This is a genomic window from Xaviernesmea oryzae, from assembly GCF_900109605.1.
In the GTDB taxonomy this organism is placed as follows: Bacteria; Pseudomonadota; Alphaproteobacteria; order Rhizobiales; family Rhizobiaceae; genus Xaviernesmea; species Xaviernesmea oryzae.
In genome coordinates this window covers 57,672-170,668 of sequence record NZ_FOAM01000012.1, presented here as the reverse complement: position 1 = coordinate 170,668, position 112,997 = coordinate 57,672, and the positions used below count along the sequence as shown (strand labels likewise).

Sequence of the window (112,997 nt, the reverse complement as noted above, 5' to 3'; positions counted from 1 at the left end):
TGTCAACCCGGCGATCCAGGCGATCTATCGCTCGATCTTCGACCAATATATCGGCCAGGCGCCGGACCTCTCCTTCCAGCCCGGCATTCTCACCGCCTGGGGCTGGAACGACGACAAGACCAAGGTCTGGATGGATGTGCGCCCCGGCGTGAGCTGGCATGACGGCTCGGCGCTGACGCCGGAGGATGTCGTCTGGTCGCTGGAGCGCGCCGCCAAGCCCGAAACCGGCAACCCCGTGCAGGGCGTCTGGGCCGGTATCGGCAATTTCAAGATCGACGGCCAGCGCATCACCGGCGATGTGAAGAGCTTCGACCCCACCATCTTCAAATGGATGGCCTTCCTGACCGGCTATGTGCTGCCCAAGGCCTATTATGAAAAGGTCGGCGCGGCAGGCTTCGAGAAGAAGCCGATCGGCAGCGGGCCTTATATGGTCGATGCTTACGAGGGCAATGCCTATCTCCGGCTGAAGGCGAACCCGCATTATTTCGGCGGCAAGCCAGCGTTCGAAACCGTGATCTTCAAATTCGTCACCGATCCGACGAGCCGGGTGGCCGAGATCGAATCCGGCGCGGCCGATGTGACGCTGGAAGTGCCCTATGAGGAGTTCGACCGCCTCAAGGCCAAGAGCGGGCTCGCCGGCATCTCCACGCCGATTTCCGACATCGGCATGATCTTCGTCACCAATGAAGGCCCGATGCTGGACAAGAATGTCCGCCTGGCCGCCCATCATGCGATCGACAAGGACGGGATCGTCAAGCGGCTGCTGCGCGGCTATGGCGTGCCGATCGACACGCTGGAGGCGCCGCAATATGCCGCCTTCGACCCCTCGATCAAAGTCGGCTACGATCCGAAGAAGGCCGTCGACCTGCTGGCGGCCTCCGGCTTTTCCAAGGACAAGCCGGTCAAGTTCAAGATCCAGACGACGCGCGGGCTGAAGCCCAAGGATTACGAGATGATCCAGGCGATCGTCGGCATGTGGCGCAAGGTCGGCATCGAGGCGGAGATCGAGGTCTACGAGATCGCCAAGCATTACGAGCTGCGCGCCGCCCACAAGCTGGCGCCCGCCGCCTTCTACAATTGGGGCAATGCCATCGGCGATCCCACCACCTCCACCGGCTTTGCCATGTTTTCCAAGACGCCGCACTCGGCCTGGAAGACCGAGGACCTCGACGCCAAGATCGGCCCGCTCTGGGGCGAGAAGGACGAGGAAAAGCGCATTGCCGGCTGGAAGGCGGTCGACAAATACATTGCCGAGGAGGGCTATGTGATCCCGCTCCTGCAATATGTGCAGCCGATCCTCTACAAGTCCACGCTGAAGGTGACGCCCAACGTCTCCAGCGCGCTGCAGCCGACGCTGATCACCGGCGCCTGAAGCGCGGCGGGGCTTTCGGCAAAGCGTCCCTGCCGGCGGCAAGGCATGGCACGCCCTCTCCTCCCGTCATCCTCGGGCTCGTCCCGAGGATCTGCCGCCGGCGGATCGGGGCATGTGCCCCGAGCGATCCTCGGCGGATGATCGACACAAGCCCGCGCATGACCGTCGCCGGCGCTACGGCCAAGGAGAGCCGCGCAGACACCGCACAAAACCCGCAAGCCCGCCAAGGCGGACCTGCAACCTCTTTTCCTTGAGGCGGCCCTTGCCGGCCGCGCGCCCAGAGAAAGGCCCTGGCATGGCTGTCTCTCCCCTGATCACGCGCCTTGGCCTTGCGCTCGTCACGCTGTTCGGCGTCGCCGTCATCGTCTTCTGTCTCTTGCGCGTGGTACCCGGCGATCCCGTTGCCATGATGATTTCGCCCAGCGCCACGCCGGCCGATATCGCGGCGCTGAAGGCGCGCTATGGGCTGGATCTCGGCCTCGGCGCGCAATTCATGCTCTGGCTCGGCGCGGTCGCGAGAGGCGACTTCGGCACCTCGATCTCGCTCAGGCGCGATGTGCTGGAGCTGATCGGCGAGCGCCTGCCGGCGACGCTGGAGCTGGCCTTTGCCGCGCTCGTCTTCGGCATTCTGGCCGGCGGCATGCTCGCCATTTTCGGCACGCTCTGCCGGCGCACCCCGCTCGAACCCGTGCTCGACTTCCTCAACGGCCTGTTCCTGGCCGTGCCGGATTTCGTCTGGGCGCTGGCACTGGTGCTGCTCTTCGGCGTGTTCCTCCCCGTCCTGCCGATCTCGGGCCGGCTCGACCCGTCCGTGCCGGTCGCTTTCGCCACGCCCTTCTATCTCCTGGAAAGCCTGGCGCGGCTGAATTTGGCAGCCGTAGGCGATCTCCTCGCCCATATGGCCATGCCAGTGCTGGCGCTCGGCCTGCCGCTGGCCGCCATCATCGTGCGCACGCTGAAGGAGGCGCTGATCGAGGCGATGCTGCAGGATTATGTGCTGCTCGCCCGCCTCAAGGGCATGTCGCCGCTGCGGCTCGTCGTACAGGAAGCGCTGCGCAATGCCGTGGGCCCGACGCTGACGCTGACCGGCGTGCAGTTCACCTTCATGATCGGCGGCACCGTGATCGTCGAGCGAATCTTCGCCTATCCCGGCCTCGGCAATATGGCGATCGACGCGGTGATCAACCGCGACCTACCGCTGATCCAGGGCATCGTTTTGACCTTCGGTGCGCTGTTCATCGCCATCAACATCGCAACCGACCTGATTGCCGCTCTTCTCAACCCGAGGCAGGCCCATGGCTGATCTCTCCCTTCCCCTCGCCGTGCCACGCCACCGGGGCAAGACGCTGCGCGTGCTTCTGACTGAGCCACGCGTGGTGCTCGCCGGCGGCTTTCTCGCCCTTCTCCTCCTGGTCGCGCTCTTTGCCCCCGCGCTTGCGCCCAAGGACCCGCTGGAGCAGGACCTGATGCTGGGCACGCTGCCGCCGGCCTGGCTTGAGGGCGCGGAACCCGGCTTTCTGCTCGGCACCGACGATCTCGGCCGCGACGTGCTCTCGCGCGCGCTCTACGGCACGCGCATCGCGCTCACCGTCGCCGTGACCGCCGCCGGGCTTTCGGCGCTCATCGGCACCGCGCTTGGCCTTGCCGCCGGCTGGTATGGCGGCTGGGCGGACCGGATCATCTCCCGCATGGTCGATATCTGGATGGCCTTTCCGCCTGTGCTTCTTTCGGTGCTACTGGTGGCCGTGCTCGGCTCCGGCCTGCATTCGGTGATCGCCGCCATCGTCATCATCGACTGGACGCGCTTTTGCCGGGTGATCCGGGCCGAGACGATCAACCAGGCCGGGCTGGACTATGTCACCGCCGCCCGCGCCATCGGCTTTTCGCGCCGGCAGATCCTGTTCAAGGAAATCCTGCCCAATGTCGCGCCTGTCCTGGCGGCGCTGATCAGCCTGGAAATGGGCATTGCCGTGATCGTCGAGGCGATCCTGTCCTTCGTCGGCCTGTCTCTCTCCTCCGACACCCCAACCTGGGGCGGCATGATTGCGCAGGGGCGGCAGATGATCCACCAGGGCTGGTGGGTACTGGTCGTACCGCTTCTCGCGCTCTTCGCCACCGTGCTTGCCTTCAACCAGCTGGGCAATGGCCTGCGCGTGGCGCTCGATCCGGTGATGCGCCGATGAGCCAGCCGCTCCTGTCCATCGAGGCGCTCAGCGCCATTTCCACCCGCGACGGCGGCCAGCCGGTGCTGCGCGATGTCGATCTGACGTTGAAGCGCGGCGAGGTGCGCGGGCTGGTCGGCGAATCCGGCGCCGGCAAATCCACCGTCGCCAAGGCCGTGCTCGGCATCCTGCCATCGACCGTCAAGCTCACCGGCGGCTGGGTTCGCTTCGAGGGGCAGGACCTGATGCAGATGAAGCGCGCGGCCTTTTCCGCCCTGCTCGGCCGCGACATCACGCTCATCCCGCAGGATCCGCAGACGGCGCTGAACCCAGCGCGCAGCATCGAGGCGCAGCTGACCGACGGGCTGCGCCTGAAGCTCGGCCTGTCACGCACGGCTGCCCGCGCCCGGGCGCTGGAACTGATGGACGAGGTGCAGATCCGCGATCCCGCCCGCGTGCTCGCCGCCTATCCGCACCAGCTGTCCGGCGGCATGCGCCAGCGCATCCTGATTGCTGCCGCCTTCGCGCCGGAGCCGAAGCTTGTCGTGGCCGACGAGCCGACCACGGCGCTCGATGTCACCGTGCAAAAGGAAATCCTGCGCCTGATCCGCCGTATGCAGGAAGCCCATGGCACGGCGGTGATCTTCGTCACGCACGATCTCGGCGTGGTCGCCAAGATCTGCGACAGTGTCACGCTGCTTTACGCCGGCAAGGTGATCGAGGACGGGCCGACGGCGCGTCTGCTCAACGCGCTCCGCCATGCCTATACCCGCGCGCTGCTCTCGGCCGGCCCGCGCTATGACCGGCCGGATGCCGGGCTGGAGCCGGTGCCCGAAGCGGTGTTTGCCCAGTTGCGCGCCGAAATCGGCCTATCCCAGAGCAACAGCGAAGGACCCCGCTCATGAACGCCGGCAGCCTGATCGAGGTCGAAGGCCTCGAGGTCATCTATGGCGGGGGCAAGGGCCTGTTCGGCCGACAGAAGCCCGGCAACCGCGTGCTCAAGGGCGTGGATCTGACGATCGGCCGGGGCGAGATGGTCGGCATCGTCGGCGAAAGCGGCTCGGGCAAGACGACGCTCGGGCGCGCGCTTCTCGGCCTCGTCCCGGCGACCGCCGGGCAGATCCGCTTCGACGGACGCGCGATGTCGGGCTTGAGCAAAGGCGAGATGCGGCCCCTGCGCCGGCGCATGCAGATGATCTTCCAGGACCCGATGGCCTCGCTCAACCCGCGCCATTCGATCCGCCGGATCTTGAGCGCACCGCTCTTTCTCCATGGACTGGCACGCAGTGAGGCGGAGGCAGAGACGCAGCTGGCCGCCATGCTCGCCCGCGTCTCGCTGCCGCCCGTTGTGCTGGATCGCAGCCCGCACGAGCTGTCGGGCGGCCAGCGCCAGCGCGTCGGCATCGCCCGCGCCGCGCTGCTGCGCCCCGATTTCGTTCTGGCCGACGAGATCGTCTCGGGGCTCGACGTCTCCACCCAGGCGCAGGTGCTGAACCTGTTGAAGGGTCTCAGCCGCGACATGGGCCTCGCCATGGCCTTCATCAGCCACGATCTCTCGGTGATCCGCGCGGTCTGCGACCGGGTCTATGTGCTGCGCTATGGCGAGATCGTCGAGGCCGGACCCTGCGCCCGCGTCTTCGACAATCCGCAATCCGACTATACTCGCCTGCTGATCGACGCGATTCCGCTGCCGGAGATCGACCCCGACTGGCTGGGCCGCACCCCTCCCACGGCTGCCGACGGCACGCATCGGGCAGCACCAGGGGCCGGCGGCGGCGGGTCCGTGCTTCCATCCGGCTTTGGTCGAGCGGCCGCGATCACACCCCTGCAGGAGAAACGCGCATGAGCGATGCCTTGAACCCGGCTGCCGAAACCGCGCACGCGACCTCGCCCGCCGGCAGCCTGCCGGGCCGTATCGGCCTCGATCATGTCGGCCTCACCGTGCCGGATCTCGATGAAGCCGCCGCCTTCTTCGCCGGCGTGCTCGGCTGCGCCGAGGTCCTGCGCTTCGGCCCGATCGGCGATCCCGAGGGCGATTTCATGGTCCAGGCGCTCGGCGTCCATCCGCGCACGCGCATCGAGCGCGTGGCGATGATCCGCACCGGCCATGGCTCCAATCTCGAACTCTTCGAATATTCCGCCCCGGACCAGGCGCATTATAGACCTGTGAACAGCGACATCGGCGCCTTTCACCTGGCCTTCTATGTCCGCGACATCCAGGCGGCCAAGGCCTTTCTCGATGCGCAGGGGGTCGCAACGCGGCTCGGCCCCATTCCGATCGAGGACGGGCCGATTGCCGGCCAGTCGATCCTCTATTTCCAGGCGCCTTGGGGCCTGCAGCTGGAGCTGATCAGCTATCCCCAGGGCATGGCCTATGAGGCCGGCGCGCAGGTGCTGCTCTGGGACCCGCGCGCAGCGTGAGCTCCCTTCCAGCCAAGGCGACCGATCAGAATTCCTGCCACGCGTCCTTGCTGGTTTCGAGCGCGGCATTGCCGGAAAAGGCGGAGGCGATCTTACGGCCGAGCGCGTGCACGGGCGAGGCAGCGGGCTTGCGCGGCGCCTCGGCCGGGCGGTAGGCGGCGGGCGCCGGCCTCGCGACGGATGCGACGCTGCCAATGTGGGCGCTGGAGCCTCCGGACAGTTTGAAGGCGGCGATCAACTGGTTCAGCGAGGCGGCCTCCTCGGCCATCTTATGGCTGGCGGCGGTGGTTTCCTCCACCATGGCGGCGTTTTTCTGCGTGTCCTGGTCCAGCTGGTTGACCGCCATGTTGATCTGCTGCAGCCCGGAGGATTGTTCCTGCGCGGACTCGACGATGGCGGCCACGTGCCGGTTGATCTCCTGCACCTCGTCGACGATCACATGCAGCGCCTGCCCGGTATCGCCGACAAGCTTCACACCCTGGGCCACCTGGGTGTTGGAGGTGTTGATCAGCGCCTTGATCTCCTTGGCAGCCTTGGCCGAGCGCTGGGCGAGCTCGCGCACCTCCTGGGCGACAACCGCAAAGCCCTTGCCGGCCTCGCCGGCGCGCGCGGCCTCAACCCCGGCATTCAGCGCCAGAAGATTGGTCTGGAAGGCGATTTCGTCGATCACGCCGATGATCGAGGAGATCTCGTTGGCGGACTGGGCGATCTGCTCCATCGCGCGGGTCGCCTCGCGCACCACCTCGCCCGACTGCTCAGCGCCGGCCTTGGCCCGGCTGACGAGTTCGCCTGCCTCGCGGGCCCGGCGCGATGCGTCGCGCACCGTCGTGGTGATCTGTTCGAGGGCCGCGGCGGTTTCCTCGACGGCGGCGGCCTGCTGCTCGGTGCGCCGAGCCAGATCGTCGGCGGCGCCGCGGATTTCGTTGGCGCCACTGTCGATGCCGCGTGCATTCTCCGCCACGGTCCGCAGTGCGGCCTGCAGCGTTTCGGCCGAGCGGTTGAAATCATGGCGAACGCCGTCGAGCGTGCCGATAAAGGCCGCATCGATGCGATAGGCGACATCGCCCTGGGCGAGTTTCGCGAGGGCAGCGGCCAGATTGTCCACCGCGAACTGGATGTCGGCGGCCTCGCGCATCTTCTGCGCCTCGCGCTCGGCGCGCTCCTCGTCCGACAGTGTGCGCTGGCGGGCGCTCTCGCGCTCCAGGCGGGTCTGGTCGATGGCGTTCTGGCGGAAGACCTCCACCGCCTGCGCCATGGCGCCGATCTCGTCGCCGCGCGTCAGCCCGTCGACCGCAGCCTCCGAATTGCCCGATGCCAGCGCCGCCATGCGCAGGCGCAGCCGGTCGAGCGGGCCGGTGATGCCTTTGCTGGCCACGAAGAGAGACAGGCTGACGCCGAGCACGATGGCCAGCAGGCCGCCGAGCATCATGGTCAAGCTGGCGCTGTGCGTGCCATCGGCAATGTCATGGGTCTGCGCCTCGACCCGGGTGCCGGCAAGATCGACGAGGTCGGTCAGCTTCTTGTTCAGCTCGACGATGGCCGCGTCGACCTCGATATTGTAAGCCTGCGCCTTGTCGTTTTCATCGGCCAGGCCCAGCTTGATCGACGTGTCGATCTTGCTTTTGACCGACGTCATGCCGCGCTTGATCTCCTCGATGGTCTGCGTGTTCTCCGGCGTCAGCTGGCTGGCGATGTCGAGTTTCGCCAAAGCCTCGGCAAAGGAGCTTTCGACGATCGCCGCAGCATCCCGCGCCTCTTGCGACGCGCCTGCGTAAGCCGTCGTGCGGTAGAGCGCATAGCCCATGCGGTTGAGATTTCGGTTCGCCCGGGCAAGCGCCACCCGCGCTTCCGAATCCGTCTGCAGAAGCTCCTGATAGCTGGCATCGGACACACCGAGGACATGGGCGGCATAGATGGCGGTCGCGATCGCCACCAGGCCCATCATGACGACGAGCGCGACAATCTTGACGCTGATCTTGATCGAGGAAAGCATGGCCGGTCCTTCATCAAAGGGTTATGCTCTGAAGACGCCGCTGCATCGCCGATTAATGTGCATATAGTCTTACGCAATCGACCTCACGGCTCCAGCGGAGCCGCTCAAGGCACGAAGGCGTGCAGACGAGCACGAAAAGACGGCGCCCGAGATTCTGGCAGCGTTAACTCCAGGTTGTTTATGACAAAAACACGCTTATATTAAGAATAAGATAAATTTCACGTATCCAAATTTTGACCGCAAGACCAAACCTACGCCCACGGACGCATGCGTTTTCTCGAACGCCGAAGCCGATGCCTGGGAGGTCGGGCCTGCCACTGTCAGGCGGGGACCACTTCCGCGGCCTGCCGCCCGGCGCGCAGATGGCTGGGCGGCATGCCGATGATCTTGCGGAAGGCGCGGCTGAAGGAGGCCTCGGACTCGTAGCCGAGCCGATTGGCGACCGAGGCGACGCGCTGGCCGTCGCGCAGCCATTGATGCGCCTGGTGCATGCGCATGCGGGCAATGTAGCGCGCCGGCGTTTCGCCGACGACGTCGACGAAGCGCTGGGCGAAGCCGGAGCGTGAGGCGCCCATCAGCCGTGCCAGTTCCGGCACGCTCCAGTCGCGCTCCGGCTCCAGATGAATGGCCGCCAGCACGCGGCCGATCTCGGGATTGCGCACCGCCGCCAGCCAGCCGGTGGCTGCGCCGCAGCCATGCTCCACCCAGGCGCGGATGATCGTGGCGGTCAGCACATCGGCGAGCCGGGCGAGAATGCCGCCGGAGCCGACGCGCTGCATCTCCACCTCGCGCATCATCGCCGCCAGAAGAGCCGGGATCGCCGGCTCGCTGCCGGCAAGATCGCTCGTGAGCATCAGCGGCGGCATCAGTTGCAAGAGCGGGTGGCGCGGGTCGACATTGAAGCGCATGACGGCGAAGAACAGAAGGTTGCGCGCGTCGGCGCAGGCGCATTGCAGATCGACGATGCCATCGCAGACCTGCCGCTTGCGCAGATCGCCGACCGCCACGGGGGTGACATCAGGGGCGCTGGCCAGCACATGGGCATCCCCCCGGGGCAGGAGCACAGCATCGCCGGCGGCAAGCTCCAACCACTCGCCCTGCGGCGTCTTCAGCCAGGCGGCACCGCCGGCCAGAAAGTGAAACTGCGCCTGCGCCTGCGGCGGATAGGCCGTGGCCCAGGGCGCGGAAGGCTGGCAGCGGCCATATTCCACCCCATCCAGCCGCAGCCCGCGCAGGATCTCGCTCAAGGCATCATCCATGACATCCCTCCCAACCGGCCGCGCCGGCCTGTCCCCATCACCGGCTTCATCGACGGATCGGCGCATGCGGCTCCGGCTCGGTGCGTGCCGGATGCTCGCATCCCGCAGCGCAGAGGCGCCATGCGTTGCGCGTGAGGCGCAGTGCGATTTGGCGTTTCTGCATTGCTTTATGGATATCCTAGCATAGAAACGCCGGAAGAACAGGCATAGCGTCCGCTCAGATTATTTCAGGAGTCGGAAATGAACAATCCTGTCTCACTCTACCCGGAACACCATCCGGACGCAGAGCGGCCCGCTTACTGGGGCGCCGTGTTCTCGCTGGCGCTCGGCGTCTTCGGTCTTGTCACGGCGGAATTCCTGCCGGCGAGCCTGCTGACCCCCATGTCCGCCGATCTCGGTGTCAGCCTTGCGGCCGCCGGCCAGTCGGTGACGATGACGGCGGTGATCGGCGGCATTGCCGGACCGGCCGTGGTCGTCGGCACGGGCCGGCTCGACCGGCGCATCGTGCTGCTCTGGCTCACCGGGCTGCTTGTCGCCTCCAGCCTGATCGCGGGCTTTGCCCAAAGCCTTCCCGTGCTGCTTCTTGCCCGGGTGCTGCTCGGCATCGGGCTCGGCGGCTTCTGGGCCATGTCGCTGTCGCTGGCCATGCGGCTGGCGCCCGAGCGGCTGATGCCACGCGCCATGGCGATCATCATGTCCGGCGTGTCGCTCGCCACGGTCTGCGCCGCGCCGCTTGGCGCCTGGATCGGCGCAACGCTTGGCTGGCGCTGGGCCTTTCTCCTGGCGGCGGCCATCGGCGGCGTCGCCTTCCTCGCCCAAGCCGTCACCGTTCCCGCTCTGCCATCGACGGGCGCCACCAGCCTTGCCACCATTGCCCGCGTGATCCGGCGTCCGGCCATCCGGCTGGGGCTCGCCACCATCCTGCTGGCCGTCACCGCCCATTTTTCTGGCTTCACCTATATCCGCCCCTATCTGGAGCAGGTGCCGCATTACGATGTCGAGGCGATCGCCGGTGCACTCCTGGTGTTCGGCATTGCGGGCTTTCTCGGCAATCTCGTCGGCGGCTTTCTGGCCGAGCGCAGTGCGCGGCTGGCCATGAGCCTGGCGGCGCTGGTGATCTCGGCCTCGGTGCTGGCGCTGGGTCTGGTCGGCGCATGGCCCGGCGTGACGATGGCGGCGCTGGCCACCTGGGGCCTGGCCTTCGGGGCCTTTCCGGTCAGTGTTCAGGCCTATATCAGCCGCAATGCCGGCGACGAGGCCGAAGGCGCGGGCGCGGCAGTGCTGGTGGCGTTCCAGATCGCCATTTCCTCCGGCGCGGTACTGGGCGGCATGATCATCAATGGGCAGGGACCGGCCGGCGTCTATCTCTTCGCCGCGCTCGCAGCGCTTCTCGCCGCCTCGCTGACCTTGATCGCCCGCACGGCCAGAAGCCGCACGGCCTGACGGCATGCGTGAGGGCGAAACGGCGCACGCGCCTCGAAGGCACAGGCGCATATCGCGCCTGTGCCGAACACGCCGTGAAGGCCCGATGAGGCATCTCCCCATGCCGTCTGCGGGCCTCTATCCGTTTGCAGCATGGCGGACGACCGCGCTCACCCCATGCGCAAGACACGCTCGGACAGCTCGCGCTCGACCTCGTTCAGCCGCTGCAGATGGCAGAGGACATTGCGAAATGTCTCCATGAAGCTGGCGGTGTTGGTGAATTCCTGCCGTGTATAGGCGTCGATGATCTCCAGGAGATCGTCGCGGTCCCGCTCCAGCTTGTCGATGTTCAGCATGCAATTGCCCCCGTCGTAATGCCCTTAAACGCCGGGGTCGAACATATGTTCCATGTCTAATGATTTTTATTTTCATATGACGATGAGCTTGGTGGCCGCACCTGACGCGGGCCGGCCGGCCCTGCCAGGGGCTGCGCTCGAAGGCGCGGCCGCTGCAGGTAAGCGATTTCTTTATTTCCAACAGCGCCATTTCGGCGGAGGAGAATTTTCTCTGCGGCAGCGCAAATGAGCATCGCTTTGTTCGAAAAAGCACAAAGTCTGTAGATGATATAGATTATGCCTTGGCCGCATGCGGCTATCCATGTTTCAACAGGGAGACGACGATGACCGAGACCACGCAGGACGCGCTGAAATTCGCCTATTGGGTGCCGAACGTATCCGGCGGCCTCGTCATCTCCAACATCGAGCAGCGCACCGACTGGACGATCGACTATAACCGCAAACTGGCGCAGATTGCAGAGGCAAACGGCTTCGACTATGCGCTGAGCCAGATCCGGTTCACCGCCGGCTATGGCGCGGAGTTCCAGCACGAGTCCGTCTCCTTCAGCCATGCGCTCCTGGAATCGACCAGCAAGCTCAAGGTGATCGCCGCCCTGCTGCCGGGGCCCTGGAACCCGGCGCTCGCCGCCAAGCAGATCGCCACCATCAATCATCTGACGAACGGGCGCATCGCCGTCAACATCGTATCGGGTTGGTTCCGGGGCGAGTTCCAGGCCATCGGCGAGCCCTGGCTCGATCACGACGAGCGCTACCGCCGCTCGGAAGAGTTCATCCGGGCGCTGCGCGGCATCTGGACCGAGGACAGCTTCACCTTCCGGGGCGATTTCTACCGCTTCTCCAACTATTCCCTGAAGCCGAAGCCGATCGATCCGCAGCCGGAAATCTTCCAGGGCGGCTCGTCGCGGGCGGCGCGCGACATGGCGGCGCGTGTCTCCGACTGGTATTTCACCAATGGCAATACGCCCGAAGAGATCGCCAAACAGGTCAACGATATCCGCGCCAAGGCGCGCGAAAACGGCCATTCGGTCAAGATCGGCGTCAATGCCTTCGCCATCGTCCGCGAGACGGAGGAAGAAGCCCGCGCGGTTCTGGCCGAGATCATCGACAAGGCCAATCCGGAGGCCGTCAATGCCTTCGGCCATGAGGTGAAGAATGCCGGCAAGGCCTCGCCCGAGGGCGAAGGCAATTGGGCGAAATCGAGCTTCGAGGATCTCGTTCAGTATAATGACGGCTTCCGCTCCAACCTGATCGGCACGCCGCGCCAGGTGGCCGAGCGGGTGGTGGCGCTGAAGCGCGCCGGCGCCGACCTGATCCTGCTCGGCTTCCTGCATTTCCAGGAGGAGGTCGCCTATTTCGGCGAGCATGTCATTCCGCTGGTGCGTGCGCTGGAACAGGCCGAGGCCGAAACCCCGATCGCCGCCGAATAGGCCGTCTGTCGCCTCCGGTCTTCACAGGGCCGCTGAAGGCCTCCCGGCATCCAAATGGGGAGACGGCGCTCGCCTCCTCCCTGCGCAGCCGGGAAGAATGTCTCAGCCGCCCGACCCGATTGAAGACGACCGCTTGTGGCACTGGCCTCCTCTCCCCTCGGGGAGAGGGCAGGGTGAGGGGACCTTGGCCCCCGGAAAATGACATCCTTCGAAACCCGACCGTGCCGGCGTTTCTCATCCAACGCGATCCCGCAAGCGGGATCGCGACGGGCTCCTTATGGCTTGAATGCAGGGCGGAGCCCTCTTTGCCGCCTTCCCTTGATCAAGGTGATCCGCCGCCATGTTTCCAACCGTCCATGCCTTTGCCGGCTTCCCCCATCACAGCCTGGCCGCCGAGCTTCTGGAGCTGGAAGCCGAGAGCCTGCGCGCGCCTGGCAGTCTCAGGGACCGTCTTCTGCGAGCAGAGGATGGGCGGACAAAGTCGGTGGAGCCGGCGGCACACGCCCCCGCGCTCGAACTGGTGAATATCGGTCTCTCCTTCGGCGGCGTCGTCGCGCTTGACGGCGTCGATCTTAAGGTTGCGCCGGGCGAGATCCGGGCGATCATCGGCCCGAACGGCGCCGGCAAAAGCTCGCTGATCAACGTGCTCTGCGGCGTCTATCGCCCCCAGCGCGGCCATGTTGCGATTGGCGGGCAGGTGCATCGGCCGGTGCCGACGCAGAAGCTGGCGGCGCTCGGCATTGCCCGCACCTTCCAGAACCTGGCCTTGTTCAAGGGCTTGAGCGCGCTGGACAATATCACCGCCGGCCGCAGCTACTCGACCCGTTCCTCCTTCCTCGCCCAGATCGCCGGCCTGCCGCAGGCCCGGCGCGAGCGCGCGGCGGCGCTGGAGCGCGCGCAAGAGCTGATCGCCTTCTTCCATCTCGATGCCTATGCCGACCGCCCGGCCGGCACGCTGCCCTATGGTGTGCAGAAGCGCGTGGAGCTGGCGCGCGCGCTGGCCGCCGGGCCGCGCATTCTGCTCTTGGACGAGCCGATGGCCGGCATGACCGCCACCGAGAAGAATGAGCTCGCCTCCTTCGTGCGCGCCGCGCACCGGCGCTTCGGCCTCACCGTCGTTCTGATCGAGCACGATATCGGCGTGGTCATGGAGCTGTCGGACCGCATCGCCGTGCTCGATTACGGCCGCAAGATCGCCGATGGCACCCCAAGCGAGATCGCCGCCGACCAGAAGGTGATCGACGCCTATCTCGGCGTGGCGCCCGAAAACCAGGATGGCGAGGGGATCTGACCATGGCGGATTTCGACTGGTCGTTCTTCACCGAGGTGCTCGTCGGCGGGCTCTTGTCCGGCGTCATGTATTCGCTCGTCGCCATCGGCTTCGTGCTGATCTACAAGACCTCGGGCGTCTTGAACTTCGCCCAAGGGGCGCTCTTGCTCTTCGCAGCCCTCACCTTCGTCAGCCTGGTGGAGCGGGGCCTGCCCTTTGCGCTGGCCTTTCTCGTCACCTTCGCGGCGATGGTGCTGATCGGCGTGGCCATCGAGCGCACGGTGCTGAGGCCGCTCACCAACAAGCCGCCGATCACCCTGTTCATGGCGACCCTCGGCCTCTCCTATATCATCGAGGGCGCGGCCCAGCTTCTCTGGGGCACGCAGGTGCATGGGCTCGATCTCGGCATCGAGGATCTGCCCTTTGATGTCGCCGGCGTCTTCGTCAGCCAGTTCGATCTCTTCGCCGCCGCCACCGCCGCGCTGATGGTGGCGCTGCTGTCCGCCTTCTTCCGCTATAGCCGCATCGGGCTCGGCTTCCGCGCTGTCGCCGACGATCCCTTCGCAGCGCTGGCCATCGGCCTGCGCCTGCCCTTTATCTGGGCCAGCGTCTGGGCGGCGGCAGGCCTGGTGGCGCTGGTCGCCGGCCTGCTCTGGGGCGCGCGGCTCGGCGTGCAGTTCTCGCTGTCGCTGGTGGTGCTGAAAGCACTGCCGGTGCTGGTGCTCGGCGGCTTCGATTCGATCCTCGGCGCCATTGTCGGCGGCCTCCTGATCGGCGCATCGGAGAAGCTCGCCGAAGTCTATCTCGGCGATCTCGTCGGCGGCGGCATCGAGGGATGGTTCGCCTATGTCGTGGCGCTTGCCTTCCTGCTCATTCGTCCCGCCGGCCTCTTCGGCCAGAAGCTCGTGGAAAGGGTGTGACCGTGGCCGCCTCCGAAACAACTGCTTCCCTCTTGCCCGCAAGCCCGCTTGCGCCTGCTGTGATCAAGGCCGCGCCGCTCGCCCTTCTGCTGGTGGTCGCCTATGGTGTCATTCCCTTTATCGGCGACAGCTACCTGTTCGAGGCCATCCTGCTGCCCTTCCTGGCGCTCAGCCTTGCCGGCGTCGGGCTCAATCTCCTGACCGGCTATGCCGGCCAGGTCTCGCTCGGCTCGGCCGCCTTCATGGCCGTCGGCGCCTTCGCCGCTTATAATTTCCATCTGCGGGTCGAAGGCCTGCCGCTTGCCGTCGCCATTCTGCTCGGCGGGGTCTCGGCGGCCGCCATCGGCCTGATCTTCGGCCTGCCGAGCCTCAGGCTGCGCGGCTTCTATCTCGCCGTCTCCACGCTCGCCGCGCAATTCTTCGTGCAATGGGTGCTGACCAAATTCAGCTGGTTTTCCAACCAATCGGCCTCCGGCGTCATCGACGCGCCGCCGCTGACCCTGTTCGGCCTCACTTTCGAAGGCGGCGCCGGGCGCTATCTCTTCGCGCTTGTCGTCGTCACGGTGCTGACCTTCCTCGCCGCCCGGCTCGTGCAATCGGAAACCGGGCGCAATTTCATCGCCGTGCGCGACAATGAAACGGCGGCGCGTATCATCGGCATTCCCGTGCTGCGCACCAAGCTTTTGGCCTTCGCGCTCTCCTCCTTCATCATCGGGGTGGCCGGCGCGCTCTGGGCCTTTGCCTATCTGCGCACTGTGGAGCCGGCCGGCTTCAATCTCGACCGCTCCTTCCAGATCCTGTTCATCGTCATCATCGGCGGGCTCGCCTCGCTGCGCGGTGCCTTTTTCGGCGCGGCGCTGATCGTGGTCTTCCCGCTCATCCTCTCGCGGCTGGGATCACTGTTGCTCGGCGATGTCTTCGATTCCGGCGTGCTCGACATGACCCAGCGCATCGTGCTGGGCGCGCTGATCATCCTCTTCCTGATCCTGGAGCCGGATGGGCTCGTCGCCCTCTGGGACAGGCTCAGGCGACGCCTGCAGCCGGGTTCGCGTCCCGCATGAGGCTTTAGGCGCTCGCGCACCCCCGAAACAGGACGCGGCAGCCCGCGAAGGCCGCTTCGTCACCCCACCCTGAAATCACCCGGCTGGCCGCCCGCCCGCCGAACCATGGAGCATGACCTGACATGACCTTGCATACCCGCCTGAAAACGGCCGCGCTCGCCGCCGGCATTGCGCTTGCCGCCCTCTCGCTGCCCGCCTTCACCCGTCAGGCGCTGGCCGACGAGCAGCATTTTCCACTCCAGAGCTACCGCGTCGGCCCCTATGCCGCCGGCGGCACCGGCTTTTTCGGCGGCTTCATCGATTATCTCAACCTGATCAACACTCGCGACGGCGGGGTGAACGGCGTCAAGCTCACCTGGTCGGAGGCCGAAACGCAGTACGAGGTCGAGCGTGGCGTCGAGGCCTATGAGCGGCTGAAGAGCCACCAGGGCATCGCCGCCTGGAACCCGCTGTCCGTCGGCATCGCCTATGCGATGATCGACCGGATCACCGCCGACAAGGTGCCGCTGATCACCATCAATCACGGCCGCACCGATTCCACCGATGGCCGCGTCTTCCCTTACGTTTTCCCGCTGCTGCTCAACCCCTACAGCGAGACCTCCGGCATCGTGAACTACATCGCCTCCAAGGAAGGTGGGCTGGAGAAGCTGAAGGGCAAGAAGATCGTCGTGCTCTATCACGGCTCGCCCTATGGCAAGGAAACCATCCCGATCTATGAGCTGCTGGCGCAGAAATACGGGTTTACGCTGCAGCAAATCGAGGTGCCGCATCCCGGCAACGAGCAGCAGAGCCAATGGCTGACCATCCGCCGCGCCAAGCCCGACTATGTGGTGCTGCGCGGCTGGGGCGTGATGAACCCGGTGGCGCTGAAGACGGCGGCCAAGACCGGCTTCCCGGTCGATCACATCATCGGCAATGTCTGGTCGAATTCGGAGGAGGACGTGATCCCCGCCGGCGAGGCCGCCAAGGGCTATACCGCGATCACCACCCAGGCCTCCGGCGCCGACTATCCCGTGGTCAAGGAGATCGTCAAGACGCTCTACGACCAGGGCAAGGGCAATCTGGAAGACAAGAAGCGCATCGGCTCGGTCTACCACAATCTCGGCATCGTCAATGGCATCCTCAATGTCGAGGCGATCCGCATCGCCCAGGCAAAGTTCGGTAAGCGCACGCTGACCGGCGACGAGGTGCGCTGGGGCTTCGAGCACCTGCAGCTCGACCCAGCCCGCGTCGAGGCGCTGGGCGCCAAGGACCTGTTCCACTCGATCAACGTCACTTGGGACAATCACGAGGGCAATGGCTACGTCACCTTCCAGCAATGGGACGGCACGAAGTGGAAGGTCGTTTCCGACTGGATCGCCCCGGACTGGGCGCTGCTGCGCCCGATCATCGAGAAATCGTCCGAGGCCTATGCCGCCGAAAAGGGCATCAAGCTGCGCACCGCGGCGGATGCGGAAGGCGTGACCAACTGAGGTTGTGCGTGCGGGGCGGGGGCGGGATGGCCGTTCGGCATAAGAGCGGCCGCTGCGGCAATCCCCCTCCCCCTACCCTCTCCCCGAGGGGAGAGGAGGCTTGTGCCCCAAACATCGGCCTAAGCCGGCGTCGAACGACCGCCGCGTCGTCTCTTCTCCCCAACGGGGAGAAGATGCCGGCAGGCAGATGAGGGGAGTCTCAGGCACGTGAAATTGCCCGTTCCAACAGCACGCTCCGACAGGGCAGCCTCCCATGGCGCGGGAGGCTGCAGACAATCCAGCAACCGAGCCAAGCAACCGCGAAACGAGAACATCATGGGTGACATCATCCTGTCCGTCGAGGGGCTGAAGGCCCGCTATGCCAATGCCATCACCGCGCTGGAGGACGTTTCCTTCACGCTCTCGCGCGGCGAGATCCTGGCCGTGCTGGGGGCCAATGGCGCTGGCAAGAGCACGGTGCTGAAGGCGATTTCCAACCTGCTGCCGGCTGTGCGCGGGCAGGTCACGGCGGGCTCCGTGCTCTATCAGGGTGAGAGCACGCTGACGCGCAGCCCTGCCGCCCTGCTGCGCGCGGGCCTGGTGCAGGTGCTGGAGGGCCGCCACTGTTTCAAGACGCTGAGCGTGGAGGACAATCTGCTGACTGGCGGGCTGGGGCGCGGCGCCAGCCGGGCCGAGATCGCCGCCGATCTCGATCGGGTCTATGCCTGGTTTCCCAAGCTCGCGGCCCGCCGACGCGCGATCTCCGGCCTCACCTCCGGCGGCGAACAGCAAATGACGGCGATCGGCCGGGCGCTGATGGCGCGGCCGAAGCTTCTGGTGCTGGACGAGCCCTCCATGGGCCTGGCGCCCCTGGTGGTGCAGGATATTTTCCGCGCGCTGAAACGGCTCAACAGCGAGGATGGCCTGTCCATCCTGGTGGCCGAGCAGAATTCGGCGATCGCGCTCACTTATGCCGACCGGGCGGTGATCCTGGAGCATGGTGCAAGCGTGCTCTCGGGCGATGCCGGCGCGCTCAAGGCCCGGGACGATATCCGCGCTTTCTATCTCGGCCAGAAGCCGGCCGCCGCGCCGGCCGTCTCAGCACCCCTTCCCGCCTGATCCCGACCATTCATCGAACGGGCCAACCATCGACGCCAACCATCGACAAGGAGTGATCCCATGACGCTTTCCCAGCTGAAGACGCGCGATACCGACCGCGGCGTGCCCGCCGTGCCCCGCCCGTCGGAGCCGGCCCATATCATCAAGGATGATGCCGAGGCGATCGCGGTCGCCAAGAAGCTGGCGGCGGACTTCGCTCCCGGCGCCGCCATCCGTGACCGCGAGCGCATCTGGCCGGTGCGCGAGCTCGACCAGTTTTCCCAGAGCGGTCTCTGGTCGATCAATGTCCCCAAACGCTTCGGCGGACCGGAGGTCTCCTATGCAACGCTGGCCAAGGTGATCGAGATCATTTCGGCCGCCGACAGCTCCATCGGCCAGATCGCCCAGAACCACCTGGGCGTGGTTGCCGCCATCCGCACCGTCTCGGACGAGGCGCAGCAGCGGCTGCTGTTCGGCGAGGTGCGCCGGGGCACCCGCTTCGGCAATGCTTTCTCCGAATTCGGCTCGAAGCGGGCGGTGGATTTCGAAACGCGCTTCACCGATCATGGCGACCACGTCGTCGTCAACGGCCAGAAATTCTACTCGTCCGGCGCGCTTCTCGCCCATCTCGTGCCGATTGTTGCGCTGGATGATCAGGGCCGTGCCTGGTATGCGATCGCCGAGCGCGACGCCGAGGGCCTCACCGTCATCGACGACTGGTCCTCCTTCGGCCAGCGCACGACGCTGTCGGGAACGGTCATCCTCAAGGATGTGAAGGTGCCGAAAACCCATCTCGTACCCGGCTACAAGGGCTATGAGGTGCCGACGGCCGATGGCGCCATCTTCCAGATCATCCAGGTGGCCATCGATACCGGCATTGCCCAGGCCGCCATCGACGAGACCATTGCCTTCGTGCGCACGAAGAGCCGCGCCTGGGTGGACAGCGGGCTGGAACATGCCTGGCAGGACCCTTACACGATCCAGGCCGTAGGCGACCTCACCCTGCGGCTGCATGCCGCCCAGGCGCTTCTGGAAAAGGCCGGCTATGCCATCGACCGCGCCATCGCCACGCCCAATGCCGACACCGTGGCCGAGGCGCAGATCGTCACGGCCGAGGCCAAGGTCCTCTCCACCGAGATCGCCATTGCCGCCACCAACAAGCTGTTCGAGCTGGCCGGCACCCGCTCGACGCTGGCCGAACATCAGCTCGACCGCCACTGGCGCAATGCCCGCACCCACACCCTCCACGACCCCGTGCGCTGGAAATATGCCATCCTCGGCAATTATTTCCTCAACGGCGAAAAGCCGCCGCTGCATGCCTGGAGCTGAAGGTGCGCGCCCTGCGCGTCACGCGCGGGGCGTCTCGAGCCGGTTCATATGACTGCACATGACGCGGAGTTTTTGCGGACTGGCCACCTCCTGTGCATGCGGGCAACCGACCGGGTACGAGCCGCGACATCGTTGCGTCTCGTCCTTATGATCCCGACCGCCGGTACGATGCCCGAGACAGCCTCGCTGTGTCTCAGTCCGGCGGATGGCTGAGCGCGTTACGTCGCAGGCCGCCCTACATGCCCTCAAGCCCACGCCTTGCTCCTCACCCAGGCCTCAAGGGCGCGCAATGATCGCAAGGGCTCACATGAGAGCAAAATAATCTACGGATTTTCCTCGTCTTAAGCGCTTCTTCCTTACCGGCGCGCCGGGCGGCAGGCATCATGGCCGGGCATCTGGCGCTGAAGGAGGCTCTGGAAATGTCGTCAACTCTGCCTTGTCAAAACACCCTGATCCTTCCCGGCCTGTTCGGCTCGCCGGAGGCGCATTGGCAGCGCCATTGGGCGCGCGACAGGGCCGATAGCCGCGTGGTCGAGCAGGCGGATTGGGACCATCCGCATCTTGCCGCCTGGCTGGCGCGGCTGGAAGAGGCCATTGCCGCGCAGCCATGCGATGTCTGGCTGGTGGCGCACAGTCTCGGCTGCGTGCTGGCCGCGAAGCTCGCCGAACGGCCCTTGAGGGCGCGCGTGCGCGGCGCTCTGCTCGTCGCCCCCTGCGATCTCGAAACCGCCGAGGCCCTGCACCCGGATACCATCCTCTTCGGCGCCATGCCGCGCCAGCCCCTGCCCTTCCCCACCCTCGTCGTCGGCAGCCTCGACGATCCCTATATGCCGCTCGACCGCCTGCGCCGTACCGCGCAGGCATGGGATGCCGGGCTCCAGACCCTCGGGCGGGCCGGCCATATCAACATTGCCAGCGGCTATGGCCGCTGGACGGCGGGCTATGGCCTGCTGGATCGGCTGAAAGCGGCCATCGAACCCGGCGATCCCGCCCGTGCTGCCGCAGCGCCCGTGCGCGCCGCTCTGGCAGACCTGCCCAATCCGGCCTGAACAGGCTCCGCCCGGCCACGCGTCGCCGGCCCCTCGCTCTCCCGCATTTCGCTTCTCAAACGCAGTTTCGCCCCTCCCCTGCCTGCCGCGCCAAAGGTGCATGATGCGCTTGTCGGGGCATGCATGCGCGCCGGCACGGCCGTTCGGCGGACGAAATTGCCCCGGACGCAGGATTCTATCCTGGGTGCAAAAACCCGACGGCCACTCTCGCTCCGGTGTGAAAATCTTAAATCACTGCAGGCTGAAATGATCCCGTGCGGAGGGATGACCGCGAGCCTTTGAGGAAGGAAGTCGGGCCTGCCAGCTTCCCGCGGCGCTCGGCACCATGGATTTTTCGTGCAGGCAAGGGAAACGATGATGAAACCGATCTTATTAGTGGATGATTCCGCGACCATGCTGGCAAGTCTGACGAGCATCCTGGGAAAGGCCGGCCTGGCTTTCGTAACGGCGCCGGACGGCCAGAGCGCCATTGACAAGGTGATGGGCGGGCTCGCACCCGCGCTCGTCATCACCGACTATCACATGCCGGGCATGCATGGCGTCGATCTCATCGCCAAGCTGCGCCGCCTGCCGGCCACGCGCTTCACGCCGATGCTGGTTCTGACCACGGACTCTCAGCAGGACAAACGTAGCGCCGCCAAGGCCGCAGGCGCCACCGGATGGCTGGTCAAGCCGGTCGAGCCGCCCGCGCTGCTCCAGGTCGTTCGCCAGCTCGTTTCACAGGCTGCCTGAGGCTGGTCCACACAATGCGTCTTTCTTTCTCCCAACGGGGGCCGATCATAGCGGCCGCCGCCGGCGCAGCCGTGGCCTGTCTCGGCTGGCTCGGCCTGCCAAACCCTTTCGGCACGCCGATCGCCGGCCTCGGCTGCGCGCTTCTCGGCTGGGCCGTGGCAAGGGCGCAGCGGCCGCGCGACCTGGCAAGCAACGGGCATCCGGCAAGGGACCGGGGCGCTCGCGCACCGGCTCTTTCAGTGGTCCAGCCCGCGCCTGCCGGCCCTCCCGCAAACGTCACGCCGTTTCCGACCTCGGCGATCTCGTCCGTGACCGCGGCGTCAGTGGCTGTTGCCGATGCGCCGCAGCGGGCCATCGCCAGGGCCGAGCTCGAAAGCTTCCCCGTCTATGTCGATCTGTTGAACCGGCAGCTGGGCTCGGTCATCCAGGTCAGCGAGGGTGCCGCGCAGACGCTGCTGACACAGCTGATGGATGTCGACGGGCGCATCACCAACCTGCTGCAGTTCATCCAGACGGCCGGTAATGACGGCGGCGCGGAAGCGAGCATTCGCGAGATCGAGCAGAGGCTGAGCCAGTCGCGCCAGATGCTGACCAATCTGGTGGAGCAGCAGCGCGCGGCGGCGGAAGATGCCCTGTCCCATCGCCAGCGCTTCGCCGAGGAGACCGGCTCCGTGCTGGAGGTGCTCGATCGGGTGCACCGCGTGGCCAAGCAGACCACCATGCTTTCGCTCAATGTCTCGATCGAGGCGGCAAGGGTCGGCGATCTCGGCAAGGGCTTTGCCGTCATCGGCCATGAGATCCGCAATCTCGCCGCCGAGGTGCAGCAGCTTGCCCATGACGTGCATGCCAAGGTCTCGTCACTGATGGACTCGGTCGCAAGCGAGATCCTGCATCAGGCCGAGCGGCGCGAGCAATCCGAACACGAGGCGATGGACGACATCTCCGAGGCGATCGGCGCGCTATCCGGCAATCTCGGCACGCTTTTGTCGCATCAGCGCCAGGTCTTAAGCCGTGTGGAGGCGGAAAACGAGAAGATCGGCGCGCCGATCATGGCGATGATGGGCAGCATCCAGTTCCAGGACATTGTCCGCCAGCAGATCGAGCAGCTGATCAGCATGTCGAGCGAGGTGGACACGCATATGCGCCTTGTCGGCGATTCGCTGGAAGACGGCGCCTGTGCGGCGGAGTTCGAGACGCTCGCCCAGAGGCTGGAAGCGATGTCAGGCGCCTATGTGATGGAAAACCAGCGCCAGGATCATCGAACCGCGATGGGCCAGGCCGATGCCGGCGGCGCGGCGGCGGTTCCGAAGATCGAGCTGTTCTGATCCGCAGCCATCCCGCGGCCGCTGCCTGCGGCCGACGGGGAAAGGTGCCAGCTCTCGGCCAGATGGCGCACCAGCGCTTCGTAATCGCGCGCGCCATGGCCGGCGGGCGCATGGTCGAAGATCGGCCGGCGATGGAAGAAGGCGTCGGCCAAGCGGATATCGGTGCGGATCAGCCCGGCAATGCGCTCGGCTCCGAACTCGCCGGTCAGCGCCTCGATCATCCGCCGATGCAGGAGAAAATGCGGATTGGCCATGACCGGCAGCAGCGCCACATGCTTCAGCCCCGGATTCTGGCCGAGCCGGATGGAGAAGAAGACGCGGGCGAATTGGCGCACGCCTTCCACCGCCAGCGGATGCGGCACGAAGGGAATGACCACAGCCTGTGCGGCCGATAGCGCGGTGACCATCAGCGGATCGAGCGCGGGCGCCGTGTCGATCACCACCACGCGGTAGCGCGCCGCCACCTCGGGCACGGCCAGCGCCTCGGCAAGCAGGCCCGGCGCGGCATCGCCAGGGGGATGCGGGCTGAACGTATCGGCCGGCACCACATCCGGCCAGCCGCGCTCGGGCGGCGTCCGGCGAATGGCGGCGGCGAGCGCCTGCGGTCCCTCGGTGAAAATCCGGTGCACGGTCGGCTCGCCTTTGGCGGCGCTGACATCGAAGGCAAGGCCCGCATGGCCCTGGCTGTCCATGTCCACCAGAAGCGTCGAAAGGCCGGCCCGCGCAAAGCCGGCGGCAAGATTGGCTGACGTCGTGGTCTTGCCCGTGCCCCCCTTGCGGTTGGCCACGGCCACCACGAAGGGGCCTGTCCCGGTCTTTGTCATTGCGCTGCGTCCCCGCCGTTCACGGCCCATGCCGTCCGATTCGTGTTTTCGCCCATGTGCAGATGCTTGACAACTGGCCGGCATCGATGAGCGGTGAGGCCCCATCCTCCCTCGCCTTCCCGCGCGATCCCGGCCTGCACCCTGCGGCGTTCGATCGTGACAAGCCGCCTGACGAAAATTGATTCCACAGGATAGAAAGCTCACGATTTATGGGTTTGGCAGCCCCTCATCCGCCTGCCGGCACCTTCTCACCGCTGGGGAGAAGAGGCGAAGACGATCGCTTAGCGCCCCTATCCAGCACTGAAAAATATAGCCGGTTTTGCGGCGCTAGAGATGGCGTAGACGGCGGCCCGACATCTTCTCCCCAGCGGAAGAAGATGTTGGCAGCCGGATGAGGGGGCTGCCACGCTTCAAATCTTTTGTGTCGTGCACTGGGAAAATCGTCCGCAGGACGCGGCACCATTCATGTGCCGGCGCGCGCGGCGACGCTGCCTATCTCCCGGTCACGCCTTGACAAGCTGTCCGAGCGCGGAGGCCGAGATGGGGTCGTCGGGCATTTTGGTGATGCGGTTGGCCGAGGCGGCGATGGCTTGCAGCGCGGCGGTGTGGAGGTGGGTGACCTCGCCGAGCTGCAGTTCGCCCTTCGGATTGGTCGTCAGCCATTCGAACAGCCGCTCAGCCTCTTCGACCGTGCACACGCCCGAGAGGATCGCCTTGGTCTTGGTGAAGCGCATGGCCATCAGATCAGTTCCTTCAGATTGAGCACGAGAAGCACGCTGCCATCGCCCAAGAGCGCGCTGCCGCTGAAGCCGACGAGATGGGCAAGCGGCCCGTCGAGCGGCTTCAGGATCACATCGATGGTCTGGGCGAAGCCATCGACGATGATCCCCACCGTCTGGCCGGCGATGCGCGCCACCAGCACGGCATATTCGCCATCTTCATTGGGCACCGGCTCATGGGCGAGGCCGAGAAGCGTGTTGGCGCCATAGAGCGGCACGATCCGCCCGCGCAGAACGGCGGTGCGCTGGCCCTTGAAGACGTGGATATCCTCGCCGGCCACGCGCACGGTCTCGACCACGGCTTCCATCGGCACGCCATATTGCTGGCCGGCGATCATCACCATCATCACATTCGAGACGCTCATCGACAGCGGCAGCGAAAGCATGATGCGCGTGCCACGGCCCACCTCGCTGGTCAGCGTCACCTGGCCCCCGACCTTTTCCAGGCTGGACTTGACGACGTCCATGCCGACGCCGCGGCCCGACAGGTTGGAGATCTGCTCGGCGGTGGAGAAGCCGGCGGCGAAGACCAGCTGCACGGCCTCGGCATCCGTCAGGCTTTCCAGCCGCTGCTCGTCGATCACGCCCTTCTCGAAGGCTTTGCGGCGGATCACGGCGGGGTCGATGCCCTTGCCGTCATCCTCCACCTCGATCAGCACGCGGTCGCCCTCCTGGCTGGCGCGCACGAACAGGCGGCCTTCCTCCGGCTTGCCGGCAGCGCGCCGGGCCTCGGGCGTTTCCAGCCCATGGTCCAGGCTGTTGCGGAGAATATGGATCATCGGATCGGCCAGCGATTCGACGATGTTCTTGTCGGCCTCGGTATCCTCACCCTCGACCACCAGCTTGACCACCTTGCCGAGCTGGCGGGCGACATCGCGCACCAGGCGCGGGAAGCGCTGGAACACCGCGCCGACGGGCAGCATGCGCACCTGCATGATGCCGTCCTGCATTTCCTCGGCAATGCGGTTGATAATCGAATATTGCGCCTTGATCTCGCGGCCGAGCTCGCGCGAGCCGAAATGATCCTCGGCGCGGGCGGCGAGATAGGGCAGCGCATTCTTGGCCACCACCATTTCGCCGATCAGGTCCATCAGCCGGTCGACCTTCTCCTGCGGAACTTTCAGAACGCGCACGCCCTTCTCGCCGTCATTGCGCCGGCCGGGCTCGCCTTCCAGGCCGCCGGGGCCTTCCGGCTGCGGGCCGGGCGCGGCACGCGCACTGCTCGCGACTGAGCCCTGGGACCGTGCGGCAGGTTCGATCGCGCCCGGGCGCGCATCAGGCTTAGCCGGCGAAGCATTGCCACGCGCCGTGGCCGGCTCCGCCTGCGTCGACAGCGCAAGGGCCGGGCTCGCGGCAAGCGCGGGCGCGGCCGATGCAGGAACGGGTGCGGGCGCGGAGACGGCAGCGGCCAGCGCTTCGGCCCGCACCGGTGGCGCGGGCGCGGCGGTTTCGAGCGCGGCAAGCGAGGGCGCGAGCGGCGGCGGCGTCAGGCTTTCATGCGCGTCCCGCTCGGCCAGGAGCCGTTCGGTCACGAAGGCGGCCAGAACTTCCGGCTGCTGGGCAAGCACGGCGGCATCGAGCGCCGCCTGCAGCGGCTGGTCGAGATCCGGGCGGCCGCCGGCGCTGATCAGGCCTGCCAGCGCCTGATAGGCAGCATGGATGCGGCCCTTGACCTGCTGGGGTCGGGCGCGCGTGGTCAGGAGCCGGTGCTGGGCAAGGGCGATTTCACGCCACATCACCGCATCGTCGCCCCTGAGCACGGTGAGCGGCAAGGGGGTAGCACCCGGCGTGGGCGGAAAGGGCGCAGCAGCAACAGCAACAGCCGCATCCGGAGCGGCGGCCATGCCCGGCGCCGGCGCATCAGACAGGACGGCCGCGCCGTCCTCAGCGGGCCAGGCCGGCACCACGCCGGTGGACACGGCAGCGACAAGCGCCTGAAGATCGGCAGACGTCACGCGCGGATCCGGCGCCAGACGGGCGATCCAGCGCAGGGCTGCGGCCGGCTGGCTCTTGGCGGCGGTCATGTCCAGCGCGGCCTCGGCAGCGGCGGCAAGGCCCGCACGGTCGCCGGACGACAGGCAGGCAGCGGCGGCCTCCGCGAAGGCAGGGGCGACCATCGGCCCGCCGGCAGACGACGGCTCGCCATCGATCACCGCCAGCGCCGCCAGGGCCGGCCGGTAGATCGCTACCTGCTCGCGCACATAGCGCAGATGCTGCTCCACCTCCCCCGGCTCGGCCGTGCTCAGCGCGTCGAAGACGAGGTTACAGCGGTAGATGTCGAGCATGGAGGGCTCGGGCCAGGGCTCGGCCAGCTCCACCTTGAAGCCGACAAGCCCCGGCAGGTTGCGCATCAAGAGCAGCGGATCGTCACCCTTGAAGAAGCAGTCCGTTTCCGGCCGGTAATGCACGGCGCAGAGCGAGGCCGCCTTGGCGGCTTGCGCGCGCACATCCTCGCCAAGGGCGGCGAGCCAGGCGCCGGACGCCGGCGGATCGGTGGTCGCCTCCGGCTCCTCGCCAAAGCCGAGCGCGCTGTCGTCGCGCGCCGGCAGGCGGCGGCGCAGATCGGCGGCGATCTCGGCGGACTGGCCGGCATAGGCGGCGGGAATGCTGCCCGTGGCCTCCACCTCCTCCAGCATCCGGCCAACGAAATCCATCGCCGCCAGCAGGGCGTCGGTCAGTTCCGGATCCATGTCGAGCGTGCGATCGCGCACCCGGTCGAGCAGGTCTTCGGCGGCATGGACGACGCTGGTGAGGCTCGGCATGTCGAACAGACCGGAATTGCCCTTGAGCGTGTGAACCAGGCGGAAGATCTCGCCGACCACCGCGCCGTCGTCCGGCCCCTCCTCCAGCAAGAGCAGCTGCTGGCCGATCTCCTCCAGGAAATCGCGGGCCTCCACGAGAAATTGCTGCAGCAGAGAATTCACGGCGTGCCTCCCGTCAGAAGCGCGGCGGCACGCGCCAGCGCGCCGGGCTTGGTGGGTTTTGTCAGGTAAAAATTAGCGCCGGCGGCAAAGGCCGCCTCATGGTCGCGCTCCTCGGCCTCGGTGGAGACCATGATGGCCGGCGCCTGGTGCACTTCGCCGCGGGCGCGCAGCTCGCGCAGGAAGGTCAGGCCATCCATCTTCGGCATGTTGACGTCGACGATGAACAGGTCGTAGCGGACCGACAGCGCCTTTTCGAGCGCTTCCACGCCGTTGATGCATTCGTCGACGGCAAAGCCGGCCTCGTTGAGGATCTGGCGATGGTACATGCGCACCGTCGTCGCATCGTCGATGATCAGGACCTGTTTCATGCCGTTTCCCCGAAAAGCGGTTTTTGATAGACGATCGTGCTGCCGAACTTGCGCACCTTGAACAGGCCGGAGATGCGGCTCATCGATTCCGAGTGGCCCAGGCAGATGAAGGCGCCCGGGCTCATGGCCTGGAAGAAGGCCTGCGCGGCCGCGCGGCGCGACATGTCGTCGAAATAGATCAAGAGGTTGCGGCAGAAGACCACGTCGATCCGGCTGAAGCGCCAGAGATCCTCGGGCTTGTTGAGATTGGCGCGCACGAAATCGACCGAATGGCGCAGATCCTCGCTGATCTGCCAGTTGCCATTGCGCAGCCGCTGGAAATAGCGCGACAGGCGCGCCGGGGTCACGCCCTGCACAGAGCGCGGCGAATAGATGCCGTTGCGCGCGCTGTCCAGAACCGCCGTGTCGATATCGGAGGCCAGCAGCTCGACATCGTAGCGGTCGATCTTCGGCCAGCATTCCATCAGGTGAATGGCGATGGAATAGGCCTCCTCTCCGGTGGAGCAGGGCATGCACCAGATGCGGATCGGATCGCCCGGCTGCTTATAGGCCAGCACCTCGTCCAGCACATGCTGGGTCAGGCAATCGAACTGATAGGCCTCGCGGAAGAAATAGGTCTCGTTGACCGTCATCATATTGGTCAGAATCTGCGTTTCCGTGCCCGAGGGGTGGAGGCGCAGCATGCGGAAATAGCTGGCGAAATCGCCAGACTGCGTGGCGTTGATCCGGTCGATCAGCCGCTTGTCGACGAAATAGCGCTTGTTCGCCTCGAACAGGATGCCGGTGCGCCGGTAGAAATATTCGGCGAAGCGGGCAAAGTCCTGCTCGGTGATCACGGGTGTAGTCAGGGTGGTGCTGGCTGTCATCGGCCGCTCCCGATCCGCTTGCGCGCAATATCCGCCGAAAAGGCGACGAAGGGCTCGTCGGGAAAGCGCCGCACGACATTTTCCAGCGCCGGCAGTGCTGCCGGCGTGCCCACCTCGTTCAACAGGTCCAGCGCGGTGATCACCACATTGGCGTTCTGGTCCATGGTGATCACGGCGATCAGCCAGTCTTCCACGCGCGGATGGCGCAGGGCTTCCAACACGTTGACGACGAAGATGCGCACGTCGGGGTCCTCGTCGTCGAGCAGCGCCTCCATGCGCGGCGCGACGTCGAGCGGCAGCTCCTTCAAGATGTCGATGGCGATGTTGCGCACGGCCGCCTCATCGGATCGCAGCAGCGGCAGCAGGCCTTCCACCACGTCGGCGCCGCCGCGCCGGGCAAGCGCCACCGCCATGGCATCGCGCACCACGCTCTCCCGCTCCGCGGCAAGCGCCGTGCACAGCGCCGCCACGGCCTGGCCATCGCCGGCTTCGGCCACATGGCGCGTCGCCTCCAGGCGGAGTGCGGCCTCGGTGCTGGCGAGCGCCGCGACATGGTCTTCGAGGCTGCGCTCGGCGTCCGGCACCTGCGGCGCGGAAGCGGTCTCGGATCTGCGGATCAGCATGCGGTCGTTCCCTGTTGTCAGTCGGTTTCTTGCCAGAGGGCCTGATTGGAGCCGGCCCCGGCCATGTCGGCGGATGGCGCGCCCGAGGGGGTCACTGCGATTAGGGCGCCATCAAGCGGGCCTGCGCAGCCATTGGCGGATATGGCCGGCGATCTTGCCCGAGGGCAGAACGATCGAGGCGCCATCGCGGCGGATCAGCTCGGCCGGCATGCCGAAGACGACGGCGGTCTCCTCGCTTTCGGCAATCGTGCGCCCGCCGCCGAGCTTGAGCGCGGCCATGGCATCGGCCCCATCATGACCCATTCCGGTCAGCTGCACGGCCACGAGATCCCGCGGGGGCACAACCTCGAGCGCGGAGGAGACCAGAAGCTCCACCGAGGGATGCCAGGTGAAGCGCGGCGATTCCGGCTGGATGATCGAGACGAGCCGGCCGCCACGCCGGCCGATGGTCAGATCCGCACCGCCGCGCGCGATGGTGACCGTGCCCGGCCTCAGCTCCTCCATGCTCGTCGCTTCCTTGACCTTCAGCGGGCAGAGATTGTCGAGCCGCTGGGCAAAGGACGCGGTGAAGGCGGCCGGCATGTGCTGGGCTACCACCACCGGCCAGGGCAGATCGGCCGGCAGTCCAGGCAGGATCTCTTCCAGGGCGCGCGGCCCGCCGGTGGAAACGCCGATCAGCACCAGGCCGAAGGGGCCGCTTGCCGTGGCATAGCTGCGAGGGGCGACACGGATCGGCGCCGCCGTGACCGGACCGGCGGGGCGACGGACTGGCGGAGCGGATGGACGGGCGACGGCGGGCGCGGCGGCCGGCTTCGCGCTTGGACGGGCGGCGGGCGTTCGACTGGGCGGATTGGTAGCCGGCGCCGCGTTCTGGCGCGGCGCCTGGCCCTTGATGCGGGCGCGGGCGGCGATCTTCACCTTGTCGACGATCGTATCGGCGATCGAATTGATCGACAGCGAGATCGTTCCGCCGGGCTTGGGGATGTAATCGACGGCCCCCATGGCCAGCGCTTCCAGCGTGGCCAAGGCCCCCTTCTCGGTCAGGGATGACACCATGACGGTTGGCGTCGGCTGTTCCGTCATGATGTGCGACAGGGCGGTCAGCCCGTCCATCTCCGGCATATTGATGTCGAGCGTGACCACGTCAGGGCGAAAGAGCGGCAGCTCGATCAGCGCTTCCCGCCCGGTGCGGGCGATCTGCACCTCGAATCCCTCGTCCTTGAAGAGGGAAACAAGGTGCTTGCGCATCAGTGCGGAGTCATCGACGACAAGAATTTTCAGGGGCATGGTGTTCGGCCTTACGCGTCGAGATCTGCCAGTTCGGTGTCGGAGAGCAGCGCGTCCGGGTCCATCAGCATGATCACCCGCTTCTGGTTTTCCAGATTGGCCACCCGACCGAGGATGCGATGCTGGTCGGAGGACAATTTGGGGGAGCGCTCGATGGCGTTGCGCGGGATCTTCAAGACCTCGGTCACGGAATCGACGATGAAGCCCGTGCGCTTGCCGTTCAGCGCATAGACCATGATGCGCTGGCGGTCGTTGCGCTCGATCGGCTCCAGGTTCAGCCGGCGGCGCTGATCGATGACGGGCAGAACGGCCCCGCGCAAGTTGATGACGCCCTCGACGAAATCGGGCGCCTTGGGCACATGCGTCAGCGATTCCGGCACCCGCACGATTTCGTGCACCGTGGCGATCGGCACGCCGAACTCTTCGCTGCCCAGCAGGAAGACCACCACCTGCTCCTCGTCTTCGATGACCTCGTGATCCTCGAACTCGCCATTGTCGGACATGCTCTCTTCCTCATAGCTGACGGATGCGAGCGCCTGTTTCAGATCGACGCTGGCAAACATGCGCGCGGTATCGAGAACCGAAACCAGGCGCTTGCCGCCCTCGAGCCGGCAAACGGCCGAGATCTCGTCCAGCCCGCCCTGGCTTGCCAGAATGGCCGGCAGCACCTCCACCTGTTCGCGGGGAACCCGCAGCACCTCGTCGACGGAATCGGCGACGACGCCGACCGCCTTGCCCTCGCCAAGGGCGAGAACCACGATGCGCTGGCTGTCCTGACGGCCCGTTTCCGGGAGAGCCAGCATGGCGCGCAGCGAGACGAGCGGCAGCAGCCGCTCGCGCAGCGTCATCAGCCCGAGCACGTGATGCGGCGCATTGGGAAGGGCCGCGACCTTGTCGGGCATCTGAACGATTTCCTGCACGGCCGCGATGTCGGCGGCATATTCCTGCCCCTCGACCCGGAAGGAGACGAGCTGGATTTCGTCGGCATTGTCCTCGTCGTCCTCGCTGTACATGACGGCGGCGGTTTCGCCCTCCACCGGCAGGTTGCCTGTCTTGGCGACGGCGGTATTGGCGAATTCGCGGGCGATGATTTCCGCGAAATCGAGGATCATGATGATCTCGTTCTGCGCGGTCTTGACGACGCCGGTCAGAAGCTTGGCATCGACGCTGGCGCCGATCGACGTCGCCGGCTCGATATGCGCCTCGTCGACGGCGATGACGCTGGCGACACGGTCCACCACGAAGCCGAGCGGCGTGCCCAGATTGATCACGAGGGCGCGGGTCGCCTCCGTGTCGTCGACGTCGGGCAGGCGGAAGATCCGCCTGAGATTGACGATCGGCAGAATGCGGCCGCGCAGGTTTGCGAGGCCGAGCAGCGAGGGCGGTGCGAGCGGCACCTGCGCCAGGCCGGGAACGCGGATGATCTCCTGCACCGGCGCCATGGGCGCGGCGAAGATCTCGCCGGCCACGGAGAAGGTAACGAACTGATTGTCGTTCGTCTCGAGATCGGGCGCGTCCTCGGTGTCGGCGACGGCTTCGTCGAAGGACATGGGCTTTCCTTTCCTCAGGCAGCCGACTGCAGTTCGTCGGCGAGCGAGGCGATTTCCTCGACGGCGGTGACGAGCTCATCGGCGCCCTGGGATTGCTGGCGTGCGGCGGTCGCGGCTTCGTCGGCCGCACGTTCCGCCTGCTGGGCAGCGGTGGAAATCTGGTCGATGCCCGCCTTGGCCTGGGCGATGCCGGCAGCGATCTCGTTGGCGGTCGCCAGAATGTCGGCCGCACCGGTTTCCACCGCGCCGATATCGGTCTCGATGGCGACCAGATTGTTGGTGGTCACCTTGGCCTTCTCGACCTCGCCGATTGCGGCTTCGACGATTTCGTCGAGATCGCGGCTGACGGTCTGGATCTGGTCCTGAACGGCCTTCACCAGATCCTTGATGCGGTCGGCATTTTCGGCCGAGTCGCGGGCGAGATTGCGGATGTCGGTGGCAACGACCGCAAAACCCTTGCCGAATTCGCCGGCACGCGCCGCTTCGATCGAGCCGTTGACGGCCAGCATGTTGGTCTGGATCGAGACATTGGCGATGGCTTCGACGATCTTGTCGATGCGCCGGGAAACGACCGCCAGATCCTTCACCTGGTTGATCGATACGCGCGTGGCGCTGGCCGACGTCAGGATGCCTTCGATCAGCTGATCGACCGAGGTCTTGTTGACGCCGAGCAGCGTCTTCATCGTACCGAGCTTTTCGACACTCTGGGAGGCGCGGCCCTGGGCGATTTCCAGGCCGCGCTCGATCTGGGTCATGGCGGCGGCGGACTGTTCCGTGGCGGCGGCCGAGGCCTGTGCACCGCGGCGGATTTCTTCCAGCGCCGTCAGGATCTGGCTGGCCGAACGGTTGATTTCCTGAATGGCCGAGGACAGTTCTTCCGAAGAGGCGGCGACCTCTTCCGAGCTCTTAGCGATATCGGTGGAGTTCTTCAGCTCTTCCGACAGCTCGGTCAGGCTCTGTGCGGTCTGTTCGCACTCCGCAAGTGCCGTTGCCTGTTCCTGCACCGATTTCGCCGATTCCTCGGCGGCGGCGGACTGTTCTTCAGCGGCGGCTGCGATTTCTTCCGAGCCCTTGAGCGCCTGCAGTGCGGCCGAATTGGACTGAACGGCGCCCGTGGCGATTTCGGCGACGCCCGAGACGATGTCGATCGCGTCAAGGCGCACGCGCTCGAGCTGGGCGGTGATTTCCTTGCCCTTCTCGACTTCGCCATTGATGGTTTCCGCCGAGGTGTTGATGCCCTCGGTGATCGCCTTGACGTCGACCTGGATCTGGCCGACGAGATCGGCGATCTGCTTGGCGGATTTTTCCGACGTTTCGGCGAGCGTGCGCACTTCGTCGGCGACGACGGCAAAGCCCTTGCCGTGCTTGCCGGCGCGGGCGGCCTCGATGGCGGCATTCAGCGCCAGCAGGTTGGTCTGGTCGGCGATGCGGCCGACGGCCTTGACGATATCGCCGATATTGGCGGCCTGCTTTTCCAGCTCGGCAATGAGCTGGACCGAGGCGGCCTGGCGCTCGGCGGCGACGCCGACATTGGTGATCAGGCTCGCGACATCCGTGCTGGTGCGCTGCACCAGGGTCTGGGTCGCTTCCATCTTGGTACGGCTGATTTCGGCGGCCCGCAGCTGGCGCGTGATCGCATCGCCCATCTGGCGGCATGCGACGAGCGATTCCTGTGCGGCGCTGGCGGCTTCGGCAGCGCCCGAGGCGATCTGATCCGAGGCGCGCTTCAGTTCTTCCGAGGCGGCGGCCGCCTCGTTGACGCCGGCCGAAATCTCGGCGGTGGCAGTAGCGATGCGCTCGGCCGCCTGCTGCTGCTTGGCCAGCGTGCGCGCCCGCTTGCGCTGCTGGTCGGCATCGCGCGAGACGGCGCCGGCTGCCCGTGCCTGGACAACCCCCGTCATCGCGTCATTGATCTGCTTCTGATATTTCTTGACGATTGCCATATGCAAACTCTCCGTCTGAAACCCCCTTGGAGGCGCGGCCCGGAGGATTTCGTTTAAAGCTTGCGTAAAGTTTGATTTTTAGAATTTTGGCATGCATGCAGATGGAAAGCTGCGCTCAAACAATAATCGTGCGCAGCTGCAATAGCGCAACGCGTGGTTTGGGCTGGCTGCCTGCCTCCATCGGCGATAGCCGAGGCTGCGCGGGACCGACCTGCCTCGGCCAATCCAACCCGTCCTGTCTTGCTTGGAATGGGCAAGGCCCATCGCGACGGCAAGGCCTCACAGACCAGGCTTTTACCTTGGGGCGATCAGTCGCCCGATTTGCGCAGGCTCGAGGGCGAGATGCCGAAGCCCTTCCGGAAGGACTGGCCGAAGGCGGCCAGAGAGCTGAAGCCGCACATATCGGCAATCGCGCCGAGCGAGAGATCAGGCCGATCGCGCACGAGATCATGGGCCCGCTGCAGGCGCAGATGGCGCTGATATTCGCTGATCGTCTTTCCCGTGGTCGCGAGAAAGGCATATTGCAGCGCGCGCACGCTGACGCCGCCGAGATCGGCCAGCGTTTTCGGATCGACCGTGTCCATGGGATGGGTATGGATATATTCGATCGCCCGCTTCACATGGCGCGGTGCGATCTGCTGCCCGTCCTGCGCGAAATCCGCGCTGAGATTGTGGGGGTAGGCGATAATCAGACTGTCGACGATGATCGTCGCCACGCTCTCCTGGCGTGGGTCGCGACCGATCCCGGCTTTCAGGAGCGGCGACTGCACGAGTGCGCTGAAGCCTTCCACCAGTTCCGGCATCAAGGATGCACCGTTTTCGTGGTTGACCGGCACGGGCGCCGGCTCGAACTGGATGGCACGGCTCATGGGCTGGTCGGTGATTTGCGCCAGGCGCCGCAGCATCGTGTCCCGCTCGACCCGGATGAGATTGACGGCCACCGGCTCCTCGAATTCCAGCGTTGCTCCACCGGAGGCCGCAACCGCGTGACCGACCGGAATGGACGCGGCTCTGCTCGCGCTCTTCAGGTGAACGGTTCCGAAGCAAGTGAAGAGAAACAGGAAATCATCGTTTTCAGGCGGCAGTTCGATCTTTAGCCGGCCTTTGAACTCCAGGCTGGCCACCAGGATCGGACCGAGCTTTGTCTGCGTGCCGGAGATGGCGATGGATGTCTTTGCAGGTGTGCAGGTGCCGAAAATCGCGGAAAGATCGGCCGGGAAGTGCGACGGTTGCGCTGACTGGGAATACCACGCTCTATGCATGTTCGTTCGGAGTAAGTATGGCCTAATGTTGTCGGAAAATGTCTGAAGATGCCCCTCGCGCACGATTATAAAGAACCGTTAGTTTAGATGTCAATTGTTGAGAAAAATGCCAATCAGCACTATCATATCTCGACCTATCTCTCATAGGTTGTAATTTTTACAGATCGCAGCCGATTATCATCAGGAATGCCCGTTGAGAGCGCCAAGGTAGCGCAATCCGTTTCTTGCACCTTTTGTCGCGCTTCAGCCGCTGTGTACGCTGGCGGACAAGTTTCGTGACGTTCAGCCTCACTTATGCGTGACTGGACTGTTTCACCGCCAGAAGAAGCGACGTGGCGCGGAACTGTCCTTTCTTCGCCTTCATCGTCAGCTGGCGCAGATAGCCGCCGGGGGAGCGGATCGCCTCAGCACGCTGGGTAATCGCGGCCATGATCATGATCACGCCGTCCCAGCCGAACACATGCCGGGCCTCATGCCAGGCGCTGTCCGAGATGGCGAACATCCGTCGGACCAGATCGGCGGTGCGCATGGCGTCTCCTGCGCTTCTCAGGCCATTCGGCGCATAGGCGCAGAAATCGGGGCAGAGGCGGGCGAGATCCCGAAGATCAGGCGCGGGGCATTGTGCTGTGACAGGATGGGAAACAGGCTGTTGGCGGCGATGCATGGCGCTGCGCGCGCTTTTGTCTCCGGTTTCTGCATTCCTTGCCGTGCAAGGCGGTCCATCTTCCAGGATGGGGACCGTCTCGTCCTTTGCTGGGGCCAAAGAGGGGTCCGCTGCCGCTGCTTCACCCTTGGCCACTCTGGCTGGCTGCTCAGGCTTTGCATTCAAAAGATCATCTGATTCTGGTGTCTCAATGTGGTGCTCATTCTGGGCGTCATTGGCGCTCATTTCAGACCGCTTTTCGTCGCGCAGATAGGCTGTCTCCACCTCAGCTCTCAGACGGCTCAGCGCATCGCGCCGGGCTTCTAGCCTGCCGAGCGGGGCGGTGCGTGACACGCGGCCGGAAAGCGCTGTCAGCCTGTCCTTCAGCATTGTCCAGAGGCTTGGCGTGCTGCCTTGTTCGAGCGGGCGTGCCAGCATGCCGGCGACCGCGCGCAGATGCAGTGTGATCTCCGTGCGGCACTGCCGGTGCGCCTCGCTCTGTTCGCCAGCCAGGCGGGCGGCATCGATAATTTCGGGTGCGCGCCGGGCGAACGCGGCGAGATCGAAGCCAAAGCTCTGGTCGCCCTGTCCGCCTCGTCCCCGCCGGCAATAGCGCTTGCCATTGGGACTGTCACGGCGAAGGACCATCCCGGCGGCAACAAGGCTTGCCAGATGGCGTCGCAGCGTCGCCGGGGCCATTCCACGGGCGCGCAGGATCAGTTCGGCATTGGAGGGAAAGACAATGGCGGGATGCTGTCCGTCGATCTGACGCTCGGGATGGAAGCTGATCAACGCTTCGAGAACGAGAAGGCTGCGATCGCTAAGATCGAACTGAACGCGCGCCTCGGTCAGCGCCCGCAGAAGCTGCCATTTGTCCGGCCTGATGGGATCCAGCGCGCCCTTGCGCGCCTGGCGCTGGACGGCAACCCCACGCGCTCTGGCGAGCGCGGACATGGGCGGCCGGGCCGGTCCGCCAGGGCCGGACGAAACCGCTGGCCGCACTTTACTCGCGCCGCTTGCGCGCTTGGGCTCGCTGTCCTGCGGCACATCCGTCTTCGGCGCGAACCGAGCGGGAATGAGGGCTGCCAGCGCCTCCGCGCGATTGCGCGGCGAGAAAGATTGCCCGCCGATCCCTCTGGCGCTTCGGCTGAGGCCTTGTGCCCGCAGTTCGGTCTGATGCTCGATGGCCATGTCCATGGGACCGCTCCTTCATCAGGAGACAGACCAAGCCTTTAAGAAAAGCGCTCACGCCGTTCGACAGCATCCCCGATGTCCGGATGCATGGCCGTAGAGGCGTCGAGGACCCCGACAGCATCGCCCTCATCGAGGGGTCGATGCGATCGGGATCGGGCAGGCACAGATCATCGTTCCCGCCGGCGGTGCCGGCAGGCGATCATGCCCACGCCTCCCCTGCCCTGCCTGGACCATCAGTGCGATGCTCAAGCGGCAGTGGATGGAAAGCCGAACACCCACTTCCCGTCATAGTTCGATCCGCTGCGAAAGCGGCGAGGCGAGCGGAAAGGAAGGACGCAGGGAGGAGGCATGACCGGTTTCCCAGCCAAAAACCCTTCATGATGACGGTGCAGGCGATGAAAAACGCAAAAGCGTCCGCATCCCATGACCTCATCGATCCCATACGTGTCGGCAAACCATCACAACGTCGTTTCCAGGAACGCAGCAACGAGGAAGAGCCCGGCTGCGACAGCGCGGACCTTCGGCGATGATGATCGTGCCCGCCTTCGACCGGCTCTTCTGGCCGTTTCGAAAGCAGGCAGGACGCACGTCGATCCCCTTGAAGCGCGGGCCAGTCCCCGCGGGCGCCTGTCCACGTTCAAGCTGTCGCCAATCCATGCGCCCGAAGAGAGCCAAAGAGCGGCTCAAGGAGCATGGAAACGTCTGAAGGAGCACGTCGCCCCTGCCATGACGAGGTCTGTCGCCGTGAAATCGGCACAAGACGCCAAACACCTCGAAAGAAGCATATGGACGAGTTTGCACCACGGCATCCGAGACTTCCCGAACATCGTTCGGATCGTCAGGAATCACCGGTTCCGGAGACAAACGGGATCGTTCCGCAAAACGCGCCGAAGGGCGCTGCGGTCTCATCTGCCGTATCTATGCTGCGTCGCGTGGAAAGGACCAAAAACCGCGAATCAGTGAAAGCGGCCTGCGTCCCCCGGTCCGTCTGCGCGGATCTCGTGAGGAGGTTGAGGCTGCCGCAGGAAAATTATCATGGCCGCATCACACGGCGTTTTTCCTGCCCGTTTCACAAGGGATTGAAAAAGCACGAATTCTTCGAATCCATGAAGATATTCGACTCCAAGCCCTTCCTGAAAAACCGTTCGACTCTTGACTTTGGTCTGAGGAAGTGATTCTCTTGAATTGCTACATTGAAGAGGGCTTCCAGAATGGCGACGTTTTGGAGGCCTTTTTTTTGGCTTGTTCCTGTCTTCCTTCTCCTTGTTGATCTCTCTGGTCTCACCCTCGGCGCTTTGATGCGTCCTCCGGGATGGGTGTGAAGGCCTTTGGCAGCTCGTTTACGCAGCCGCGGCCCTAATCTGTGTCAATCAGGCAAAGCGGGGTCAAAACCCCCGGCATCAGCCCTGTTTCAAACGCTCCGCCACCAGCACTGCAATGGCATCGGTAATCTCCGCCAGCTGCGCAGCCGGCACGCTCGTGGCAAAGGCGATGCGCAAGGTCCGCCCGCGCGAAAGCCGCGCCATCGTCCGACCGGCGCGATCCGTCAGCGCCTCCCCTGCCCCATCGCTTTCCGTCTGCTCATCCAGCGCACGGAACACGGCGGCAAAGCGCCCGTCGCTATCGAGCTGGCGCACAGCCTCGCTCTCGGCAGCCTCGAGCGCCTGCTGGCAGGCCTGTTCGTCGCCCAGCCGTGCGGCCAGCGCCATCCAGCGGTTTCGACCGGCCTTGGGTGCGGGACCAATGGCGCGGGCCAGCGCATCCGGAACGGACTCCGCCACCTGGATCAGGCGGGAAAGTTCGGTCTTGTCGATGCCCAGCGCGTCGCCGGCGAGCTTGCGGGCAAAACCGCGCTGCACCAGCGTCTTGGCGAAGACCGCGCGCTCGATGAAGGAGAGATTGCGCCGCTCGGCATTTTCCTTGCCCTGGGCCAGCACCAGCTCGTCATCGGTCAGCGGCCGAACGATCGCCTTGACCTTGCGCCCCAGCCGCTTCAACGCAGCAAGGCGACGATGCCCATAGGCAGTCTGGAAACGGCCTTGGCTCATGGGATGCGGGCGCACGAGGATCGGCACCTGCTGTCCGCTTTCGTCGAGGCTCTTGACCAATGCCTCGAAATCCGGATCGCCGCTTTCGCCATCGGCCAGACGGTCGGTGACGAAGGAGCCGTCGATCAGTTGCGGATCCAGCATCACCACGCGCTCGCCCTCGGCCAGTGCCTGGCGTAGCTGCTTGGCTTCCTCAGCCTCGCGCGTCATGGCGCCAAGCGACAGGCCCATGGCCTTGACCGCGCCCGAGGCCGTGCGGGGTGGCAGGCCGACGCTCTTGTCTGTGGATGGGTTGACAGCTGTCAACCCGGCGTCATGGTGCTGTGATGTTTCGCTGCGAGCATCTGCCCCATCATGGGGGACAGGCATGATATCGGCGGGTTTCAGCGGCCCACCGGCAAAAAGCGAACGCAACGCATCCTTACGATTTCCGGCCATCAGCGCCCATCCCCCTGGCGTCCCCAGGCTTGATGGATCAGCGCTTCGATTTCGGAATTGACGGCATTCAGGCTTTCCAGCGCCCGGTCATAGGTCGCACGGGTGAAATTCTCGCGGCCGACCTCATAGAGCGTCTGCTTGGTCAGGCCTGCATCCGAGATGGCTGTGCTCTTGACCATGGTCGAGGTCAGCACGCGATTGCCGAAGAGCGAGCGCATGAAACCGACGATCTGCGCCTGCGGACCGTCATTCGGCTCGAAGCGGGTGACGAGATAGCGCAGGAAGTCGAAATTCAGCGTGCCGCCGGCTTCGCGCACCACGGCCAGCAGGTCCGACGTCATGAACAGAAACTGGTTCATCGAGGCGACATCGAGCATTTGCGGATGAACGGTGACGATCACGGACGTCGCCGCGCAAAGGGCCGACAGCGTGAGATAGCCGAGTTGCGGCGGGCAATCGAGCACCACAACATCGTAATTGTCGCTGACGCTTTCCAGCGCCGCCTGGATGCGTGCGAAAAACAGCGGACCCGCATCCACGGCCTGATGACGCTCCGACAATGCGCGCGGCGTAGCATGTTCGAATTCCTGCAGTTCCAGATTTCCCGGAACGAGGTCGAGCCCGTCGAAATAGGTCTTGCGGATGATCGAGGCGAGCGGCCGCATCTCCGCATCATAGCGGATGGCGCCATAAAGCGTGTCGTTGCCGGTCAGGTCGAGCTCGGGCTGATACCCGAACAGCGCCGACAACGAGGCCTGGGGATCGAGATCGACGGCCAGGACACGAAGGCCGGACAGGGCGAGATATTGTGCGAGGTGAACGGAGGAGGTGGTCTTGCCCGATCCGCCCTTGAAATTGGTGACGGCAATGACCTGCAAATGCTCGCCACGTGCCGGATCGCGCCAGCGCATATAGCTGCGTGCCTTGGCGAGATTGTTCTTGGCAATCGCCTGTTCACTCAGATGCCGGCGCAGCGCGTTGATATCGCCCAGCGTATAGGAGCGACGGCCGGCAATGCCGGTTTCCGGCTGCGGCCCTTCGCCGGCGAGCGACAATTGCCGCAGATAGCCATCGGAGACACCAATCAGCCGCGCTGCCTCGCCCGAGGTGAAGCTGCGCAAGGTCTTTTGTGCTGACGGCGCGAAGAGGCGGTCGCGCATGGCCTTCAGCTGGTCGGAGAGCGCACGCGCATCCGCGGCAATGGCCTCATCCGCCGGGATTGCCAGTCTATCGCCTTCCAGCCGTCGATCGATCATCATGTCATTCATGCCCAGAGTCCGTTCTCGTGACTGTTCACCGATTCTCTCGTGCAGTAAATACGCGGCCGAGCCGTGCTAACAGCCGATTTGGCGACTTACGCTTCGCCAAGGCAAATTCGTTTGCGAGCGTTACGGTGCCTCACAGCCTGAGTCGCGTCAAGATCAAGGCCTTCAGGCGGCTTTCCCCACGCAAGTTTCGACAGCTTAGCAAGACTAAGCCGATCCAGCGTGACGGGGATGATGGCGGTGTCGATCGCCTTGAACGAGGCTGACGGCGTCGGCCCCTGTGTCGTATGACGTGAATTCATCAGGTCGGCGACAGGGCGCGTGGCGTGTTGGCAGGATCTGAGTTGACAGCTGTCAACACGCGGTCTGTCAACGCGACGGACGGAGCGATTAAGAGAGTGAAAGGCCGAACCGTCGCGGCGCAATCGTCAAAGCAATGGAGGTTTCCGGCGCCGGGTTATGACGCCTGTTCGAGAGCGGGAAGGGTGAGGCGCACGCAGAGACCGCCGAGCGCGCCCTCGCCCAGCTCCAGACGCCCGCCATAGAGCGTCACGAGTTCCTCCGCGATGGACAGACCAAATCCGTCACCTGGCATGCTCTCGTCCAGACGCGCGCCGGCGCGAAGCACCTCGGCACGTCGCTCGGGCAAAATTCCAGGACCGTCATCCTCGATCAACAAGATGGCATTGCGGCCATCCCGCCGCGCTGAAATCGCGATCTGGCTGCGCGCCCATTTGAAGCTGTTGTCCAGCAGGTTTCCGAGAATTTCTTCCGCATCCTTTTCGTCGCAGCGCAGGCTCAGCGTTTCGACACCGGCTGTGGTCACGGAAAGCGCCCGCTCTTCGTACAGTCGTCTGAGGACGGCCAGGAGGTCGGCGATAACAGGAGAGAGCGGCGTTGCCGATGTCAGCGCCCCGCCGGCCGTCTTTCGCGCTAGCGAGAGATGGCGGCGAATGCGTTGCTCCATGCGCTCGGCCAGCTCCGCAAGACGCCCTTGCGGATCGGTCTCCCGGTCCAGCGCCAGGCGCAGGCTCGCAAGCGGTGTCTTAAGTCCATGGGCGAGATTGGCGAAATGCAGCCGCGTTTCCGTGAGCCGTGCCTCGTTCTGGTCCAGCAGGCGGTTGATCTCGGTGGTCACAGGCGCCAGTTCCCGCACCGGCATATCGGACAGCCGGTCGCGCGCGCCGCGCTCGATGTCTTGAAGATCGCCGTGCAGGTCCGCCAACGGACGCAGGCCGAAGCGGATCTGCAGCAAGGTGCCGATCAGCAGGAAGAGACCCAGCGCCAGGATCAGCGGCAGCAGCCAGAACAAGGCGTCGCGTGCCGGCGTCGCCAAGGCAGCCTCCGGCGCAGACGCGGTGAAGGTGACCACGCGTCCGTCGATCGTCGCGCTTTGTTGGCGCAGATGCAGAGCCGGCCCGGGCCGCTCGGCAGCGGTCAGGTCCGGTGTCGGCCCCTCCGGTGGCGGCGCGTCCGGTGGGCCGCCCGGCCGATCATGGCCGGGCCGGCGGCCGGGTCCGTGTGTAGGCGGCGGCGCATTCAATCGGCCATCCGGCGTATCGATCTGCCAGAACCAGCCAGGCCTATCGAAAGGCGGGTTATCGAAGCTGGCCGAAAGACGAGGTGTGCCGGCGGCGTCGAACCGCAAACTTCCCTTCAGCGCTTCGATCTGCACATCGAGTTGCTGGTCCACCTGCTCGCGCACGACATGGCCGACGATCAGCCAGAGAACGAGCGCCGTTGCCGCCATGGTGGCCGCGACGAAGGCGGCGGAGAAGATCAGAAGCCGGCCGGAGAGGCTCTGCATGCCGCGCCGTCCACGTGTGGAGGACACGGGACGGCGTGCTCCAAGAGCCGGTCCTTGGATCGCCGCCGTTTCGCGCAAGTGACCCTGCGTCTTGATCGGGCTGCTGGTAGGAGAGACTGCCACGCTCTCAGCCATGCGGTCGATCGAGCTCGCGCCCGTCTCCGGTCCGTCGCTCGGCTTGCCGCTCATGGCGTCGTCTCGCCTGCTGTCAGCCGATAGCCTCGGCCGCGTACCGTTTCGATATGTTCCGGCCCGATCTTGCGCCGGAGACGCGCCACGATCACCTCAAGCGAATTGGAATCGACTTCCGCATCGCCGTCATAGACGCGCTCGGTCAGTTCCCGCCGGTCGACGACGATCTCCTTGCGCAGCATCAGGCAGGAGAGCACGCGCCATTCGAGCGCGGTGAGCTTCAGCGGCAGGCCGTCGCGTTCGAAGGTGCCGAGCTGGGCATCGAAGGTCAGCGGGCCACAGCTGATCTGCGCGCTGCCATGGCCGGCGGCGCGGCGCACCAGCGCGCGCAGCCGCAGCACCAGTTCCTCCACCTTGAAGGGCTTGGTGAGGAAATCATCGGCTCCGGCCTTGAAGCTCGCCACTTTGTCCGGCCAGCCGTCGCGCGCGGTCAGCACCAGAACGGGCAGATTGGCGGCCTCGGCGCGCCAGCCCTTGAGCACGGTGACGCCATCGATCTTCGGCAGGCCGAGATCGAGAATGGCGACATCGAAGCGCTCGGTGGTGCCGGCATGCAGCGCATCCTCGCCATTGGCGGCGCGGTCGACCACGAAATTTTCCGCGCGCAGATGCGTGGCAATCCGCTCGGCCAGATCATCATCATCTTCGACCAGCAGAACCCGCATGATGGGAGCCTCTTTCTGTCTTTATCTCAAGGGTGCATGCGCCGCGTCTTGTCCATTCAACAGATGAACCTGATGCGCGGGCAGCCGATCTTCATCCTGATCTAGAGCGGGACGGGGAAAAGGGGGAGCGGCTTTGGCCGCTTTGGCGCTCCGATCTGCCGGGGATCTAAGAGGAAATGGCTGAACTCAAGCTGAACCGCGCGGTTCAGCGGGGCGAGGGCAGGGCTTTGCTAGAAAGAGGCTGTCGAACGAAAAGGAGACAGTTCATGTCGACGGAAGAGACGAAGATCCCCCAGGCCGTTCCCGCCGCTCCGGCCGCCCACGAACCGCGCCGCTTCGGCCGCGCCCGGCTCGGGCTCGTGGCGATTGCAGCCCTCGCGCTCGGCACCGCCGGCGGGGCCGCAGCCATGAAGCTGGCCCATCCGCCCACCGACACCACGCCGGCCGTACCGGCCACCGTATCCACCCTCAGCGAGGATGCCATGGTGAGCCTCAAGGGCAAGGTAGTCGAGATCTTCGGCAACAAATTCGTGCTGGAAGATGAAAGCGGCCGTGCGCTGGTGGAAACTGGACCGGCCGGCGAGGGTGGCAAGCTGGTGACGCTGAACGAGCCGATCACCATCGAAGGCCGCTTCGAGAACGGCTTTCTCCATGCCCGCAGCCTGACGGGCGCCGATGGCAAGACCGAGAGCCTTCGCCTTGGCCCCCCGCCGCCGCGCCACGGGCCGGGACCGCATGGCCCGGACGCATGGGGCCCGCGCGGTGGGCCCGATGGCGGCCCTGATGGTCCGCGTGCCCTGCGCGACGGCCCCCGCGGTGGCCCGGGTGCGGATTGCGGCCCACAGCGTGCCGAGCGTAGCCCCGACCAGGGCCCCGATCAGGCCGGCCTCCAGCCCCCGCCGCCGCCCCCGGCCGGCATGGCGCCGCCTGCCCCGCCGGCACCCGGTGACGCGGCGGCACCGGCGCCGGTTGCCCCAGCCCCGGCCGCTCCTGCAGCGCCCGCCCAGCCGCAATAGCGCAGTCGTCCCCGGCGGCGGGTCCCTGATCCCTTTTTCCCGTCATGCTCGGGAAAGCCCGAGCATGACGGGATGAGGGTGGGGGCCCGCATGGCGCGGCATCGACACATCACGGCCAAGCACGGTTGGCGCCAGGCTTCAACGCTCGGGCACGATGTCGAAATCGTCGCTTTCGCCCTGTACCAGCGCCATCGGCCAGATCAGGTTGCGGTCACGGCCCGGATAGAGATCGGCAAAAGCCGGGATCCCCGCGAGCAGGGTTTCGGCCAGCGTCTGGCCGAGATCGGAGAGCGAGATCGAATGGCAGGTCAGAGATGGTGTTAGGAAGCTGGTGCGCGGATTGTCTCGAAAGCCGATCACGGCGATGTCGCGCCCCGGTCGGATGCCGCGCTCCTGCAGCTTGCGATAGAGGCTCAGGGACATGACCTCGCTCGACAGCAGAATGGCGCTCGGAAGCTCCGGCAGTGCCAGCAGCGCCGTGACCAGATCGTCCCCGCATTCAAGGACGCGCGCGACGCGAAACAGGAGGGCCGGATTATACGCGATCCCATGCTGCGAAAGCGCGGCACGATAGGCATCGTGGAAGACATGCCCGAGATTGATGTCGCCGTCGGGAATGGCGAGCGCGATGCGCCTATGGCCCTTGGCGACCAGTCGTGCCACCGAGCTGTGCGCAACCCCTTCAAAATCGAGGTCGATCCAACGCATGTCGGGACCGGATTCGGAGCGACCCAGCGCGATAAATGGCAGCTGCGTCTTTTCCAGGAAGTCGATCCGGTCGTCGCGCCGGCGCGTGGCCGATATGATCATGGCATCGACCATGCCACGCCCGACAAGGCGGCTGAGATAATCGACCGGATTCTCCTCGGCCGGGCAGGGAAAGACCACGAGATCGAGCCGATGGCGGTTCAGCACCGTCTGCACGCCTTCGAACACGCCCATGAAGAAGTCGTCGCCGGAGGCGTTAGCGTCTGGCGACATCTCGATCATGAAGCCGATCGTATTGGTCACGCCCTGGCGCAGGCTGCGGCCGGACTGGTTGGGCGTATAGCCGAGCGCACGGGCCGCCTCCATCACCCGCGCGCGGGTTTCCGGGTTTACGTCCGGCTTGCCGTTCAGTGCGCGTGAGACTGTGCCGATCGAAATATCGAGATGACGCGCCAGCGCCCTGATGCCCTTCATGCCCTCTTCCATCTCCCCCAAGCGCATCGTTCCCATCTTCGACCCGCATCCATCCTCTATGCGCCAACAGGGCCTAACAAAATAGGGAGAGGCTGGTCGAGGTTGTTTTTGCGGGCGTTTCGTTGGAGGGCGTAATTTCAAAGCGCCGCAAGGTCTCCCGAAGGAAGGGCTTGCGAGCAAGGCGATGCAGATTCGCAGCTAACCTCGCAGATAGTCCAAGATGGAAGGTTTTACGGCTTGGCAACCCCCTCATCCGACCCTTCGGGCCACCTTCTCCCCGCTGGGGAGAAGAGACCGAGACGATAGCGTGGCGCCCCTAATCGAGCGCTGAGAAAAAGGCTATATGACCAGTTTTGCTGCAGCAGAGGTGGCATGGAATGGCGCCGCGATGTCTCTTCGCCCCAGCGGGGGGAAGGTGACCAGAAGGGTCGGATGAGGGGTTGCCAAGTCCGCAAATCGGTACGGTCTTGTACCCTGCGTTCCAATGATGGATAGCCTCTCAACACTCAGATAATATTGGGAAAATCGGCGGCCTCCAGCTAGACGATCCTAACCTGCCCGCCGCACCGCATCTCATCTTGCCGCAGCGCATCCACTTCTCCGGCTTGACAGGAAAAATGGATCGTGCAGATTACCGTAAACGTTTACGGTCGTCGGCATGCGGAAGGAGCCGCTGATCGGCCGGGGCTGGAAAAGCGGCCGTGAACGAGAGGATGAACGGACCCAGAGGAGGGGTTTCGTGGCGAGGAAAACCGTTTTATGCGGCTGCGGAGCCATGGCCAAAGGCTGGCTGCGCGCCATTGCCGAGCACCCTGACTTGAGCGCGGGCGTGGAGATCGTCGGCCTTGTGGATCTCCACCCGCCAACTGCCGAGGCGCTGGCTGCCGAGTTCGGCTTGGCCAATGCGGTGATCGGCAGCGATCTCGGCGCGGTGATCGATGAGACCGGTGCCGAGCTGGTTTTCGACGTAGTAGTGCCGGTGGCCCGCGCTGAGGTGGTGGAAACGGCGCTTGCCCGTGGCTGCCATGTGCTGTCGGAAAAGCCGATGGCGGCCTCGCTGGACGAAGCGCGGAGCATGATCGCCTGGTCGAAAAAAGCGGGTCGTCTGCATGCGGTGGTGCAGAACCGGCGCTACATTCCCGGTATTCGCCGGCTAAGGGCTTTCGTCGAAAGTGGCGCCATCGGCGCGCTGACGGGCATTCACTGTGATTTCTTCATCGGCGCGCATTTCGGCGGCTTCCGCGACGCGATGGAGCATGTGCTGCTGCTCGACATGGCGATCCACACCTTCGATGCTGCGCGCTTCGTCTCGGCCAAGGTGCCGCTGGCCGTCTATGCGCATGAGACCAATCCGCCCGGCTCCTGGTATCGAACCGGCGCGTCCGCCTTCGCCATCTTCGAAATGGCCGATGACGTCACCTTCACCTATCGCGGCTCCTGGTGCGCGGAAGGCGCCAATACCAGCTGGGAGAGCCAGTGGCGCATCACCGGCACCCAGGGCACCGTGCTCTGGGATGGGGCGGACAGCTTCATTGCCCGGCGGGTGGCCTCGGAGGAAGGTTTCCTGCGCGAGCAGGAGGAGATCGAAGTGCCGGAAGCGCCTCGCGCCGAGGAAACCGAAGGCCATGCCAGCGTGATCGCCGCCTTTCTTCAAGGCGTCGAGACCGGCGTGCCGCCCGAAACCGTGGGCGAAGACAATATCCGCAGCCTTGCCATGGTCTTTGCCGCTATCGAGAGCGCGAAAAGCCGCGCCCGCGTGGTGCTTGCCGAGGTGTGAGGCCGAGAGGGGAGGGGCCGCCGGCACGTTCGGCGGCGCTGCACGGAACAGGACAAAGCCGGTGGACCATCCACGGGCTTGAGAGGAGACAGACAGGTGAGCAATCCCGCAACATCCATCCGCGTCGGCACGATGGTCAGCGCCAGCGGCGGCGAGGCGGCCAAGCGCATCGGCCAGATCGCCGATCTTGGCTTCGAAAGCTTCGAGCCCTTCTTCTGGCAGACCACCAATGGCCAGGATCTGGCAGACCTCGGCAAGCGCTGCCGCGAGGCCATCGGCGATCGTGACATCACGATGTCGACGCTCGGCATGTTCGGCAATCCGCTCGAGGAAACCGAAATCGACCTGCAGACCCTGCAGGGCTGGAAGGACTGCATCGACAATGCCCATCATTTCGGCGCGAGCTGCGTGGCCGGCTTCACCGGACGGGTGCGGGGCAAGAAGCTCACCGACAGCTTGCCGCGCTACAAGGAAATCTGGAGCGAGCTGGCGAAGCGCGCCGCCGACAAGGGCGTGAAAATCGCCTTTGAAAACTGCGCCATGGATGGAAACTGGCAGAGCGGCGACTGGAACATCGCCCATAATCCGGATGCCTGGGAGCTGATCTTCAACGAGACGCCGGACGACCATATCGGCCTGGAATGGGAACCCTGCCATCAGATGGTCTATCTGATCGACCCTATTCCACAGATCCGCAAATGGGCGCACAAGATCTTCCACGTGCATGGCAAGGACGCGACGATCCGCTGGGACGTGATCCGCGAACACGGGATCTTCGGCAAGCTGCCCTTCGTCTTCATGCGCACGCCCGGCTTCGGCGACACGAACTGGACCGACGTGATCTCCGAGCTGAGGCTCGCCGGCTGGTCCGGCTCGATCGATATCGAGGGCTGGCATGATCCGGTCTATCGCGATGCCCTGGAAATGACCGGGCAGGTGCATGGCCTGAATTATCTCAAGCGCTGCCGGGGCGGGGACTTCGTCACCGATCCCACGTGAGTGCTTGAAGAGAGGGCAGGGGCCGCCGCGCCCTTGCCCCTCACGACAGGCCCGTGGCCCGCGAAGAGGAGCGGGGGCCGGGGCATAAGGAGAGCACCGACTCAGTCCGATGCTCTGGAGATCACCCCACGATGGAGGATGACATGGGGATCAAGATCACGCTTCTGGCCGGGCTTCTGGCCGGCACCGTCTCGGCTTCCGCGCTTCCGGCGCTGGCTGAAGACGTGACCATCACCGTCTGGTCGCTGGACAAGGACATTCAGCCCGCGCCCAATCTGGTCAAGGAATTCAACGCCTTGAACAAGGGCATCAAGGTGGAATACCGCCTGTTGCAGTTCGATGACGTGGTCAGCGAGGCCATGCGCGCCTTTTCCACGGGACAGGCGCCCGATATCATCGCCGTCGACAATCCGGAGCACGCGCTGTTTGCCTCGCGCGGCGCCTTCCTTGATCTCACCAGTCGGATCGAGACCTCCCAGGTTATTAAGCCGGATAATTATTTCCCGGGTCCGCTGAAATCGGTGATGTGGGACGGCAAATATTATGGCGTGCCGAAGGCCACCAACACCATTGCGCTTTACTACAACAAGGACATGTTCAAGGCGAAGGGGCTGGACCCGAACGCCCCGCCACAGACCTGGGCCGAGCTGGTCGAGGATGCGCGCAAGCTCACCGATCCGGCCAAGAACGTCTATGGCCTGGCGTTTTCGGCCAAGGGCAATGAGGAAGGCACCTTTCAGTTCCTGCCCTGGGCGCAGATGGGCGGCGGGGGCTATCAGCATATCAACGCGCCGGGCGCGGTGAAGGCGCTGGAAACCTGGAAGACCATCATCGACGAAAAGCTCGCCTCGCCCGACAGCCTGACCCGCGGGCAGTGGGACAGTACCGGCACCTTCAATTCCGGCAACGCCGCCATGGCGATCTCCGGCCCTTGGGAGCTGGACCGCATGATTCAGGAAGCCAAGTTCGATTGGGGCGTGGCGCTGCTGCCCGTGCCGGAAAAGGGCGCGCAACGCTCCTCCGCCATGGGCGATTTCAACTGGGCGGTCTTCTCCTCGACCAAGCATCCCGACGAGGCCTTCAAGGTGATCGAATATTTCGCCTCGCAGGACGACAAGATGTTCGAAAAATACGGCCAGCTGCCGGCCCGCAAGGACATCGAGATCAAGCCGACCGGCAATGCGCATAAGGATGCCGCGCTGAAGGTCTTCCTCGACCAGCTGCAATATGCCCAGCCGCGCGGACCGCATCCGGCCTGGCCGAAGATCTCCAAGGCCATTCAGGATGCCATCCAGGCCGCGCTCACCGGCCAGATGAGCCCGCAGGAGGCGCTCGACCAGGCGGCCAAGAAGATCTCGGCGGTGCTGGGTTAACGGGTTCGGCTTGCGTCGGCGCCAGCCCCCTTACCCTGCCCTCTCCCCGCGGGGAAGAGGAGGCCAGTGGCTGATCGGGCGGCGCGTTTTGCGGCGGCTGTTCTGCCGCACCGGCTTCAAGGTTGATCTGTGCTCGGGGTTGAGTGCGGGCGAGGCGCGCGCCGCAAGGTCTCTTCTCCCCAGCGGGGAGAAGATGCCGGCAGGCAGATGAGGGGGCCGCCCTCTCGGCTGGGTTCGGAGTCAAAGGGTGTTTACGGCCCGCGTCGTGCCCGCCTCGCCCCCCTCACCCTGCCCTCTCCCCGCTGGGGAGAGGAGGCCAGTGGCTGACCCGGCGTTGCGTTTTGCGGCGCCTGTTCTGCCTCGCAGGCTGGGGGCCGCCCTCACGCCTGGGTTCAGGGCGCCCTTCGCAATTTCCATGCCTGGACGTCACCAGTCCAGGCATCGCCTTCCTCCCCCGCGGGGGCCGTGGCCGGTGAAACGGTGCGGCCTCCGTCGGGGGCGGTTCGCTGAAGCCGGCGGGGCCGCCGGCCTTCGCCCCGTTCGCGCCGGAGCTTTCGGCGCGGGCCAAGATCCGGCGCCGCAGGCTCCGCCGAGCCGCAAAACCCAAGCGCTTTCAAAGGGGGATTTCGATGAAGACCATGTTTTCGAGCCTGAGGGATGGGCGCGGCTTCGATGTCGGCCTCGTCGCCTTTCCCATGGGGTTTCTCTTCCTGCTCTCCGGCCTGCCGCTTCTCTACAATGTGGTGATGAGCGTGCAGGAGGTGGACATGTTTTCCCTCGGCAGCTTCGCCCGGCCCTTTGTCGGGCTGAAAAATTACGCCACGCTTTTCTCTCAGCCGGAAACCTGGCCGATCCTGAAGAACACGGCGATCTTCGTCGTGGCCTCGATCGCCGGGCAGTTCCTGATCGGCTTCGGGCTCGCTCTGTTCTTCTGGAACGAATTTCCGGGCGCCAGCTGGCTGCGCGGGCTGTTTCTGGTCTCCTGGGTCATGCCGGGCCTCGTCGTCGGCGCTATCTGGAACTGGATTCTCTCAGGCGATTTCGGCGTGCTGAATTATGTCCTGCGCTCTGTTGGCATCATCTCCGGCAATATCTTCTGGCGCTCGGACCCGAATTTCGCGCTCTGGGCCGTCATCATCGCCAATATCTGGCTCGGCATTTCCTTCAACATGATCCTGCTCTCGGTCGGCCTGTCCTCGATCCCCAAGGATCTCTACGAGGCGGCCGAGCTCGATGGCGCCGGCGCCTGGGCGCGCTTTCGCACCATCACCCTGCCGATGATGCGCGCCACCATTGGCGCCGTCGTTTCGCTCGGCCTGATCTTCACGCTGCAGCAGTTCGACCTCTTTGCCGCCATCACCTCGGGCGGGCCGAACAATGCCTCCAATGTCGCGCAATATTGGGCCTGGGATCTCTCCTTCCGCCAATATGATTTCGCGCAAGGCGCGACGATCTCCGTCATCATGATCGTCTTCGTCATGATCGCCTCGGTGATCTATGTGCGCTCGACACGCCAGGAGGTGCGCGGATGAGCGAAACCCTGAGAAACCGCCTGTTTCTGGCCATCGCGCTGTTGCTGGCCGCCCTTTATCTCTTCCCGCTCTACTGGATGGTGGTCACCTCGCTGAAGACGGGCTCGGCCATGTTTGCGACCCCGCCGAGCTTCTGGCCGAGCGAGCCGCAATGGCAGACCTACGCCTATGTCTGGGAAAGCCGCGCCGTCGGGCGCTACCTGTGGAATTCGCTTGTTATCGCCTTGGGCGCGGTGGTGCTGGTCACCGCGCTCGGCACCGGTTGCGCCTATGTTCTGGCGCGCTACCGCAATGTCTGGATCGATATCGGCCTGTTTTTGATCCTGATGCTGCAGGTTCTGCCGGCTTCGCTGATGGTGACGCCGATCTTCGTCGGCTTCTCGCAGTTCGGGCTGCTGGCCACGCCGCGCCTTGCCGTGATCCTGGCGATCGCCGCCAAGGCCATGCCCTTCTTCGTCGTGCTCGTGCGCTCCACCTTCATGAGCGTGCCGGCGGAACTGGAAGAGGCGGGGCTTGTGGACGGCAATTCGCGCGTCGGCGCCTTTCTCTTCATCGTGCTGCCGCTTGCGCGCAACGGCATTCTCGTCTCGGCCATCCTGATCTTCATGCAGGCCTTTGGCGAATTCGTCTATTCCAAGTCGATGATCCAGGCGGCGGAGCTGCAGCCGGCCTCCGTCGGGCTCAATTCCTTCATGGGGCCCAACACCAATGAGTGGAACAACATCATGGCCTTCGCCGCCATGTATGTCGGCCCGATCCTCGCCCTCTTCGTCCTCTTGCAACGCCGCATCGTCTCCGGCCTCACCTCGGGAGCGCTGAAATGACCGCCCAGATCGAACTCAGCCAGGTCAACAAGCATTACGGCGCCTATCACGCGCTGAAGGACATCAATCTCACCATCGAGAAGGGCAGCTTTGTGGCGCTGGTCGGGCCTTCCGGCTGCGGCAAGTCCACGCTGCTGCGCTCGCTCGCTGGCTTGGAAAAGATCACCGCCGGCCGGCTGACCATCGCCGGCGCCGAGATGACCGCCGTGCCGCCGCGCAAGCGCGACATCGCCATGGTGTTCCAGTCCTATGCGCTCTATCCGCATATGACGGTGGAAGAAAACCTGATCTACCCCTTGCGGATGCGCGGCGTCTCCAAGACGAATGCCAAGGCCAAAGCGCAGGAGGTGGCGGGCTTTACCGGGCTCTCCGGCCTGCTGACGCGCTATCCGCGCCAGCTCTCCGGCGGCCAGCGCCAGCGCGTGGCCATGGGCCGGGCGGTGATCCGCAGCCCCAAGGCCTTCCTCTTCGACGAGCCGCTCTCCAATCTCGATGCCGCGCTGCGCGTCTCCATGCGCAAGGAAATCCGCGCGCTGCACGACCGGCTGGGCGCGACCTCGGTCTATGTCACCCATGACCAGATCGAGGCCATGACCATGGCCGACCATGTGGTGGTGATGCGCGACGGCGTGATCGAGCAGCAGGGCGCGCCGCTGACGCTTTACGACCGGCCGGAAAACCGCTTCGTCGCCGGCTTCATCGGCTCGCCGGCGATGAATTTCATCGCAGCGCGCGCCGTCGATGGCGCCAGCATCGCGCTCGATCTGCCGGGCCAGCCGGTGATCGCCGTGGACCGCAAGGGTGCCGCACCGCTGGCTCCCGGGCAGGCGGTGACCGCAGGCCTGCGCCCGGAGCATTTGCGCATTGTCGACGGGGAGAGCGGATCCGATCATCAGGCCTTTACCCTCCCGGTGCGCCTGATCGAATCCACCGGCTCGCTCACCTATCTGAGCCTCGGGGACACAGGCGATATCTCGCTGGTCGAGCACGGCCGCGAACATCTGCGCCCCGGCGACCGCCTGACGCTGACCATCGACCCTGGCCTGGTGCATCTGTTCGATCCGGAAACGGGACGACGGGTTTAGCCAGCTTGGCGCATTGGACGTGATATGGTCGTCCACAGGACGCGGCGCAGAACCTTGACGGCTTGGCGGCCCCCCTCATCCGCCTGCCGGCACCTTCTCCCCGATGGGGAGAAGAGACCAAGGCCGACAACGCGGCGCCTCAGTCCAACGTCCAGAAAACATGGCATAAATCGCGTTTTATCGTGTTGGGATGAGAGGGCTGAGCAGCGCCGCAGTCTCTTCTCCCCAGCGGAGAGAAGGTGGCCCGAAGGGTCGGATGAGGGGGCAGCCGAGTTCACAAACCATTGCGTCGTGTCCTGTGATCGTCATGGGTCCGATGGGCTGGACCCTTTGTCTTTGCATCGGATTTTCCGCAAACCGGCTCCCACCGTCCGGCCCGATGCTCTCGCCGCCGGCAGGACTTGGCGCGTCCTGCGATTGGATATAGCAGGGGCGCAGGAGCATTGTTGGCCTGGGCTGCCGCTCAGGTCTCTTTGCCGGGAAACCAAGGAAAGGCCGGATCCATGGACGCTGAACGAATTGCATGGATAACGCGCCGATATCTGCTCGGCGGTATCGGCGCCAGCCTGTCTCTCGGCGGTGCGGCGTTTGCGCAGAATGGCGATCCGGTTGCGCGTCTGCGCGCGGCGGAGCGCAAAGCGGGCGTGCGGCTCGGAGCCTTCGTTCTCGATACGGAACGCGGCCGGAGTTTCGGCTGGCGCGCCGACGAGCGCTTCTGCCACTGCTCGACGTTCAAATTTTCGCTGGCGGCCCTGGCCTTGCGCGAAGCCGATGCGGGCCGGCTCGATCCGGCGGAAATGCTCGCCTTCAGCCGTCGCGACATCATTGCCTATTCGCCCGTCGTCGAAGATCATCTGGCCGCCGGGCGTTTGTCGATCCTGGCGCTGGCCGAAGCGGTGCAGGTGACCAGCGACAATGCCGCCGCCAATATTCTCATGCGCCGATTGGGCGGACCTGAGGCCCTCACGCGGTTCTGGCGGGAGATCGGCGACGACAAGAGCCGGCTCGACGGTTACGAGCCGGCGATCAATATCATCCCCGTCGGCACCGAGGAGAACAGCACGACCCCCAGGGCCATGGCGGGCACGGTGCAGCGCATCGTGCTGGGCGATGTGTTGAGTGCGGAGAGCCGTCAGCGCCTGCGGGCATGGATGTCGGCCACGAAAACCGGCTTGACGCGATTGCGAGGCGGCATTCCCGCCACGTGGCAGGGCCTCGACAAGACCGGCACGGGCATGCGCCGGGGTGTCGGCAACAAGACCAACGACCTGGCCGTCCTCTTTCCGCCCGGCGGTCGCAAACCTCTGGTGATCGCCGCCTATGTCGAGAACCCCGCCTTCTCCCCGGAAACGCGGCCGCAGGATGAGGCGCTGCTCAGGACGCTTGCCGAGCTTGCCGTGGCATGGAGCGGCTGATCCGCCTGCTGCCGGGAGACGGCCGGCGCGCTGACGGAACAAGCGCGCCGCACCGATCGAAAACGAGACGGCACGGGAGAGGCATGACCCCCGTCCCGTGCCGCATGCAGTCTCGCAAAGACGGCCCCTCGAGCATAATCCGACCGGAGTGAAACGAGGATCGATAAGATTATGCTTCAAACAAAAGAGCTTAGAGTGCCGATCTGAGATCGAACAGCGCTCTAAGAGGCCATCCGATAGTCCTGTTGGTAGGCGGCCGAATGGCTGTTGACGCGGAAGCGGTGGACCATTTCGGCCAGGCGCTCGGTTTCCTGTGTCAGGCTCTGGGCGGCGGCCGTGGTTTCTTCCACCATGGCGGCGTTCTGCTGGGTCACCTTGTCCATCTGGTCGCCGGCGGCCGAAACCTCGCGCAGGCTGTTGGCCTGGTCGCGGGCGGACGACGCGATGTCGGCGATGACCGTGCTCATGTCGCTCACCTGCTTGACGATGTCCTCCAGCGAGGCGCCGGACTGGCTGACCAGCTCCACGCCGGTATCCACCTGCGTGGTCGAGGTCGAGATCAGCGATTTGATCTCGCGCGCGGCCTGGGCGGAGCGCTGGGCAAGCTCGCGCACTTCCTGCGCCACCACCGCAAAGCCGCGTCCCGCTTCGCCGGCCCGCGCGGCTTCCACGCCGGCGTTCAGGGCAAGCAGGTTGGTCTGGAAGGCGATCTCGTCGATCACGCCGATGATATTGCCGATCTTAGCCGAGGAGGCCTGGATTTCGGCCATGGCCTGGATCGCGCGGTTGACGATGGTGCCGCCCTTCTGGGCGTTGTCGCGGGTGGTGACGGCGGCGCGCTGGGCGTGGTTTGCGCCCTCGGCGGTGCCGTTGACCCCGCGCGTGACCTCGCTGATCGCGGCAACCGTTTCTTCCAGCGAGGCGGCCTGCTGTTCGGTGCGATGCGCCAGGTCGTTGGAGGCCGTGGAGATTTCCGCAAGGCCGGAGCGGATCGCGCCGATGGCATGGATCACCGAGCCCAGCGCCTGTTCCAGCGTGGCGACCGAGGTGTTGAAATGGTCGCGGATCGGCGCGTAGCGGGCATCCACCGCGCCGATGCGCACGGTCAGGTCGCCGCCCGAAAGCGCGTCCAGGCCTTTGGAAATCTCGTTGAAGGCATGTTCCATCACCTTGGCGTCGGCTAGCTGTGCCGCCTCCTGGCGCAGGCGCTGTTCTTCGCCGGCCAGACGCGCGCGTTCGGCATTGGCTTCGGCCACCAGCTTGGCACGCCCAGTCTCCTGGAAGACCTTGAGCGAGCGGGCCATGGCGCCGAGTTCATGGGCGTGCTCGGCGCCTTCGACGGTCACCTGCTCGTCGCCATGGGCCAGCCGCTCCATGGCCTGCGCCATGCTGCGCACCTTGCCCGAGATCAGGCGGCCGACGGCATAGGAGAGCACAAGGCCGATGACGATCAGCAGGCCGGAAATCACCAGCGTCGACAGGGTGACGGAGGAGACGGTGCTCTGCACCGAGCCGTCGAGCGCCGTCTGCGCGCCGCTGATCTTGTCCTGCAGGCCGGCAAAGCCGCTGGCGATCTTGGGCGCCAGCACGTCCATCTTGCCGTCGCGGATGGCATTGCTGGACAGAAGCACCTGGCGCACCTCTTCCAGGCGACCGGTATAGTTCTGCATCAGCTGAGTGGCGCCGGCCAGGCGCTTGCGCTGCAGCGCATCGCGCGCGCTCTGGGCGGCGGCGTTATCCAGCGCCACGGCCTGCTTCAGCGCGGCCTGGGCCACGTCATAGGCCTTGAGGTCGTTGGCATGGACGAAGCGCTCGGAGAAATAGAGGCTCCGGTTCAGCGCCTCCAGCGTCTCGCCGGTGGCGTGCAGCAGGGCAATATCGTTCTGGCGCCAGGCGCTGCGCTGCACGTCCTCAAGCGCGATGGCGGTCCAGGGGCCATATTCGGTGACCTTGGCGATCAGCGCCTCGCGCCGATCCTGCAGCTTGACGATCTCGTCGAAAGCGGCGCCATAGGCCTTCATATCCGCGCTGATCGCGGCCATGCCGGCGACAAGCTCGGGATTGCCGTCGAAGCGGGCATCTTCCTTGAGGAAGGACGCGAGATTGCTGCGGAAATGCTCGACCACCGCATCCTCAGGCGAGACGCGGAAACGCTCGGCGGCCGACTGGATCTCGTGCAGACGGTTGGAATAATCCGAGATCGACAGCGTCTGGCCGGCGGTCGCCTGATAGGAGGAGAAGATCGAGGACAGGCCGTTCATGCCGGAAATGGCGTTGATCGACAGGAAGCTCATCAAGAGGATCAGCGGCACGAAGCCGAAGGTGATCTGAGCGCGGATGCCCAGCTTGTTCCATAGATGCATGGTCGTGGTTCCCGGCTCTGTCACTGGCTCTTCGGAAGATATTTGGCAACGTTTTCAGGCGTCACCAGCTCGAACGGCACATAGTTTTCGCGCGGCACCTTCTCGCCCTTGGCGAGCTTCAGCGCAGCGTCGATCGCCGCCTTGCCCTGGCCGGCGGCGTTCTGCAGAATGGTGACGTCGAGATCGCCCGCGACCATCGCGGCCAGCGCGTCGTCGGTCGCATCCACGCCGGCCACCACCACGTCCTTCATCGGCCGGCCGGCCTGCTTCAGCGCGCGGATGGCGCCCAGCGCCATCTCGTCATTGTTGGCGATCACGGCATCGAAGGCGACACCGGCCTTCAGCCATTCGCGCATCTGCTGGTCGGCGTCGTCGCGCGACCAGTAGGCAGCCTGGCGCTCGACGATCTGGATGCCTTGGCATTCCGGGCGAGCGAGCACATCGTCGACATCCTGGGTGCGGGCGCGGGCGGCGGAGTGGAAGGGCTCGCCCATCAGCACCACGGCCTTGCCCTTGCCCTTCATCAGGCGGCAGACTTCGGCCGTCTCAAGCGTGCCGGATTCTTTCTCGTTGGAAGCGACCAGCACCTGGTTGTCTGGCAGATCGGCGAGGTTCGCCGGCTCGGTGTTGACATAGATCAGCGGAATGCCGGCCTTCTGGGCGATCTCGGTCAGCTGCGGCCCCATATCGCCATCCGAGGGGATGACGATGATCGCGCTCACCTTGTCCTCGGCATATTTGCGAAGATGGGCGAGTTGTGTCTGGCTGTCGCCCTTGGCGTCGTCCACCGTGACGGTGACGCCTGGCTGGGCCTTGGCACTGGCCTTGATGGCATCGAGAAGGATCGCGCGGTATGTATCCAGCTTCGCGGTCGATACCGCGATCGTCTGTGCATTGGCGGCGCTTGTCGCAAGCAGCAATGCCATGGTCACGAAAAGTCTCTTGCCCACCGGGCCCCCCGAAAACTAGCTTTGAACGTGAACGCCATGTTTTTCCGCAAGACTTAAACAACAGTTTATTGAATGGCCGCTTAGGGCCCGTTTCGCGAAAAAACAGCTGAACCATCGGTTGTTTTTTCGCAATGGCCGCCGCAGCGCAGCATTGGTTGAGAAGAGGTAAATCTCGAGCACCCAATTTTAAGGGATTGGCGACTACGCAGGCATTTCGCGCTGCGGATGTGCCATTCTTTCCCGTTTTCGCGTGAAAGGAAATTAATTGAACCTTGAAATGAAAGCATCGGGCCTACAAAGTCGTTCGTTACCGCACCCCTCGGCGACGTCAAACGCCCATGTCGGCGGCGCGCTTACGGTGCGCATTTCACGCTCGAATGCTCCTTTAGGTTGTTTCTGTATATTGCTGTCGGTGACAATGTGTAACCTTAAGCTTCCGAATTGGCCGCCGGGATGCCACGTTTTACCTGATCAGCATGGTAGCGCTTGTCGATTGACCTCAGCGCGGCCGCCAGCGGCAAGCAAAGCGCGTGCGCACCCTGTTGCCCTCAGCGCACGGGGCGCCGCGTCGCGCCATCCTCGACACTGGCCGTCTGGCGCAGGCGGGAAGGGGCGATGCCATAGACCCGCTTGAAGGCGCGGGCGAAATGGGCGGCGCTGTGAAAGCCGACATCGAGCGCGATATCGATCAGCGCCGCCGGGGACTGCGACATCAGCGCATGCGCCTTTTTCAGCCGCATGAGATTATAGGCCTGAGCGGGCGACATGCCGAGGCTGACCTGGAAGATCCGCTCCATCTGCCGGCGCGACATGCCGATGCTGTCGGCGATCGCCTCGATCGAGCGCGGGTCTGCCAGGTTCTGCTCCATGGTGATCAGCGCGGCGCGAATGCGCGGATCGGCGGCGCTGGTGTCCAGCGTGTCTTCGAGCGGCTTTCGCGATTGCGTGTCCGTCGGCTTGCGCGCCCGGTCGATCTGCAGCACTTCCAGCGCGTTGATCTCGGCCTTGCGGCTGATCTTGGCGCGCACGAGCGAGGCCGCCATGTCCGCCGAGGCGCTGCCGCCGGCGCAGGAGCCGCGCTGGCCGTCGAAATTATACAGCCGGTCGGAGCGCACCGGATGATCGGGGAAGCGCTGGCGAAACTCGTCATGATGCAGCCAGCTCACGCAGGTCTGGTGCTGGCGCATCAATCCGGCCTCGGCCAGGATGAAGGTGCCGGTGCAAAGCCCGATCAGCGGCACGCGCAGCCTGGCTGCCTCCTTCAGATAGCGCACGGTGTCTTCGTCCACCGGCTTGTCCACCGAAAGCAGGCCGCCGCAGACGACCAGCACGTCGAAGCGGGGCGGGGCGACGAAATCGCAGGTGGGCGCCACCTGCACACCGCAGCTGGAGCGGATCAGCAGCCGCGTGCTGCCCAGCACGTCCCAGTCGGCCAGCACCCGCCCGGAGCGGTCGCGTTCGTCGGAGGCGAGCCTCAGCGTGTCGACGAAGAGCGAAAAGGCCGATAGCGTGAAGGACTTGGCCAGGATAAAGCCGACCTTCAGCTTGCCCACGCCATCGTCCGTCCCGCTTTTGCGTGGGGCGTCCTTTTGTGCCGCGCCCGCCTTGCGTGCGGCGTCCTGGGCTGTCAGAAGATGCGGCAAGCGCGCCCCCGGCGATGATCGCGAAAGCGCCGTGAAACACGGCGCCTGTCATCGTTCCATCATGTTCGCCGGCTGTCCGTCAAGGGTCATCGGCAGGCGAAGGATGGGAGGCGGTGCGCGGCGGGGAGTGACCCAAGCCTAGCCGGACAGGCCGAGAAGATCCTCCAGACGCGCTAACCGGTCGAGACCATCCCGGGTTTCGAGCGGCAGGATCAGCCTGGCATCCTTTTGCTTCAGCGGGCCGGCGGCCTTCAGCCGCTTGACGAGCGTGGCCGGCGGCTTGCGCGACGGCGTGAGCGCCAGCGCCAGCGGTCCGCCTTCGATGGTGGAAAGCCCTACCCGTCGGGCCGCGACGGAAAGCCGCGACAGCCGCAGGAGCAGGCGCGCCTCGTCCGGCGGCTCGCCGAAGCGGTCCTCGATCTCGGCCTCCAACGTATCGATCTCCTCGATACGCGCCGCCTTGAGCAGGCGGGCATAGAGATTGAGCCGCACCGCCGCGTCCGGCACATAATCCTCCGGCAGCAGGCCTTCCAGCCCCAGGCGGATCTCCGGCGTGGCGAAGAGGTCCGCAGCCTTGGCCTTGCCGCCGGCCAGAGCGGCCGCCAGCATGTCCTGATAGAGGCCCGTGCCGATCACCTTGACATGGCCGGCCTGCTCCTCGCCGAAGAGATCGCCGGTGCCGCGCAGGTCGAGGTCGCGGCGGCTGATGGCCAGCCCGTCGCCGAGCCGGTCATGCGCCGTCAGCACGCTCAGACGCTCGCGCGTCTCCTCGGCCATGTCGTCGCTGGCCAGGAGATAGGCAATGCCCTGCGCCCGGCCACGGCCCACCCGGCCGCGCAGCTGGTGCAGCTGGGCAAGGCCGAAGCGATCCGCCCGCCAGATGAAGATCGTGTTGGCGCCGGGCACGTCGAGCCCGCTTTCGATGAGGTTGGTCGACAGGAGAACATCGCCCCGGCCTTCGGCAAACCCCACCACCGCCTCGTCCACCGCCGCCGGCGGCATGCGCCCATGGGCGACGACGACCGAGAGGTCCGGAACGATCCCAGCCAGGATCTCCTTGACCGCGTCGATCTCCTCGATCTCCGGCACCACCAGGAAGGACTGGCCGCCGCGGCGCTTTTCCCGCCGCAGCGCCGTTGCCATGGTGGCGCGGTCGAAGGGGCAGAGGAAGGTGCGCACCGGCCGGCGTCGGGCCGGCGGCGTGGTCAGCAGGCTGACCTCCTGCAGGCCGACCAGCGCCTCCTGCAGCGTGCGCGGGATCGGCGTCGCGCTCATCACCAGCACATGCAGGCCGAGTCCGAGCTTGCGCATCGCCGCCTTGTCGCGCGCGCCGAAGCGGTGCTCCTCATCGATAACGAGCAGGCCCGCACGCGCGAAGTGCACATCCTTGGCTAGGATTGCCGAGGTGGCGACGACGATATCGACCGATCCATCGGCCAGCCCGGCCTTGATGCGCTTGATCTCGGCCGGCTTGACCAGCCGGGAGAGCAGCGCAACCCGCTTGCCGGTGCCGGCAAAGCGCCGCTCGAAGGTCAGGGCATGCTGGCGCGCCAGAACCGTGGTCGGCGCCACCACGATCGCCTGATGGCCGGAAAAGGCGGCGGCCGCAGCCGCGCGCAAGGCAATTTCGGTTTTGCCGAAGCCGACATCGCCGCAGATCAGCCGGTTCATCGGGCGGCCAGAGCCAAGATCGGCGAGCAAGGCGGCAATCGCTGCCGTCTGGTCGCGCGTTTCCGGATAGGGAAAGCGCAGCACGAAACGGTGAAAGGCGCGCTTGTCCGGCACCAGACGCGGGGCCTCGATGCCGGCCCTGATTTTCGTCAGCTTGGCGATGCGCCGGGCGGAGAGATCGATTTCGCGGCTGACCTCCGCGCGCTTCTTCGCCCAGGCCTCGGTGTGCAGCCGGTCGAGCGTCACGGCCTCGCTTGCGGCGCCATAGCGCCAGAGCCGGCCGAAATCGCGCATCGGCACCAGCAACGAGGCGCCGCCGTGATAGTCAAGCCTGGCGGCATCGGTCCGCAGGCCGTCCACCTCGATGGTCTCCAGCGTCTGCAACCGGCCAAGGCCGTGATCCTGATGAACGACGAGATCGCCGAGCCCCAGCTCTTGCGGCTGGAGCGCGGCATCGCCGGTTTCGGAGGTCTGTAGCGCGGCGCCGAAAAGATCCTGCGCGGTGACGATTTCTAGAGACGTTTCGGCATCGCTGAACCCATCGGCCAGCGGCAGCGCGGCCGTCATCAGCGCGCCCTTGGGCGCGGCCTCTGCCGCTTCGAGATCGGCGACCGTGTCGATGGGCGTGTCGAGCCGGCGCGCCAGCCGCTTCAGCCAGGCGGAAAAGCGCGGATGCGCACCGGTCCATAGCAGGCGCGCGCCCGCCTTGCGTCTTTGCGCGACGAGATCTGCCCAGGCGCCGAGATCGCTGGCGGTCGGCCATTGGGCCGGATGTGCGCTTGCGGGCGCCAGGGCCTCGGTCTCATGCGCCCTCAGCGTCTCTTTCCAGTCTGCCTGCGAAAGATAGAGCGAGCCCTGGGCCGGCGGGGCGGCGCCAAGATCGCGCGCGGCGTTGCGGGCGTCCTCGATCAGCGCGATCTGGCTTTCGACGCGGCCTTCGCCATCTTCGGCCAGAAGGCTTTCGGCAAAGAGCAGGCGGGCGGGCGGCAGGATGTCGAGCACCGGCACCAGCGTCTCATAGCGGCGCAGAAGGCGTCGTTCCATGTCGCAGGCCGGCGCGGCGCGGGCGGCTTCTGCCTCCTCGCGTGTCTCGAAGACCAGCTCGCTGGCCGGGCCGAACACCATCTCCTCACGCGTTTCGACCGTTCGCTGGCTCAGCGGATCATAGAAGCGCAGCGCCTCGATGGTGCCGTCCTCGGCCAGCATGATGCGCATCGGCAGGCGGCCGCCGGCGGGGAAGATCTCCACCACCTCGTCGCGCAGCGCCACCTCGCCCGGCTCGTCGACGACGCCGTCGGCAAGATAGCCCATCCGCTCGACGAAATCGGTGAAGCTGTCGCGCTCGAAGGCGTCGCCAACGGCAAGGCTGTAGCGTGCCGCCAGGATGACCTGTTTCGGCGCCACGCGCTGCAGCAGCGCATCCAGCGAGGTGACGAGCAGGCGGCGGTTGCGCCCGCCATCCTCCAGCCAGACACGCAGCGCATCCATCCGCCGGCCCATTGCCTGGCGCGATGGCTCGACCCGGTCATAGGGCAGGCAGTCCCAGGGCGGCAGCAGGATCGGCTCGGCCTCGGGCTTTAGCGCGCAGAGCGCCTCGGCCACGCCAAGCGCCTCGGCCTCGGAACGGGCGACATAGACAAGCCGCTGCGTATCGGCCTTCAACGCGCGCAAGAGATGAAGCGCGATCAGCCCGGCGGGGGCATCGGTCTGCGCAAAGCCAGCCGTCTCGGACTCACCTGCCGGCGCCTCGGCCGGCTCCACCACCGGATCGTCGGTCAGGACGGATGTCGGATGACTGTCCCGATCTCCGGCGAGCCTCGCCGGCGCATCGGCCATGCTTTGCTTGAACGTGGAGGGGGGCGCGATCGTCTGAAGAGAAGAGCCTGCCGGCACGCGGAACCTCATGCATGAAGGGGCGCGCAAGGACGCCCTGATAGCAGCAGAAAGCCGCTGAGAGGGGCATAAGTTCCGGCTTCTATCCAAGACGAAGGCGAAAAAGAAAAACACCGGCCCACGCCGGCAGGCTTTGAAAAATGCATGGTATTTCACTTGTTTAGCGTGGCTTTGAATCGCATCTTCGCATGCAGGGCGCGCCGTCGGGGATGTGCGGCCTGGCTGCCGGATCAAGGCGGCGCCGTCCTTGTGGCTGGCCGGGCGCCGCAATTGGCGCTTGCCTTTGCGCAGAAGATTTCTATTATTTTTGTGGAGTATTAATGGCTGCGCAGGGTTTTGCCCGCCGCGCGTGCTGCAGTGGCTGCGTCAGGAGAGGAGCGCGTTCATGACGGTACAAAATGCCGGATCGCCTGTCAGGCTGGAGGCCGTGGCGGAAACGGGGCAGGCGCGCAGCCTGCCGCGCATCGCCATCGTCGGGCGTGGCTTTACCGGCATCATAACCGCGATTGCCTTGCTGCGGCGGTTTCGCCCGGCCTTTCATCTGGTGCTCTACGATCCCCATCCGAAGATCCATGGCGGCGAGAGCGTCGGGCCGGGCGGCAGTGTGCTGAACAGCCGCGTGCGCGATCTCTCGATCGATCCCGAGGACCGCGCTGATTTCAAGGCCTGGCTGGACGAGCAGGACCGCACCCGCCGCGAGGCCGGAGAGGATGCCGGGGAGGGCGGCACGACCATCGACCCGGCACCCGGCGCGTCCGACCACGCTTTCGTCTCGCGCGAGCTGTTCAGCGCCTATGTCTATCAACGCTTCTCCGAGGCGCTGCGCCAGCGGCCGGATGCCATCGTGCAGATCCGGCCTGAGGCGGTGCTTGGCGTTGCGCGCGATCCGCAAGGCGGGCTGTGGCTGTCGGGGGAGAGCGAGACCGTGCATGTCGGCGCGCTGTTCCTGGCCACCGGCTACGGACTGGCCCCGCCGTTGCAGGCGGAGGCAGGCGCGGCACGGGCCGAACGGGCAATCGTCATTGGCGGCGGCATTCATGCGGTCGATCGCGCCCTGAAGCTGCTCGCTGCCGGCGAGGCCGATCATGTCACGCTGATTTCGGCCTCCGGCTTTCTGCCGCGCGCGCACCGGCGCGATGCCGTCGGTCGCATCGTGCCTGACAGGCCGCTGCCCACGACGCTCAGCGGTGCCTTCCGCTTCCTGCGCGAAGCCGCCGAAAAGGCCGAGGCGGAGGGGTCCGGCTGGCAGGGCATCATGAATGATTTTCGCCTGCGGGCCGGGGCGCTGTGGCAGGGCCTGAGCGCGGAGGAACGCCGGCGCTTCAAGCGCCACGTCAAGCCGATCTATGACAGCCACCGAAACCGCCTGCCGCCCGAACACGACCAACGCTTACGCGCGGCCCTGACCCAAGGCGCGGTGACGGTGAAAAAGGCGCGGGTCGAGCGGGTCGCGCGCAATGGCGTGCTGCTCTCGGTATCCGGCGGGCTGGAGGTGTTGCAGGCCGACAGGGTGATCGATTGCCGCATCCGGCTGACCGACGCCGAGGCACCGCTCTTCCGCGCGCTGCTGTCAAACGGGCTGGTGCGCCGCGACGAGCTGGAGCTCGGCATTCTCGTGGACCCGGCGGGCCGGGCGGTGGATGGCGCATCGGGCTTCCAGGGCGTCTTCGCCATGGGCCCGCTCGGTCTCGGCACCTTGCCGGACATCGATCTCGTGCCTGAGATCGTCGCCCAGGCCTATGCCGCCGCCGCAAGCCTGAGCGACTGGCCTGGCCTGGCCAGCACGACGGCCGATGCGCAGGCTGCCGGCTGAAACCGAGGCGGCCAGGTGCATGGGCGAAGCGTCCTTCGGGCCAATCCCCTTGCGCGGGATCGACCGAGGGACTGATGCAAGGCTTCACCGGTGGCGGCATCGAAGATGCAGGATGCCATGCGGGCGAAGAGCATGCCGCGGGATTCGCGACGCGATCCCGTGACGTCAGTGAAACCAGCGAAGCAACTCAAGGAGGCGTGATGTCGATGCGTTTTCAGAAGCTTGTCGCGAAGTTCCTCGCCCTGCACCGGCCCTACGGGCTGCCGCGCCCTCCGGCCGATGCCGCCGAGCGCGACCGCCCGGACGCCGAGCGTTATGGCCGCGACTATGAGCTCTATTACTGGATGCCGACGGCCGGCAGCTGGTATTATTGAGCGAACCAATCCTGTCCGGTCGCGATGAGCACCTCGCTGCCGCGACCGCTCGCTCCGGGCGGAATGGGCGCGGCTGCGAGCGATCGGGGCTATGACGGTCACCGTCGTTGTCCTGTGGATGACGATTTGCGCTCTGATCTTTGATCCTCGATATCCCCCGCGGATGGGTATCCAATATCAGACGCATTCCGCTAGCCCATGGCCTCCAGCGCGCCGAGCGATTCCGGAAGGATCTGGCCGCCATCGACGACGATCGACTGGCCGGTGATATAGGCGGCTTCCTCTGAGGCGAAGAACAGGGCGGCGTTGGCGATATCGGCCGGCGTGCCGAGCCGGCGAAGCGGGACGGAGGCCTCCATCGCGGCAATATAGTCCGGCCCGTTGCCCTCCAGCCCTTCCGTCATGATGTTGCCGGGCAGGACCGCATTGACGGTGATATTTCTGGGCGCCAGCTCGATGGCCGCCGTGCGCATGAAGCCGAGCTGACCGGCCTTGCTCGCGCCGTAATGCGCCCAGCCGGGATAGCCCGTGATCGGGCCGGTGATCGACGAGGTGATGATGATGCGCCCGGCGCCCGCACTGGTCATGGCCGGCAGAACGGCCGAAACGCTGAGGAACGTGCTTCTCAGGTTCGTCGAGACGACATGGTCGAAGTCGGCAGCCGACATCTCGCCGAGTTTCGCCGCCGGAAAGATCCCGGCATTGGCGCAGAGAATATCGATGGCGCCGTAGCGCGCCAGCGCGGCCTGCGCCATGGCCGCGCAGCCTTCCTCCGTGCTGACATCGGCGGCGAGACCGGAGGCACGCGCGCCGATTTCGCCCGCCACGCCATCCGCATCCGCCTGGCTGCGCGAGACGACGAGGACGTTCAGCCCGGCCTCGCCGAAGCGCAGCGCGATGCCCTTGCCGATGCCCCGGCTGGCGCCTGTGACGATGGCGGTTTTCCCCTGTAGTGACTTCAACATTTTCAGCCCCCTTTTATGTTGCGATTGGCCCGTGACAGGCATGGCGCTGCCCGAAATTTCGGCTCCCGATTAAAAGCTCGGCATCTTCACGCGTCTTGCTGCACAAAAGAAATGCAAAGCAATTCTCGTATTTTAGCTATGGGTGCGGGCCTGGTTTCGGCAGCGCCATGCCATTTTGCGCAATGCACAATGGCGAAGAAAATTTATGTTGTAAATCACACATTATTGCGACACAGTTCCAACAAAAAACGCTGTCGAGCGCGGCCGGACCGACCAGAGACACCGACCAGAGACAAGGGGAAATGACGATGAAGATTTCCAGGCGCAACCTGATGCAGATGGCGGGTGCCGCTGCCCTGGCCGGTCCTTTGGCCTCGGCCACGCGCGCCTTTGCCGCGCGCGACAAGGAGCTGAACATCCTATGCTGGGAGGGCTATAATTCGGCCCAGGTGCTGGACCCGTTCCGCTCCAGCCACGCGGCCACGGTCAAGGCGGAAAGCCTGACCAATGACCCGACGATGATCAACCGCTTGCGCGCCGGCGAAACCAAGCTCTGGGATCTCATCAACGTCAACAATCCCTGGGCGCGCAAGGTCATGGCCCCGGCCGGCCTGATCAAGCCGCTGCCGCGCGCGGAGTTCGAGCCATACTTCGACGCGATGCTGCCGAACTTCAAAGCGCCCTATCGCTGGGCCATGAGCGACGACGGCAAGGACCTGCTCGGCATGGCGCAGCGCTTCGGGCCTTACAGCTTCGTCGTCAACACCGACAAGATCAGCAAATCGACCGCCGAAGAGCAGGGATGGGACCTGTTCAACGACCCCTCGATTGCCGGAAAATACGGCATCCAGGAGTCGGAGGACTGGAACGTCTTCAACATCTTCCTGATCGCCGGCATCAATCCGTTCAAGCCGCATGGCGAAGACGATATGAAGGCCTTTTCGGCAACGGCTGAGAAGGTCTTCAAAGGCGCCAAGATGGTGGGCGACATGGCGTCGCTGAACCAGGCGCTGGTGTCGGGCGAAATCGACCTCTACATGACCGGCGGCACCTATTCGGTCTCACCGGCCCGCGCCGACGGCTATCCGAACCTGCGCGCGGTCACGCCGCTGAAAGGGCCGATCGACGGCAAGGGCGGCATCTCCTGGATCGAGATCACGTCCACCGTCAACAATCCGGACCTGTCGCCGCTGGCGACCGAATTCCTGAAATATGTGCAGGCCCCCGAGGTGGCGCACACCGTTGCCTTCGCGGAAGGCACCTTCAACCCCGTCAGCCAGATGGGCAATCCCAAGTGTTTCGAGCTGTTCACGAAAGACGAGCTGGAAGCGATCCAGTGGGACACGCTGGAGGAGGATATGGCGCGCTCTGCCGAGTACGACATCGTGCCGGATTATGACAAGGCGCTGGAACTGCTGACGGCCGCCAAGCGGCTTCGCGGTTGAGCCGGACAGGATCGGACGGAGCAAAATACATGAGCGTCGCGATGATCTCACCCCCTTTGAGCGAAGCTGAAACCGATGCGGGCGCGGCCACCCTGGCCAAGGCGGTGCCGGTTCTGCAGCTCGTCGATGTCCGTAAGACATTCGGCGATTTCGCCGCCGTCGACGGCATCGATGTCGATATCAGGGAGGGAGAGTTCGTCACGATCGTCGGCCCCTCCGGATCCGGCAAGACGACGCTTCTGCGCATGCTCGCCGGCATGGAGGCGCCCTCCTCGGGCTATATCACGCTGCGGGGCGAACTGATCAACGACGTGCCGGCCGACAAGCGGCCGACATGTCTCGTCTTCCAGTCGCTGGCGCTTTTTCCGCACAAGACGGTGGGCGAAAACATCGAGTTTCCGCTGAAGGTGCGCAAGATGCCGGCGGCCGAGCGCAAGCGCCGCGCGCTCGACTTCATGCGCATGGTGCGCCTGCCCGAGCATTATTACGCGAAGAACGTCATGCGCTGCTCCGGCGGGGAAAAGCAGCGCGTGGCGCTGGCACGCGCCTTTGCCTACGATCCCGACGTTCTGTTTTTCGACGAGCCGCTGTCGGCGCTCGACTACAAGCTCAAGAAGGTGCTGGAAAAGGAGCTGAAGGATCTCCACCGCGAAAGCGGCAAGACCTTCGTCTACATCACCCATTCGCTGGAAGAGGCCATGGTCATGTCCGACCGGGTCGGCGTGATGAGCCGGGGCCGACTGGTGCAGATCGGAACGCCGGAGGATATCTACACCCGGCCGGCGACGCGCTTCGTCGCGGAGTTCTTCGGCGAGGTGAACAGTTTCCCGGTCAAGCGCATGCCCGATGGCGGCTGGACGCTTGCCGAGGGCGGACCGATCATCGTCGCGCCCGTCGACACCGCGATGGGAGACACGGCAACCGTGATCGTGCGGCCGGAAACCATGCGCTTCGTCACCGGTCCATCGCGTGCCGACAATCTGATCTCCGGCAAGATCTACAATGAATATTCGCTCGGCTCGCGCATGCAGTATCAGGTGCATGCGGGCGAGCGGATCTATCTGGTCGAAGTCGCCCGTGCGGCGGCCTCCGGCCTGGTTGCCGGCGATGCGGTGACCATCGGCTGGGATGCGCGCGATGCGATCCTGGTGGGAGACTGAGATGAGCGTCCTCACCGCCTCTCATGAAGAAGCCGCCGCCAAGCCGAGCCATCTTGCGATCCCGGCCGGGCTGCGCGCGGCCGCGCCGGTCATCCTTCTTCTCGTGCTTGGCTTTCTGGCACCGCTCGTGACCGTCGCGGCCTATGCCTTCGCCACGCCGAAGAGCTTCGACGTGTTCCGCTCCTTTACGCTGGCGAATTTCGCGGCCATCGTCGAACCGTCGAATACGGTCTGGACATCCTTCGTCTGGTCGCTGTCCTATGCGCTTGCGACGACGATCCTGCTTGCGATCATCGCTTATCCGATCGCCTATGGCCTCAACCGCATGTTCGGCAAATGGGCAGGTCTTGTCAGCGTGCTCTTCGTCTTTCCGCTGTTCGTCTCGGAAAATGTTAGGCTTTACGGCTGGGTCCTGTTCTTCATCAAGAACGGCGTGCTCGATGGCGGATTGAAGTGGCTGGGCCTGGCCGGCGGCCCGGAGGTGCTCTACACGCCCGGCGCCATCCTGTTCGGCATGCTCTATGTCTACCTGCCCTTCATGCTGTTTCCGATGACGCTGGGCCTCGCCATGATCCCGAAGGATCTGGTCGATGCAGCGCGCGATCTCGGCGCCGGCCGCCTGATGATCTGGCGCGAGATCGAGCTGCCGCTCGCCATGCCCGGCATTCTGATCGGCATGCTCTTGACCTTCGTGCTCGGGGCCGGCGCCATTGCCGAGTCCAAGATCCTCGGCGGCCAGTCCGTCATCACCATCGCGCAGGACATCGAGATCGCCTTCACCTACGCACAGAACTGGCCGCTCGGCTCGGCACTTGCCCTGCTCTTGGTGGTGATCGTCAGCGGGCTGGCGCTGTTCATCCTGTCCAGGCTGGACCTCGATCGTATCCTCGGCCGGAGATAAGGCGCATGGAAACCCGTTCGCACATTCAGCTTCGCGCCCTGGTCAAGGTCTGGACCGCCTTCGTTGTCTTCGCCCTCTATCTGCCTGTTGTCTGCGGCGCGCTGGCGGGCCTGTCGAAGGGGCGCTATTTCGGCTTTCCGATCCGGATCTTTTCCACCGAATGGTGGGAGAAGACCGTGGCGTCGCTGGAAATCCAGACGCTCGTGCAAAATTCCCTGCTGATTGCGCTGATCGTCACGCTGGTGTCGGTGTTCTTCGCCTTTTTCGGCGCGCTGGCCTTCGCCCGCTATGACTGGAAGGGAAGGCGGCTGTTCCAGAAGGCCATCCTGCTGCCGATCTTCTTTCCGCAGCCGGTGCTCGGGCTCGCCCTGCTCTTGTGGTTCAACGCGCTCGGCATCAATCCGAGCTGGCAGACCGCCGTCATCGCCCATCTCGTCTGGATCGTTCCGGTGGTGACGCTTGTCATCGCCATCCAGGTCTACTCCTTCGATCCGACGCTGGAGGAGGCGGCGCGCGACCTTGGGGCCAGCCGCTGGTTCATCCTCAAGGAGATTACCCTGCCCATCCTGTGGCCGGGCATCTGGTCCGGCGCGCTTTTCGCCTTCCTGCTCTCCTGGGGCAATTTTCCGCTGTCGCTCTATACCGCCGGTGTCGATTCCACGATCCCGAAATGGCTTTACTCGAAGATGGTCGCCGGCTATTCGCCGATGGTGCCGGCGCTCGGCACGATGAGCACGCTGTCGGCTGCCACCCTGCTTCTGGCCGGCGGGCTTGTGATCACGCTGCTGCGCCGCCGCCGGCGTGATGTATGAGGAGGCTGGCGTGAACTGGAAAACCGAGCGACGATCCTTCTATTACAAGGGAGCGCCGGAACCCGAAGATCCCGTGCTGGAAAAAGGCCGGGTGGCCCTGCTCGTCATCGACATGCAGAACACCTATCTCGACCGGCCTGATCCTGCCGGCCTTTCGGGGGAGGCGCTTGCCCGCTACCACGCCTGGACGCCGTTCCACACGCGCATGCGGGAGACGGTGATCCCCAACAATCAGCGCCTGCTGGAGCGCTTCCGGGGAGTTGGGCTCGACGTGCTCTTCGCCCGCATCGCCTGCCTGCGCGCCGATGGCCGCGACCGGTCGCTGAGCCAGAGAAAGCCGGGCTGGAACAATCTTCTTTTGCCAAAGGACGAAGAGGCCTCGCAGATCCTGGCGCCGATTGCACCGCGCGCCGACGAAATCGTCGTGACGAAAACCACGGATAGCGCGTTGACCGGCACGAACCTGCGGCTCGTACTTGCCAATCTGGGCATCACGCATGTGGTCTGCAGCGGCATTTTCACCGACCAGTGCGTCTCCTCCACGGTGCGCAGCCTCGCCGACGAAAGCTTCGACGTGATCGTGGTGGACGATGCCTGCGCGGCCGGCTCGATGGATCTGCATGTCAGCGAGCTGGAGCGGCTGCACATGATCTACGCCAATGTCATGACGACCGACGAGCTGCTTGGCTATCTGCCGCCCCCAAGGCCCTGACGGGCCAGAGAGCAGCGTCTTGACGGGCGGAGAAAGAGAGGACGGGATGGCCTGTGCTGCGCCCTTGTGCCGGCCTGCCGTTCTTGACAGAAATTGAGCCATGGGCACACCCACCATCACCCTTAAGAACGACATTCTCGCGGTTCGCTTTGCTGCGCAGCAATGGATGTTGAGCTGGTCGCTGACGCGGCCGGGTTTCGTGCAGGCCGATACGGTGGCCTGGCTTCACGTGTCGCAGGCGGATCTGCCCGTTGGCGTCGATCCCGCCGGCTTGCTGCGCGGCCGGATGGCGGCGGCCGGGCATGACGCGGCGGTGCAGATGATGACCTCACGCGATCTGCGCCGGCATCACGCCGTCACGCGCCGGTCGGGCGATATCAGCGCTTTCTGCCTGGCCACGGTGGGGCTCGGCAATGCCGGCCGGGTCGGCCATCCCTCCCTGCCTGCGGCAAAACTCGGCACCATCAACCTCGCCGTCCAGGTGGACCAGTGCCTCGACCAGGCGGGACTGATCGAGTCCCTGTCGATTGTGACGCAAGCGCGCACGGCGGCTGTCATGGACATCGGCTGGACGATCGATAACGCGGTGGCGACGGGCACCGGCACGGATTGCATCGTCGTCGCCTGCCCGACGCAGGGCCTTGCGCAGACCTATGCCGGCCTTCACACCGAGATCGGCGCGGCGCTCGGGACGGCGGTCTATGAGGCGGTGCTGGCGGGCGCGCGCGAATGGGTGGCGGAAAAGACCGGCCAGCAGCAGATGGGCAATCCAGGATGAAGAAGCCAAAGAGTATCCGCCAGGAGCGCATTCTCACGGAACTCAACCAGGCCCCGAGCCTGCGGGTTGCCGAGCTCGCGCGGCGTCTGGACGTCTCGACGGAAACCATCCGCCGCGATCTGGACGAACTGACCGAACAGGGCCTGCTGAACCGAACCTATGGCGGCGCGGTGCGATCGCTGTCCACCGAACCCTCGGTGACCGAGCGGCACACGCTGTTCGTCGCCGAGCGCGAGCGGATCGCGCGCGCGGCCGTGCAGATCCTCAAGGGTGCGCAAGTGCTGATGATCGGCTCCGGGTCGACCACGGTGCACACGGCACGGCGCATTGCCGTGGAGATGAAGAACATCACCGTCCTCACCCATTCCTTCGGGGTCGCCACTGTGCTTGCGATCAATCCGACGATCAAGGTGGTGATGCTGCCGGGCGATTATCACGCCACCGAGGGCGCCACCGTCGGCGCGCATACCGTTGCCTTTCTCTCCGGCTTTTATGCGGAATTCGCCATTCTCGGGGCGAGTGGGCTTGGCCCGGACGGACCGTCCGATGCCCTCCTGGAATGCGGCGCGGTCTATACGACCATGGTGGCGCGCTCGGCGCGCACGCTGGTGGTGGCCGACCATTCCAAGCATGACCGGCTGTTTCCGGCCCGCTATGCGGCCTGGAGCGCGGTCGGCGATCTCGTCACCGATCAGGCGCCCGCCCAGGCGCTGCGGGACTGTCTTGACGCCAATGCCGTCAGGCTGACGCTCGCTTGATTGTCCGTTCACGCCGGGGATCGCCTTGATGACAACAGAACCCGCCAATCCCGCCCGCCGGGCCCGCGATTTCGGCATCCCCTTCGAGGGAACGCCGGGGCCTTTGAACGCACTCACCGATGTGCCGGGTATTCATGTCGGCTTTTCCACCGTGAGGGAGGAGACACCTCGGCCCGGCCGACGCCTGCCGGTGCGCACCGGGGTGACGGCGATCCTGCCGCATGCCGCCGCCGCCGAGCCCATTCCGGTCTTCGCCGGCATCCACCGGTTCAACGGCAATGGCGAGATGACCGGGTCGCACTGGATCGAGGATGGTGGCTATTTCCTCGGTCCCGTGCTGATCACCAACACCCACAGCGTCGGGATCGCGCATCACGGCGCGGTGCGCTGGATGCTCGACCGCTATGCCAGCACCTATGAGGGCGACGACGCGCTCTGGATCCTGCCGGTCGTGGCCGAGACCTATGATGGCCGCCTCAACGACATCAATGGCCAGCACGTGACGCTGGACCATGTTCTCCAGGCCCTCGACGGCGCGGCGGCCGGCCCCGTGGCGGAAGGCAATGTCGGCGGCGGCACGGGCATGATCGCCTATGGGTTCAAGGGCGGCACGGGCACGGCCTCGCGCCGGATCACCATCGGCGGGTCGCCCTATATGCTGGGCGCATTGGTTCAGGCCAATCACGGCCAGCGCGATTGGCTGACGATCGCCGGCCGGGCCATCGGCCGGCAGCTTTCCCAGCCGGATCCGGACCTTGCCGAGCGCGGCTCGATCATCGTCGTTCTCGCCACCGATCTGCCGCTGGGCCCGCATCAGCTGCAAAAACTGGCCCGGCGCGGCGCCATCGGCATCGGCCGCAACGGAACGATCGGAGGAAACAGTTCCGGTGATATCTTTCTCGCCTTCTCCACCGCCAACCAGCATCCGATGCGCCACAAGGCCGGACCCATGCTGACGATGACCATGATCAATGACGACGCGCTCGATCCAGTCTACCAGGCGGCGGTGCAGGCCATCGAAGAAGCCGTGTTGAACGCGATGGCCGCGGCGCAGACGACCGGCGGCACGCCCTATGACCGCTGCCTGATCGAGGCGCTCGATATGGAGGCCGTCGCCCGGTTGCTGGCCGCAAGCTGATCGAGCTCGACGACGGATGGTCGGCTTCGTGCCTCAAACGCCGATGATCCGGCTCCAGGTGCGGCTCATCGCGCCGCGCCGAAGTTGCGCTGACAATAGGCTTTCAAGAGATCCGGCCTGTCCGCCGGCCCGCGAAAGGCGATGTGCCCATCCGGGCGGATGAGGATCAAGGCCGGCTTTCCCGACAGGCCATAGGCGGCATGCGCGGTATCGTCGAGATCCGACAGGCTGACGATGTTCGCCGAGGCAGGCAACGCGGCGCCGAGCACCAGCCTTGGCCGTATCCATTTCCAGTCCTCGGCCGCGGCGATGGCCGCCTCCAAGGCGCTGAGTGCCTCCGCCCTGCGTCCGTCGAAGGCGAGAAGCGACCAACCCCAGCTGATGCCGTCGGGATTGGTGATCTGCGCGAAAAGCGTGGTCGAGGCGCCCTCTGCCGTCACAAGCTTGCAGTCGGGCGCGCGGTCGCCGGCATGCGGCGCGCGACGATGCAGCACATCGCCAAGACCGCGAAGATGATCGTCACTCAGCGGACTTTCGGGGTAGGCGACCGACAGTTGCTGGAGATCGTCGGTGCCTTGCAACAGGGTGCCGATGCTTGGCAGAAGCTTGGCCGCGACGTCGATGGCGGCATCCTTCACCCGGCCGCGATAGACGCTATTGTGGAAACCCTTGGCCTGGCGGTCGTCCAGCGCACGATGTTCTCCACCGCGCTCCTGGTCATAGGAATCCAGAAGCGGGGGCATGGCCTGTTCCTGCAGCACCATGGCGAGGCGCCATGCGAGGCCGACGGCATCATGCAGACCGGCATTCATGCCCTGTCCACCGATTGGCAGGGTGCGATGACCGGCGTCGCCAACGAGAAAGACCCTGTCGCGCGCATAATGAGCAGCCACACCGTGCTGGAACCGGCTGTGCGTGAGCCAGATCGGATCGGTCAGCGTCAGCGTTTCGTCCTCGGTCACCTCGCGGGCAATGGCCTGCATCTCTTCCAGCGTCGGATCGCGGTCGGGAATGCCGGTATCGTCGGCGAGGAAGAACAGGCGATGATAGCCGCCCCAGACCGGCAGCACCCCGCAAAAGCCTTTCGGATAGTAGAAGAACCAGAGCTGGTCGAAATCCGTCGACCGCCGCCAGGAAAGCTTGGCGTCGACCTGCCGGTTCATGCAGTTCGGCAGCTTCTCCGGCTCGAAATCGAGCCCGAGGAGGCTGCGCACCAGGCTGTCGCCGCCATCGGCTCCGACGAGATAGCGGCACCGCAGCGTCTCGACCGGACCGTCGCTTTCCACATGCGCGGCATCCTCCTCATCGTCGGGCGCGGCGGCGATCGTCGCGGTCACCCCGTCCGCATCCTGAACGAAGCTGACAAGCCGCCGGCCGCGCTCGACGCGCCCGCCATGCGCTTCGATCTGGGCGGTGAGGGTCTTTTCGATGATGTCCTGCCCGCTGTAGAGCACCTTACCATAGGGGCTGTCGACATCGGCGATCTCGACGGGATCGACCGGCTGCCCGTTGATCATCGTGCTGACGCTGGTGATGCTATAGGCCTTTTCGGCAAGGGCATCGCGAATGCCGATGCCGGCCAAAAGCTCCTGCGGCCGGGCCCAGAGATTGTTGGCCCGCGAATGCGGCTTTGGCGCGTGACGCTGCTCGATGATGCGAAAGTCGATCCCGTGATGCGCGAGCGCACAGGCCAGCACAAGGCCGACGGGGCCGCTGCCGGCAATCAGGATGTCCGTGTCGAAGGCGTTCTGGGACATGCGGGTCATTCCTCATTTTCAATGGACAGTGTCGGGTCGTTCGAGGGCGTGGCGGACTGCGCCAGCTCCTCCAAGATGAGGTCGCGCATCTCGCCCAGCACGGCGAGCGCCGTTGCCAGGCGCTCCGTGCCGATCCGCTCGATGATGCGTTGATCGACGGCTGCGGCCGCGCCTTCGGCGGCCTCCAGCGCTGCGCGGCCATGGGCGGTGAGTGCTACGAGCCTTGCTCGCTGGTGATGCGGGTTCGGCTCAAGCGCGACATAGCCACGGGCGGCCAGGAGATCGACGACGCGCTGCACGCCCTGGCGGGTCAGCCCCATATTGCGCGCGATCTGCGCGACGGTGAGCGGCGCCGGCGCATAGCCGAGCGCACCCATCACCTGCCACCACGCTGTGGTCAGCCCAGCCGGGCGAACCAGCCTGTTGCCCATGTCGATCAAATGCCCGTTCGTCGCAAACAGGGTAATGACGAGATTGCGGACGAGCGGAAAATCAGGGTCTCTCTTCATGCAAGCGTACCTGGATCATGACAACATGTTGTCAATCCCCCGAGCCGCACAATTGGCACCCTGCGCTTTGGCCCTTGGCGAACGACACTTCGCTTGTCCTTTCTTACGCAAAACGGAGCCCTATCTCCTCCGCACGGCAACGGGGTCACCCCGGATGGCCAGCGAACGCAAGAAGGCATGCCATGACATCGAACCATGAACCGCTTCGCAACCATGTCGCCATCGTCACCGGCGCCAGCTCCGGGATCGGCATTGCCGTTGCCGAGGCGATGGCGCAGGCGGGCGCCGCCGTCATCGTCAACTATCGCTCCCAGCAGCAGCCGGCCGACGATCTGGTCGCCAGGATCAAGGGGGCCGGCGGCCGGGCACGGGCGGTGAAGGCCGATGTCTCGCGCGAGGAGGATGTCGTCAGGCTCTTTGACGAAGCGGTCGCGGCGTTCGGCCGCGTCGATGTGCTCGTGTCCAATTCCGGCGTTCAGAAGGACGCCGGCATTGCCGAGCTTTCGCTCGAAGACTGGAACACGGTGATCGACATCAACCTCACCGGCCAGTTCCTCTGCGCCCGCGAGGCGGTGCGCCGCTTCCGGTCGCAGGCGAAGGAGGGGCGGCCGGCCCGCAGCGCCGGCAGCATCATCGCCATGAGCTCCGTCCACGAGATCATCCCCTGGGCCGGCCACATCAATTATGCGGCGGCCAAGGGCGGCATTCGCATGCTGACGCGGTCGCTCGCCCAGGAAGTGGCGGCCGAGGGCATCCGGGTCAATGCGATTGCGCCGGGCGCCATCCGCACGCCGATCAACAAGGATGCCTGGGAGACGGACGAGGCGCTGACGAAGCTTCTCCGGCTCATCCCCTATGGGCGCATCGGCGAGCCCGAGGACGTGTCCCGCGCCGCCGTCTGGCTGGCGTCTGACGAGGCTGACTATGTCACGGGCACCACGCTGTTCGTCGATGGCGGCATGTCGCTCTATCCGGAGTTCCGTGACAATGGTTAAGCCGAACCGGGCCATCAGCCAGCATGGCATCGTCGGCGACATGGAGACGGCCGCGCTGATCGCGCAAGACGGAACGCTCGACTATCTCTGCTGGCCGGCGCTTGACAGTCCGACCGTCTTTGCCGAGCTTCTCGACGCGGAAAAGGGCGGAGCTTTTACGATTGCCCCGCAGCTGGACGATTCGCGCGTTCTTCAGCTCTACGTGCCAGAGACGAATGTTCTGATCACCCGGTGGATGGCGGATGGCGGCAGCGCGGAGGTCATGGACCTGATGCCGCATCCGGATGCCCGCATTCATCCCGGCCATGGCGCTCGCTGCATCCTTCGCCGGATATCGGTGACGCGGGGAACGATCTCCTTCACGATCCGGTGCGCGCCGCGTTTCGACTATGCCCGGGCGGTCCCCGACCTTGCCGCGATCCAGAGCGGCGTCGAGTTCTCGGCAAGACCCCTGACGATGCGGCTCTTCGCGTCGGTGCCTCTGGGCTGCGAGGACGGCGCGGCGGTCGCGACATTCGACCTTTCGGCCGGGCAGACGGCCTGGTTTACGCTCGGGGGCGATGATCTTGTCCTGTCCGACGATGCGATGATCTCCGCCGAAATTGCGGAAACCACGGCGGCCTGGCGAGGCTGGGCGGCGAAAGCCACCTATCGGGGCCGCTGGCGCGAGCAGGTCCTGCGCTCGGCTCTGGCCTTGAAGCTGCTCACCTCGCGCGAGCATGGTTCGATTGCCGCTGCCGCCACATTCTCGCTGCCCGAGGCCATCGGAGCCGGCCGCAACTGGGATTATCGCGCAACCTGGATCCGCGATGCCTCCTTCACGGTCTATGCCTTCATGCGGCTCGGCTTTCTGGAGGAAGCGCGGCATTTCGGCCGTTGGGCAGGCCAGCGCGTCATGGCATCGAACGCGGATCATCCGCTGCGCATCATGTATGCGATCGACGGATCCGAGGCCAGGGACGAGGAGGAGCTGACCCATCTGGCAGGCTATGCGAACAGCCGGCCCGTGCGCATCGGCAATGGCGCGAATGTGCAGACCCAGCTCGACATTTTCGGAGAGCTGATGGACAGCGTCTATCTCTCCAATAAATATGGCGAGGCAATCAGCCACAATGGCTGGCAGCATGTCAGTCACATTGTCGAATATGTGATCGCGCACTGGCAGCAGCCGGATGCGGGTATTTGGGAAATGCGCTCACAACCGCGCCACTTCCTGCATTCGCGCGTCATGTGCTGGGTGGCGCTCGACCGGGCGATCCGGCTTGCCAAGAAACGCTCGCTGCCGGCGCCGATCGTGCGCTGGGCGGAGTGCCGCGATGCCATCAACGCCGATGTCTGGGAGAACTTCCGCCATCCCGAGCACGGCTATTTCGTTCAGGAGCAAGGTGGCACGGAGCTCGACGCCTCTCTCCTGATGATGCCGCTCATGCGCTTCGTGTCGTCGACCGATCCGGTCTGGCTGAAAACGCTGGATGCGATCCGCGATCAGCTTTGCGACGACGGGCTCGTCTATCGCTATCGCACGACGGACGGACTGAATGGCACGGAGGGCGCTTTTACCACCTGCACCTTCTGGTATGCGGAGTGCCTGGCCCGCGCCGGCCGTGCCGACGAGGCGCAACTGACGCTCGCCAAGGGCATGCGCTACGCCAACACGCTCGGCCTCTTTGCCGAGGAACAGGACGTGCGCGGCCAGCAGCTCGGCAATTTTCCCCAGGCGCTGACGCACCTGGCATTCATCAGCGCCGCCTTCTTCACGGATCGCCGCCTTGACCCTTCACACCGCCCGAACTGGCAACCCTGATACGGCCTTGCCATTGCGCCCTCACGCACGCGGCGATAGCGTGAAGCAATGAAGCTCTTGGCCATTTCCGGCAGCGCGCGGCGGCTGTCCACCAACACGGCGCTGCTTGTAGCGCTGCAAGGCGTGGCGCCCGGCCATATCACCCTGGATGTCTTTGATGGCATCGGGGATCTGCCCGTTTTTTCCGCAGATCTGGAAGGGCCGGCGCGGCCCGCATCCGTGGACGATTTCATGCAGCGCATTGCCGAGAGCGACGGGCTGCTGATCTGTAGTCCGGAATATATTCGCGGCATTCCCGGCGGCTTGAAAAACGCGATCGATTGGCTGGTCTCCGGCGAGCAGATCGTTGGCAAGCCGATTGCGCTGGTCCATGCCTCGCACCGGGGTGACGACATGCTGGCAGCACTGCGGCTGGTGCTCTCGACGGTGAGTGTGAATTTCAACGAGACGCTGTTCTTCCGGCTGCCGGTCATGCAGCAAACGCCCGAAGCCATCCGCGCCCGCGTTCAGGCGCCGGATCAAAGGCCGGTCGCCGAGCAGTTTCTCGAGGCCTTTTCGTCCTTCTGCCGGATCGGGGGACATGATGGGCCGGCGGCGATCAAGCTTTAAACAATCGCGGCGATCGACACGGATCGGCTGATGTCCAGGCGCGCCTCGTGCGGAAACCTTAAGCCGCTGTGGCGAAGCCCGGATGGTCGAGCAGGGTCATGATGGCGGCGAGTGCCGGCCCGGTTTCAAGCTCGGCCTTGGCGGCTGTGGCGGTCTGGCTGCGCGGATTGGCCGTCTGGGCCAGACGGATGCGCTCCTTGATCTCGTCGAGGATCTCATGCTGCTTGTCTTCCGGCAGCATGCGCAGGCTTTCCTCGGTCAGGCCGTTTTCCTCGAGGACCTGGGCGCGGATCTTCTCGGCCAGCGATTTCTTCGACCAGTCCATATAGTCGTGTTCGGTGCGCGAAAAAGTGTGGCTGTCGGCCTCCGTATCCTCTCCGCCGAACTGTTGCCTGACCTGCATGTCGAACAGCGCGCTCGACAGGCGCGAGGAGGGGCTGGCCACTGGCAGCGGCGGCGCCGCCGCATAGCGGGCCACGCCCGCCTGAACGGAGATCGAAACGGACGCCGCGGCTTCGGGCGTCGGTGCAAGCAAGGCACGCGCAGGTATGGATTGACTTTCGATCCGCATGGGCGAACCCTCCTTTTCCAAGGAAAGGCTGATACACCCAGCTTGTGCGGAGCTTGCGTGGTTGTGCGTCCACGCGCAATTCACGGGATCGGCAGCGTTTTTTCGTGCCGAACCCCGCCATGCCCAAGGGCAAGCCTGCGTTCAAGGCCTCCAGAGAGGCCCTGTGACCGGCGGTGATCGAAGCGATTCGCCGGGTCTGCTGCCTGCTTTTATGGCGGAGAATGGTTAACGGGAGGTTAACCTAACCCAATCCTTAAAAAGGACAAGGCGGGCTCTGGCCGCGCGTGAGCCTGGCTCCAGCTTGGCGCCAGCGTCCAAAGCGTCGGACCGAAAAATGGGAAGCGATGTTCGGAAAAATCCGATGCAAAACCAAAAACTAAAGCATCGGACTGCTTACGATTCCGGGTGCATGACACAAAGGTTTCACGGCTTGGCGTCCCCCTCATCCGACCCTTCGGGCCACCTTCTCCCCGATGGGGAAAAGAGACATCAGGACGCCGTCCGATGCCACCTCCGCTGCCGCGAAACCGGATATAGCTTTTTCTCAGCGCTCGAGTGAGGCGCCACGCTATCGCCTTGGTCTCTTCTCCCCATCGGGGAGAAGGTGCCGGCAGGCGGATGAGGGGGCCGCCAAGCCCAAAAATCGTTACGGTGAGGGCTCTACCGGTCTGCGAGCACGCTCATGACATCGCGAAGCAGTTTTCAGATCTGGGATCAGACCATCCTGCCCGCCATCTTCAGAGCGAAGGCATATTCGAAGGCGATTTCTTCCAGGCGCTGGAAGCGGCCGGATGCGCCGCCATGGCCGGCGTCCATATTGGTCTTCAGCAGCACCGGCGCGCCGCTCGTTGATTTCTCGCGCAGCTTGGCCACCCATTTGGCCGGCTCCCAATAGGTGACGCGTGGATCGGTGAGGCCCGCGATCGCCAGGATCACCGGATAGGGCTTGGCCTCGACATTGTCGTAAGGAGAATAGCTGGCGATGATCTTGTAGAACTCTTCGCTCTCGATCGGATTGCCCCATTCCGGCCATTCCGGCGGGGTGAGCGGCAGCGTGTCGTCGAGCATGGTGGTCAGCACATCGACAAAGGGCACGGCGGCGATGATGCCGGCGAATTTTTCCGGCGCCATATTGGCGACCGCGCCCATCAGCATGCCGCCGGCCGAGCCGCCTTCCGCAATGATGCGGTCGTAAGCGGTGAAGCCTTGCGCCACCAGATGATCGGCACTGGCGATGAAATCCTTGAAGCTGTTGGTCTTCTTGGCCATCTTGCCGTTTTCGTACCAGGCGAAGCCCTTGTCCTTGCCGCCGCGGATATGGGCGATGGCATAGATAAAGCCGCGATCGACCAGCGAGAGGCAGCTGGTGTTGAAGCCGGCGGGAATGGTCATGCCATAGGCGCCATAGCCATAGAGCAGACAGGGCGCCGACCCGTCGAGCGGCGTATCCTTGCGATAGAGCAGCGTCACCGGCACGCTTTCGCCGTCCCAAGCGGGGGCGAAGACGCGGCGGGTGACATAGTCGTCTATCTTATGGCCGGACGGGACTTCCTGCGTCTTCAACAGCCGGCGTTCGCGCGTTGCCATGTCATATTCGAAGAGCTGCGAGGGCGTAGTCATCGAGGAATAGGAGAAGCGGATCACATCCGTGTCATATTCCGCCGCGCCATGCAGGCTGAGCGAATAGGCTTCCTCGGCAAAGGCGATGGCGTGCTCGTCGCCGCTCTTGCGATCGCGGACGCGGATCTGCGGCAGGCCGTTTTCGCGCGCCAGCCAGACGAGATGGCGGGCATAGGCCTCGTGGCCCAGGATCAGCGTGCCCGGACGGTGGGGCACGACATCGCGCCAGTTCTCCCGGCCCGGCGCGGTGACCGGCGTCTCGACGATCTTGAAGTCCTTGGCGCCATCGGCATTGGTAAGGATGTAGAAGACATCGCCGCCCTCGGTCATGTCATATTCGATGCCGGTCTCGCGCTCAGCGACCAGCTGCGGCGCGGCCGTCAGGTCGGAGGTCGGGATCAGCCAATATTCGCTGGTCTCGTGGTCGTGGATGTCGATGAAGATGAAATCGTCGAGCGAGGACCCGCCAACGCCCATGAAGAAGCCGGCATCCTCCTCCTCATAGACGAGCCGATCCTCCGACTGCGGCGTGCCGATGAGGTGATGATAGATGCGCGAGGGGCGATGGTTGTCGTCCAGCACCGTGTAGAAGAAGCTCTTGCCATCGGGCGCGAAAACGCCGCCGCCGCCGGTGTTCTCGATCCGGTCGGCCAGATCCTCGCCGGTTTCGAGGTCGCGCACCCTCAGCGTATAAAATTCCGAGCCCTTGTCGTCATAGCCCCAGATACCGAGGCTGTGGTCGCTGGAATGATCGAGCCCGCCGAGCTGGAAATAGGCCTTGCCGGCGGCTTCCTTGTCGCCGTCGAGCAGCAGGGTTTCGGCGCCGCCTTCGCGCGGCGTGCGGAAGAAGCGCGGATGCTCGCCGCCGGTGACGAAGGAGGTGCCATAGGCAAAGGGGCCGTCCTTGACCGGAATGGAGCTGTCATCCTCCTTGATGCGGCCGCGCATCTCGGCGAAAAGCTGCTTCTGCAGCGCTTCGGTATCGGCCATTGCCGCCTTCTGATAGCGGTTCTCTGCCTCCAGATGGGTGCGGATTTCGGGATCGAGGATCGAGGGATCCTTGAACATGGCCTGCCAGTTGTCCGCGCGCAGCCAGGCATAGTCGTCCGTGCGGGTGATGCCATGATGCGTATCGGTCACCGGCTTCTTCGGGGCGATCGGGGCGGGCGGCAGGGAGGAAAACAGGGCCAAGGAGCATCTCCGAAATCGCGGATCAAAAGGGTCGCGCCAGAGATAGAGGTCGGGGAGGGGGCGATCAAGCGCGAAGTCGGCCATGCGCGCGCCGGCTCAGGCACGCCAATCGCGCGGGGTGAAGCTTGCCGGCGGCCACGGCCCTTTCAGCGCGGCCACCGCAAAATCGATGAAGGCGCGGATCTTCGGCGTTTCCGCCAGGCGGTCGACCACGCAGACATAGATGTCCAACGGCTCGGGATCGGCGAAGGATAGCTGGCTTCCGGCCGCCTGCCGCGCCTTGTCTGCCGGGCGCTCGAACAGCGAGACGAGCCGGCCTTGGGCCAGCAGCGGATCGGCGATGAAGGCGCCGAGCCGGGTAATGCCCATGCCGGATAGGGCCAGCGTGGCCAGCGTATCGATATCGTTGGCGATGATCTTGGGCCTCAGCGGCGGCTCGAACCGCGCGCCGTCACGGATGAAACCCCATGGCAGGAGCCTTCCATCGCGGGCAAAGCGAAAGGCCAGGCAATCATGCTCTTTCAACGCCTCGGGTGTGGGTGGCGTGCCGGCGCGGGCGAGATAGGCCGGCGCGGCGACGATATAGAGCGGGACGGAGAGCAGCTTGCGCGAAATCAGTCCCGGCTCCAGCTGGTTCTGAAATCGGATGGAGATATCGACGTCGTCGCTCAGGTGATCGACGACGATGTCACCGAGCGCCAGCTCGACCGAAATTTCAGGATAGGCGGCGAGGAAGCGCGGCAGCAGGCCAGCAATGACATAACGCCCGAAGGCGACCGAGCAGGCGATCTTCAGCGGCCCCTGTGGACGTGCATTGATAGCCAGCACCGCCTCGCCCGCTCGCTCCAATGCATCGAGAAGCGGCGCCACGCGCTCCAGATAAACCCGCCCGCTTTCCGTCAGCGCCAAGGCGCGGGTGGTGCGCCGCATCAGCCGCGTGCCCAGCGCCTTCTCCAGCCGTGCAATGTTCTGACTGGCAGCGGCCGGCGTGATGCCGAGCTTGCGGGCAGCGGCCGCGATGCTGCCAAGCTCGGCCGCGCGTACGAAACATTCCACCTGGCGAAGATTGTCCATGCTCGCTTCCTGTCAGCCATCGCATCCGCCTTGTCGGCATGATCTCTCCTCGCAGGCCGGGCAAGATCGCCGTTGTCCACCCGCACCGGGTCCGTTCATGCCGAAGAGGCTTGAACACGCCGCTCGGCGGCGAACCTCAAGGGAGCTCACCAGTTCGACAGGAGACACCAGTCGTAAGATTCTCTTTATAATGAGTGAACCTAGGCGTGGCTACTGCTTGCGACCGCATCCGGCTATATCCTTGACCAACGGATGAAGACGCCGCTGCCGAGGAAACGAACCGGGACAGGATCCCGCCATGCCCGGACGCCGCAGGCCGCCTCATCCCTGAGATCGAACAAGAGGTTTTGCCATGACTGAGACTATCGCCACTGCCCGCGCCCGCGCGCATCGTCTGCCGAAACTGCCGCCGCGCATGCTGCCCTATGCCTTCGCCTTCTTCATGGCCGCGATCATGGCCATGATCATGTCGGCGGTGATCGTCGGCGCCAATAGCGGCATCGATGCCGGCTATCCCGCCCGCGTGCTGGCCTCCTACCAGCTCGCCGCACCCACGGCCTTCCTCGCGGTGCTGACCGTTCGTCCGCTGGTGTCCCGCCTGGTCGGGCTGGTCGTGCGGCTGCCGTGATCGCCGGGCGGAGGTTTCGTTCAAAGCTTAGCCCCAGAGCCTCAAGCCGATGTCGGCTCACAGGACTCCACGCAAGTCGCTCGCTCTGGCGAAGTCCTCCGGCCGCTCAGGCCGACACGGTGAGGCGCATGCCCCAGGGGTCGGTCAGCCGTGCCCAGTCGCTCCCGCGCTCCACCGGCAGTTCCAGCCGGTCGAGCGTGGCAAGGGCCTGGGTAAGCCGGGCCGGATCGTTGAAGCGGATGGCGTAGTCGGTCAGCCCCGCCGCCTTTTCGTCCCGCCGCGCAACGCCGCGCGAATTCCAGATATTGGCGGCCACATGGTGATGATATTGCCCTGACGCATAGAAATGCGCGCCGGGATAGGTCGTCATCAGGTCGAGGCCGAGGATTTCGCGGAAGAACTGGTCGGCCTCCGGCAGAGCCGTCACCTGCAGATGCAGATGGCCGAGCCGCGTGCCCGGCGCCATGCCGGCAAAGCCGCCCTTGGGCGCCTCGTCATAGAGCGCCTGCAGGTCGAGCGGCAGCGTCGCCATGCCGACCTTGCCATCCTCCTGATAGGACCAGGCCATGCGGGGCCTGTCGCGATAGACCTCGATGCCGTTACCCTCGGGATCGGCCAGATAGATCGCCTCGCTCACCAGATGGTCCGATGCGCCCTGCAGCACGACGCCTTCATGGGCGGCATGGGCAAGCCAGCGGCCGAGCGCCGCCCGGTCGGGCACCAGAAAGGCATTGTGAAACAGGCCCGGCGCCCGCGGCGCGCCGGCCGCGACATCCGTTGCCGTCGTCAGCGTCAGAAGCGGCACGCCGTCGACGCCGAGCGTGTGACCGCTGGCGCTCGTCTCGATCGCGGAGAGGCCGAGCATGCGCTGATACCAGGCGGAGACCACAGGCAGGTCGCGCACCTTCAGTTGCGCATGCTCGATAAAGACAGGCATGCGTGTCGCGTGATCGGGCGTGGCGGGAGAAAAAGACGAGGAAGGCGATGCGGACATGCGGTCGGTCTCCGGAGCATCGGCCGGTTGCCGGCCGCTGCGGGCGCCTTGCGCCCGTTGCGCTCAAGATAGGGCCTGCAACGGCCTCGGCGAAAGAGGCCAGGCTGGCGATGCAGCGTTCAGCCGCTGTTGACGCAGGCTGCCAGCCTGTCTTCCTAAAGGCTCTATCCCGCCATGCGCCAGGCCGCTGGCTCGGCGGCTGGTGCGGCCTGCCGGCTGACGCGGAAGGCGGCGATCAGGTGCAGGAGCTCGTCGGTGTCGCTGGCCAGAACCTGCACGGAGGCTGTGGTTTCCTCGGCCATGGCGGCGTTCTGCTGGGTCGTGCTGTCGAGCTGGTTCAGCGTCTCGTTGATGGCGCGCAGCGTCGTGTTCTGCTCGCCGGCGCTGTCGGCGATCGACTGGACGATATGGCGCGTCTCGTCGATCTGGCCGGCAATGCGCTTCAGGGCATCGCCCGCTTCGCCCACCAGCCGCACACCCTCGCCAACCTCGCCGGCCGAACGCGCGATCTGCGCCTTGATTTCCTTGGCGGCGGCGGCCGAGCGTTGGGCAAGCTCGCGCACCTCCTGCGCCACCACGGCGAAGCCCTTGCCGCTTTCGCCCGCACGCGCGGCTTCCACACCGGCGTTCAGCGCCAGAAGATTGGTCTGGAAGGCGATCTCGTCGATCACGCCGATGATCTTGCCGATCTCCGAGGACGAGGCCTCGATGCTCGACATCGCGGCAATCGCCCGCATGACGATGCTGTCGCTGCGCGAGGCTTCCTCGCTCACCGCATGCACCTTGCGCGCAGCCTCGCCCGCGCCTTCGGCCGTGTGGCGCACGGTGACACCAAGCTCGTCCAGCGCGGCCGAGGTTTCCTCCAGGCTGGCGGCCTGTCGCTCGGTGCGCTGGGCCAGCTCGTTGGAGGCGTTGCGGATCTCGTCCTTGCTGAGACCGATATCGTGGCCGCGACCGCTGACGTGGATCATCGCACCTTCGAGCTTGCCGAGCGCGTTGTTGAAATTCTCGCGCAGCGGCTGGTAGCGCTGGCCGAGATCGCCGCAGCGCACCGTCAGGTCGCCTTGCGAAAGACCTTCCAGCGTCTGGCCGATCGTGGCGACCACGCGGGCCTGCAGCTCCGCCTCTTCGCGCTGCTGGTCGAGATTGCGCTGGCGTTCCTGGTTGGCCACGCCGCGATGCGCCGCTTCGCTTTCGGCCAGCGCGTTGCGCTCCTTGATCTTGTCCTGGAGCGACAGCGTCGCCTTGGCCATCAGGCCGATTTCGTTGCGCATCTCCACATGCGGGATCGGCCTTGCCACATCCTCCTCGGCGACGTCGCGCAGCGCATCGTGGATGGACTTCAGCGGCCGGGTGATGCCCCTGATCACATAGAGCGCGGCTGCCATCGCCAGAAGCAGGATGCCAAAGCCGGCGCCGAGCGTCTTGATCGTCATGTCGCGCATCTGCGCATCGAGATCGTCGATATAAAGACCGGTGACGACCACGACCTTCCAAGGCTCGAAGGCGCGCGCATAGGCGCTCTTGCGGAACAGCTCCTTCTGGTCGGTGCCGGGTTTCGGCCCGTAGAAATCCGTCCGGCCGCCGCCGGCGCGCGCGAGCTTCACCAGCTCTTCGCGGTAGAGATGGCCCGTCGGGTCCGGCTTGTTCTTCAAATCCTGGCCGACCTTGCTGGCGTCATAATGAAACATCATCCTGACGTCGTAGTCATAGCCGAAGAAATAGCCGTCCGGATTGTATTTCATGCCGTTCAGCAGCGCGAAGGCCTGCGCCTTGGCGTCGGCCTCGCTCAGCTCGCCGGCCTGCTGGCGCTGATAATATTGCTGGAGAACGGACAGCGCGCTTTCCACCTCGGTGCGCAGCATCTCGTAGCGCTCGGTATAGAGCGCGTCGGAAGAGGATTTCAGCTGAAGACCCATGGCGACGCCGAAGGCCAGGATCAGCCCGGCCACGAGGAGGAGAAGCTGCTGGGAAATTTTCAGGTTGCGCATCGGATAAGCCCCCGAGATCGCGGATAATCGAATGACGACGCCCGAGATTGGGAAGTCAGACATTACACTATGATTCAATATTTAAAGTATTCCTTACGTTGCGCCCGCGTCTTTGCCTTACTCCCGCGTGCGCTTTTGATCCTGATCAAGGCGAGGTCGTCGCAATTGCACTATATTGAACGTCAGACGTCGGGGCCGAATGGCCATGGCGCAGGCAGCGCCATGCGCCGATTTCGATCCTGAGGCCGTCGAAGCAGCCAAGGAGAAAGTCATGTATAAGAAAATCATCGTTCCCATCGCCATGGACCGCGTGCCCCAGGGTGAGGCGACGCTCAAGCGCGCGCTGTCGCTGCTCGACGCAGGCGGCGAAATCCTGATGCTCAACGTGGTGGAGGATCTCAACGCCTATGCCCAAGGCTATATGATCGTCGACTTTCCGCAGCAGATGCTGGACGATTCCATTCGCCATGCCGAGCGCACGCTCGATGCGCTCAAGCAGAAATACAATGTGCCCGGCCGGGTGCTGATCGAGGTCGGCGGCGCCTCCGGCCGCATCATGGAGCTGGCCGAAACCGAAAAGGCCGATCTGGTGATCATCGCCTCGCATCAGCCTGGCCTCAGCGATTACTTCATCGGCTCCACGGCCAGCCGCGTGGCCGCTCATTGCCACAGTGCCGTCTTGATCGACCGCTAGGGCATGTCGCGTAAAAGCGTGCAGCGGTTTGGCGACAACGACATGCGGCAAAACACAGCCGTAAGGCGCGGGAGCAAATCTGAAGGATCGCGGCCCGCTTCAAGTGAGACGTTGCGGGACGCCGCTGCTTTTTGGCGGTTCCATCCGCTCGCAGCCTCTGGCATGCTGCGGGCGAAGCAGGCGCAATGAGGGCGACGCATGCATGTTCCGGGCGTAAAATGGAGCTATGATACGGCAGAGCTGATCGCCGATGGCATCGTCCATGGCATCGGCCTGGCGCTGGCCCTGGTCGGCGTTACCGCGCTGATCTTCTATGCCGCTCTGTTTGCCACCACCGGCCAGCTTGCCGCCGCCTGCATCTATGGCGCGGGGCTGGTCCTGACGCTGTCCATCTCGTTTCTCTACAATCTCTATCCGGTTTCGCGGACCAAATGGTTTTTGCGCCGGGTGGATCATTCTGCCATCTTCGTGCTGATCGCGGCGACCTATACGCCCTTCCTGCAGCAGGGCTGGGACAGTCCCTTCCTGTTCACCATGCTGATCGGCATCTGGCTGATCGCCGCCTTCGGGGTCTTTCTCAAATGCGCCTTTCCCGGCCGCTTCGACCGGCTGGCCATCCTGCTTTATCTGGCCATGGGCTGGAGCGGCGTCGTGGCGGCGGAGCCGCTGATCGGCCGTCTGCCCTTGGCGACCATGGTGCTGATCGTCATTGGCGGGCTGATCTATTCCTTCGGCGTCATCTTTCATGTCTGGGAGAAGCTGCGCTTCCAGAACGCGATCTGGCACGGCTTCGTGGTCGCCGCGGCCGCCGTGCATTATTCGGCGGTGCTGACCTGCATCAGCGCGTCGGGCATGTGATCCGTCTCGCTGATAGGCACCCTTAGGATCAAACGGGCTTGCCCGCCGGCAATAAGTTGAGCGGCACGGCTCCGTCTCACCGATCCTTCAAAAGTAAAAATAAAGTAAAACGGAAAAAGGGTCGCGCGAGCGACCCTTTCCATGAGTTTGGTTCAGTTCAGGTCAAGACAAACGCGCATCAGCACTGCTTGTCTTGCGGAAGGCGGGCTTAGCGCGAGGGCTGCCTCGCTGTCTTCACCACGTTTCCCATGCCCGAACCGAAGACCGAAATCTCACTCGACATTGGATCACCTTCCTTTCTCTACGTTGACGATGAGATAAAGGTAGCTGTTTACAGCGGGATTACAAGAGCTTTTGCAAAGCCGCCGTTTTTTTCTTCACGGTGGGCGGTGGCTGGTGCGGCTACAAGGTCACGACGATCTTGCCGATATGGTCGCCATTCTCCATCAACCGGTGCGCTTCCGCCACCTGCTCGAAGGGCAGGACGGCGTGGAGCACGGGGCCGACCTCGCCCGCTTCGAGAAGCGGCCAGACGTCGTCGATTAGGTCGTCGCGGATCGCCTGCTTCTCGGTGGCCGTTCGCGGGCGCAGCGCGGAGCCCATGATGCGCAGCCGTTTGGTCATGATCGGCGTCAACGGCACCTGCTCGGCGGTTGCCCCACCAAGAAAGGCGATCATCGACAACCGCCCGTCGAGCGCCAGGGACTGGATGTTGCGCTCGAAATAGCGCGCGCCGATCATGTCGAGGATCACATCGACACCGCGCCCCTTGGTCTCCTCCATCACCACCGCATGGAAATCCTCCTCGCGATAGTTGATGGCGCGCTTGGCGCCGAGGCCGAGGCAGGCCTCGCATTTCTCCGACGTGCCAGCCGTCACGAAGACCTGCGCGCCAAAGGCGCTGGCAAGCTGGATCGCGGTGGTGCCGATGCCGCTGGAGCCGCCATGGACGAGTAAGGTCTCGCCTTCGACCAGATCGGCCATCTGGAAGACATTGGCCCAGACGGTGAAGAAGGTTTCGGGAATGGCGGCGGCCGTGGCGCTATCGAGCCCGCCGGGAACGGGCAGTGCCTGGGTGGCCGGCACGGCGCAATATTCGGCATAGCCGCCGCCATTGGCCAGCGCCGTGACCCGGTCGCCGATCGCAAAGCCCTCGGCGCGCTCGCCCAGGGCGACGACCTCGCCCGCGACTTCCAGGCCGAGGATCGGGCTTGCGCCCTTCGGTGGCGGATAGAGCCCCTTGCGCTGCATCACATCCGGCCGGTTGATACCGGCGGCCTCGACGCGGATCAGGAGATCCTCCGGCCCCAGCGTCGGCAGCGGGCCGGTGGCAATCACCAGATTGTCCGGTCCGCCGGGCGTGGGAAGATCGACGAAGCGCATCTGGGTGGGCAGGGACATGGCAGGGCTTCCTTTCGCTTGATCCGCCCTGTCGACAGCCACTGGCACTAGGCCTCAAGAGCACCGTAGGAGCTCTCGAAGCACAGCGTCTGGCGGCGGGTCGAGACGGCGGCCATGAGCATGCGCATCTAGCGCGCGAGGGGCAAGATCAAAGGCCGGATGATGCGGGCCTGAGCTGGGGTAGAACGGTAGGGCGAACATTACCGATCTTTCATTTGAAGGCGGCGCACAAGCGGCCTAGGGTCATCCTGCGCCGCTGGAAACGGACCGCCGCCGACACGACCCCGTTTCCACGCGCACCCCGCATGGCGCTTTCCGGCACGTCCCTTCTCCGCCCGCACGGAGGATATCCGGAGACATGCACAGCGGGCCGGTGTTCTCCAAGGACCCCGGCCCGACTGCGGCTTTTCGCGCAGTTGCGCCTCTTATTGTCCCAGACCTCACCCTCCCAATCGCCCTCCATCTGCCGTTGCGCTGTCCGGCATGGTATCGCGCTTGTTCGAAAAAAACACTAAATAGGAAAATAGTCCTTGACGGCGTGACGGTGCTTTGGTAGGGTTCATGCATCGTCGGAGAGCTGGGCCGAGAGAAGGCCGTGGCTTCGACAAGACATCAAAAACATGGATAAACAGGGCGCTTTCGGCAATCGGCCGGAGCGCATTTTCATGCCGGGGAAAGGCTGTTGCGATGGATCTCGACCGCTTCGAGCCGCGCCTCTATGGGCAATGGCCGTTGCCGCCTTTCTATGGTGTGAACTTGCCAGATCGGGACGATCCATCGAGTGAGGAAAATAATCCTTACTCTGGTTCGCTCGATCTCAAGGGGCTCGTTCAACCGGAAGGGGACGATCTGCCGCTGATCCTGACGGCATTGACGCGTGAGCTTTGCGGCCAGATCCAGGTCTTGCAGGGCCTCGGACGGCTCACGGCCGCCGGAGGCGAAGGCCCTGAGCCGGAACGCAAGCTGGTTCAGGCCGATGCCAAGGCGCAGGTCGAGGCAATTTCCCTCATCGTGCGGACGCTGGAAAAGATCGACAGCCTGCAGCGCGACCTGGCCTTGCGCAGCGCCGAACATGGCGAGGCGGAGGACGAGGCCGACTATCAGGCCTTGCTTGCTGCCTTCGAGAGGCGCGTCGACGCCCGGGCCGAGGAACTGGCCGCCGCCAAGGCGTCCAGGCGCAAGGCGAAACGCGCGCCGTCCTGATGCGCCGCCGTGGCATCGAGCCCTGATGGTCCTGGTGCAGCACGCAGTGGCCGATGGAATGACGGGACGGGAGCGCATCGGCTTGGGAGCGGGCATTCGGATCATGACTGGGACAGGCGGCAGCGCGCGGGCGCAAGCAGCGCAGGAACAGGAAGGACGGGCGCCGAGCGAGCCAGAACCCGGCAGGGCAACCAGGCCGCGATCATCCGACGCGCCTGTCAGCCTGCGGGCGCTGCGACGCTTCGGTGATGACTGGGCCTTCACGTGCCGCGCGGCGCAAAGGCCGCCGGAAGGCGCGTGGCGGCTGTGGCTTTTGATGGGCGGGCGCGGTTCGGGCAAGACCAGGGCAGGGGCAGAGTGGGTGCATGGTCTAGCCTGCGACGCTGCCCGGCCCATCCGCATTGCGCTGGTGGCGGAAACGCTCGGCGATGCGCGCGAGGTGATGGTGGACGGCGTCTCGGGCATTGCCCGGATCGCACGGCGCTTGCGGCCCAGCTTAGAGCCATCGCGAAGGCGGCTCGTTTGGCCGAACGGGTCGATCGCCCAGCTTTTTTCCTCGGAGGATCCCGAAAGCCTGCGCGGGCCGCAATTCGATTTTGCCTGGTGCGACGAGCTCGGCAAATGGCGTCATGCGCAGGAGACCTATGACATGCTGCAATTCGCGCTGCGGCTCGGCGCGGATCCGCGCATTCTGGTGACGACGACGCCAAGGTCGACACCGCTTCTCAAAGGTCTGATCGACGACAGGGAAACGGTGATCGCCCGTATCCGTACGGCGGACAATCAGGCGCATCTGTCCCCCGGCTTCCTGAGCGCCATGAACAGGCGCTATGGCGGCACGCGTCTCGGCCGGCAGGAGCTGGATGGCGAATTGATCGAGGATCGCGAGGATGCGCTGTGGTCGCGCGCGCGGCTGGAGGCGATCCGCTGTCCTTCACCCGGCCCGCTCGGTCGCATCGTCGTGGCGGTCGATCCTCCGGCAACGGCAGGCCGGCAAAGCTGCTGTGGCATTATCGTCGCCGGGCTGAACGGTGAAGGCCATGCCATCGTGCTGGCCGATGCCTCGGTTGAAAGCCGCAGCCCTGCCGGCTGGGCGCGCGCGGCGGTGGAGGCCTATCATCGCTATGGCGCGGACCGGCTGGTGGCTGAGGTGAACCAGGGCGGGGACATGGTGGCCGCGCTGCTGAAGGGCATGGATGAAAGCTTGCCGCTGACCAGCGTGCGCGCCACACGGCGAAAATGGCTCCGCGCCGAGCCGGTGGCCGCCCTGTATGAGCAGGGGCGCGTGCGGCATGCCGGCGCTTTTCCCGCGCTCGAGGATCAAATGTGCGATTTCGGCCCGGATGGCCTGTCCTCGGGTCGCTCGCCGGACCGGCTGGATGCACTGGTCTGGGCGCTGACCGCTCTGCTGCTCGAAGGCCAGGGAACGCCGCGCGTGCGCGGTCTTTGACGCGTTGCCCGCCATTGCGCTTTTGCTGGAGTAGGCAAGGAAGCTCCCGGCCTATGGGGCCGCAACCCCGAGGCCCCAAGCGAAGTGGAAGACGGCTTATAAACAAACAGACGGTCGGGGATTCCGACCGTCTGTTTTCAAGTGGATGCCCCTGCCAGCGCCGGCGGGGCGTGCGCGAAGGCGCATTGCGCCAGCTTACTTTGCAGCAGGCTGAACGGGCTTGGCCGGCTTGGCGACGGAGACGCGCATGGCGCGCCACTCGTTTTCGAAGCGTTCGAACAGGCTCTGCGAAATGGTCTTCATCGTCATGATCGAGGTTCCAGCATGTCTGTTGGGGGTTCGGGCGTCAAAACGACGATGCGCCGCAAAGGTTCCCGCTTGTGTCATCCGCAGCAGACAAATGTCCGCTGCTGCTGCCCAAGATTATTTTTTGGCCGGTGTGCGGAAAACCAGGTCCAGGCGCGGCGCCGGGGCGGCGGCCTCACGCATCTGGCGCCACTCGCTCTCGATCCGGTTCATGACATTCTGAGGAATGGTCTCGCGCTGCGCGGGACGAAGACGTGTCTCGATCAAGCTCATGGGCCTCTCCTGCCTTGGTTGTATTGGATGAGGCACGTTTGCACTGCGCAATCGAAAAGTAAACAGGTTTTTCAGTGCTTTAATCGGTTTAGAAATTCTAAATCGATTGAAAGAACAGACAATTTTACGCATGTGCGAAATGGAGCATTGGCTTTGTCGCAGACGTCCTTTTTCGAGACAATTCGTTCGGAGCTGTTCTCCGGAACCCTGACCCTGGACCAGCGCACGGGCATGGAAATCATCCTTGCGCGGTGGCGGGCTCTGGTGCCGCATGCAGACAGGCGCTGGATCGCCTATGGGCTGGCGACGGCCCATCACGAAACCGGCCGGCTGATGCAGCCCGTTCGGGAGACCTTCGCCGGCAGCTCCGCCCAGGCCATTTGCCGGCTGGAGCGCGCCTATCGGCGCGGCCGCCTGCCGCAGGTCAGCACGCCCTATTGGCGGGTCGATGCGCAGGGCAAGAGCTGGTTCGGGCGCGGCTATGTGCAGCTCACCCATCGCGACAATTACGCCACCCTGGCAATGGCAACGGGGCTTGCCCTGCTCGACGATCCGGATCTGGCACTGCAGACCGAGGCGGCGGCCACGATCCTGGTCGTCGGCCTGGTCGAGGGCCTGTTTGGCGGGCACCGCATCGCGGAGTTCTTTCGTGCTGGCACGGCCGATTGGGCGGGCGCACGGCGCACGGTCAACGGCACCGACCGGGCCGACCTCGTGGCCGGCTATGCCCGCCACTACGATGCCGCTTTGGCGTCCGCCGGCTTTTGAGCCGCCCTTGGGTCGTGGATCGACGCAGGCCTGTTTAAACCGTTCAAGACAGCAGGAATCAAGCGATGAGGACGTTTTTCAGACGGCCGTGGCGCAGCGGCGCATCGCCGGCACCGCAGGCCGCGTTGTCCGGCAAGGCCAGCGGGGGATTGCAGGCGAGCACGGCACAAAGTGCGGCCCTTCTCGCGGCGCTGGCGGCCGATGGCCAGGCGCAATGGACCAGCCGTTCCTATGCGGCGCTGGCGCGCGAAGGCTTCATGCGCAATCCGGTCGCCCATCGCTGCCTGAGGCTGCTTTCAGAAGCGGCAGGCGCGGTGCCCACCCTTCTTTATGCCGGTGGGCGGGAGCTGACGGACCATCCGGCGCTGTCCATCCTCGCCCGGCCGAACGAGCGCCAGTCCGGCATCGATTTTTTCGAGACGCTCTATGGCCACCTGCTTTTGTCCGGCAACGCCTATGCGGAAGGGGTGGAGATCGATGGCCGGCTGCGGGCCGTGCATCTTCTGCGGCCCGATCGCATCCGCATCGTCGAAGGGGCGGATGGCTGGCCCGAGACCTATGAGTATCGGCTGGGGCGGCAGGTGCGCCGCTATGCGGCGGCAGATGGCCTCTTTCTCCATCTGCGGCTGTTTCATCCGCTGGATGATCACCTCGGCTTTCCGCCGCTCGCCGCCGCGCAGACGGCGCTGGATCTATCCAATGCCGCCGCGCGCTGGAACAAGGCGCTGCTCGACAATTCGGCCCGCCCCTCCGGCGCCCTGGTCTACCAGCCCAAGGATGGCGGCAACCTGCCGCCCGAGCAGTTCGACCGGCTGAAAAGCGAGCTGGAGGATGGCTATGCCGGCCCGGCGCGCGCCGGGCGGCCCCTGCTTCTGGAAGGGGGGCTCGACTGGAAGCCGATGGGCCTGTCGCCGAAGGAGATGGATTTCGTCGAGGCCAAGAATGGTGCGGCGCGCGATATCGCGCTGGCCTTCGGCGTGCCGCCCTTGATGCTCGGCCTGCCGGGCGACAACACCTATGCCAATTATCAGGAGGCCAACCGCGCCTTCTACCGTCTGACGGTTCTGCCGATGATCGGTCGCACGCTTGCCGCGCTCTCGGTCTGGTTCAGCGAGCGCTACGGGGAAGAGCTGGCCTTGAAGCCGGATCTCGACGCCATTGCCGGCCTCGCAACGGAACGCGCCGAGCTTTGGTCCCGGCTGCAGCAGGCGGAGTTTCTCACCGATGCCGAGAAGCGCCAGGCGGTCGGTTACTGATCAGCCGGCGGCGCCGCACCAGGCAAAACCAGCCACATGCAGGAAGGGTCAAGACCATGTCCGACTGGAACGGCGTTTCCGATATGTGGCTTGCGCGCACGCTCGGTGCTTTCGCCGGCGCCTGCGTCTCGCTCGTCTATATGCTGCCCAAGAGCGCGCAGGAGGCAGCCACCCGCTTTCTGTCCGGCGTCACCTGCGGCCTCGTTTTCGGCGGTCCCGCCGGGGTCTGGCTGGCTGAGAAACTGGAGATCGCCACCGCGCTCTCGCCGAGCGAGATCCTGCTGGCTGGATCCTCCGCCGCCAGTCTCGGGGCCTGGTGGGGGCTGGGTGCGGCCGCGCGCATTGCCGGCCGTCTCGGACGCGAGACGGTTTCCGCGCGCGGCGTGATCGTCCTGACGCCGGGCGAACGCGACGAGACGGCGGGATAAAGCAGGCCTTCTCGCGCCATCGGCCGCCGGAAATGCCCGTCGCGCCAAGCCGGACGGCGCGCCCGACCGGGAACGGCAGACCATTCATTGTGGAGACAGCGACCATGACAGACCGACCACGGGCCTGGCAGACGAAGACGGCCGCCCGGCCGACGCTTTCCGGCGTCAGCGGACAAGGCCGCTTTTCCGGCTATGCCAGCCTGTTCAACGAGGTGGACCTCGGCAAGGACGTGATCGAGCCGGGCGCTTTTGCCCGCTCGCTCGCCCGGCGCGGCGCGGAAGGGGTGCGCATGCTCTTCCAGCATGACCCGGCAGAGCCGATCGGCAGCTGGGTCACCCTGCGCGAGGACAGGCGTGGGCTCTTCGTCGAAGGCCAGCTCGCCACCGGTGTGGCGCGGGCGCGCGAGGTGCATGCCCTGCTGACCGACGGTGCGCTCGACGGTCTGTCGATCGGCTTTCAGACGCTGCGCGCCCGCAACGATGCCAAGACCGGCATTCGCCATATCCTCGAGGCCGATCTCTGGGAGATTTCGGTCGTCACCTTCCCCATGCTGCCCTCGGCGCGCGTTTCCAACGTCAAGGATGCACGCTGGTTTCGCGACAAGGAAACGGAGCTCGTGCGCGGCCTGCGCCGCGTGGCCCGGATGATGAACACCAGGAAAGGAACGCTTCGCCATGACTGAACTGCACATGACCGGACCGACGATGACCGCGCCCGAGATCAAGACCACGCCCGACACCGTGGCCTCCGCCTTCGAGGACTTCATGTCCGCCTTCGAAGCGTTCAAGGAAACCAATGATCAGCGACTGGACGAGCTGGAAGCCAAGCTCTCCGCCGACGTGGTCACGCGTGAGAAGATGGACCGCATCAACCGGGCGGTGGACGAGCACAAGCGCGCGCTCGACCAGCTGATCCTGCGCAAGGCGCGCCCGGCGCTGGGAAGCGGCGATCTTCCCGCGGACATGCGCGAGCACAAGGCCGCCTTCGAAGCCTATCTGCGCAAAGGTAACGATCAGGGCCTGCGCGAGCTGGAAGGCAAGGCCATGAGCATCGGTTCGGCCACCGATGGCGGCTATCTCGTGCCGCCGGAGACCGATCATGAAATCGGCCGGCGGCTGGCCGTCGTCTCGCCGATCCGTGGTCTGGCGACCGTGCGCCAGGTCACAGGCGCAGTGCTGAAGAAGCCCTTCGCGTTGGCCGGCATGGCCACGGGCTGGGTCGCGGAAACGGCGGCGCGGCCGCAGACCAATGCCCCACAGCTGGCCGAACTGTCCTTCCCCACCATGGAGCTCTATGCCATGCCGGCGGCCACCGCCGCACTGCTCGACGATGCCGCCGTGGATGTCGAAAGCTGGATCGCCTCCGAGGTCGATATCGCCTTCGGCCTGCAGGAAGGTCAGGCCTTCGTCACCGGCGATGGGGCCAACAAGCCCAAGGGGTTTCTGAGCTACGACGCCGTGGCCGATAGCAACTGGAACTGGGGCAGCCTCGGCTACGTCGCCACAGGCGCTGCCGGCGCCTTTTCCTCCGCTGGCGCTTCCGACACGCTGGTCGATACGATCTATGCCCTGAAGGCCGGCTATCGCCGCAATGCCGGCTTCGTCATGAGCCGCAAGACCCAGGCCGAGATCCGCAAGCTCAAGGATTCCACCGGCCACTATCTCTGGCAGCCCCCGGCCTCGGCCGAGGGCAAGGCCACGCTGATGGGCTTTCCGCTGACTGAAGCCGAGGAAATGCCGGATATCGCGCCCGGCAGCTTCGCCATCGCCTTTGGCGATTTTGCCTCCGGCTATCTCGTGGTCGACCGCACCGGCGTGCGCGTGCTGCGCGATCCCTATTCCGCCAAGCCCTATGTGCTCTTCTACACCACCAAGCGGGTCGGTGGCGGCATCCAGAATTTCGAGGCGATCAAGCTCGTGAAATTCGCTGCCGCCTGATTGCGGGCGTGCTGCTTCCTTGCCGCCGCAGCGGTGAGCACGGCCGGCGATTGCCGGCCGCGCGGGCGGACGCGGGGTGCCCTCTCATCCGCGTCCGCCGAGCTTTCCCCCTTCGTCAGGCCGGGCACGATGCCCATGCCTTTCCGTTAGCGGATTTTCAAAGATGACACTGAGCGAACTGACCCCGCCCGCCGGCGAACCGCTGACGCTTGCCGAGGCCAAGGCGCATCTGCGCCTCGATACCAATGACGAGGACCAGCTGATCGCAGCCTTGATCCTTACGGTGCGCCAGCATCTGGAGCGCCAGACGGGGCTGGCGTTGATCACCCGCACGGCCAGGCTTTATCTCGATGACTGGCCGGACAACCGGATCATCAGCCTGCCCATTGGCCCTGTAACGGCGATCCAGACCGTCACCGTTTATGATAGCGCGGGGCTGCCCCGCGATATCGGTGCGCAAGGCTTTGTTCTTGACGGGCGGGCAAGGCCGGCCCGGCTCCTGGTGCCGGTTCTGGCGCCGCCCGAACAAGCGATCAACGGCATCGAGATCGACATGATCGCCGGCTTCGGAGCGACGGGGGCCGAGGTGCACGATGCGCTGAAACGGGCCATGCTTCTGCATCTCGCTCTGCTCTTTGCCTTTCGCGGCGTGGTGGCGCCCGACGATCAGCCGGCCGGCATTCCGCTTGGCTATGACAGGCTGATCGCTCCCTATCTGATCCGGAGGCTGTAAGCGCCATGTTGGCCGACCTCGACCCCGGCGCGCTCTCGACGCGCCTGACGCTGGACCTGCCCATCGAGACCGCCGACGGCCAGGGCGGCGTCTCCATCACCTATCGATCCGTCGGTCAGGCCTGGGGGCGGATCGAGCCTTTGCCGGTGCATGGGAGCGCGGAAGATGACGATGCGCGCGCGACGCACCGCATCTGGCTGCGCCACCGCACGGATCTGAAGGCGGGCATGCGCTTCGGCTTCGGCAGCCGCAGCTTCCTGCTCGTCAGTGCCGGCGATCCCGACGAGACGCGGCGCTTGATCGTCGCGCGTGTTTGCGAGGTGACACGATGAGCGCGGCTTCCGCCTTGCAAGCCGCGCTGTTTACGCATTTGGCTGCCGATACGGCGCTGAGCGCGCTGATCGGCACGGATGCCATTCACGACAGGGTCATGCCTGCGAACACGCCGCGCCCCTATGTCCAGATTGCCTCAATCGACAGCCGTGACATCTCGGGCGATGGCGCGCCCCTTGAGGAGCACGACATTCGTCTGCTGGTGATCGGCGCCGAAGGGGGCCATCGTCCGGTTCAGCTCGTGGCCGCGCGGCTGAAGGCACGGCTTGAGGATGCGGCGCTGAAGCCCGCAGGTTTTCGCCTCTCCAGCATGTCCTGCCAGGAAATCCGGATCCGGCAAGACCCGGTGCGCGCGGGCCATAACGCCGAACTCAGGCTGCGCGCCGTGACCGAGCCGGCCTGACGCCAAACATTTTCATTCGTGTCGAGGAGCCACGCCATGGCGGTGCAAAAGGGCAAGGATCTTCTCTTGAAGATCGACAAGGGTGGCAGCTTCGTCACCATCGGCGGATTGCGAACCAAGCGGCTCGCCTTCAATGCCGAAACGGTCGATGTCACCGATTCCGAATCCTCCGGCCGCTGGCGCGAGCTTTTGGGCGGGGCAGGCGTGCAGCGCGCCGCGCTATCCGGTCAGGGGCTGTTCAAGGACGGCGAGTCCGATGCGCTGGTACGCGCCGCATTCTTCGCCAGCAGCTTGCTAACCTGGCAGCTGATCCTGCCGGATTTCGGCAGCATCACCGGCCTTTTCCAGATCGCGGGCCTCACCTATTCCGGCAGTTTCAACGGCGAAATGCTGTTCGAGATCGCGCTGGAATCGGCCGGCCCGCTCAGCTTCGTGGCGCTGTGATGCGGGCGGGCGTGACGCAGGGGGTGCGGCGTGCCAATCGTCGCAGGGGCGAGATCGAGGCCTTTCTTGGAGGTGAGCGGCGGGTGCTGTGCCTGACGCTCGGCAGCCTCGCCGAGCTGGAAACCGCCTTTGGCGTCGACAGCCTTTCGGGGCTTGCCGCACGGCTCGGCCAGGGGCGACTGAGGGCGGAGGACCTCACGCATATTCTCGGCGCGGGCCTGCGCGGCGCCGGCACGGCTGTTGCGGACGAGGACGTGGCGCAGATGGCGCTGGATGGAGGGCTGGCACAGGCGGCGGGTGCCGTCTCACGCCTGCTTGCCGCAGCTTTTGGGCCAGCGGAACAGGCGGAGAAGCGCGAGGGCCCTTAAGTGCCGCAGCCGGCCCTGAGCCTGCCGAGGCAGCGCAACCCTTCGACTGGGCGTTGCTGCTGCATGCAGGCCTTGCCCGGTTGCGGCTGCCTCCCGCCCAATTCTGGGGCCTGACCCCGATCGAACTGGCGGCCGCGCTTGGCGCCTTTGCGCCCCGGCTGCGCCATCTCGGCCAGCGCGATCTTGCGCAGCTGATGGCCGCCTATCCCGACCAGGATGCCGACGAGCGCGTGGCGCGCTACGCGGCGCGACCAGGAGATGCCCGATGACGCAGCCCACCGAACCGACGGGCCCTGGCCTTTCGGACATGCGCCAAAGCGGCCAGGCGCTCGCCGGCGTGCTGGACGATCTCGAAGCCCGCTCGCGCAGTTTCGGCGCAGCCCTGACCGGCGCCCTGACCTCCGGGGTGCGCGACGGCCTCTCGCTGGAGGACGTGTTGCGCCGGGCGGGCATGCGCCTTGCCGATATCGCCCTGTCGGCGGGCGTGAAGCCGCTGGAGAATATGCTGGGGTCGGCGCTCGAAAGCGGCCTGGGTGCTCTGACGGGGGCTGGGTCGGCCGGCACAGCTGCCATGCCGGCGCTCCTGCAGGGCCTGACCACGGAGGGCAACGGCAACGAAAGCGGGCTCGGTGTGGACGCGGGTTCCGCCGCCCAAGCGCCTGCAGGCGCCATGCCGGTGGGTCAGGGCGCGCCGATCGTCTTCAATATCCGCACCGAGGATGCCGCAAGCTTCCGCCGCTCGGAAGGGCAGATCGCTGCCATGCTGAGCCGCACGGTGCGGCGCGGGCAGCGTGGGCTGTAGAGACGCGCCTCAGCCCACGCCGGTCGTCTCTTCGCCGCACGCGGCCGGCGCGCCTCGCGCCTTGGCCGAATGCGGCGCCTCTTTCCGGGAGATAGGGTTCATGGCCTTTCACGAAATCCGCTTTCCGCTTCGACTGGCGCTTGGCACCAGCGGCGGGCCCGAGCGGCGCACCGACATCGTCAGCCTCTCCAACGGCCGCGAAACGCGCAACCAGCGCTGGGCGCGCGCCCGGCGGCGCTATGATGCCGGTTCCGGCATCCGTTCGCTTGACGATCTCTATGCGGTGCTTGCCTTTTTCGAGGCCCGATCGGGGCGGCTCCATGGTTTCCGGTTCCGCGATCCGGTCGATTTCCGCTCCGGCCCGCCCGGCCGCCCGGCCCAGGCGACCGATCAGCGCATCGGCACGGGCGATGGCATGCGGCTGACCTTTCCGCTGATCAAGACCTATGCCGACGCCGGTGGCGGAACGGTACGCGATATCGCCAAGCCTGTGGCCGGCTCCCTGCTCATCGCTGTTGCGGGAAGGCCGGTGGCCAGCAGCGATGTCAGCTGCGACTGGACAAGCGGTCTCGTCACCTTCGCGGCAGGAAAGGCGCCGGCGGTCGGCGCTGCGGTCCAGGCGGGCTTCGAATTCGATGTGCCGGTGCGCTTCGATGCCGACCGGATCGACATCGATCTCGCCCAGTTTCAGGCAGGCCGCATTCCCACCATCCCGCTTGTGGAGATCCGCCCGTGAGACAGCTTCCTTCCGCGCTTGCCGCCCACCTTGGCGGCGATGCCACGACGCTCTGCCATGCCTGGCGGGTTACGCGGCGCGACGGTGTCGTCCTCGGCTTCACCGATCATGATGAGGATCTCGCTTTTGGCGGGCTGAGCTATCGCGCGGCCAGTGGCTTCGCCTCCGCGGATGCGCTGTTTGCCGCCGGCCTTTCTGTCGAGGCAGGCGAGGTTCATGGCGGCCTTTCCAGCGAGGCCATCACGGAGGCAGACGTTGCCGCAGGCCGCTATGACGGCGCCAGGGTCGAGGTGTTCAGCGTCAACTGGGCAGCGCCGGAGACGGCTCTTCTTCTCCAGGTTCATGAGATCGGCGAAGTCTCGCGCGCCGGCGGCGCCTTCCGCGCCGAGCTGCGGCGCATCACCCACAGGCTGGAGCAGGTGCAGGGGCGGCTCTACAGCCGTCGCTGCGATGCCGATTTCGGCGACGCCCGCTGCGGGCTCGACGTCACCGCGCCGCCACTGACCGTCGAGCGGGTTATCGCAGCCGTTGCCGCTGAGGCAAGCGTCATCCTGTCGACGCCGCTGCCGGGCGCCGACAACGACTGGCGTCTGGGTCGCCTCCATGTGCTCAGCGGCGCGGCCACGGGCTGGACAGGGCAGATCGGCGATCAGACCGCACAGAGCGATGGGCGAACGCGGCTATCGCTCTGGCTGCCGCCGCCGGTGCCCTTGCGCGCTGGCGACCGCGTCGCGATCACCGCCGGCTGCGACAAACGCTTTTCCACCTGCCGCCAGCGCTTTGGCAATGGTGTGAACTTCCAGGGCGTTCCGCATATGCCGGGGCTCGATTTCGCCTATGGCTATGCCGATGGCGATAGCGAGCATGATGGCCGGCCCCTGTTCGAGGACCTGCCATGACCGGCAAGCACGCGATCGGCGCACGGGTGTTGGACGTGGCACGCGGCTGGATCGGCACGCCCTATCGGCATCAAGCCAGCGCCAAGGGCGTAGGGTGCGACTGTCTCGGCCTGGTGCGCGGGATCTGGCGCGAGCTTTATGGCAGCGAGCCGGAGCCCTTGCCGGCTTATGGCAGGGACTGGGCGGGGCAGAGCGGCGCCGAGGATCGGCTGAACGCTGCCGCCCTGCGCCACTTCATCGCCCGCCCATCGGGCGCAGAGGCCGAACCGGGCGATCTCCTGCTGTTTCGCTGGCGGCCGCACATGCCGGCCAGCCATTGCGGCATCCTGATCGGCGACGGCCGCTTCATCCATGCCTATGAAAAGGCGGCGGTGCTTGCCTCGCCGCTTGCGCCCGGCTGGGCCCGGCGCATCTGCGGGCTCTTTCGTTTTCCCGATCTGTGAGGCGCCATGGCCACTCTTCTTTTGCAAACGGCCGGCGCCGCCATCGGCAGCGTTTTCGGCCCGGTCGGCGCCATTGTCGGCCGCGCGGTGGGCGCCATGGCCGGTTCGGCCATCGATCACGCGCTTCTGGGCGGTCAGCGCAGCGAGGGCGTGCGCCTTGGCGATGCGCGGCTTGTCGGAGCGGAGGAAGGTGCTGCCATCCCGCGTGCCTATGGTGCCGTCCGTCTCGGCGGCACGCTGATCTGGGCAACGCGTTTCGAGGAAGAAGCCCGCGTGGAGCGCCAGGGCGGCAAGGGCGGCGGCGCGCGCAGCGAAACCTTCCGCTATTACGCCAATTTTGCGCTCGGCCTCTGCGAAGGGCCGATCGCCTGCGTGCGCCGTGTCTGGGCGGATGGGCGCGAACTCGACCTTTCCACCGTCGAAATGCGCGTCTATCGCGGCACGCGGGATCAGGCCCCCGATCCGCTGATCGAGGCCAAACAGGGCGAAGGTCGCACACCGGCCTATCGCGGACTGGCCTATCTGGTGTTCGAGCATTTTCCGTTGGATGCCTATGGCAACCGCCTGCCGACCATCCAGGCCGAAGTGCTGCGCATCGTGGGTTCGCTGGAAAATCAGATCCGCGCGGTCACCATCATTCCCGGCGCCACCGAGCATGGCTACGATCCCCAGCGCGTCAGCGAAAGCCTGGGCGATGGCGAGCGCCGGCTGATCACCCGCAACGTCTTTCATGGCGACAGTGACTGGAAGGCATCGATCGACGAGCTGCAGGCGCTATGCCCCCATCTCGAGCGCGTGGCGCTTGTCGTCTCCTGGTTCGGCACGGATCTGAGAGCCGGACACTGCCAGATCGTCCCGGGTGTGGAAACAGCGCAGCGCGACGATGAGTCGAGCCTCTGGCAGGTGGCGGGCATCGCGCGGAAGGCTGCCCGTCTCGTCAGCCGCTCAGACGGTGGGCCTGCCTATGGCGGCACGCCCTCGGATGCCTCCGTGCTTGCCGCCATCGCCGATCTGAAGGCGCGCGGGCTGAAGGTCGTTCTCTACCCCTTTCTGATGATGGACATTCCGCACGGCAACAGCCTGCCGGATCCCTATGGTGGTGCGGCCCAGGCGGCCTATCCCTGGCGCGGGCGCATCACGGCCGCGCGTGCGCCGGGGCTGACGGGCAGCCCGGACAGGACCGCAGCCTTGCGCGACGAGATCGCACGCTTCATGGGCACTGCAAGCACGCGCGATTTTCGACTTGAGGACGGGCAGATCGTTTGCGATGCGCAAGACCAAGGTTATCGCCGGATGGTGCTGCATGCCGCCATGCTGGCGCGCCGGGCGGGCGGGGTCGAGGCCTTGCTGATCGGCTCCGAACTCGTTGGCCTCAGCACGTTGCGGGATGACACCAACGGCTTTCCGTTCGTCACGGCCCTGGCGAAATTGGCCGGCGACGTCCGCGCAATGCTCGGCCCCGATGTTGCGCTCACCTATGGCGCCGACTGGAGCGAGTATTTCGGCTACCATCCCGCCGACGGGTCCGGCGACGTCTACTTCCATCTGGATGCGCTCTGGGCCAGCGAAGCGATCGACGCCGTCGGCATCGACAATTACATGCCGCTCTCCGACTGGCGGGACGGGGATGTCGATGCCGGCAACCCCGATGGCTTCCGCATCGCGGCCGATGGCGCGGCCCTGCAGCGCATGATCACGGCGGGCGAAGGTTACGACTGGTATTATCCCGATGCCGGCGCGCGGGATCGCCGTCAGCGTCTGCCGATCGAAGACGGCCTGGCGGGCAAGCCCTGGGTCTTCCGCGTCAAGGATATCGAAAGCTGGTGGGCCAATCCGCATTATGACCGGGTGGGTGGCCGGGAGCGGACGACACCGACGGCCTGGAAGGCCAGGATGAAGCCGATCTGGTTTACCGAACTCGGCTGCCCGGCCATCGACAAAGGGGCCAACCAGCCCAATGTTTTTCTCGATCCGAAATCGGTCGAGAGCGCGGCGCCTTATTTCTCCAGTGGCCGGCGTGACGACCTCATCCAGCGCCGGTTTCTCGAGGCCCATCTGAGCCATTGGGCCGGCCGCACCCTACCGGCGGCCGTCGATCCCGGGCATATCTTCCTCTGGACATGGGATGCCCGGCCCTTTCCGGCCTTTCCGCAGGATGGCGGGCTCTTTGCCGATGGCGGCAATTGGCGCACCGGCCACTGGCTGACGGGGCGGCTAGGCGCCGGAACGCTGCCTGACATTCTCGCCGCCATCCTGGCCGATCACGGGTTCGAGGCTGGCGATGTCGAGGAAGCGGCGGGCGATCTGATCGGCTATGTCAAGGCCGAGCAGACGGCCGCCCGCAACCTGATCGAGCCGCTGATGGCCGCCTTCTGCCTCGACGCGGTTGAGCGCGGCAACAAGCTTGCCTGGCGCAGCCGGCTGGCCCGCGCGAGCACGCCACTGGTGCTCGATGTGCTGGCCGAGGAGGAAGGCCGGGCGGACTTCGAGGAAACCCGCGCGCATGAGAGCGAACTGGCGGGCGAGGCCGTTCTCGATCATCTCGACTCCGAAAACAACTATGGCCGTGCCACCTCGCGCGCGCTGGCGCCGCTTGCCGCCTCCGCGCGGGTGCTGACGCTGGCGCTCCCCGGCACCATGCACGGTGAGGCGGCCGCAGCCGCAGTCGAAAACATGCTGCGCGATCATCAGGCCAGCCGCCGGAAACTGCATTTTTCGCTGGGGCCGAACGCGCTGTTGCCCGAGCCGGGGGACCGCATCGTCCTGCCGGACCGACTTGACGGTACCTTCCTGATCGAGCGCATCGAGGACGGCCTGGTGCGCATGGTGGAAGCGCGCGGCTTTGTCAGCGCCAGCGCCGGTGCAGCGGCCCCGCCGGTGCGGCGGATTGCGCCGGCCCGCCGTGCCTCGAGTGGCTATGCGCCTTTGGTGGTGATGATGGATCTGCCGCCTTATGAAAGCGGCGCTGAAACGGATTTCGCGCGTGCGGCCGCCTTCGCCCGGCCCTGGCGTCGCACAGTGTTATCCTCCTCGCCCGTGCGGGAAGATTATGTCCCGCGCCTGTCTCTCAACCGCCCCGCCACGATCGGGAGCCTGCGTGAGACGCTGGCCCCCGGCGTGGCCGGCCGCCTGCTGCCCACCGCACTGGCGGTGAGCTTGCGTGGCGGCGAATGCGCGTCGGTTCCGCTTCTGTCTCTGCTCAATGGTGCCAACCGGCTGGCAGTGTTGGCGGCCAATGGCATCTGGGAGGTGCTGGGCTTTCAGGCCGCCGAGGAGACAGCGCCCGGAGAATGGCGGCTGTCGGGCCTGCTGCGCGGCCTGGGCGGCAGCACGGATGCCATGGCCGCCGGTGCGCCAGCCGGCGCACGCGTCGTCAAGCTCGACGCCGCCGTCCGCACGCTTGGCCTGACGAGCGAGGAGGTCGGTCGGCCGATCTGGTGGGCCGCCGGTACGCCTGGGCAGGCCGCGAGTGCAGCCTTTTCCTTCTCGGGCGGGTTGCGCGCTCAAACCCCGTTGGCGCCGGTGCATCTGAGTGCCCGGCGTTTGGCCAGGGGCGATATCGCCCTCTCTTGGATTCGCTGTGGCCGTGTGGACTCCGACTCCTGGACGGATGGCGACATCCCCTTTGACGAGCCGGACGATCTCTATCGGCTTGAGATCCTGTCCCCGTCAGGCGCGCAGAAGCGGACGCTGACGGTGCAGGGCCCTGCTCACGTCTATAGCGCGGCCGATGAGCGCACGGATTGGGGTTCGCCTCAAGACAGCCTGCGAATCCGCGTCAGTCAGATCGGTCGCGTCGTGGCCTCAGGCCTCGTAGCCGAGGCCGTTCTGCGCGTTTAACCTCACGAAGGAGTGATAGAATGACCGAGGAAAAGAACTGGTATGCCTCGCGCACCGTCTGGGGCGGGCTGATTGCGCTTCTGGCCGCGCTGGCCAAGGTTGCGGGCGTCGATTTGAGCCTGGAAGACCAGACCGGCATTCTGGATGGGGTGACCGCGCTGACCGGCGGGATCGGCGGCTTGCTTGCCATCTATGGTCGGCTACGCGCACGCCATCGGTTGGTTTGACGCGCGCCGCTCTGGCGGATGAACAGATTGGCCCTGCACCGCGTTTTGTGCAGAGCCGCAATGTGGCGTTGCGATACCTCGCGACGCCACATTCATTTGCCATTCAGACAGGTTTCGCTATCAAATTCTCATACACCGGCCCTTTGTGGAAAGTGCGTTCATGTCGTCACCCCTGCTCATCGCGACGCTCGCAGCGGGCCTTTCCGGTGCCCCGCCGCAGAACGTTGACGAACCGCCACCCTTGATCCGGGTGTCGGCCGCTGATTGCAGCGCGGCCGCGGCCCAGGTTGTTTCGGAAACCGGCGGGGAGCTTTTGTCCGCCCAGCCGACAAGCGATGGCAAGTGCGTAATCACCGTGCTCATTCCCGGTAATGGCGGCCGGCCGAAGAAGATGACAGTGCGCGTGCCGATGTAACGCGGGGTCGGCTCTGTGCGCCGCTGACGCGTCGTATTTTTCTCTTTTACGTTCGATTTTGGTCTATGAAGGCGGGGATGGGCGCAAGGCCCTGATGCCGCAAGGGGAAAAGAGTTCGGTCATGCGCATTCTTGTCGTCGAGGACGACGCCAATCTCAACCGGCAGCTGGCCGATACGCTGAAGGAAGCCGGCTATGTCGTCGATCAGGCCTTCGACGGCGAGGAGGGGCATTATCTTGGCGATAGCGAGCCCTATGACGCCATCATCCTCGATATCGGCCTGCCGGAAATGGACGGCATCACGGTGCTGGAGAAATGGCGCGCCGACGGCAAGCGCATGCCCGTTTTGATTCTCACCGCGCGCGACCGATGGAGCGACAAGGTGGCGGGCATCGACGCCGGCGCGGACGACTATGTCACGAAGCCCTTCCATGTCGAAGAGGTGCTGGCGCGCATCCGCGCGCTGATCCGCCGCGCTGCCGGCCATGCCACGTCTGAGATCGTCTGCGGTCCCGTCAGGCTCGACACCAAAGGCTCGAAGGCGACGATGAACGGCGTGGCGCTGAAGCTGACGTCGCACGAATTTCGCCTGCTGTCCTATCTCATGCATCATATGGGCCAGGTTGTCTCGCGCACCGAGCTCGTCGAGCATATGTACGATCAGGATTTCGACCGTGATTCCAATACGATCGAGGTCTTTGTCGGCCGGCTGCGCAAGAAGATCGGCAATGACCTGATCGAAACGGTGCGCGGACTGGGTTACCGCATGCAGGCGCCGGGCTCCGCCGGCAAGGACGTCAAATGAGCGCAAGCGCTTCGCCTGTCGCCGTTGCGCCAAGTCATTCGGCCGGACGGCGACCATGATCCTCCGGCCGCAGTCTCTGACCGCGCGCGTGCTCCTGGTTTCCACCATCTGGGCGGTCTCGTCGCTGGTGGTGATCGGGATCGTAATCTCGGCGCTCTATCGTCAGGGCTCGGAGCGCGGCTTTCAGGATCTGTTGCGCGCCCAGCTCTACAACGTCGTCAATTCCATCGTCGTCAACGAGAACGAGCAGCTTGCCGGCAGCCCGTCGCTTGGCGATCTGCGCTTCTCGCAGCCGCAGACCGGCTGGTACTGGATCGTCGAGCCGATCGGCGAATTCAACACGCCGCCGCTCGCCTCAACCTCGCTTGGCACCGGCAAGCTGCCGATCGCCAGTGTCGATCAGGTCCCGTTCGACATCCGCTATGAGCGTTTTTACACCACCCACGATTCCTTCAACAACAAGGTGGAGGTGGCCGAGACCGAGGTCGTCCTCGATCTTCAGGGCCATGCGGCCCGCTTTCGCGTTGCGGGCAACCGCAATGTGCTGGAAAGCGACATCAACGATTTCAACCGCAATCTCTATCTCGCGCTGTCGATCTTCGGTTTCGGCGGGCTGGGCATGAACGCGCTGGCGATCCTCTTCGGCCTGCGCCCGCTGGACCAGGCGCGCCGGTCGCTGGAAAAGATCCGCGCCGGCGAGAGCGAGCGGCTGGATGGCAGCTTTCCGCGCGAGATCCAGCCTTTGGCGAGCGAGATCAACGCGCTGATCGAGAGCAACCGCCGCATTGTCGAGCGCGCGCGCATGCAGGTCGGCAATCTTGCCCATTCCCTAAAGACGCCGATCGCCGTACTGATGAACGAGGCGCGCGTGCTCGAAGCGCCGCATGGCGATCTGCTGCGGGCCCAGGCGGATGCGATGCAGACGCAGGTGCAAACCTATCTCAACCGGGCGCGGATTGCCGCCCAGCGCGAATCGGTTCTGGCCCGCACTGATATCGAAACGGTGCTGGAGCGGTTGGTGCGCGTCATGCGCCGGCTCAATCCCGAGCGCAGCTTCGTGCTCAGCGTCCTGCCGCCGGGGCTGACGCTGGCCATGGAGCAGCAGGATGTCGAGGAAACGGTTGGCAATCTCCTGGAAAATGCGGCCCGCTATGCGACCAACGAGGTGCGCATCACCGCCACCCCGGCGCCGGAGGCTCCTGCCGGGCAGGAGGGTGGCCGGCGCAGCTGGATCGTCATCGAAGTCGAGGATGACGGGCCCGGCCTGACGACCGAGCAAATCGGGCAGGCAATCAAGCGCGGCAAACGGCTGGACGAGAGCAAGCCGGGCACCGGGCTCGGCCTGTCGATCGTGCGCGAGATTGCCAGCGAATATCACGGCGCCTTTGGCCTTTCCCGAGGGGAGCGCGGCGGCCTGAAGGCAACGCTGGTCCTGCCGGGTGTTGCATGAGGCCGTTCCGGCCAAGCGCCTGTGGCAGAAGGGAAACAACCGGGGGATCGCATGCGCTTGCTGCCAGCGCTTTGCCAGATCTTCCATCGGCTCAACTTGTTTGCGCTGTCATCAGATGCGACAAGGCGGAAGAGATCGATGATGAGGCTGCATGACGTGACGATCGGACAGAAGGCGACGCCCGCGACCCTGATATTGACCTTTATGTCGGCTCTTGAAGCTGTGCGCCCGTATATCAGGCGCGACCGTGGCATGATCAAGGGAGCGCTTTCGGCCCTGTCGCTCGCCAGCCTGTGCGCCGTTTTGACCGGTTGCGGTGCCGGCGCTGCCAAACCATCGCTGACGGGTGTCAATACCGGCGGTTCTGCCGCGTCCGCTTATCTGGCGGCGCTGGGACCGGGCGTGATTGGCCGTGTGAGCGGGCTGAAGCTCTCGACGGCCGATCATCAGCGCGCCCTGGCGGCGGAGTATCGCGCGCTCGAAATTGCGCCGAGCGGGCAGGAGGTGGAGTGGCAGGGCAAAGGCGTGACGGGCTCGATCGTCGCCGCTGCACCCTATCAGGTCGGCTCGCAGAATTGCCGGCAGCTGAGCCATACGGTGACCTTCAATGGGCAGGAACAGGTCGCCCGCGGCGTCGCCTGCCGCAACAGCGATGGCACGTGGACCCCGCTTTGATGTGGGCTTGCGGCAATGGGGCGCGGGGCATGGCCGGTGCGGTTTTGGTAAAGTCCGGTCAGCGTCGCCTTTTATCCGCCGTTGGCAGCGATCGAAACCATGCTTTGCCGGCGCGATGTCTTGTGGCGTCACTTTTCCTTGATGCGGCCTGCGGCGCATGGAGCGGCGGCGCCAAGCAGGATATGTCGGACTGATGCTCTTCTGGGTTCTCGTTTCGTTTCTGACGGCCTGCGTCGCCATCGCGCTGATGCTTCCGCTGTTGCGCGGCGAAAAAGGAAGCGCCGTGGCTGCCCGTGGCGATGTGGCCGTCTATCGCGATCAACTGGCCGAGATCGAGCGCGACAAGGCTTCGGGGTTGGTCGCGGCAGACGAGGCCGAGCGCGCCCGCGCCGAGATCGGCCGGCGGCTGATCGCCGCCGTGGACGCGGAAGCATCGGAGCGCCGGGTACGTGACACGCCGCGCGCGGGCCTTCTCGCGCAGGCTGCGATCGTCGTTCTTCTGCCGCTTCTCTGTCTTGGTCTCTATATCTCCATGGGACGTCCCGGTCTTCCGGATCAGCCGCTGGCCGCACGCCTGGCGACGCCGGATGGCGATATCGAAGTGCTGATCGCCCGTGTAGAAGCCGCACTTGTCGCCAACCCCGATGATGGGGCCGGCTGGGATGTGCTGGCGCCGGTTTATGCCCGGCGTGGCCGGCTGGAGGACGCGGTCGAAGCCTATAGAAACGCCCTGCGGATCCTGGGCGATACGCCGGAGAGACTGGCCGGTTTTGCCGAGACGCTGATTGCGGCGGCCGATGGCCAGGTCGTGCCGGCCGCGCGCGAAGCGCTGCAGCGGGCTTTGAGCCTGGCGCCGGGAGATCCGGGCGTGCGCTTCTATCTGGCCCTTGGCCTGGAACAGAACGGGCGCGCCGACGAGGCCCGCGCGGCGTTTGCGGACCTCGCGGCATCGGCCCCTGCAAATGCGCCCTGGCTTGCCTTGGTGCAAAGCCATCTCGCCCGGCTCGGCACGCCCACGCCCACGCCGCAGCCGGCAGCGCCAGCCGGACCCAGCACCGCGGATATCGCTGCGGCAGAGGACATGCAGCCGGCGGATCGAAAAGCGATGATCGAGGGTATGGTGAGCGGATTGGCGGCACGGCTCAAGGCGCAGCCTGCGGATGCCGAAGGCTGGCAGCGGCTCATGCGCTCCTATATGGTGCTGGGGCGGCCTGATGAGGCTCGCCAGGCGCTGAAAGACGGGTTGTCCCATTTCCCGGCTAAGAGCGAGCCGGGTCGGCAACTGTTGGCGCTCGCCAAAACGCTCGGGCTGGTGCGGGAGGGATTATGAGCCGCAAGCAGAAGCGCCTTGCGCTGATCTCGGGCGCCGTCGGTTTCGTATCGCTGGCGGTGTTGTTGGTGCTGTTCGCCTTCAGCCAAGCGGTCGCCTACTTCTATGTCCCCGGCGATCTCGCCAAGGCGAAGCTTGCCCCGGGCACGCGCATCCGCTTGGGTGGCCTTGTTGCGACCGGCTCCGTCCAGCGGGCGGCGGGAACGCAGGTGCATTTCACCGTGACCGATACGATCGGCGCCGTGCCGGTTACCTATGACGGGATTCTGCCCGATCTTTTCCGCGAAGGACAGGGCGTGGTTGCTGAAGGGCGATTGACCGCCGATGGCGGCTTCGCGGCGGACACGGTGCTTGCCAAGCATGACGAGACCTACATGCCCAAGGACGTGGCCGACCGCTTGAAGGCCCAAGGCGTGACGCTTGGCGGGCAGGAGACCATTCGATGATTGTGGAACTCGGCCATTATGCGCTGGTTCTGGCGCTGGCCACCGCGCTGCTGCAATGCCTTCTGCCGCTGGTCGGTGTGCTGACATCCGATCCGGCGCTTATGCGCACCGGCACCAATGCCGCTTATGCTGGTTTTGGCCTCACGCTCCTTGCCTTCTGCGCGCTCGCGACCGCCTATGTGACCTCCGATTTCTCGGTTGTGAACGTCTTCGAGAATTCCCATTCGCAGATACCGGTGATCTATCGCTTTTCCGGCGTCTGGGGCAATCATGAGGGGTCGATGCTCCTGTGGCTGCTCATTCTGTCGTTCTTCTCAGCGCTCGTCGCCTTTTTCGGCAGCCATCTTCCCGAGCGGTTGAAAGCCCTGGTTCTGTCGGTTCAGGCTGCGCTCGCCGCCGCCTTCGCGCTGTTCGTTCTGGCGACCT

102 protein-coding genes and 1 pseudogene (2 of these 103 cut by a window edge) are annotated in these 112,997 nt (G+C 65.3%); 70 read left to right on the top strand and 33 right to left on the bottom strand.

Going from position 1 to position 112,997, the window contains the following annotated elements; genetic code table 11:
- The 6 genes from BMX61_RS16090 to BMX61_RS16065 form a co-directional block, all read left to right on the top strand.
- On the top strand, nt 1-1,372 hold the 3' portion of the coding sequence (locus BMX61_RS16090) for an ABC transporter substrate-binding protein (RefSeq protein ID WP_075626088.1). The gene continues 164 nt to the left of window position 1, outside the view; the window shows 1,372 of its 1,536 coding nt (coding positions 165-1,536); its start codon lies beyond the left edge, outside the window; its stop codon occupies nt 1,370-1,372.
- A 295-nt stretch (nt 1,373-1,667) separates the two neighbouring features.
- On the top strand, nt 1,668-2,675 hold the full coding sequence (locus BMX61_RS16085) for an ABC transporter permease (protein ID WP_075626089.1): 1,008 nt from the start codon (nt 1,668-1,670) through the stop codon (nt 2,673-2,675).
- Nucleotides 2,668-3,555 (top strand): ABC transporter permease, encoded by an 888-nt coding sequence (locus BMX61_RS16080; RefSeq protein WP_075626090.1) that lies wholly within the window; start codon nt 2,668-2,670, stop codon nt 3,553-3,555. The genes BMX61_RS16085 and BMX61_RS16080 overlap by 8 nt, the downstream gene beginning before the upstream one ends.
- The gene (locus BMX61_RS16075) at nt 3,552-4,439 is read left to right on the top strand and encodes an ABC transporter ATP-binding protein (protein ID WP_075626091.1); all 888 of its coding nucleotides are present in this window, start codon (nt 3,552-3,554) and stop codon (nt 4,437-4,439) included. Before BMX61_RS16080 ends, BMX61_RS16075 begins: the two co-directional genes overlap by 4 nt.
- Entirely contained in the window at nt 4,436-5,380 is a 945-nt protein-coding gene (locus BMX61_RS16070) for an ATP-binding cassette domain-containing protein (protein WP_083639259.1), read from the top strand. The genes BMX61_RS16075 and BMX61_RS16070 overlap by 4 nt, the downstream gene beginning before the upstream one ends.
- Nucleotides 5,377-5,955: a VOC family protein gene (locus tag BMX61_RS16065; RefSeq protein WP_075626092.1), complete on the top strand. Its 579-nt coding sequence runs from the start codon at nt 5,377-5,379 to the stop codon at nt 5,953-5,955. Before BMX61_RS16070 ends, BMX61_RS16065 begins: the two co-directional genes overlap by 4 nt.
- A 25-nt stretch (nt 5,956-5,980) precedes the next feature.
- Here the strand turns inward: BMX61_RS16065 and BMX61_RS16060 are convergent, their stop codons facing one another.
- Both BMX61_RS16060 and BMX61_RS16055 read right to left on the bottom strand, forming a co-directional pair.
- Complete coding sequence (locus tag BMX61_RS16060; RefSeq protein WP_075626093.1) at nt 5,981-7,948, bottom strand: methyl-accepting chemotaxis protein; 1,968 nt, start codon at nt 7,946-7,948, stop codon at nt 5,981-5,983.
- A gap of 320 nt (nt 7,949-8,268) precedes the next feature.
- Entirely contained in the window at nt 8,269-9,207 is a 939-nt protein-coding gene (locus BMX61_RS16055) for an AraC family transcriptional regulator (RefSeq protein WP_075626094.1), read from the bottom strand.
- Nucleotides 9,208-9,447: 240 nt separating this feature from the next.
- Between BMX61_RS16055 and BMX61_RS16050 the strand changes: the two genes are divergently transcribed.
- Nucleotides 9,448-10,650: an MFS transporter gene (locus BMX61_RS16050; protein ID WP_075626095.1), complete on the top strand. Its 1,203-nt coding sequence runs from the start codon at nt 9,448-9,450 to the stop codon at nt 10,648-10,650.
- Between the two features lie 149 nt (nt 10,651-10,799).
- Here the strand turns inward: BMX61_RS16050 and BMX61_RS16045 are convergent, their stop codons facing one another.
- Nucleotides 10,800-10,985 carry a hypothetical protein gene (locus BMX61_RS16045; protein WP_075626096.1) on the bottom strand — a complete coding sequence of 62 codons (186 nt, stop codon included), beginning with the start codon at nt 10,983-10,985 and terminating at the stop codon, nt 10,800-10,802.
- 52 nt (nt 10,986-11,037) lie between these two features.
- On the opposite strand from BMX61_RS16045, the gene BMX61_RS24740 reads away from it, so the two are divergent.
- From BMX61_RS24740 to BMX61_RS15995, 11 genes are all read left to right on the top strand, one after another.
- Nucleotides 11,038-11,214 (top strand): hypothetical protein, encoded by a 177-nt coding sequence (locus tag BMX61_RS24740; protein WP_170854958.1) that lies wholly within the window; start codon nt 11,038-11,040, stop codon nt 11,212-11,214.
- A 94-nt stretch (nt 11,215-11,308) separates the two neighbouring features.
- A complete protein-coding gene (sfnG, locus tag BMX61_RS16040) occupies nt 11,309-12,412 on the top strand; it encodes a dimethylsulfone monooxygenase SfnG (RefSeq protein ID WP_075626097.1) in 1,104 nt (367 codons plus the stop codon).
- Nucleotides 12,413-12,752: 340 nt separating this feature from the next.
- Nucleotides 12,753-13,703, top strand: a complete 951-nt coding sequence (locus BMX61_RS16035) for an ABC transporter ATP-binding protein (RefSeq protein WP_083639260.1) — start codon at nt 12,753-12,755, stop codon at nt 13,701-13,703.
- A 2-nt stretch (nt 13,704-13,705) separates the two neighbouring features.
- Complete coding sequence (locus tag BMX61_RS16030) at nt 13,706-14,602, top strand: branched-chain amino acid ABC transporter permease (protein ID WP_075626098.1); 897 nt, start codon at nt 13,706-13,708, stop codon at nt 14,600-14,602.
- Between the two features lie 59 nt (nt 14,603-14,661).
- Complete coding sequence (locus BMX61_RS16025; RefSeq protein ID WP_075626204.1) at nt 14,662-15,663, top strand: branched-chain amino acid ABC transporter permease; 1,002 nt, start codon at nt 14,662-14,664, stop codon at nt 15,661-15,663.
- 122 nt (nt 15,664-15,785) lie between these two features.
- The gene (locus BMX61_RS16020) at nt 15,786-17,135 is read left to right on the top strand and encodes an ABC transporter substrate-binding protein (protein WP_075626099.1); all 1,350 of its coding nucleotides are present in this window, start codon (nt 15,786-15,788) and stop codon (nt 17,133-17,135) included.
- Nucleotides 17,136-17,450: 315 nt separating this feature from the next.
- Complete coding sequence (locus BMX61_RS16015; protein ID WP_407703780.1) at nt 17,451-18,233, top strand: ABC transporter ATP-binding protein; 783 nt, start codon at nt 17,451-17,453, stop codon at nt 18,231-18,233.
- A 60-nt stretch (nt 18,234-18,293) separates the two neighbouring features.
- Nucleotides 18,294-19,541 carry an SfnB family sulfur acquisition oxidoreductase gene (locus BMX61_RS16010; RefSeq protein WP_075626100.1) on the top strand — a complete coding sequence of 416 codons (1,248 nt, stop codon included), beginning with the start codon at nt 18,294-18,296 and terminating at the stop codon, nt 19,539-19,541.
- A gap of 419 nt (nt 19,542-19,960) precedes the next feature.
- A complete protein-coding gene (locus BMX61_RS16005) occupies nt 19,961-20,590 on the top strand; it encodes an RBBP9/YdeN family alpha/beta hydrolase (RefSeq protein WP_075626206.1) in 630 nt (209 codons plus the stop codon).
- 354 nt (nt 20,591-20,944) lie between these two features.
- A complete protein-coding gene (locus BMX61_RS16000; protein ID WP_075626101.1) occupies nt 20,945-21,322 on the top strand; it encodes a response regulator in 378 nt (125 codons plus the stop codon).
- Nucleotides 21,323-21,336: 14 nt separating this feature from the next.
- Nucleotides 21,337-22,647: a methyl-accepting chemotaxis protein gene (locus tag BMX61_RS15995; protein ID WP_075626102.1), complete on the top strand. Its 1,311-nt coding sequence runs from the start codon at nt 21,337-21,339 to the stop codon at nt 22,645-22,647.
- On the opposite strand, the gene BMX61_RS15990 is transcribed toward BMX61_RS15995, so the two are convergent.
- The 11 genes from BMX61_RS15990 to repC all read right to left on the bottom strand — a co-directional run bounded on the left by BMX61_RS15990 (nt 22,578) and on the right by repC (nt 36,913).
- A complete protein-coding gene (locus BMX61_RS15990) occupies nt 22,578-23,471 on the bottom strand; it encodes a ParA family protein (RefSeq protein ID WP_075626103.1) in 894 nt (297 codons plus the stop codon). The two genes, BMX61_RS15995 and BMX61_RS15990, sit on opposite strands and share 70 nt — an antisense overlap.
- A gap of 503 nt (nt 23,472-23,974) precedes the next feature.
- On the bottom strand, nt 23,975-24,211 hold the full coding sequence (locus BMX61_RS15985; protein WP_075626104.1) for a hypothetical protein: 237 nt from the start codon (nt 24,209-24,211) through the stop codon (nt 23,975-23,977).
- Nucleotides 24,211-27,174, bottom strand: a complete 2,964-nt coding sequence (locus BMX61_RS15980) for a chemotaxis protein CheA (protein WP_075626105.1) — start codon at nt 27,172-27,174, stop codon at nt 24,211-24,213. Before BMX61_RS15980 ends, BMX61_RS15985 begins: the two co-directional genes overlap by 1 nt.
- Entirely contained in the window at nt 27,171-27,542 is a 372-nt protein-coding gene (locus BMX61_RS15975; protein ID WP_075626106.1) for a response regulator, read from the bottom strand. Before BMX61_RS15975 ends, BMX61_RS15980 begins: the two co-directional genes overlap by 4 nt.
- Nucleotides 27,539-28,408, bottom strand: coding sequence for a CheR family methyltransferase (locus tag BMX61_RS15970; protein ID WP_075626107.1), 870 nt, complete (start codon nt 28,406-28,408; stop codon nt 27,539-27,541). The genes BMX61_RS15975 and BMX61_RS15970 overlap by 4 nt, the downstream gene beginning before the upstream one ends.
- Nucleotides 28,405-29,031 (bottom strand): HEAT repeat domain-containing protein, encoded by a 627-nt coding sequence (locus tag BMX61_RS15965; protein WP_075626108.1) that lies wholly within the window; start codon nt 29,029-29,031, stop codon nt 28,405-28,407. The genes BMX61_RS15970 and BMX61_RS15965 overlap by 4 nt, the downstream gene beginning before the upstream one ends.
- A 111-nt stretch (nt 29,032-29,142) precedes the next feature.
- Complete coding sequence (cheB, locus tag BMX61_RS15960; RefSeq protein WP_075626109.1) at nt 29,143-30,318, bottom strand: chemotaxis-specific protein-glutamate methyltransferase CheB; 1,176 nt, start codon at nt 30,316-30,318, stop codon at nt 29,143-29,145.
- Between the two features lie 11 nt (nt 30,319-30,329).
- Nucleotides 30,330-31,868, bottom strand: coding sequence for a chemotaxis protein CheW (locus BMX61_RS15955; protein WP_075626110.1), 1,539 nt, complete (start codon nt 31,866-31,868; stop codon nt 30,330-30,332).
- 14 nt (nt 31,869-31,882) lie between these two features.
- Nucleotides 31,883-33,811: a methyl-accepting chemotaxis protein gene (locus BMX61_RS15950; protein ID WP_075626111.1), complete on the bottom strand. Its 1,929-nt coding sequence runs from the start codon at nt 33,809-33,811 to the stop codon at nt 31,883-31,885.
- Nucleotides 33,812-34,119: 308 nt separating this feature from the next.
- Complete coding sequence (locus BMX61_RS15945) at nt 34,120-35,073, bottom strand: helix-turn-helix transcriptional regulator (RefSeq protein WP_075626112.1); 954 nt, start codon at nt 35,071-35,073, stop codon at nt 34,120-34,122.
- Nucleotides 35,074-35,365: 292 nt separating this feature from the next.
- Nucleotides 35,366-36,913 (bottom strand): plasmid replication protein RepC, encoded by a 1,548-nt coding sequence (gene repC, locus BMX61_RS15940; RefSeq protein WP_083639269.1) that lies wholly within the window; start codon nt 36,911-36,913, stop codon nt 35,366-35,368.
- Between the two features lie 374 nt (nt 36,914-37,287).
- On the opposite strand from repC, the gene BMX61_RS24895 reads away from it, so the two are divergent.
- Nucleotides 37,288-37,440: a hypothetical protein gene (locus BMX61_RS24895; RefSeq protein ID WP_175577643.1), complete on the top strand. Its 153-nt coding sequence runs from the start codon at nt 37,288-37,290 to the stop codon at nt 37,438-37,440.
- A gap of 255 nt (nt 37,441-37,695) precedes the next feature.
- Complete coding sequence (locus BMX61_RS24350) at nt 37,696-38,085, top strand: hypothetical protein (RefSeq protein WP_139198946.1); 390 nt, start codon at nt 37,696-37,698, stop codon at nt 38,083-38,085.
- Between the two features lie 225 nt (nt 38,086-38,310).
- Here BMX61_RS24350 and repB read toward each other — a convergent pair whose 3' ends face one another.
- The 4 genes from repB to BMX61_RS15915 form a co-directional block, all read right to left on the bottom strand.
- Nucleotides 38,311-39,396 carry a plasmid partitioning protein RepB gene (gene repB / locus BMX61_RS15930; RefSeq protein ID WP_075626113.1) on the bottom strand — a complete coding sequence of 362 codons (1,086 nt, stop codon included), beginning with the start codon at nt 39,394-39,396 and terminating at the stop codon, nt 38,311-38,313.
- Nucleotides 39,396-40,664, bottom strand: a complete 1,269-nt coding sequence (gene repA / locus BMX61_RS15925; protein ID WP_083639270.1) for a plasmid partitioning protein RepA — start codon at nt 40,662-40,664, stop codon at nt 39,396-39,398. Before repA ends, repB begins: the two co-directional genes overlap by 1 nt.
- 454 nt (nt 40,665-41,118) lie before the next feature.
- Entirely contained in the window at nt 41,119-42,657 is a 1,539-nt protein-coding gene (locus BMX61_RS15920; RefSeq protein WP_234794711.1) for a sensor histidine kinase, read from the bottom strand.
- Nucleotides 42,654-43,325, bottom strand: a complete 672-nt coding sequence (locus BMX61_RS15915; protein ID WP_075626114.1) for a response regulator transcription factor — start codon at nt 43,323-43,325, stop codon at nt 42,654-42,656. Before BMX61_RS15915 ends, BMX61_RS15920 begins: the two co-directional genes overlap by 4 nt.
- A gap of 266 nt (nt 43,326-43,591) precedes the next feature.
- On the opposite strand from BMX61_RS15915, the gene BMX61_RS24735 reads away from it, so the two are divergent.
- Nucleotides 43,592-44,341 carry a hypothetical protein gene (locus BMX61_RS24735; RefSeq protein ID WP_075626115.1) on the top strand — a complete coding sequence of 250 codons (750 nt, stop codon included), beginning with the start codon at nt 43,592-43,594 and terminating at the stop codon, nt 44,339-44,341.
- 138 nt (nt 44,342-44,479) lie between these two features.
- Here BMX61_RS24735 and BMX61_RS15900 read toward each other — a convergent pair whose 3' ends face one another.
- Nucleotides 44,480-45,523, bottom strand: coding sequence for a LacI family DNA-binding transcriptional regulator (locus BMX61_RS15900; protein WP_075626210.1), 1,044 nt, complete (start codon nt 45,521-45,523; stop codon nt 44,480-44,482).
- A 739-nt stretch (nt 45,524-46,262) separates the two neighbouring features.
- Here BMX61_RS15900 and BMX61_RS15895 point away from each other — a divergent pair.
- From BMX61_RS15895 to bla, 7 genes are all read left to right on the top strand, one after another.
- Complete coding sequence (locus BMX61_RS15895; protein ID WP_267890824.1) at nt 46,263-47,300, top strand: Gfo/Idh/MocA family protein; 1,038 nt, start codon at nt 46,263-46,265, stop codon at nt 47,298-47,300.
- Nucleotides 47,301-47,396: 96 nt separating this feature from the next.
- Nucleotides 47,397-48,299, top strand: coding sequence for a sugar phosphate isomerase/epimerase family protein (locus BMX61_RS15890; protein WP_075626117.1), 903 nt, complete (start codon nt 47,397-47,399; stop codon nt 48,297-48,299).
- Between the two features lie 143 nt (nt 48,300-48,442).
- The gene (locus tag BMX61_RS15885) at nt 48,443-49,672 is read left to right on the top strand and encodes an ABC transporter substrate-binding protein (RefSeq protein ID WP_075626118.1); all 1,230 of its coding nucleotides are present in this window, start codon (nt 48,443-48,445) and stop codon (nt 49,670-49,672) included.
- 629 nt (nt 49,673-50,301) lie between these two features.
- Nucleotides 50,302-51,204, top strand: a complete 903-nt coding sequence (locus BMX61_RS15880) for a carbohydrate ABC transporter permease (protein WP_075626119.1) — start codon at nt 50,302-50,304, stop codon at nt 51,202-51,204.
- Entirely contained in the window at nt 51,201-52,028 is an 828-nt protein-coding gene (locus tag BMX61_RS15875) for a carbohydrate ABC transporter permease (RefSeq protein WP_075626120.1), read from the top strand. The genes BMX61_RS15880 and BMX61_RS15875 overlap by 4 nt, the downstream gene beginning before the upstream one ends.
- Nucleotides 52,025-53,113, top strand: a complete 1,089-nt coding sequence (locus BMX61_RS15870) for an ABC transporter ATP-binding protein (protein WP_075626121.1) — start codon at nt 52,025-52,027, stop codon at nt 53,111-53,113. Before BMX61_RS15875 ends, BMX61_RS15870 begins: the two co-directional genes overlap by 4 nt.
- 503 nt (nt 53,114-53,616) lie before the next feature.
- On the top strand, nt 53,617-54,528 hold the full coding sequence (bla, locus tag BMX61_RS15865; RefSeq protein ID WP_075626122.1) for a class A beta-lactamase: 912 nt from the start codon (nt 53,617-53,619) through the stop codon (nt 54,526-54,528).
- Between the two features lie 221 nt (nt 54,529-54,749).
- Here the strand turns inward: bla and BMX61_RS15860 are convergent, their stop codons facing one another.
- The 4 genes from BMX61_RS15860 to BMX61_RS15845 all read right to left on the bottom strand — a co-directional run bounded on the left by BMX61_RS15860 (nt 54,750) and on the right by BMX61_RS15845 (nt 62,991).
- Complete coding sequence (locus BMX61_RS15860) at nt 54,750-56,891, bottom strand: methyl-accepting chemotaxis protein (RefSeq protein ID WP_075626123.1); 2,142 nt, start codon at nt 56,889-56,891, stop codon at nt 54,750-54,752.
- 20 nt (nt 56,892-56,911) lie between these two features.
- Nucleotides 56,912-57,841: a substrate-binding domain-containing protein gene (locus tag BMX61_RS15855; RefSeq protein WP_407703779.1), complete on the bottom strand. Its 930-nt coding sequence runs from the start codon at nt 57,839-57,841 to the stop codon at nt 56,912-56,914.
- A gap of 548 nt (nt 57,842-58,389) precedes the next feature.
- On the bottom strand, nt 58,390-59,394 hold the full coding sequence (locus BMX61_RS15850; RefSeq protein WP_075626211.1) for a GlxA family transcriptional regulator: 1,005 nt from the start codon (nt 59,392-59,394) through the stop codon (nt 58,390-58,392).
- 228 nt (nt 59,395-59,622) lie between these two features.
- Nucleotides 59,623-62,991 (bottom strand): DEAD/DEAH box helicase, encoded by a 3,369-nt coding sequence (locus BMX61_RS15845; RefSeq protein WP_139198945.1) that lies wholly within the window; start codon nt 62,989-62,991, stop codon nt 59,623-59,625.
- 442 nt (nt 62,992-63,433) lie between these two features.
- On the opposite strand from BMX61_RS15845, the gene BMX61_RS15840 reads away from it, so the two are divergent.
- Nucleotides 63,434-64,861 carry an FAD/NAD(P)-binding protein gene (locus BMX61_RS15840; protein WP_075626125.1) on the top strand — a complete coding sequence of 476 codons (1,428 nt, stop codon included), beginning with the start codon at nt 63,434-63,436 and terminating at the stop codon, nt 64,859-64,861.
- Between the two features lie 74 nt (nt 64,862-64,935).
- Entirely contained in the window at nt 64,936-65,235 is a 300-nt protein-coding gene (locus BMX61_RS15835; RefSeq protein ID WP_075626126.1) for a hypothetical protein, read from the top strand.
- A gap of 191 nt (nt 65,236-65,426) precedes the next feature.
- Here the strand turns inward: BMX61_RS15835 and fabG are convergent, their stop codons facing one another.
- Nucleotides 65,427-66,200 (bottom strand): 3-oxoacyl-ACP reductase FabG, encoded by a 774-nt coding sequence (gene fabG, locus BMX61_RS15830; RefSeq protein WP_075626127.1) that lies wholly within the window; start codon nt 66,198-66,200, stop codon nt 65,427-65,429.
- Nucleotides 66,201-66,508: 308 nt separating this feature from the next.
- On the opposite strand from fabG, the gene BMX61_RS15825 reads away from it, so the two are divergent.
- The 8 genes from BMX61_RS15825 to BMX61_RS15790 all read left to right on the top strand — a co-directional run bounded on the left by BMX61_RS15825 (nt 66,509) and on the right by BMX61_RS15790 (nt 73,904).
- Nucleotides 66,509-67,645 carry an ABC transporter substrate-binding protein gene (locus BMX61_RS15825; RefSeq protein ID WP_234794710.1) on the top strand — a complete coding sequence of 379 codons (1,137 nt, stop codon included), beginning with the start codon at nt 66,509-66,511 and terminating at the stop codon, nt 67,643-67,645.
- A gap of 29 nt (nt 67,646-67,674) precedes the next feature.
- Nucleotides 67,675-68,805 (top strand): ABC transporter ATP-binding protein, encoded by a 1,131-nt coding sequence (locus BMX61_RS15820; protein ID WP_075626129.1) that lies wholly within the window; start codon nt 67,675-67,677, stop codon nt 68,803-68,805.
- A gap of 1 nt (nt 68,806) precedes the next feature.
- Nucleotides 68,807-69,706 (top strand): ABC transporter permease, encoded by a 900-nt coding sequence (locus tag BMX61_RS15815; protein ID WP_092742829.1) that lies wholly within the window; start codon nt 68,807-68,809, stop codon nt 69,704-69,706.
- A gap of 5 nt (nt 69,707-69,711) precedes the next feature.
- Entirely contained in the window at nt 69,712-70,518 is an 807-nt protein-coding gene (locus BMX61_RS15810) for an ABC transporter permease (RefSeq protein WP_075626130.1), read from the top strand.
- Between the two features lie 10 nt (nt 70,519-70,528).
- Nucleotides 70,529-71,230 carry a cysteine hydrolase family protein gene (locus tag BMX61_RS15805; protein ID WP_075626131.1) on the top strand — a complete coding sequence of 234 codons (702 nt, stop codon included), beginning with the start codon at nt 70,529-70,531 and terminating at the stop codon, nt 71,228-71,230.
- 100 nt (nt 71,231-71,330) lie between these two features.
- Complete coding sequence (locus BMX61_RS15800; protein ID WP_075626132.1) at nt 71,331-72,008, top strand: adenosylcobinamide amidohydrolase; 678 nt, start codon at nt 71,331-71,333, stop codon at nt 72,006-72,008.
- Nucleotides 72,005-72,766 (top strand): DeoR/GlpR family DNA-binding transcription regulator, encoded by a 762-nt coding sequence (locus BMX61_RS15795; RefSeq protein ID WP_075626133.1) that lies wholly within the window; start codon nt 72,005-72,007, stop codon nt 72,764-72,766. The genes BMX61_RS15800 and BMX61_RS15795 overlap by 4 nt, the downstream gene beginning before the upstream one ends.
- Before the next feature lie 28 nt (nt 72,767-72,794).
- Nucleotides 72,795-73,904 (top strand): DmpA family aminopeptidase, encoded by a 1,110-nt coding sequence (locus BMX61_RS15790; protein WP_075626134.1) that lies wholly within the window; start codon nt 72,795-72,797, stop codon nt 73,902-73,904.
- A 65-nt stretch (nt 73,905-73,969) separates the two neighbouring features.
- On the opposite strand, the gene BMX61_RS15785 is transcribed toward BMX61_RS15790, so the two are convergent.
- Nucleotides 73,970-75,661 carry an FAD-dependent monooxygenase gene (locus BMX61_RS15785; protein ID WP_234794709.1) on the bottom strand — a complete coding sequence of 564 codons (1,692 nt, stop codon included), beginning with the start codon at nt 75,659-75,661 and terminating at the stop codon, nt 73,970-73,972.
- A 5-nt stretch (nt 75,662-75,666) separates the two neighbouring features.
- Nucleotides 75,667-76,170 (bottom strand): MarR family winged helix-turn-helix transcriptional regulator, encoded by a 504-nt coding sequence (locus tag BMX61_RS15780; RefSeq protein WP_075626136.1) that lies wholly within the window; start codon nt 76,168-76,170, stop codon nt 75,667-75,669.
- A gap of 182 nt (nt 76,171-76,352) precedes the next feature.
- Here BMX61_RS15780 and BMX61_RS15775 point away from each other — a divergent pair, with 182 nt between their 5' ends.
- The 3 genes from BMX61_RS15775 to BMX61_RS15765 are packed head-to-tail and all read left to right on the top strand — an operon-like array spanning nt 76,353 to nt 79,578.
- Nucleotides 76,353-77,165, top strand: coding sequence for an SDR family oxidoreductase (locus tag BMX61_RS15775; protein WP_075626137.1), 813 nt, complete (start codon nt 76,353-76,355; stop codon nt 77,163-77,165).
- Complete coding sequence (locus BMX61_RS15770; protein ID WP_075626138.1) at nt 77,158-78,969, top strand: glycoside hydrolase family 15 protein; 1,812 nt, start codon at nt 77,158-77,160, stop codon at nt 78,967-78,969. Before BMX61_RS15775 ends, BMX61_RS15770 begins: the two co-directional genes overlap by 8 nt.
- A 48-nt stretch (nt 78,970-79,017) precedes the next feature.
- Entirely contained in the window at nt 79,018-79,578 is a 561-nt protein-coding gene (locus BMX61_RS15765) for an NADPH-dependent FMN reductase (RefSeq protein ID WP_075626139.1), read from the top strand.
- A gap of 58 nt (nt 79,579-79,636) precedes the next feature.
- Here the strand turns inward: BMX61_RS15765 and BMX61_RS15760 are convergent, their stop codons facing one another.
- The 3 genes from BMX61_RS15760 to BMX61_RS15750 all read right to left on the bottom strand — a co-directional run bounded on the left by BMX61_RS15760 (nt 79,637) and on the right by BMX61_RS15750 (nt 84,034).
- Nucleotides 79,637-80,149 (bottom strand): hypothetical protein, encoded by a 513-nt coding sequence (locus BMX61_RS15760; protein WP_075626140.1) that lies wholly within the window; start codon nt 80,147-80,149, stop codon nt 79,637-79,639.
- Between the two features lie 714 nt (nt 80,150-80,863).
- Complete coding sequence (locus BMX61_RS15755; protein WP_075626214.1) at nt 80,864-82,960, bottom strand: S9 family peptidase; 2,097 nt, start codon at nt 82,958-82,960, stop codon at nt 80,864-80,866.
- A gap of 96 nt (nt 82,961-83,056) precedes the next feature.
- Nucleotides 83,057-84,034 (bottom strand): LysR family transcriptional regulator, encoded by a 978-nt coding sequence (locus tag BMX61_RS15750; RefSeq protein ID WP_075626141.1) that lies wholly within the window; start codon nt 84,032-84,034, stop codon nt 83,057-83,059.
- Nucleotides 84,035-84,386: 352 nt separating this feature from the next.
- Here BMX61_RS15750 and BMX61_RS15745 point away from each other — a divergent pair, with 352 nt between their 5' ends.
- Nucleotides 84,387-84,662: a DUF2798 domain-containing protein gene (locus BMX61_RS15745; protein ID WP_075626142.1), complete on the top strand. Its 276-nt coding sequence runs from the start codon at nt 84,387-84,389 to the stop codon at nt 84,660-84,662.
- A gap of 106 nt (nt 84,663-84,768) precedes the next feature.
- Here the strand turns inward: BMX61_RS15745 and BMX61_RS15740 are convergent, their stop codons facing one another.
- The gene (locus BMX61_RS15740) at nt 84,769-85,656 is read right to left on the bottom strand and encodes a VOC family protein (RefSeq protein ID WP_075626143.1); all 888 of its coding nucleotides are present in this window, start codon (nt 85,654-85,656) and stop codon (nt 84,769-84,771) included.
- Between the two features lie 164 nt (nt 85,657-85,820).
- Entirely contained in the window at nt 85,821-87,647 is a 1,827-nt protein-coding gene (locus BMX61_RS15735; protein ID WP_075626215.1) for a methyl-accepting chemotaxis protein, read from the bottom strand.
- Between the two features lie 271 nt (nt 87,648-87,918).
- Between BMX61_RS15735 and BMX61_RS15730 the strand changes: the two genes are divergently transcribed.
- Together BMX61_RS15730 and trhA are read left to right on the top strand one after the other, a co-directional pair.
- Nucleotides 87,919-88,341, top strand: coding sequence for a universal stress protein (locus tag BMX61_RS15730; protein WP_075626216.1), 423 nt, complete (start codon nt 87,919-87,921; stop codon nt 88,339-88,341).
- A 198-nt stretch (nt 88,342-88,539) separates the two neighbouring features.
- The gene (trhA, locus tag BMX61_RS15725) at nt 88,540-89,199 is read left to right on the top strand and encodes a PAQR family membrane homeostasis protein TrhA (RefSeq protein ID WP_075626144.1); all 660 of its coding nucleotides are present in this window, start codon (nt 88,540-88,542) and stop codon (nt 89,197-89,199) included.
- Between the two features lie 402 nt (nt 89,200-89,601).
- Here trhA and BMX61_RS15720 read toward each other — a convergent pair whose 3' ends face one another.
- Complete coding sequence (locus BMX61_RS15720; protein ID WP_075626145.1) at nt 89,602-90,600, bottom strand: NAD(P)H-quinone oxidoreductase; 999 nt, start codon at nt 90,598-90,600, stop codon at nt 89,602-89,604.
- A 687-nt stretch (nt 90,601-91,287) separates the two neighbouring features.
- Here BMX61_RS15720 and BMX61_RS15715 point away from each other — a divergent pair.
- On the top strand, nt 91,288-91,803 hold the full coding sequence (locus BMX61_RS15715; RefSeq protein WP_075626146.1) for a hypothetical protein: 516 nt from the start codon (nt 91,288-91,290) through the stop codon (nt 91,801-91,803).
- Nucleotides 91,804-91,828: 25 nt separating this feature from the next.
- On the top strand, nt 91,829-93,253 hold the full coding sequence (locus BMX61_RS15710; RefSeq protein WP_234794708.1) for a DNA-packaging protein: 1,425 nt from the start codon (nt 91,829-91,831) through the stop codon (nt 93,251-93,253).
- Nucleotides 93,254-93,676: 423 nt separating this feature from the next.
- Here BMX61_RS15710 and BMX61_RS24730 read toward each other — a convergent pair whose 3' ends face one another.
- Nucleotides 93,677-93,832, bottom strand: coding sequence for a hypothetical protein (locus tag BMX61_RS24730; protein WP_170854957.1), 156 nt, complete (start codon nt 93,830-93,832; stop codon nt 93,677-93,679).
- A 153-nt stretch (nt 93,833-93,985) separates the two neighbouring features.
- Between BMX61_RS24730 and BMX61_RS15705 the strand changes: the two genes are divergently transcribed.
- From BMX61_RS15705 to BMX61_RS15590, 24 genes and pseudogenes are all read left to right on the top strand, one after another.
- The gene (locus BMX61_RS15705) at nt 93,986-94,600 is read left to right on the top strand and encodes a glycoside hydrolase family 19 protein (protein ID WP_234794707.1); all 615 of its coding nucleotides are present in this window, start codon (nt 93,986-93,988) and stop codon (nt 94,598-94,600) included.
- A 65-nt stretch (nt 94,601-94,665) separates the two neighbouring features.
- Nucleotides 94,666-95,856 (top strand): phage portal protein, encoded by a 1,191-nt coding sequence (locus BMX61_RS15700; protein ID WP_075626148.1) that lies wholly within the window; start codon nt 94,666-94,668, stop codon nt 95,854-95,856.
- A 56-nt stretch (nt 95,857-95,912) separates the two neighbouring features.
- Nucleotides 95,913-96,284 carry a DUF6107 family protein gene (locus BMX61_RS15695; protein ID WP_075626149.1) on the top strand — a complete coding sequence of 124 codons (372 nt, stop codon included), beginning with the start codon at nt 95,913-95,915 and terminating at the stop codon, nt 96,282-96,284.
- A gap of 104 nt (nt 96,285-96,388) precedes the next feature.
- Entirely contained in the window at nt 96,389-96,967 is a 579-nt protein-coding gene (locus BMX61_RS15690; RefSeq protein ID WP_075626150.1) for an HK97 family phage prohead protease, read from the top strand.
- Nucleotides 96,960-98,222: a phage major capsid protein gene (locus tag BMX61_RS15685; protein ID WP_075626151.1), complete on the top strand. Its 1,263-nt coding sequence runs from the start codon at nt 96,960-96,962 to the stop codon at nt 98,220-98,222. The genes BMX61_RS15690 and BMX61_RS15685 overlap by 8 nt, the downstream gene beginning before the upstream one ends.
- 163 nt (nt 98,223-98,385) lie before the next feature.
- Nucleotides 98,386-98,955 (top strand): head-tail connector protein, encoded by a 570-nt coding sequence (locus tag BMX61_RS15680; RefSeq protein WP_075626152.1) that lies wholly within the window; start codon nt 98,386-98,388, stop codon nt 98,953-98,955.
- A gap of 5 nt (nt 98,956-98,960) precedes the next feature.
- The gene (locus BMX61_RS15675; RefSeq protein ID WP_075626153.1) at nt 98,961-99,287 is read left to right on the top strand and encodes a head-tail adaptor protein; all 327 of its coding nucleotides are present in this window, start codon (nt 98,961-98,963) and stop codon (nt 99,285-99,287) included.
- Nucleotides 99,284-99,691 (top strand): DUF3168 domain-containing protein, encoded by a 408-nt coding sequence (locus tag BMX61_RS15670; protein WP_075626154.1) that lies wholly within the window; start codon nt 99,284-99,286, stop codon nt 99,689-99,691. The genes BMX61_RS15675 and BMX61_RS15670 overlap by 4 nt, the downstream gene beginning before the upstream one ends.
- 36 nt (nt 99,692-99,727) lie before the next feature.
- The gene (locus BMX61_RS15665) at nt 99,728-100,135 is read left to right on the top strand and encodes a phage major tail protein, TP901-1 family (protein ID WP_075626155.1); all 408 of its coding nucleotides are present in this window, start codon (nt 99,728-99,730) and stop codon (nt 100,133-100,135) included.
- Nucleotides 100,136-100,146: 11 nt separating this feature from the next.
- Complete coding sequence (locus BMX61_RS15660) at nt 100,147-100,503, top strand: gene transfer agent family protein (protein WP_075626218.1); 357 nt, start codon at nt 100,147-100,149, stop codon at nt 100,501-100,503.
- Nucleotides 100,504-100,553: 50 nt separating this feature from the next.
- A pseudogene (locus BMX61_RS15655) lies at nt 100,554-100,772 on the top strand (phage tail assembly chaperone); the annotation flags it as partial.
- Nucleotides 100,769-101,305, top strand: coding sequence for a phage tail tape measure family protein (locus tag BMX61_RS15650; protein ID WP_075626157.1), 537 nt, complete (start codon nt 100,769-100,771; stop codon nt 101,303-101,305). The pseudogene BMX61_RS15655 and the gene BMX61_RS15650, both read left to right, overlap by 4 nt.
- A gap of 100 nt (nt 101,306-101,405) precedes the next feature.
- Nucleotides 101,406-102,041, top strand: coding sequence for a DUF2460 domain-containing protein (locus tag BMX61_RS15645; protein ID WP_075626158.1), 636 nt, complete (start codon nt 101,406-101,408; stop codon nt 102,039-102,041).
- Nucleotides 102,038-102,940, top strand: a complete 903-nt coding sequence (locus tag BMX61_RS15640) for a DUF2163 domain-containing protein (RefSeq protein WP_075626159.1) — start codon at nt 102,038-102,040, stop codon at nt 102,938-102,940. Before BMX61_RS15645 ends, BMX61_RS15640 begins: the two co-directional genes overlap by 4 nt.
- Nucleotides 102,937-103,383: an NlpC/P60 family protein gene (locus tag BMX61_RS15635; RefSeq protein WP_075626160.1), complete on the top strand. Its 447-nt coding sequence runs from the start codon at nt 102,937-102,939 to the stop codon at nt 103,381-103,383. The genes BMX61_RS15640 and BMX61_RS15635 overlap by 4 nt, the downstream gene beginning before the upstream one ends.
- 6 nt (nt 103,384-103,389) lie before the next feature.
- Nucleotides 103,390-107,223, top strand: coding sequence for a baseplate multidomain protein megatron (locus tag BMX61_RS15630; protein ID WP_075626161.1), 3,834 nt, complete (start codon nt 103,390-103,392; stop codon nt 107,221-107,223).
- A 20-nt stretch (nt 107,224-107,243) separates the two neighbouring features.
- Nucleotides 107,244-107,450 (top strand): hypothetical protein, encoded by a 207-nt coding sequence (locus BMX61_RS15625; protein ID WP_075626162.1) that lies wholly within the window; start codon nt 107,244-107,246, stop codon nt 107,448-107,450.
- 160 nt (nt 107,451-107,610) lie between these two features.
- Nucleotides 107,611-107,865: a hypothetical protein gene (locus BMX61_RS15620; RefSeq protein ID WP_075626163.1), complete on the top strand. Its 255-nt coding sequence runs from the start codon at nt 107,611-107,613 to the stop codon at nt 107,863-107,865.
- Nucleotides 107,866-107,986: 121 nt separating this feature from the next.
- Complete coding sequence (gene feuP / locus BMX61_RS15615) at nt 107,987-108,670, top strand: two-component system response regulator FeuP (protein ID WP_075626164.1); 684 nt, start codon at nt 107,987-107,989, stop codon at nt 108,668-108,670.
- A gap of 55 nt (nt 108,671-108,725) precedes the next feature.
- Nucleotides 108,726-110,120 carry a sensor histidine kinase gene (locus tag BMX61_RS15610; protein ID WP_075626165.1) on the top strand — a complete coding sequence of 465 codons (1,395 nt, stop codon included), beginning with the start codon at nt 108,726-108,728 and terminating at the stop codon, nt 110,118-110,120.
- Nucleotides 110,121-110,372: 252 nt separating this feature from the next.
- Nucleotides 110,373-110,795, top strand: coding sequence for a hypothetical protein (locus BMX61_RS15605; RefSeq protein ID WP_075626219.1), 423 nt, complete (start codon nt 110,373-110,375; stop codon nt 110,793-110,795).
- 193 nt (nt 110,796-110,988) lie between these two features.
- Complete coding sequence (gene ccmI, locus BMX61_RS15600) at nt 110,989-112,125, top strand: c-type cytochrome biogenesis protein CcmI (protein ID WP_075626166.1); 1,137 nt, start codon at nt 110,989-110,991, stop codon at nt 112,123-112,125.
- Nucleotides 112,122-112,571, top strand: coding sequence for a cytochrome c maturation protein CcmE (gene ccmE / locus BMX61_RS15595; RefSeq protein ID WP_075626167.1), 450 nt, complete (start codon nt 112,122-112,124; stop codon nt 112,569-112,571). The genes ccmI and ccmE overlap by 4 nt, the downstream gene beginning before the upstream one ends.
- On the top strand, nt 112,568-112,997 hold the start of the coding sequence (locus tag BMX61_RS15590; RefSeq protein WP_075626168.1) for a heme lyase CcmF/NrfE family subunit. It continues 1,559 nt past the right edge of the window; the window shows 430 of its 1,989 coding nt (coding positions 1-430); it begins with the start codon at nt 112,568-112,570; its stop codon lies off the right edge, out of view. Before ccmE ends, BMX61_RS15590 begins: the two co-directional genes overlap by 4 nt.

What these genes read in the sequence shown, in the direction of transcription:
- BMX61_RS16085 (WP_075626089.1), top strand. Translation starts at nt 1,668, where the DNA reads ATGGCTGTCTCTCCCCTGATCACGCGCCTTGGCCTTGCGCTCGTCACG.
- BMX61_RS16080 (WP_075626090.1), top strand. Translation starts at nt 2,668, where the DNA reads ATGGCTGATCTCTCCCTTCCCCTCGCCGTGCCACGCCACCGGGGCAAG.
- BMX61_RS16075 (WP_075626091.1), top strand. Translation starts at nt 3,552, where the DNA reads ATGAGCCAGCCGCTCCTGTCCATCGAGGCGCTCAGCGCCATTTCCACC.
- BMX61_RS16070 (WP_083639259.1), top strand. Translation starts at nt 4,436, where the DNA reads ATGAACGCCGGCAGCCTGATCGAGGTCGAAGGCCTCGAGGTCATCTAT.
- BMX61_RS16065 (WP_075626092.1), top strand. Translation starts at nt 5,377, where the DNA reads ATGAGCGATGCCTTGAACCCGGCTGCCGAAACCGCGCACGCGACCTCG.
- BMX61_RS16060 (WP_075626093.1), bottom strand. Translation starts at nt 7,948, where the DNA reads ATGCTTTCCTCGATCAAGATCAGCGTCAAGATTGTCGCGCTCGTCGTC.
- BMX61_RS16055 (WP_075626094.1), bottom strand. Translation starts at nt 9,207, where the DNA reads ATGGATGATGCCTTGAGCGAGATCCTGCGCGGGCTGCGGCTGGATGGG.
- BMX61_RS16050 (WP_075626095.1), top strand. Translation starts at nt 9,448, where the DNA reads ATGAACAATCCTGTCTCACTCTACCCGGAACACCATCCGGACGCAGAG.
- BMX61_RS16045 (WP_075626096.1), bottom strand. Translation starts at nt 10,985, where the DNA reads ATGCTGAACATCGACAAGCTGGAGCGGGACCGCGACGATCTCCTGGAG.
- BMX61_RS24740 (WP_170854958.1), top strand. Translation starts at nt 11,038, where the DNA reads ATGTCTAATGATTTTTATTTTCATATGACGATGAGCTTGGTGGCCGCA.
- sfnG (WP_075626097.1), top strand. Translation starts at nt 11,309, where the DNA reads ATGACCGAGACCACGCAGGACGCGCTGAAATTCGCCTATTGGGTGCCG.
- BMX61_RS16035 (WP_083639260.1), top strand. Translation starts at nt 12,753, where the DNA reads ATGTTTCCAACCGTCCATGCCTTTGCCGGCTTCCCCCATCACAGCCTG.
- BMX61_RS16030 (WP_075626098.1), top strand. Translation starts at nt 13,706, where the DNA reads ATGGCGGATTTCGACTGGTCGTTCTTCACCGAGGTGCTCGTCGGCGGG.
- BMX61_RS16020 (WP_075626099.1), top strand. Translation starts at nt 15,786, where the DNA reads ATGACCTTGCATACCCGCCTGAAAACGGCCGCGCTCGCCGCCGGCATT.
- BMX61_RS16015 (WP_407703780.1), top strand. Translation starts at nt 17,451, where the DNA reads ATGGGTGACATCATCCTGTCCGTCGAGGGGCTGAAGGCCCGCTATGCC.
- BMX61_RS16010 (WP_075626100.1), top strand. Translation starts at nt 18,294, where the DNA reads ATGACGCTTTCCCAGCTGAAGACGCGCGATACCGACCGCGGCGTGCCC.
- BMX61_RS16005 (WP_075626206.1), top strand. Translation starts at nt 19,961, where the DNA reads ATGTCGTCAACTCTGCCTTGTCAAAACACCCTGATCCTTCCCGGCCTG.
- BMX61_RS16000 (WP_075626101.1), top strand. Translation starts at nt 20,945, where the DNA reads ATGATGAAACCGATCTTATTAGTGGATGATTCCGCGACCATGCTGGCA.
- BMX61_RS15995 (WP_075626102.1), top strand. Translation starts at nt 21,337, where the DNA reads ATGCGTCTTTCTTTCTCCCAACGGGGGCCGATCATAGCGGCCGCCGCC.
- BMX61_RS15990 (WP_075626103.1), bottom strand. Translation starts at nt 23,471, where the DNA reads ATGACAAAGACCGGGACAGGCCCCTTCGTGGTGGCCGTGGCCAACCGC.
- BMX61_RS15985 (WP_075626104.1), bottom strand. Translation starts at nt 24,211, where the DNA reads ATGGCCATGCGCTTCACCAAGACCAAGGCGATCCTCTCGGGCGTGTGC.
- BMX61_RS15975 (WP_075626106.1), bottom strand. Translation starts at nt 27,542, where the DNA reads ATGAAACAGGTCCTGATCATCGACGATGCGACGACGGTGCGCATGTAC.
- BMX61_RS15970 (WP_075626107.1), bottom strand. Translation starts at nt 28,408, where the DNA reads ATGACAGCCAGCACCACCCTGACTACACCCGTGATCACCGAGCAGGAC.
- BMX61_RS15965 (WP_075626108.1), bottom strand. Translation starts at nt 29,031, where the DNA reads ATGCTGATCCGCAGATCCGAGACCGCTTCCGCGCCGCAGGTGCCGGAC.
- cheB (WP_075626109.1), bottom strand. Translation starts at nt 30,318, where the DNA reads ATGCCCCTGAAAATTCTTGTCGTCGATGACTCCGCACTGATGCGCAAG.
- BMX61_RS15955 (WP_075626110.1), bottom strand. Translation starts at nt 31,868, where the DNA reads ATGTCCTTCGACGAAGCCGTCGCCGACACCGAGGACGCGCCCGATCTC.
- BMX61_RS15950 (WP_075626111.1), bottom strand. Translation starts at nt 33,811, where the DNA reads ATGGCAATCGTCAAGAAATATCAGAAGCAGATCAATGACGCGATGACG.
- BMX61_RS15945 (WP_075626112.1), bottom strand. Translation starts at nt 35,073, where the DNA reads ATGCATAGAGCGTGGTATTCCCAGTCAGCGCAACCGTCGCACTTCCCG.
- repC (WP_083639269.1), bottom strand. Translation starts at nt 36,913, where the DNA reads ATGGACATGGCCATCGAGCATCAGACCGAACTGCGGGCACAAGGCCTC.
- BMX61_RS24895 (WP_175577643.1), top strand. Translation starts at nt 37,288, where the DNA reads ATGATGACGGTGCAGGCGATGAAAAACGCAAAAGCGTCCGCATCCCAT.
- BMX61_RS24350 (WP_139198946.1), top strand. Translation starts at nt 37,696, where the DNA reads ATGGACGAGTTTGCACCACGGCATCCGAGACTTCCCGAACATCGTTCG.
- repB (WP_075626113.1), bottom strand. Translation starts at nt 39,396, where the DNA reads ATGGCCGGAAATCGTAAGGATGCGTTGCGTTCGCTTTTTGCCGGTGGG.
- repA (WP_083639270.1), bottom strand. Translation starts at nt 40,664, where the DNA reads ATGAATGACATGATGATCGATCGACGGCTGGAAGGCGATAGACTGGCA.
- BMX61_RS15920 (WP_234794711.1), bottom strand. Translation starts at nt 42,657, where the DNA reads ATGAGCGGCAAGCCGAGCGACGGACCGGAGACGGGCGCGAGCTCGATC.
- BMX61_RS15915 (WP_075626114.1), bottom strand. Translation starts at nt 43,325, where the DNA reads ATGCGGGTTCTGCTGGTCGAAGATGATGATGATCTGGCCGAGCGGATT.
- BMX61_RS24735 (WP_075626115.1), top strand. Translation starts at nt 43,592, where the DNA reads ATGTCGACGGAAGAGACGAAGATCCCCCAGGCCGTTCCCGCCGCTCCG.
- BMX61_RS15900 (WP_075626210.1), bottom strand. Translation starts at nt 45,523, where the DNA reads ATGAAGGGCATCAGGGCGCTGGCGCGTCATCTCGATATTTCGATCGGC.
- BMX61_RS15885 (WP_075626118.1), top strand. Translation starts at nt 48,443, where the DNA reads ATGGGGATCAAGATCACGCTTCTGGCCGGGCTTCTGGCCGGCACCGTC.
- BMX61_RS15880 (WP_075626119.1), top strand. Translation starts at nt 50,302, where the DNA reads ATGAAGACCATGTTTTCGAGCCTGAGGGATGGGCGCGGCTTCGATGTC.
- BMX61_RS15875 (WP_075626120.1), top strand. Translation starts at nt 51,201, where the DNA reads ATGAGCGAAACCCTGAGAAACCGCCTGTTTCTGGCCATCGCGCTGTTG.
- BMX61_RS15870 (WP_075626121.1), top strand. Translation starts at nt 52,025, where the DNA reads ATGACCGCCCAGATCGAACTCAGCCAGGTCAACAAGCATTACGGCGCC.
- bla (WP_075626122.1), top strand. Translation starts at nt 53,617, where the DNA reads ATGGACGCTGAACGAATTGCATGGATAACGCGCCGATATCTGCTCGGC.
- BMX61_RS15860 (WP_075626123.1), bottom strand. Translation starts at nt 56,891, where the DNA reads ATGCATCTATGGAACAAGCTGGGCATCCGCGCTCAGATCACCTTCGGC.
- BMX61_RS15845 (WP_139198945.1), bottom strand. Translation starts at nt 62,991, where the DNA reads ATGGCCGATGCGCCGGCGAGGCTCGCCGGAGATCGGGACAGTCATCCG.
- BMX61_RS15840 (WP_075626125.1), top strand. Translation starts at nt 63,434, where the DNA reads ATGACGGTACAAAATGCCGGATCGCCTGTCAGGCTGGAGGCCGTGGCG.
- BMX61_RS15835 (WP_075626126.1), top strand. Translation starts at nt 64,936, where the DNA reads ATGCAAGGCTTCACCGGTGGCGGCATCGAAGATGCAGGATGCCATGCG.
- fabG (WP_075626127.1), bottom strand. Translation starts at nt 66,200, where the DNA reads ATGTTGAAGTCACTACAGGGGAAAACCGCCATCGTCACAGGCGCCAGC.
- BMX61_RS15825 (WP_234794710.1), top strand. Translation starts at nt 66,509, where the DNA reads ATGAAGATTTCCAGGCGCAACCTGATGCAGATGGCGGGTGCCGCTGCC.
- BMX61_RS15820 (WP_075626129.1), top strand. Translation starts at nt 67,675, where the DNA reads ATGAGCGTCGCGATGATCTCACCCCCTTTGAGCGAAGCTGAAACCGAT.
- BMX61_RS15815 (WP_092742829.1), top strand. Translation starts at nt 68,807, where the DNA reads ATGAGCGTCCTCACCGCCTCTCATGAAGAAGCCGCCGCCAAGCCGAGC.
- BMX61_RS15810 (WP_075626130.1), top strand. Translation starts at nt 69,712, where the DNA reads ATGGAAACCCGTTCGCACATTCAGCTTCGCGCCCTGGTCAAGGTCTGG.
- BMX61_RS15800 (WP_075626132.1), top strand. Translation starts at nt 71,331, where the DNA reads ATGGGCACACCCACCATCACCCTTAAGAACGACATTCTCGCGGTTCGC.
- BMX61_RS15795 (WP_075626133.1), top strand. Translation starts at nt 72,005, where the DNA reads ATGAAGAAGCCAAAGAGTATCCGCCAGGAGCGCATTCTCACGGAACTC.
- BMX61_RS15790 (WP_075626134.1), top strand. Translation starts at nt 72,795, where the DNA reads ATGACAACAGAACCCGCCAATCCCGCCCGCCGGGCCCGCGATTTCGGC.
- BMX61_RS15785 (WP_234794709.1), bottom strand. Translation starts at nt 75,661, where the DNA reads ATGTCCCAGAACGCCTTCGACACGGACATCCTGATTGCCGGCAGCGGC.
- BMX61_RS15780 (WP_075626136.1), bottom strand. Translation starts at nt 76,170, where the DNA reads ATGAAGAGAGACCCTGATTTTCCGCTCGTCCGCAATCTCGTCATTACC.
- BMX61_RS15775 (WP_075626137.1), top strand. Translation starts at nt 76,353, where the DNA reads ATGACATCGAACCATGAACCGCTTCGCAACCATGTCGCCATCGTCACC.
- BMX61_RS15770 (WP_075626138.1), top strand. Translation starts at nt 77,158, where the DNA reads ATGGTTAAGCCGAACCGGGCCATCAGCCAGCATGGCATCGTCGGCGAC.
- BMX61_RS15765 (WP_075626139.1), top strand. Translation starts at nt 79,018, where the DNA reads ATGAAGCTCTTGGCCATTTCCGGCAGCGCGCGGCGGCTGTCCACCAAC.
- BMX61_RS15760 (WP_075626140.1), bottom strand. Translation starts at nt 80,149, where the DNA reads ATGCGGATCGAAAGTCAATCCATACCTGCGCGTGCCTTGCTTGCACCG.
- BMX61_RS15750 (WP_075626141.1), bottom strand. Translation starts at nt 84,034, where the DNA reads ATGGACAATCTTCGCCAGGTGGAATGTTTCGTACGCGCGGCCGAGCTT.
- BMX61_RS15745 (WP_075626142.1), top strand. Translation starts at nt 84,387, where the DNA reads ATGACTGAGACTATCGCCACTGCCCGCGCCCGCGCGCATCGTCTGCCG.
- BMX61_RS15740 (WP_075626143.1), bottom strand. Translation starts at nt 85,656, where the DNA reads ATGTCCGCATCGCCTTCCTCGTCTTTTTCTCCCGCCACGCCCGATCAC.
- BMX61_RS15735 (WP_075626215.1), bottom strand. Translation starts at nt 87,647, where the DNA reads ATGCGCAACCTGAAAATTTCCCAGCAGCTTCTCCTCCTCGTGGCCGGG.
- BMX61_RS15730 (WP_075626216.1), top strand. Translation starts at nt 87,919, where the DNA reads ATGTATAAGAAAATCATCGTTCCCATCGCCATGGACCGCGTGCCCCAG.
- trhA (WP_075626144.1), top strand. Translation starts at nt 88,540, where the DNA reads ATGCATGTTCCGGGCGTAAAATGGAGCTATGATACGGCAGAGCTGATC.
- BMX61_RS15720 (WP_075626145.1), bottom strand. Translation starts at nt 90,600, where the DNA reads ATGTCCCTGCCCACCCAGATGCGCTTCGTCGATCTTCCCACGCCCGGC.
- BMX61_RS15715 (WP_075626146.1), top strand. Translation starts at nt 91,288, where the DNA reads ATGGATCTCGACCGCTTCGAGCCGCGCCTCTATGGGCAATGGCCGTTG.
- BMX61_RS15710 (WP_234794708.1), top strand. Translation starts at nt 91,829, where the DNA reads ATGGTCCTGGTGCAGCACGCAGTGGCCGATGGAATGACGGGACGGGAG.
- BMX61_RS24730 (WP_170854957.1), bottom strand. Translation starts at nt 93,832, where the DNA reads ATGAGCTTGATCGAGACACGTCTTCGTCCCGCGCAGCGCGAGACCATT.
- BMX61_RS15700 (WP_075626148.1), top strand. Translation starts at nt 94,666, where the DNA reads ATGAGGACGTTTTTCAGACGGCCGTGGCGCAGCGGCGCATCGCCGGCA.
- BMX61_RS15695 (WP_075626149.1), top strand. Translation starts at nt 95,913, where the DNA reads ATGTCCGACTGGAACGGCGTTTCCGATATGTGGCTTGCGCGCACGCTC.
- BMX61_RS15690 (WP_075626150.1), top strand. Translation starts at nt 96,389, where the DNA reads ATGACAGACCGACCACGGGCCTGGCAGACGAAGACGGCCGCCCGGCCG.
- BMX61_RS15685 (WP_075626151.1), top strand. Translation starts at nt 96,960, where the DNA reads ATGACTGAACTGCACATGACCGGACCGACGATGACCGCGCCCGAGATC.
- BMX61_RS15680 (WP_075626152.1), top strand. Translation starts at nt 98,386, where the DNA reads ATGACACTGAGCGAACTGACCCCGCCCGCCGGCGAACCGCTGACGCTT.
- BMX61_RS15675 (WP_075626153.1), top strand. Translation starts at nt 98,961, where the DNA reads ATGTTGGCCGACCTCGACCCCGGCGCGCTCTCGACGCGCCTGACGCTG.
- BMX61_RS15670 (WP_075626154.1), top strand. Translation starts at nt 99,284, where the DNA reads ATGAGCGCGGCTTCCGCCTTGCAAGCCGCGCTGTTTACGCATTTGGCT.
- BMX61_RS15665 (WP_075626155.1), top strand. Translation starts at nt 99,728, where the DNA reads ATGGCGGTGCAAAAGGGCAAGGATCTTCTCTTGAAGATCGACAAGGGT.
- BMX61_RS15650 (WP_075626157.1), top strand. Translation starts at nt 100,769, where the DNA reads ATGACGCAGCCCACCGAACCGACGGGCCCTGGCCTTTCGGACATGCGC.
- BMX61_RS15645 (WP_075626158.1), top strand. Translation starts at nt 101,406, where the DNA reads ATGGCCTTTCACGAAATCCGCTTTCCGCTTCGACTGGCGCTTGGCACC.
- BMX61_RS15635 (WP_075626160.1), top strand. Translation starts at nt 102,937, where the DNA reads ATGACCGGCAAGCACGCGATCGGCGCACGGGTGTTGGACGTGGCACGC.
- BMX61_RS15630 (WP_075626161.1), top strand. Translation starts at nt 103,390, where the DNA reads ATGGCCACTCTTCTTTTGCAAACGGCCGGCGCCGCCATCGGCAGCGTT.
- BMX61_RS15625 (WP_075626162.1), top strand. Translation starts at nt 107,244, where the DNA reads ATGACCGAGGAAAAGAACTGGTATGCCTCGCGCACCGTCTGGGGCGGG.
- BMX61_RS15620 (WP_075626163.1), top strand. Translation starts at nt 107,611, where the DNA reads ATGTCGTCACCCCTGCTCATCGCGACGCTCGCAGCGGGCCTTTCCGGT.
- feuP (WP_075626164.1), top strand. Translation starts at nt 107,987, where the DNA reads ATGCGCATTCTTGTCGTCGAGGACGACGCCAATCTCAACCGGCAGCTG.
- BMX61_RS15610 (WP_075626165.1), top strand. Translation starts at nt 108,726, where the DNA reads ATGATCCTCCGGCCGCAGTCTCTGACCGCGCGCGTGCTCCTGGTTTCC.
- BMX61_RS15605 (WP_075626219.1), top strand. Translation starts at nt 110,373, where the DNA reads ATGATCAAGGGAGCGCTTTCGGCCCTGTCGCTCGCCAGCCTGTGCGCC.
- ccmI (WP_075626166.1), top strand. Translation starts at nt 110,989, where the DNA reads ATGCTCTTCTGGGTTCTCGTTTCGTTTCTGACGGCCTGCGTCGCCATC.
- ccmE (WP_075626167.1), top strand. Translation starts at nt 112,122, where the DNA reads ATGAGCCGCAAGCAGAAGCGCCTTGCGCTGATCTCGGGCGCCGTCGGT.